The organism is Acidisoma sp. (assembly GCF_965199065.1).
Taxonomy (GTDB): domain Bacteria; phylum Pseudomonadota; class Alphaproteobacteria; order Acetobacterales; family Acetobacteraceae; genus Acidisoma.
The window spans coordinates 224,611-337,046 of record NZ_CBDAQN010000003.1 but is presented as its reverse complement, the minus strand read 5'-3'; the positions used below and the strand labels follow the sequence as shown (position 1 = coordinate 337,046).

At 66.6% G+C, this 112,436-nt stretch carries 105 protein-coding genes, 1 other RNA gene and 1 pseudogene (2 of these 107 only partly in view); 48 read left to right on the top strand and 59 right to left on the bottom strand.

Annotated elements, in window-relative coordinates; translation table 11 throughout:
• The 6 genes from argB to ACOEQ1_RS09755 form a co-directional block, all read left to right on the top strand.
• Positions 1-559 carry the 3' portion of an acetylglutamate kinase gene (gene argB / locus ACOEQ1_RS09780; RefSeq protein ID WP_419759060.1) on the top strand. 344 nt of this gene lie to the left of the window's left edge, so only the last 559 of its 903 coding nucleotides appear in the window; the start codon falls outside the window, past its left edge; the stop codon is at positions 557-559.
• Between the two features lie 33 nt (positions 560-592).
• Positions 593-1,285 carry a hypothetical protein gene (locus ACOEQ1_RS09775; protein ID WP_419759059.1) on the top strand — a complete coding sequence of 231 codons (693 nt, stop codon included), beginning with the start codon at positions 593-595 and terminating at the stop codon, positions 1,283-1,285.
• Positions 1,286-1,467: 182 nt separating this feature from the next.
• Complete coding sequence (locus ACOEQ1_RS09770; RefSeq protein WP_419759058.1) at positions 1,468-1,962, top strand: hypothetical protein; 495 nt, start codon at positions 1,468-1,470, stop codon at positions 1,960-1,962.
• Between the two features lie 176 nt (positions 1,963-2,138).
• Positions 2,139-3,122, top strand: a complete 984-nt coding sequence (locus ACOEQ1_RS09765) for a YihY/virulence factor BrkB family protein (protein WP_419759057.1) — start codon at positions 2,139-2,141, stop codon at positions 3,120-3,122.
• 70 nt (positions 3,123-3,192) lie between these two features.
• Complete coding sequence (locus ACOEQ1_RS09760) at positions 3,193-3,675, top strand: nucleoside deaminase (RefSeq protein ID WP_419759056.1); 483 nt, start codon at positions 3,193-3,195, stop codon at positions 3,673-3,675.
• A 186-nt stretch (positions 3,676-3,861) separates the two neighbouring features.
• Entirely contained in the window at positions 3,862-4,191 is a 330-nt protein-coding gene (locus ACOEQ1_RS09755; RefSeq protein ID WP_419759055.1) for a hypothetical protein, read from the top strand.
• Positions 4,192-4,264: 73 nt separating this feature from the next.
• Here the strand turns inward: ACOEQ1_RS09755 and ACOEQ1_RS09750 are convergent, their stop codons facing one another.
• Entirely contained in the window at positions 4,265-5,164 is a 900-nt protein-coding gene (locus ACOEQ1_RS09750; RefSeq protein ID WP_419759054.1) for a branched-chain amino acid aminotransferase, read from the bottom strand.
• 92 nt (positions 5,165-5,256) lie between these two features.
• Between ACOEQ1_RS09750 and ACOEQ1_RS09745 the strand changes: the two genes are divergently transcribed.
• From ACOEQ1_RS09745 to ACOEQ1_RS09735, 3 genes are read left to right on the top strand one after another with little or no spacing between them, the layout of a single operon-like run.
• Positions 5,257-5,799 carry a MarR family winged helix-turn-helix transcriptional regulator gene (locus ACOEQ1_RS09745; protein WP_419759053.1) on the top strand — a complete coding sequence of 181 codons (543 nt, stop codon included), beginning with the start codon at positions 5,257-5,259 and terminating at the stop codon, positions 5,797-5,799.
• Positions 5,800-5,804: 5 nt separating this feature from the next.
• Entirely contained in the window at positions 5,805-6,533 is a 729-nt protein-coding gene (locus ACOEQ1_RS09740; protein WP_419759052.1) for a response regulator, read from the top strand.
• The gene (locus ACOEQ1_RS09735) at positions 6,530-7,897 is read left to right on the top strand and encodes an ATP-binding protein (RefSeq protein ID WP_419759051.1); all 1,368 of its coding nucleotides are present in this window, start codon (positions 6,530-6,532) and stop codon (positions 7,895-7,897) included. The genes ACOEQ1_RS09740 and ACOEQ1_RS09735 overlap by 4 nt, the downstream gene beginning before the upstream one ends.
• 11 nt (positions 7,898-7,908) lie before the next feature.
• Here the strand turns inward: ACOEQ1_RS09735 and ACOEQ1_RS09730 are convergent, their stop codons facing one another.
• Together ACOEQ1_RS09730 and ACOEQ1_RS09725 are read right to left on the bottom strand one after the other, a co-directional pair.
• On the bottom strand, positions 7,909-9,405 hold the full coding sequence (locus tag ACOEQ1_RS09730) for a helicase HerA domain-containing protein (protein ID WP_419759050.1): 1,497 nt from the start codon (positions 9,403-9,405) through the stop codon (positions 7,909-7,911).
• Between the two features lie 16 nt (positions 9,406-9,421).
• Positions 9,422-10,621, bottom strand: coding sequence for an NAD(P)/FAD-dependent oxidoreductase (locus ACOEQ1_RS09725; RefSeq protein ID WP_419760675.1), 1,200 nt, complete (start codon positions 10,619-10,621; stop codon positions 9,422-9,424).
• 44 nt (positions 10,622-10,665) lie between these two features.
• Here ACOEQ1_RS09725 and ACOEQ1_RS09720 point away from each other — a divergent pair, with 44 nt between their 5' ends.
• Positions 10,666-11,457, top strand: a complete 792-nt coding sequence (locus tag ACOEQ1_RS09720) for a triose-phosphate isomerase family protein (RefSeq protein ID WP_419759049.1) — start codon at positions 10,666-10,668, stop codon at positions 11,455-11,457.
• Between the two features lie 19 nt (positions 11,458-11,476).
• Here ACOEQ1_RS09720 and ACOEQ1_RS09715 read toward each other — a convergent pair whose 3' ends face one another.
• From ACOEQ1_RS09715 to ACOEQ1_RS09705, 3 genes are read right to left on the bottom strand one after another with little or no spacing between them, the layout of a single operon-like run.
• Positions 11,477-12,379 carry a fatty acid desaturase gene (locus tag ACOEQ1_RS09715; RefSeq protein ID WP_419759048.1) on the bottom strand — a complete coding sequence of 301 codons (903 nt, stop codon included), beginning with the start codon at positions 12,377-12,379 and terminating at the stop codon, positions 11,477-11,479.
• Position 12,380: 1 nt separating this feature from the next.
• Positions 12,381-12,662, bottom strand: a complete 282-nt coding sequence (locus ACOEQ1_RS09710) for a DUF427 domain-containing protein (RefSeq protein ID WP_419759047.1) — start codon at positions 12,660-12,662, stop codon at positions 12,381-12,383.
• A complete protein-coding gene (locus ACOEQ1_RS09705; RefSeq protein WP_419759046.1) occupies positions 12,659-13,012 on the bottom strand; it encodes a 4a-hydroxytetrahydrobiopterin dehydratase in 354 nt (117 codons plus the stop codon). Before ACOEQ1_RS09705 ends, ACOEQ1_RS09710 begins: the two co-directional genes overlap by 4 nt.
• A 103-nt stretch (positions 13,013-13,115) precedes the next feature.
• Here ACOEQ1_RS09705 and ACOEQ1_RS09700 point away from each other — a divergent pair, with 103 nt between their 5' ends.
• The 3 genes from ACOEQ1_RS09700 to ACOEQ1_RS09690 all read left to right on the top strand — a co-directional run bounded on the left by ACOEQ1_RS09700 (position 13,116) and on the right by ACOEQ1_RS09690 (position 16,785).
• Entirely contained in the window at positions 13,116-13,778 is a 663-nt protein-coding gene (locus ACOEQ1_RS09700) for an HAD family hydrolase (protein ID WP_419759045.1), read from the top strand.
• A gap of 61 nt (positions 13,779-13,839) precedes the next feature.
• The gene (gene gndA, locus ACOEQ1_RS09695) at positions 13,840-15,309 is read left to right on the top strand and encodes an NADP-dependent phosphogluconate dehydrogenase (RefSeq protein ID WP_419759044.1); all 1,470 of its coding nucleotides are present in this window, start codon (positions 13,840-13,842) and stop codon (positions 15,307-15,309) included.
• A 3-nt stretch (positions 15,310-15,312) separates the two neighbouring features.
• Complete coding sequence (locus tag ACOEQ1_RS09690) at positions 15,313-16,785, top strand: DHA2 family efflux MFS transporter permease subunit (RefSeq protein WP_419759043.1); 1,473 nt, start codon at positions 15,313-15,315, stop codon at positions 16,783-16,785.
• Here the strand turns inward: ACOEQ1_RS09690 and ACOEQ1_RS09685 are convergent, their stop codons facing one another.
• A complete protein-coding gene (locus ACOEQ1_RS09685; protein WP_419759042.1) occupies positions 16,786-17,760 on the bottom strand; it encodes a hypothetical protein in 975 nt (324 codons plus the stop codon). It abuts the gene before it with no gap.
• A 147-nt stretch (positions 17,761-17,907) separates the two neighbouring features.
• On the opposite strand from ACOEQ1_RS09685, the gene ACOEQ1_RS09680 reads away from it, so the two are divergent.
• Positions 17,908-18,435, top strand: coding sequence for a DUF2147 domain-containing protein (locus tag ACOEQ1_RS09680; RefSeq protein WP_419759041.1), 528 nt, complete (start codon positions 17,908-17,910; stop codon positions 18,433-18,435).
• Positions 18,436-18,452: 17 nt separating this feature from the next.
• On the top strand, positions 18,453-19,838 hold the full coding sequence (locus tag ACOEQ1_RS09675; RefSeq protein ID WP_419759040.1) for an MATE family efflux transporter: 1,386 nt from the start codon (positions 18,453-18,455) through the stop codon (positions 19,836-19,838).
• Here the strand turns inward: ACOEQ1_RS09675 and ACOEQ1_RS09670 are convergent.
• From ACOEQ1_RS09670 to ACOEQ1_RS09635, 8 genes are all read right to left on the bottom strand, one after another.
• Positions 19,828-21,033 carry an autotransporter strand-loop-strand O-heptosyltransferase gene (locus tag ACOEQ1_RS09670; protein ID WP_419759039.1) on the bottom strand — a complete coding sequence of 402 codons (1,206 nt, stop codon included), beginning with the start codon at positions 21,031-21,033 and terminating at the stop codon, positions 19,828-19,830. The two genes, ACOEQ1_RS09675 and ACOEQ1_RS09670, sit on opposite strands and share 11 nt — an antisense overlap.
• Before the next feature lie 41 nt (positions 21,034-21,074).
• Complete coding sequence (locus ACOEQ1_RS09665; RefSeq protein WP_419759038.1) at positions 21,075-22,409, bottom strand: glycosyltransferase; 1,335 nt, start codon at positions 22,407-22,409, stop codon at positions 21,075-21,077.
• 150 nt (positions 22,410-22,559) lie between these two features.
• Positions 22,560-23,441: a hypothetical protein gene (locus ACOEQ1_RS09660; RefSeq protein WP_419759037.1), complete on the bottom strand. Its 882-nt coding sequence runs from the start codon at positions 23,439-23,441 to the stop codon at positions 22,560-22,562.
• A gap of 211 nt (positions 23,442-23,652) precedes the next feature.
• On the bottom strand, positions 23,653-26,679 hold the full coding sequence (locus tag ACOEQ1_RS09655) for a glycosyltransferase (protein WP_419759036.1): 3,027 nt from the start codon (positions 26,677-26,679) through the stop codon (positions 23,653-23,655).
• Positions 26,680-26,682: 3 nt separating this feature from the next.
• Positions 26,683-28,512, bottom strand: a complete 1,830-nt coding sequence (locus tag ACOEQ1_RS09650) for a tetratricopeptide repeat protein (RefSeq protein ID WP_419759035.1) — start codon at positions 28,510-28,512, stop codon at positions 26,683-26,685.
• Between the two features lie 254 nt (positions 28,513-28,766).
• On the bottom strand, positions 28,767-30,161 hold the full coding sequence (locus tag ACOEQ1_RS09645) for an HlyD family type I secretion periplasmic adaptor subunit (RefSeq protein ID WP_419759034.1): 1,395 nt from the start codon (positions 30,159-30,161) through the stop codon (positions 28,767-28,769).
• Complete coding sequence (locus ACOEQ1_RS09640; RefSeq protein WP_419759033.1) at positions 30,124-32,385, bottom strand: peptidase domain-containing ABC transporter; 2,262 nt, start codon at positions 32,383-32,385, stop codon at positions 30,124-30,126. Before ACOEQ1_RS09640 ends, ACOEQ1_RS09645 begins: the two co-directional genes overlap by 38 nt.
• A gap of 225 nt (positions 32,386-32,610) precedes the next feature.
• Positions 32,611-33,891 carry a M20 family metallo-hydrolase gene (locus ACOEQ1_RS09635; protein WP_419759032.1) on the bottom strand — a complete coding sequence of 427 codons (1,281 nt, stop codon included), beginning with the start codon at positions 33,889-33,891 and terminating at the stop codon, positions 32,611-32,613.
• A 233-nt stretch (positions 33,892-34,124) separates the two neighbouring features.
• On the opposite strand from ACOEQ1_RS09635, the gene fusA reads away from it, so the two are divergent.
• Positions 34,125-36,221: an elongation factor G gene (gene fusA, locus ACOEQ1_RS09630; protein ID WP_419759031.1), complete on the top strand. Its 2,097-nt coding sequence runs from the start codon at positions 34,125-34,127 to the stop codon at positions 36,219-36,221.
• Positions 36,222-36,298: 77 nt separating this feature from the next.
• Positions 36,299-37,018, top strand: coding sequence for an SDR family oxidoreductase (locus ACOEQ1_RS09625; protein WP_419759030.1), 720 nt, complete (start codon positions 36,299-36,301; stop codon positions 37,016-37,018).
• 45 nt (positions 37,019-37,063) lie between these two features.
• Here ACOEQ1_RS09625 and ACOEQ1_RS09620 read toward each other — a convergent pair whose 3' ends face one another.
• The gene (locus tag ACOEQ1_RS09620; RefSeq protein WP_419759029.1) at positions 37,064-37,798 is read right to left on the bottom strand and encodes an SDR family oxidoreductase; all 735 of its coding nucleotides are present in this window, start codon (positions 37,796-37,798) and stop codon (positions 37,064-37,066) included.
• Between the two features lie 111 nt (positions 37,799-37,909).
• Between ACOEQ1_RS09620 and ACOEQ1_RS09615 the strand changes: the two genes are divergently transcribed.
• Positions 37,910-38,806, top strand: coding sequence for a LysR family transcriptional regulator (locus ACOEQ1_RS09615; RefSeq protein ID WP_419759028.1), 897 nt, complete (start codon positions 37,910-37,912; stop codon positions 38,804-38,806).
• A 31-nt stretch (positions 38,807-38,837) separates the two neighbouring features.
• Here ACOEQ1_RS09615 and ACOEQ1_RS09610 read toward each other — a convergent pair whose 3' ends face one another.
• The 6 genes from ACOEQ1_RS09610 to ACOEQ1_RS09585 form a co-directional block, all read right to left on the bottom strand.
• Positions 38,838-39,440: a LutC/YkgG family protein gene (locus ACOEQ1_RS09610; RefSeq protein WP_419759027.1), complete on the bottom strand. Its 603-nt coding sequence runs from the start codon at positions 39,438-39,440 to the stop codon at positions 38,838-38,840.
• Entirely contained in the window at positions 39,437-40,834 is a 1,398-nt protein-coding gene (locus ACOEQ1_RS09605) for a lactate utilization protein B (protein WP_419759026.1), read from the bottom strand. The genes ACOEQ1_RS09610 and ACOEQ1_RS09605 overlap by 4 nt, the downstream gene beginning before the upstream one ends.
• Positions 40,831-41,574 carry a (Fe-S)-binding protein gene (locus tag ACOEQ1_RS09600; protein ID WP_419759025.1) on the bottom strand — a complete coding sequence of 248 codons (744 nt, stop codon included), beginning with the start codon at positions 41,572-41,574 and terminating at the stop codon, positions 40,831-40,833. The genes ACOEQ1_RS09605 and ACOEQ1_RS09600 overlap by 4 nt, the downstream gene beginning before the upstream one ends.
• The gene (locus tag ACOEQ1_RS09595; RefSeq protein WP_419759024.1) at positions 41,571-42,431 is read right to left on the bottom strand and encodes a fumarylacetoacetate hydrolase family protein; all 861 of its coding nucleotides are present in this window, start codon (positions 42,429-42,431) and stop codon (positions 41,571-41,573) included. Before ACOEQ1_RS09595 ends, ACOEQ1_RS09600 begins: the two co-directional genes overlap by 4 nt.
• A gap of 84 nt (positions 42,432-42,515) precedes the next feature.
• The gene (gene rhaI, locus ACOEQ1_RS09590; RefSeq protein WP_419759023.1) at positions 42,516-43,829 is read right to left on the bottom strand and encodes an L-rhamnose catabolism isomerase; all 1,314 of its coding nucleotides are present in this window, start codon (positions 43,827-43,829) and stop codon (positions 42,516-42,518) included.
• 5 nt (positions 43,830-43,834) lie between these two features.
• A complete protein-coding gene (locus ACOEQ1_RS09585) occupies positions 43,835-45,943 on the bottom strand; it encodes a bifunctional rhamnulose-1-phosphate aldolase/short-chain dehydrogenase (RefSeq protein WP_419759022.1) in 2,109 nt (702 codons plus the stop codon).
• A gap of 179 nt (positions 45,944-46,122) precedes the next feature.
• On the opposite strand from ACOEQ1_RS09585, the gene ACOEQ1_RS09580 reads away from it, so the two are divergent.
• The 11 genes from ACOEQ1_RS09580 (at position 46,123) to lpxB (ending at position 57,155) form a co-directional block, all read left to right on the top strand.
• The gene (locus ACOEQ1_RS09580) at positions 46,123-46,944 is read left to right on the top strand and encodes a DeoR/GlpR family DNA-binding transcription regulator (protein WP_419759021.1); all 822 of its coding nucleotides are present in this window, start codon (positions 46,123-46,125) and stop codon (positions 46,942-46,944) included.
• A gap of 66 nt (positions 46,945-47,010) precedes the next feature.
• Complete coding sequence (gene rhaS / locus ACOEQ1_RS09575) at positions 47,011-48,018, top strand: rhamnose ABC transporter substrate-binding protein (RefSeq protein WP_419759020.1); 1,008 nt, start codon at positions 47,011-47,013, stop codon at positions 48,016-48,018.
• Between the two features lie 20 nt (positions 48,019-48,038).
• Complete coding sequence (locus tag ACOEQ1_RS09570; protein WP_419759019.1) at positions 48,039-49,523, top strand: sugar ABC transporter ATP-binding protein; 1,485 nt, start codon at positions 48,039-48,041, stop codon at positions 49,521-49,523.
• Entirely contained in the window at positions 49,516-50,514 is a 999-nt protein-coding gene (locus ACOEQ1_RS09565; protein ID WP_419759018.1) for an ABC transporter permease, read from the top strand. The genes ACOEQ1_RS09570 and ACOEQ1_RS09565 overlap by 8 nt, the downstream gene beginning before the upstream one ends.
• Complete coding sequence (locus tag ACOEQ1_RS09560; protein ID WP_419759017.1) at positions 50,511-51,518, top strand: ABC transporter permease; 1,008 nt, start codon at positions 50,511-50,513, stop codon at positions 51,516-51,518. The genes ACOEQ1_RS09565 and ACOEQ1_RS09560 overlap by 4 nt, the downstream gene beginning before the upstream one ends.
• 6 nt (positions 51,519-51,524) lie before the next feature.
• A complete protein-coding gene (rhaM, locus tag ACOEQ1_RS09555; RefSeq protein ID WP_419759016.1) occupies positions 51,525-51,839 on the top strand; it encodes an L-rhamnose mutarotase in 315 nt (104 codons plus the stop codon).
• 9 nt (positions 51,840-51,848) lie between these two features.
• The gene (locus ACOEQ1_RS09550; RefSeq protein ID WP_419759015.1) at positions 51,849-53,243 is read left to right on the top strand and encodes an FGGY-family carbohydrate kinase; all 1,395 of its coding nucleotides are present in this window, start codon (positions 51,849-51,851) and stop codon (positions 53,241-53,243) included.
• A 2-nt stretch (positions 53,244-53,245) separates the two neighbouring features.
• Positions 53,246-54,253 carry an EF-P lysine aminoacylase EpmA gene (epmA, locus tag ACOEQ1_RS09545; protein ID WP_419759014.1) on the top strand — a complete coding sequence of 336 codons (1,008 nt, stop codon included), beginning with the start codon at positions 53,246-53,248 and terminating at the stop codon, positions 54,251-54,253.
• A gap of 270 nt (positions 54,254-54,523) precedes the next feature.
• Positions 54,524-55,135: a GNAT family N-acetyltransferase gene (locus ACOEQ1_RS09540; RefSeq protein WP_419759013.1), complete on the top strand. Its 612-nt coding sequence runs from the start codon at positions 54,524-54,526 to the stop codon at positions 55,133-55,135.
• Positions 55,132-56,007, top strand: coding sequence for a carbon-nitrogen hydrolase family protein (locus tag ACOEQ1_RS09535; RefSeq protein WP_419759012.1), 876 nt, complete (start codon positions 55,132-55,134; stop codon positions 56,005-56,007). The genes ACOEQ1_RS09540 and ACOEQ1_RS09535 overlap by 4 nt, the downstream gene beginning before the upstream one ends.
• Positions 56,004-57,155, top strand: a complete 1,152-nt coding sequence (gene lpxB, locus ACOEQ1_RS09530) for a lipid-A-disaccharide synthase (RefSeq protein WP_419759011.1) — start codon at positions 56,004-56,006, stop codon at positions 57,153-57,155. The genes ACOEQ1_RS09535 and lpxB overlap by 4 nt, the downstream gene beginning before the upstream one ends.
• Positions 57,156-57,196: 41 nt before the next feature.
• Here the strand turns inward: lpxB and ACOEQ1_RS09525 are convergent, their stop codons facing one another.
• A complete protein-coding gene (locus tag ACOEQ1_RS09525; RefSeq protein WP_419759010.1) occupies positions 57,197-58,180 on the bottom strand; it encodes a Gfo/Idh/MocA family protein in 984 nt (327 codons plus the stop codon).
• A 186-nt stretch (positions 58,181-58,366) separates the two neighbouring features.
• Here ACOEQ1_RS09525 and secD point away from each other — a divergent pair, with 186 nt between their 5' ends.
• The 3 genes from secD (at position 58,367) to ACOEQ1_RS09510 (ending at position 62,482) form a co-directional block, all read left to right on the top strand.
• The gene (gene secD / locus ACOEQ1_RS09520; protein ID WP_419759009.1) at positions 58,367-59,944 is read left to right on the top strand and encodes a protein translocase subunit SecD; all 1,578 of its coding nucleotides are present in this window, start codon (positions 58,367-58,369) and stop codon (positions 59,942-59,944) included.
• A 72-nt stretch (positions 59,945-60,016) separates the two neighbouring features.
• Complete coding sequence (secF, locus tag ACOEQ1_RS09515) at positions 60,017-60,931, top strand: protein translocase subunit SecF (RefSeq protein WP_419760674.1); 915 nt, start codon at positions 60,017-60,019, stop codon at positions 60,929-60,931.
• A gap of 54 nt (positions 60,932-60,985) precedes the next feature.
• Positions 60,986-62,482 (top strand): glycosyltransferase, encoded by a 1,497-nt coding sequence (locus ACOEQ1_RS09510; RefSeq protein ID WP_419759008.1) that lies wholly within the window; start codon positions 60,986-60,988, stop codon positions 62,480-62,482.
• Between the two features lie 5 nt (positions 62,483-62,487).
• Here ACOEQ1_RS09510 and ACOEQ1_RS09505 read toward each other — a convergent pair whose 3' ends face one another.
• The 6 genes from ACOEQ1_RS09505 to ACOEQ1_RS09480 form a co-directional block, all read right to left on the bottom strand.
• Positions 62,488-63,231, bottom strand: coding sequence for an SDR family oxidoreductase (locus ACOEQ1_RS09505; RefSeq protein WP_419759007.1), 744 nt, complete (start codon positions 63,229-63,231; stop codon positions 62,488-62,490).
• Entirely contained in the window at positions 63,228-64,037 is an 810-nt protein-coding gene (locus ACOEQ1_RS09500; protein WP_419759006.1) for an exodeoxyribonuclease III, read from the bottom strand. The genes ACOEQ1_RS09505 and ACOEQ1_RS09500 overlap by 4 nt, the downstream gene beginning before the upstream one ends.
• 48 nt (positions 64,038-64,085) lie before the next feature.
• On the bottom strand, positions 64,086-64,772 hold the full coding sequence (locus ACOEQ1_RS09495) for a fumarylacetoacetate hydrolase family protein (RefSeq protein WP_419759005.1): 687 nt from the start codon (positions 64,770-64,772) through the stop codon (positions 64,086-64,088).
• Positions 64,772-65,956: a phosphoglycerate kinase gene (locus tag ACOEQ1_RS09490; protein WP_419759004.1), complete on the bottom strand. Its 1,185-nt coding sequence runs from the start codon at positions 65,954-65,956 to the stop codon at positions 64,772-64,774. Before ACOEQ1_RS09490 ends, ACOEQ1_RS09495 begins: the two co-directional genes overlap by 1 nt.
• 17 nt (positions 65,957-65,973) lie before the next feature.
• Positions 65,974-66,987, bottom strand: coding sequence for a type I glyceraldehyde-3-phosphate dehydrogenase (gene gap, locus ACOEQ1_RS09485; protein ID WP_419759003.1), 1,014 nt, complete (start codon positions 66,985-66,987; stop codon positions 65,974-65,976).
• A 100-nt stretch (positions 66,988-67,087) separates the two neighbouring features.
• Positions 67,088-68,986, bottom strand: a complete 1,899-nt coding sequence (locus ACOEQ1_RS09480; RefSeq protein WP_419759002.1) for a transketolase-like TK C-terminal-containing protein — start codon at positions 68,984-68,986, stop codon at positions 67,088-67,090.
• A 205-nt stretch (positions 68,987-69,191) separates the two neighbouring features.
• On the opposite strand from ACOEQ1_RS09480, the gene ACOEQ1_RS09475 reads away from it, so the two are divergent.
• Positions 69,192-69,965, top strand: a complete 774-nt coding sequence (locus ACOEQ1_RS09475) for a DUF4142 domain-containing protein (protein WP_419759001.1) — start codon at positions 69,192-69,194, stop codon at positions 69,963-69,965.
• Here the strand turns inward: ACOEQ1_RS09475 and rsmA are convergent.
• From rsmA to lptF, 5 genes are read right to left on the bottom strand one after another with little or no spacing between them, the layout of a single operon-like run.
• Positions 69,962-70,825, bottom strand: coding sequence for a 16S rRNA (adenine(1518)-N(6)/adenine(1519)-N(6))-dimethyltransferase RsmA (rsmA, locus tag ACOEQ1_RS09470; protein ID WP_419759000.1), 864 nt, complete (start codon positions 70,823-70,825; stop codon positions 69,962-69,964). The two genes, ACOEQ1_RS09475 and rsmA, sit on opposite strands and share 4 nt — an antisense overlap.
• A gap of 4 nt (positions 70,826-70,829) precedes the next feature.
• Positions 70,830-72,134 carry a peptidylprolyl isomerase gene (locus tag ACOEQ1_RS09465; protein ID WP_419758999.1) on the bottom strand — a complete coding sequence of 435 codons (1,305 nt, stop codon included), beginning with the start codon at positions 72,132-72,134 and terminating at the stop codon, positions 70,830-70,832.
• Positions 72,135-72,157: 23 nt separating this feature from the next.
• On the bottom strand, positions 72,158-74,467 hold the full coding sequence (locus ACOEQ1_RS09460) for an LPS-assembly protein LptD (protein ID WP_419758998.1): 2,310 nt from the start codon (positions 74,465-74,467) through the stop codon (positions 72,158-72,160).
• Between the two features lie 11 nt (positions 74,468-74,478).
• A complete protein-coding gene (gene lptG / locus ACOEQ1_RS09455; protein WP_419758997.1) occupies positions 74,479-75,591 on the bottom strand; it encodes an LPS export ABC transporter permease LptG in 1,113 nt (370 codons plus the stop codon).
• Positions 75,592-75,595: 4 nt separating this feature from the next.
• On the bottom strand, positions 75,596-76,834 hold the full coding sequence (gene lptF, locus ACOEQ1_RS09450; RefSeq protein ID WP_419758996.1) for an LPS export ABC transporter permease LptF: 1,239 nt from the start codon (positions 76,832-76,834) through the stop codon (positions 75,596-75,598).
• A gap of 140 nt (positions 76,835-76,974) precedes the next feature.
• On the opposite strand from lptF, the gene ACOEQ1_RS09445 reads away from it, so the two are divergent.
• A complete protein-coding gene (locus tag ACOEQ1_RS09445; protein WP_419758995.1) occupies positions 76,975-77,643 on the top strand; it encodes a hypothetical protein in 669 nt (222 codons plus the stop codon).
• A 7-nt stretch (positions 77,644-77,650) separates the two neighbouring features.
• On the opposite strand, the gene nudC is transcribed toward ACOEQ1_RS09445, so the two are convergent.
• On the bottom strand, positions 77,651-78,574 hold the full coding sequence (gene nudC, locus ACOEQ1_RS09440) for an NAD(+) diphosphatase (protein WP_419758994.1): 924 nt from the start codon (positions 78,572-78,574) through the stop codon (positions 77,651-77,653).
• A gap of 84 nt (positions 78,575-78,658) precedes the next feature.
• Here nudC and ffs point away from each other — a divergent pair.
• From ffs to ACOEQ1_RS09410, 6 genes are all read left to right on the top strand, one after another.
• Positions 78,659-78,757, top strand: an RNA gene (gene ffs / locus ACOEQ1_RS09435) — signal recognition particle sRNA small type.
• Between the two features lie 60 nt (positions 78,758-78,817).
• The gene (locus ACOEQ1_RS09430; RefSeq protein WP_419758993.1) at positions 78,818-80,851 is read left to right on the top strand and encodes a DNA polymerase III subunit gamma/tau; all 2,034 of its coding nucleotides are present in this window, start codon (positions 78,818-78,820) and stop codon (positions 80,849-80,851) included.
• Positions 80,848-81,171, top strand: coding sequence for a YbaB/EbfC family nucleoid-associated protein (locus ACOEQ1_RS09425; protein ID WP_419758992.1), 324 nt, complete (start codon positions 80,848-80,850; stop codon positions 81,169-81,171). The genes ACOEQ1_RS09430 and ACOEQ1_RS09425 overlap by 4 nt, the downstream gene beginning before the upstream one ends.
• Positions 81,172-81,187: 16 nt before the next feature.
• Complete coding sequence (recR, locus tag ACOEQ1_RS09420; RefSeq protein ID WP_419758991.1) at positions 81,188-81,781, top strand: recombination mediator RecR; 594 nt, start codon at positions 81,188-81,190, stop codon at positions 81,779-81,781.
• Positions 81,782-81,904: 123 nt separating this feature from the next.
• Positions 81,905-82,384, top strand: coding sequence for a glycine zipper family protein (locus ACOEQ1_RS09415; protein ID WP_419758990.1), 480 nt, complete (start codon positions 81,905-81,907; stop codon positions 82,382-82,384).
• Between the two features lie 140 nt (positions 82,385-82,524).
• The gene (locus ACOEQ1_RS09410) at positions 82,525-82,983 is read left to right on the top strand and encodes a CsbD family protein (protein WP_419758989.1); all 459 of its coding nucleotides are present in this window, start codon (positions 82,525-82,527) and stop codon (positions 82,981-82,983) included.
• Between the two features lie 161 nt (positions 82,984-83,144).
• Here the strand turns inward: ACOEQ1_RS09410 and ACOEQ1_RS09405 are convergent, their stop codons facing one another.
• Genes ACOEQ1_RS09405 through ACOEQ1_RS09395 form a run of 3 tightly spaced genes read right to left on the bottom strand, consistent with a single transcriptional unit; the run spans position 83,145 to position 86,899 of the window.
• On the bottom strand, positions 83,145-83,954 hold the full coding sequence (locus ACOEQ1_RS09405; RefSeq protein WP_419758988.1) for an arginyltransferase: 810 nt from the start codon (positions 83,952-83,954) through the stop codon (positions 83,145-83,147).
• Between the two features lie 57 nt (positions 83,955-84,011).
• Entirely contained in the window at positions 84,012-84,470 is a 459-nt protein-coding gene (locus ACOEQ1_RS09400; protein WP_419760673.1) for an RDD family protein, read from the bottom strand.
• A gap of 5 nt (positions 84,471-84,475) precedes the next feature.
• Positions 84,476-86,899, bottom strand: coding sequence for a penicillin acylase family protein (locus ACOEQ1_RS09395; RefSeq protein ID WP_419758987.1), 2,424 nt, complete (start codon positions 86,897-86,899; stop codon positions 84,476-84,478).
• A gap of 84 nt (positions 86,900-86,983) precedes the next feature.
• On the opposite strand from ACOEQ1_RS09395, the gene ACOEQ1_RS09390 reads away from it, so the two are divergent.
• From ACOEQ1_RS09390 to crcB, 4 genes are all read left to right on the top strand, one after another.
• Positions 86,984-87,823 (top strand): alpha/beta fold hydrolase, encoded by an 840-nt coding sequence (locus tag ACOEQ1_RS09390; protein WP_419758986.1) that lies wholly within the window; start codon positions 86,984-86,986, stop codon positions 87,821-87,823.
• Between the two features lie 179 nt (positions 87,824-88,002).
• Positions 88,003-88,464 carry an adenosylmethionine decarboxylase gene (gene speD, locus ACOEQ1_RS09385; protein ID WP_419758985.1) on the top strand — a complete coding sequence of 154 codons (462 nt, stop codon included), beginning with the start codon at positions 88,003-88,005 and terminating at the stop codon, positions 88,462-88,464.
• A 79-nt stretch (positions 88,465-88,543) separates the two neighbouring features.
• Entirely contained in the window at positions 88,544-89,410 is an 867-nt protein-coding gene (gene speE / locus ACOEQ1_RS09380) for a polyamine aminopropyltransferase (RefSeq protein ID WP_419758984.1), read from the top strand.
• Between the two features lie 16 nt (positions 89,411-89,426).
• On the top strand, positions 89,427-89,822 hold the full coding sequence (crcB, locus tag ACOEQ1_RS09375) for a fluoride efflux transporter CrcB (protein ID WP_419758983.1): 396 nt from the start codon (positions 89,427-89,429) through the stop codon (positions 89,820-89,822).
• A gap of 1 nt (position 89,823) precedes the next feature.
• On the opposite strand, the gene ACOEQ1_RS09370 is transcribed toward crcB, so the two are convergent.
• The 12 genes from ACOEQ1_RS09370 to aroA form a co-directional block, all read right to left on the bottom strand.
• Positions 89,824-91,137: a bifunctional folylpolyglutamate synthase/dihydrofolate synthase gene (locus tag ACOEQ1_RS09370; protein WP_419758982.1), complete on the bottom strand. Its 1,314-nt coding sequence runs from the start codon at positions 91,135-91,137 to the stop codon at positions 89,824-89,826.
• Positions 91,138-91,140: 3 nt separating this feature from the next.
• On the bottom strand, positions 91,141-92,049 hold the full coding sequence (gene accD / locus ACOEQ1_RS09365; RefSeq protein ID WP_419758981.1) for an acetyl-CoA carboxylase, carboxyltransferase subunit beta: 909 nt from the start codon (positions 92,047-92,049) through the stop codon (positions 91,141-91,143).
• 64 nt (positions 92,050-92,113) lie between these two features.
• Positions 92,114-92,944 carry a tryptophan synthase subunit alpha gene (gene trpA / locus ACOEQ1_RS09360; protein ID WP_419758980.1) on the bottom strand — a complete coding sequence of 277 codons (831 nt, stop codon included), beginning with the start codon at positions 92,942-92,944 and terminating at the stop codon, positions 92,114-92,116.
• Complete coding sequence (trpB, locus tag ACOEQ1_RS09355) at positions 92,941-94,098, bottom strand: tryptophan synthase subunit beta (protein ID WP_419760672.1); 1,158 nt, start codon at positions 94,096-94,098, stop codon at positions 92,941-92,943. Before trpB ends, trpA begins: the two co-directional genes overlap by 4 nt.
• Before the next feature lie 110 nt (positions 94,099-94,208).
• Positions 94,209-94,901 (bottom strand): phosphoribosylanthranilate isomerase, encoded by a 693-nt coding sequence (locus ACOEQ1_RS09350; RefSeq protein ID WP_419760671.1) that lies wholly within the window; start codon positions 94,899-94,901, stop codon positions 94,209-94,211.
• Positions 94,898-95,605: an orotidine-5'-phosphate decarboxylase gene (gene pyrF / locus ACOEQ1_RS09345; protein ID WP_419758979.1), complete on the bottom strand. Its 708-nt coding sequence runs from the start codon at positions 95,603-95,605 to the stop codon at positions 94,898-94,900. Before pyrF ends, ACOEQ1_RS09350 begins: the two co-directional genes overlap by 4 nt.
• Positions 95,606-95,609: 4 nt before the next feature.
• Complete coding sequence (locus tag ACOEQ1_RS09340) at positions 95,610-95,957, bottom strand: LapA family protein (RefSeq protein WP_419758978.1); 348 nt, start codon at positions 95,955-95,957, stop codon at positions 95,610-95,612.
• A gap of 47 nt (positions 95,958-96,004) precedes the next feature.
• Positions 96,005-96,313: an integration host factor subunit beta gene (gene ihfB, locus ACOEQ1_RS09335; RefSeq protein WP_419758977.1), complete on the bottom strand. Its 309-nt coding sequence runs from the start codon at positions 96,311-96,313 to the stop codon at positions 96,005-96,007.
• A gap of 114 nt (positions 96,314-96,427) precedes the next feature.
• The gene (gene sppA / locus ACOEQ1_RS09330) at positions 96,428-97,336 is read right to left on the bottom strand and encodes a signal peptide peptidase SppA (RefSeq protein WP_419758976.1); all 909 of its coding nucleotides are present in this window, start codon (positions 97,334-97,336) and stop codon (positions 96,428-96,430) included.
• A gap of 93 nt (positions 97,337-97,429) precedes the next feature.
• Positions 97,430-99,151 (bottom strand): 30S ribosomal protein S1, encoded by a 1,722-nt coding sequence (rpsA, locus tag ACOEQ1_RS09325; protein WP_419758975.1) that lies wholly within the window; start codon positions 99,149-99,151, stop codon positions 97,430-97,432.
• Positions 99,152-99,387: 236 nt separating this feature from the next.
• A complete protein-coding gene (locus ACOEQ1_RS09320) occupies positions 99,388-100,038 on the bottom strand; it encodes a (d)CMP kinase (RefSeq protein ID WP_419758974.1) in 651 nt (216 codons plus the stop codon).
• Positions 100,035-101,402: a 3-phosphoshikimate 1-carboxyvinyltransferase gene (gene aroA, locus ACOEQ1_RS09315; RefSeq protein WP_419758973.1), complete on the bottom strand. Its 1,368-nt coding sequence runs from the start codon at positions 101,400-101,402 to the stop codon at positions 100,035-100,037. The genes ACOEQ1_RS09320 and aroA overlap by 4 nt, the downstream gene beginning before the upstream one ends.
• A gap of 108 nt (positions 101,403-101,510) precedes the next feature.
• Between aroA and ACOEQ1_RS09310 the strand changes: the two genes are divergently transcribed.
• Together ACOEQ1_RS09310 and ACOEQ1_RS09305 are read left to right on the top strand one after the other, a co-directional pair.
• On the top strand, positions 101,511-101,849 hold the full coding sequence (locus ACOEQ1_RS09310; RefSeq protein ID WP_419758972.1) for a TIGR02300 family protein: 339 nt from the start codon (positions 101,511-101,513) through the stop codon (positions 101,847-101,849).
• Between the two features lie 79 nt (positions 101,850-101,928).
• Positions 101,929-103,467, top strand: a complete 1,539-nt coding sequence (locus ACOEQ1_RS09305) for a sensor domain-containing diguanylate cyclase (protein WP_419758971.1) — start codon at positions 101,929-101,931, stop codon at positions 103,465-103,467.
• Here ACOEQ1_RS09305 and ACOEQ1_RS09300 read toward each other — a convergent pair.
• Positions 103,430-104,734, bottom strand: coding sequence for a D-amino acid dehydrogenase (locus tag ACOEQ1_RS09300; RefSeq protein WP_419758970.1), 1,305 nt, complete (start codon positions 104,732-104,734; stop codon positions 103,430-103,432). The genes ACOEQ1_RS09305 and ACOEQ1_RS09300 overlap by 38 nt on opposite strands.
• Before the next feature lie 47 nt (positions 104,735-104,781).
• Here ACOEQ1_RS09300 and ACOEQ1_RS09295 point away from each other — a divergent pair, with 47 nt between their 5' ends.
• The gene (locus ACOEQ1_RS09295) at positions 104,782-105,075 is read left to right on the top strand and encodes a hypothetical protein (RefSeq protein ID WP_419758969.1); all 294 of its coding nucleotides are present in this window, start codon (positions 104,782-104,784) and stop codon (positions 105,073-105,075) included.
• Positions 105,076-105,096: 21 nt separating this feature from the next.
• Positions 105,097-107,004 (top strand): methyl-accepting chemotaxis protein, encoded by a 1,908-nt coding sequence (locus ACOEQ1_RS09290; RefSeq protein ID WP_419758968.1) that lies wholly within the window; start codon positions 105,097-105,099, stop codon positions 107,002-107,004.
• A 36-nt stretch (positions 107,005-107,040) separates the two neighbouring features.
• Here the strand turns inward: ACOEQ1_RS09290 and ureG are convergent, their stop codons facing one another.
• From ureG to ACOEQ1_RS09250, 8 genes and pseudogenes are all read right to left on the bottom strand, one after another.
• Positions 107,041-107,667 (bottom strand): urease accessory protein UreG, encoded by a 627-nt coding sequence (ureG, locus tag ACOEQ1_RS09285; protein ID WP_419758967.1) that lies wholly within the window; start codon positions 107,665-107,667, stop codon positions 107,041-107,043.
• Positions 107,664-108,332 (bottom strand): urease accessory protein UreF, encoded by a 669-nt coding sequence (locus ACOEQ1_RS09280; protein WP_419758966.1) that lies wholly within the window; start codon positions 108,330-108,332, stop codon positions 107,664-107,666. The genes ureG and ACOEQ1_RS09280 overlap by 4 nt, the downstream gene beginning before the upstream one ends.
• Complete coding sequence (locus ACOEQ1_RS09275) at positions 108,322-108,789, bottom strand: urease accessory protein UreE (RefSeq protein ID WP_419758965.1); 468 nt, start codon at positions 108,787-108,789, stop codon at positions 108,322-108,324. Before ACOEQ1_RS09275 ends, ACOEQ1_RS09280 begins: the two co-directional genes overlap by 11 nt.
• Entirely contained in the window at positions 108,789-110,495 is a 1,707-nt protein-coding gene (gene ureC / locus ACOEQ1_RS09270; protein ID WP_419758964.1) for an urease subunit alpha, read from the bottom strand. Before ureC ends, ACOEQ1_RS09275 begins: the two co-directional genes overlap by 1 nt.
• A 4-nt stretch (positions 110,496-110,499) precedes the next feature.
• The gene (locus ACOEQ1_RS09265) at positions 110,500-110,811 is read right to left on the bottom strand and encodes an urease subunit beta (protein WP_419758963.1); all 312 of its coding nucleotides are present in this window, start codon (positions 110,809-110,811) and stop codon (positions 110,500-110,502) included.
• An 11-nt stretch (positions 110,812-110,822) separates the two neighbouring features.
• A pseudogene (locus tag ACOEQ1_RS09260) lies at positions 110,823-111,124 on the bottom strand (urease subunit gamma).
• A 3-nt stretch (positions 111,125-111,127) separates the two neighbouring features.
• Complete coding sequence (locus ACOEQ1_RS09255; RefSeq protein WP_419758962.1) at positions 111,128-112,075, bottom strand: urease accessory protein UreD; 948 nt, start codon at positions 112,073-112,075, stop codon at positions 111,128-111,130.
• A gap of 33 nt (positions 112,076-112,108) precedes the next feature.
• Positions 112,109-112,436, bottom strand: the end of a protein-coding gene (locus ACOEQ1_RS09250; protein ID WP_419758961.1) for a HAMP domain-containing methyl-accepting chemotaxis protein. It continues 1,529 nt past the right edge of the window; only the last 328 of its 1,857 coding nucleotides appear in the window; its start codon lies beyond the right edge, outside the window — the gene reads right to left on this strand; it ends in the stop codon at positions 112,109-112,111.

Below are 112,436 nucleotides of genomic sequence, written 5' to 3'. Positions count from 1 at the left end.
CGCCTCGCTCATCACCCAGGCGGGCGCGCTGGCCGTGGGCATCTGCGGCAAGGATGGCGGCCTCATCCGGGCGCGCAAGCTGACCCGGCTGTCGCGCGACCCCGACAGCCATATCGAGCGGGCGCTCGACCTCGGCTATGTCGGCGAGCCGGCGCAGATCGACATCCGGGTCATTCACGCGCTGACCGGCGCGGGGCTCATACCGGTGATTGCCCCGGTCGGCATCGGCGATGACGGCGAGACCTACAATATCAACGCCGACACGGCGGCGAGCGCCATCGCCGCGGCCTTGCAGGCGCATCGCCTGCTCATGCTCACGGATGTGCCGGGCGTGCTGGACGAGAACAAGGAACTCATCCCCGAACTCACGGTGGCCCAGGTCGAGGCCGGCATCGCCAGCGGCATGATCACGGGCGGAATGATCCCCAAGGTGGAGAACTGCGTCGAGGCCGTGCGCGGCGGCGTGAAAGGTGCGACCATCCTGGATGGCCGAGTCGAACATGCCTGCCTGCTGGAACTCTTCACGGAGGGCGGTGTCGGCACCATGATCCTGGGCTGACACGTCAACACGGCATTGAGGGACACTACGATAATGGTTCGGTTCCGGCGCGGTGCGATCATGGCCAGCCTGGTGGCGGCTCTTTGCTTGGGCACGGTTGCGGCGCAGGCGGAGCACGGGCAGGCCGAGTTTCCAGGCATCGGGATGGTGACCATCCGCACGATCAAGGCCGTGGGCTCTCTGCCTGCCGTGGTTCTGGCCAATGCCCGGGGCCGGGTATTGCTCAACGCCACCGTGGGCGGCACGCAGTCGGAGTATTTCCGCATCTCGCAGGGCGCCGATGGCACCCTGAACCCGACGGTGCATTACGCGCTTCTGCCAGGCCCCGACCCTACGTCACGCGCCGTTCTTGCCGTGGCGGCGGCCACCGGCGGTTCCGATTGCGCCTACGAGGCGATCGTCTTCGGGTCCGAGCGTGGCAAGCTCAGCCTATGGACGCCCAAGACGATCGATACTCTGGCGGAGGGCGGAATTTATGTCGGCCAACTCAGCCCAAGGCGGGGCTATGGCCTCGCCGTGTGGAACTTCATCTGGGGCAACGAGCCGCACGTGGCGCCGCATCGCTACAGGGTCTCGCTCTATCACCTCAATCGCCGGCGGATGATCTTCTATCCGACGGGCACCATGACGACGCGCCGTCGCTATTCGGACGACAGCTCGGCCTTGAGGGAGTTGGGGCTGACCTTCCCCAACCTGACGAAGGCGATCCCCGACCTGTCCTGCTGACGCAAAGTGAACAGATTTTTACGAAATCCGTATTTCATCCGAAAACCGGGACTCCTTATCTCGATACAGCGTCAATTTCAGCGGAGACCCTTATGAAAGCTATGAAGCCTCTTTTGTTGGCTGGCCTGGCTTCCGTCGCTGTCGCCGGATACGCGGGCTTTGCCGTTGCCGGAACTCCTGATGTGAAGACGATGGCCGTGCAACTGCCCGGCGGCGGCATCGAAGAGATCGAATATTCGGGCGACGGAGCGCCTCAGGTAAACCTTCTGCCGGCCGCGCCCGTCGATGCAACTGACCCGTTTGCGGCGCTTGCCCAGATTTCGGCGGAGATGGATCAGCAGGCGGCGGCAATGATGAACGCCATGGATGCGATGACCGCGGGCTCAATGGGTCGGCCAGGGGCGATGGTGCCGACAGCGTTCGGCCAGCTTCCGCCCGGTGGCGCCTGCTTCCAAAGCGTCGAGATCACCGCGACGGGCAACGGTCAGGCACCGCAGGTTGTGTCTCATACTTCGGGTGACTGCGGCAACGCGCCGCCAAGCCTCGGGGCACCGGCCAATGCGTTGCCTGCTGCTGTGCCGGTGCCGGCGGCACCGGTCACCGTCGCACCGCAGCCGCATGTTGTCCGCGTGCGCTACATCCTGCCGCGGCCATCGCGCCACGCCTCCGACAGCTGACGGGCGAGAGAGACGGCGGGGACATGATGGTTGGTCTGCGCCATCACGTCCCTGCTAGTCTTGATCCTTTAGTGATCCGCCTCATCTCGGTGCGACGCGTCACGAGCTGAAGCTTGCAATTCGTCCGACCAGCCTAGCCCACAGGACCGGAGGTTGCTTTGGGAGGGTTGAGGCCCATGGCATTTCCAGCCTTGGACAGGATCAGGAACTTCGCGGCCTGGCAGATGGCCAAGGACACCTTCAACGGCTTCATGGAGGACAACTGCCTCAGCCGCGGTGCGGCGATCGCCTACTTTACCATCTTCTCGCTGGCTCCGATCCTCGTGGTGGTCATCGCCATCGCGGGCTTCGTCTTCGGCGACGATGCTGCCCGAGGTGTGATCTTCAAGAAACTGCAGGGCATGGTCGGGTCGGATGCCGCCGGTCTTGTGCAGTCCATGATCCAGAGCGCTGCCAACAAACGATCCGGCATTATCGCCACCGTCTTCTCCGTCGTCATGCTGCTCCTGACCGCGAGCGGCGTATTCGGCGAGTTGCAGAGTTCTCTCAACATCATCTGGAAGGCGGAGGAATCCCCGCACGGGACTGTCACGCGCCTGATCAAGGCTCGCGCCCAAAGTCTCGGGCTCGTGGCGACGATGGGCTTCCTGCTGCTTGTGTCCCTGGCGATCAGCGCGGCTTTGACGGCCGCGTGGCACCGGGTCGATCAGGTCGTACCGGGCGCGAGCTCGATGCTGCGATACGTCAACCTCGCGCTGTCTTTTGCGCTGACGACGATCCTGTTCGGGACGGTGTACAAGGTCCTGCCCGACAAAAAGCTGGAATGGCGGGACGTGCTGATCGGCTCGATATTCACGGCGCTGCTCTACACCGTGGGCAAGACGGCGATCGCGATTTACGTCGGCAGCAGCCGCGTTGCCTCCTCGTATGGCGCGGCCAGCGCCTTGGTGGTGCTGCTTCTCTGGGTCTATTACTCGGCGCAGATTTTCCTGCTGGGTGCCGAATTCACCAAGGTCTACGCGTTCAGGCACGGCAGTCAGGTCGGGAAAGGGCGTCGCCGGTTCTGGGACCGGATGCGTGGGCCGGCGGCAGTTCAGCCGCAAGGAACGCCTACAGCCGGGGTGCCCGCGACCGCACGCGAGCGTCCGCCAGGCGAGTAGCGCCGGCCCTTGCATCCAGAGCCCGTTCCTGCGGTCATGATGCCGTCGAGCTAGCGAGAACGGGGACGGCATGATAGACGATGACCGGCGGTTCATGACGCGTGCCATAGCCTTGTCTGAGGCTACGTCGATCAGCGAGGGGGCGGGCGGCGCCTTTGGCTGCGTCATCGTCCAAAACGGCGTGATCATCGGCGAGGGTGCCAATCGCGTGGTGGCCGAGAACGACCCGACGTGGCACGCGGAGATTGCGGCGATCCGGAGCGCCTGCAGGGCTCAGGGCAGTTTCAAGCTTCACGCGGCCGTTCTCTATACCAGTGCGGAACCTTGCCCGATGTGTATGGCGGCCTGTTATTGGGCGGGCATCGCCACTGTGTTCTATGCCTCTCAGGTCGAGGACGCGCTGCATTACGGCAATTTCGACGACAGCATGATCTATGACGAGATCCGCAAACCGGCGGGTGAGCGCGCCATCGCGATCAAGCAGATCATGCGGGCAGAGGCGGTGGAGGTCTGGAAAAAATACCAGGCGAAAGAGGACAAGGTGCAATATTGACGATGCACGAGCGGCTAAGGTCCGTCGATCCGCTGTCGTTTTTGTGCTCGGTTCATCAATTCTCGAAGTTGCGAGCGTCCATCTCGCGCCCTTGCAAACCAACTGGCCGCGCACGAGCTATCGGTTGCCGGGCCGGGTGATGAGGCCTCAAGCGCAAGCGGATTTCGAAACGGAGAGGAACAGAGTATGCCGCAGTTCGACGCGACGATTAAGCATATCAAGGAGGGCGTGAAGAGCATGAGCATCAGCGCCGCCGTCAAGAATATCGAAGGCTGGGAAGCGACGCTCGAGAAGGTCGAAGACCCAGGTGCAAAGACGATCGTCAAAGACCTGGAGAACTTGAAAAAGCACCTTCACGCGAAGGAGCTTGATGGCGAGGCTATCCGCAAGCTCGTGGTGAAGCTCGGCAAAGAGACGGTCACCATCAGCAAGAAGACCGAAAGCAAGAACGCCAGCAAGATTCAGGCGCTTGGGGAAGCTCTTACCAGTGCTGCCGAGAGCGCAACCGCCGAGTGAAGGCTTGATCTGACAACGCTATGCTATATCGATAACGGGAGGGGCGCCGCTGTTGGGCGCCCTTTCCTTGTATTCACGCCGCCATCGCCGAAACTTTATCCGGCGGCATCTGAACGAGCGCTTCGTATTCGTGCAAAAGCCGTTCGGTGATCGGTCCGGGCGTGAAGTGCAGTTCGCCGATCTGCCGCACCGGCGTAACCTCGGCCGCGGTGCCCGCAAGGAACACTTCGCTGGCGCCAGCCATCTCATCCGGCATGATCGTGCGCTCCACCACCTTGATCTGGTGGCGGCGGGCGAGGGCCATCACGGTCCGGCGGGTAATGCCGTCCAGGAAACAATCGGGCGTCGGCGTATGCAGTTCCCCGTCGATGACGAAAAAGATGTTGGCGCCGGTCGCCTCGGAAACATGGCCGCGCCAGTCGAGCATCAGTGCGTCGTCGAACCCCTGATCCTCGGCCTGATGCTTCGACATCGTCCCGATCATGTAAAGCCCCGCGGCCTTCGAGGCGGTCGGCGCCGTCTCGGGATGCGGACGCTTCCATGTAGCGTGGCCTAGCCGGACGCCCTGCATGCGGTTCGCCCCGAACAGATTGGGCCAGGCCCAGACGGCCACCGCGAGGTTGATCGAGGTCAGCTTGGCCGACACGGCCAGCTGCTCCGAGCCGCGCCATGCGATCGGCCGCACGTAGGCGTCGGTCAGGTTGTTGGCGGCGAGGGTGGAACGGCAGGCCTCGTCGATCGCCTCGAGCGACCAAGGAACCGTGTACCCGAGCAGTTCGGCAGAGCGCTTCAGCCGCTCGCTATGCTCACGCAGCTTGAAGATGTTGCCACTGTAGGCGCGTTCGCCCTCGAAAACGGCGCTGCCGTAATGAAGCCCGTGGCTCAGGACGTGCAGCTTGGCGTCCCGCCAGGGCCGGAGCTGGCCGTTCCACCAGATCATGCCGTCACGGTCATCGAAAGGAACAAGCGCCATAGGGGTTGTTTCCGAAATAATGTTGCGTGGGATGGCCTCAGCCTATGCCCCGCTTGCTTGTTAAGTCAATGAAGCTGCCTTAATATGCAGGTATGTCAGCTATGCCCCCTAGCACGCCGTCTCCCTCCAGCGCGGGCTCTGGCCTGCTCTTTCTGCGCGAAGAGGAGATCCGGCTCGCTCAGGATATGCTATTCTTCGCCTACCGGGATTTCACTCACGCGGCCGATGAAGTGCTTGAGGGTCTGGAGCTTGGCCGCGCTCATCACCGGGCGCTGCACTTCATCGGACGGTTGCCGGGCATAACCGTCAGCGACCTTCTGGGGATCCTCGGCATTACCAAGCAGAGCCTGTCGCGCGTACTGACGACGCTGGTGGAGGAGGGCTACGTGATCACGGCGCCTGGGCGGGCAGACCGCCGCCAGCGTCTGCTCAGCCTTGCGCCGAAAGGCGTCGCGCTGGAACGCCGGCTGTTCGAGCGGCAGCGGGACGTGCTGCTGCGCGCCTATCGCGAGGCTGGCGGACCGGCGGTCGAAGGGTTTCGCCGGGTCCTGCGGGCGCTGACGGATGAGGCGGGGCAGTCGCATCTCACGGCGATGGAAGCGGCGGCGCGGGAGCCGCGTGCCCGGTCGGCGTGACCATCATGAGCGCAGCGGGCCCTGTCGACACGACCGTCAACGCGCATATCCTGGTCGTGGACGATGACGAGCGGCTGCGCCGGCTGCTGGTGCGCTATCTCAGCGACCACGGGTTCCGGGTAACGGCGGCGGCGGATGCGGCCGATGCGCGGGCCTGCCTGCGTTCGGTGAGGCCCGACCTCATGATCCTGGACGTGACCATGCCAGGCGAGACGGGGCTCGACTTCGTCGACGATCTGCGGCGCAACGGCGACGCCGACCTGCCGGTGCTGCTGCTGACCGCCCGGGGCGCGCCGGAGGATCGGATCGCCGGCTTCGAGGCGGGCGCGGACGATTATCTCGGCAAGCCCTTCGACCCATACGAGCTTGTGCTGCGGGCACGCGCATTGCTGCGCCGGATGGGCAACGTGCTGGTGACCGCGCCGGTCGATATCGGCCCAGTGCGGCTGGGCGAGGCGGAATTCGACCCCGCGCGCGGCGAACTGCGCAATGCCGGCGGCCCCATCCGGCTGACGGGCGGCGAGGTCGCATTGCTGACGGCGCTGGCCCGCAAGCCGAACGAGATCCTGTCGCGGGAGGAGATCGCCGAGGCTCTCGGGATGGAAGAGCCGGGCGAGCGCGCGATCGACGTGCAGGTGACGCGCCTGAGGCGCAAGATCGAGCGGGACAGCCGGGAGCCGCGCTTTCTCCACACGGTGCGCGGGCGGGGTTACGTGCTCAAGCCGGGGATATGAGCGCACGCGAACGGATGGCGCCGATCCGCCGGAGGATCACCGGCGGGCCCGAGCGCGCCCTGCGGAAGTTCCTGCCGCGTGGGCTGTTCGCCCGCAGCCTGCTCATCATCCTGCTGCCGGTGCTGTTGCTGGAGGCGGTGATGCTCCAGGTTTTCTACGGCAGCCATCTCGGCATCATCTCGCGCCGCTTCGCCTACAGCATCGGCGGCGAGATTGCCTTCAGCCTCGATCAGATCGACCGCAGCCCCGACGCATCCATGCAGTGGCAGATCATCGACGAGGTGCGGCAGCAGTTCGATCTGCGGATGACCTTCAACCCCGGCGCGAGGCTGGTGCCGATCAGGGAGGTCAACCTCCTCGGACCTATGGACGACGATCTCGCCAAGGCTCTGCGCGAGCATGTGAGCCTGCCCTTCACGATGAATTGGCTGGCCAGCCCCGACTACGTGCTGGTGAGCATCCAGCTGCACAACGGCGTCGTGAACGTCGACATCCCGCGCAAGCGTGTCTGGGCAGGGTCGCTCTATATCTTCGCGAGTTGGGTCGGCGGCACGTCGATCCTGCTGATCGTGGTTGCGAGCCTCTTTCTGCGGATCCAGGTGCGAGGCATCCACCGGCTGGCGCGCGCGGCCGAAGGCTTCGGCATGGGGCGCGACCGGGGGCCGATCAAGCCCGAGGGCGCGCGCGAGGTTCGGCGTGCCGCCATCGCCTTCAACCGCATGCAGGAGCGCATCCTGCGATTCCTGTCGCAACGCACGGACATGCTGGCGGGGGTCTCGCACGACCTTCGCACGCCGCTGACCCGCCTGCGGCTGACGCTGGCGATGCTGCCGCAGACGCCGGAACTCGCGCCCGACGTCGCCGACATGACGGCGGATGTCGAGGAGATGGAGCGGATGATCGGCGGCTACCTGGCCTTCGCGCGCGGCGAGGGCGAGGAGAAGACGGTGCTGACCAACCTCTCCGCGACGCTCGAGGAGGTGGTGGCTGCCGCCCGGCGCTCAGGCGCCATGATCACGCTGCACGGCGCGCCGGATCTCGTGCTGCCGCTGCGGGCGGATGCGATGCGGCGGGCGATCACCAACCTCGTCGACAATGCCCGCCGCCATGCGGCGCATGTGGCGGTCGGCATCGGTTTCCGCGGCGAGCAGACGGTCGAGGTGACGGTCGATGACGATGGGCCCGGCATTCCGCGGAACCGGATGGAGAGTGTGTTCCGCCCGTTCGAGAGCGGGGCGCACCCTGGCGGCTCGGGGCTTGGTTTGACGATCGCGCGGGACATCGTGCGCGCCCATGGCGGCGACATCGTACTGTCGGAAAGCCCGCTCGGCGGCTTGCGGGCCACGATCCGTCTTCCCCTTTAGGGCGGACGTCGTCAGCTCGCCAGAGCCTCGTCCGCGCCGGGGTGGCCGGGCGCCGTCGCCCAGGCGAGTTCCACGAGGGTCACGATGCGGCGGCCCGCGCCGTCAGTCTGGCACACGATGAGGCCCTGCTCCTCCATGTAGGCGAGCAGCCGGCGCGCCCGGCCGAGCGAGCGCGTGCCGTAGGCGCGGGCAAGTATGCCGTCGCTGGGGCAGGGCCGGCCGTCTCGCGCCGCGCGCGCGAGCATCAGGAAGATGCCCTGCATATCCTCCGGCAGCGCCGCACCCCGCGCCGCGACCTCCTGCCACGACGCATCCTCGGACGCCTCCGCGCCGACGCCGGCCCGCGCGTGGGTCAGCATGCGCCGAAACGCCTGAAGATCGGGCGCCGAGGCTCCAAGGCCGCCGATCCGGCAACGGACGAGAAAGTCCTGGTAGAGCACGCCGATGGCCCGGAAGCCGGCCTCCGGATCGGCCAGGATCTCCTGCAGAATGCCGTCCAGCCGGGCGCGGCGCTCGGCCAGCAACGCCGGGCTCTGCGGCTCCGCGGCGGTCTCGGGCCGGAGTTCGGCGACAGGTTTCGCTGCCATGAGCTGGCTGAGCAGATCGGGCGAAGGTGGTGCGGGCGGGCGGCGGACCGGGCGTTGGGCCTCGGGCGGCGCCGCGGCGAGAATGACGGCCCGCGCATCCTCCAGCGCCGCGCCCGGCATCGGCATCAGGCGGGGCGTCGGGTTTCGCGCCTCCGTCTCCGTGCCGCCGATGGTCAGGCCGAGCGGCCGCCGCGATAGCGCCGGCCCCAGGGCGATGAAATGGCCGCGTTCGAGGTCCCGGAACGCTTCCGCCTGCCGCCGCTCCATGCCGAGCAGGTCGGCGGCGCGCGCCATGTCGATGTCGAGGAAGGTCCGGCCCATCAAAAAGTTGGACGCCTCGGCGGCCACGTTCTTGGCGAGCTTGGCGAGCCGCTGCGTCGCGATGACGCCGGCCAGACCCCGCTTGCGGCCCCGGCACATCAGGTTGGTCATCGCCCCCAGCGAAAGCTTGCGCGCCTCGTCGGAAACCTCGCCCGCGACCGCAGGGGCAAAAAGCTGCGCCTCGTCCACCACCACCAGCATAGGGTACCAATGGTCGCGCCCAACCTCGAACAGCCCGCCGAGGAAGGCGGCGGCGTGGCGCATCTGCGCCTCGGCATCCAGCCCTTCCAGGTTGAGAACGGTCGAGACGCGGTGGATGCGGGCGCGCTCTCCGGCAAGTTGCAGCCCGTGCTCCGACTGCGCCTCGGCATCGATCACGAGATGGCCGAAGCGCTCGCCGAGCGTGACGAAGTCGCCTTCGGGGTCGATGACCGCCTGCTGCACCCAGGGTGCGCTCTGCTCCAGCAGGCGGCGGAGGAGGTGTGACTTGCCCGAGCCGGAATTGCCTTGCACGAGCAGTCGGGTCGCCAGCAGCTCCTCGAGGTCGAGAGTGGCTGGGGCACCCGCAGTCGTCCGCCCCATCTCGATCGCAACCGTCATGCCGACTCGTATCCCTTCAGCGTTTCTCAAGCCAGTCGACCATACCATGACCGGCGGCCACACCGGTCGCCATGCAGGCCTGCAGCAGGTAGCCGCCTGTCGGCGCATCCCAGTCGAGCATTTCGCCCGCCACGAAGACGCCCGGCAGACGGCGGAGCATGAAGCGGTCATCGACCTCATCCCAGGTGACGCCGCCAGCGGATGAGATGGCGCGGCCGAGGCCTTCAAATCCGGTCAGCCGCAGCGGGACCGACTTTATCAGGGCAGCGAGCGCTGCGGGGTCGTGCGGCGGCGGCGAGCCGGTCTCCCGGAGGACGTTGATCCCGACGGGCGCCAGAGACAGGGTCCGGCGCAGGCCGCTGGACAGGCTGTCCCGGGGCCGCAAGGCACGCAGCTTCTCGGCCAAGGCCGCCTCAGGGAGGTCCGGGCGCAGGTCGAGCGTCACCATCGCCTCGCCATGGGACATGATCTCGTCGCGGAGGACGCTGCTCAATGCGTAAACCGCGCCTCCCTCCATGCCATAGGCGGTGACCATTATGTCGCCGCGCGAGACGCGGCCGTGCCATCGCAGAGCCACGGACTTCAGCGGGGTGCCGGCAAAGCGCTCCCGGAACATGTCCGTCCAGGCGATGGTGAAGCCGCAGTTGGCCGGCACGAAGGGGGCGACGTCCACGCCGCGCTCCGCCAGCAGCGACGCCCAGCCGCCGTCGCTGCCGAGACGCGGCCACGACGCGCCGCCCAAGGCCAGCACGACGCCCTCGGCCTCTATCGGCGCCGCACCTTCGAACAGCAGCGTGTGCGTCTCCGCGCCAAAGCCCTGCCAGCGATGGCGGAACGCGAAGCGGACACCGAGGCCGTTCAGCCGGAGCAGCCAGCCGCGCAGCAACGGCGAAGCCTTCATCGTGCGCGGGAAGACCCGCCCGCTGGTGCCCACGAACAGGCTCTGGCCCAGCCCTTCCGCCCAGGCTCGCAACGCCTCGGGCGGAAAGGCGCCGATTGCCGGCTCCAATCGCGCCGCGCTCGCGCCGTATCGCGCGAGAAAAGCCTCCAGCGGCTCGGAATGGGTGAGGTTGAGGCCGCCGCGCCCCGCCATCAGCAGCTTGCGCCCGGACGAGGGCATGTGGTCGAAGACGGTCACGCTTCGGCCAGCCACTGCAAGAACTTCGGCGGCCATCAGCCCAGCAGGCCCGGCTCCGATGACGGCGATCACTGGCAGTCGCTCCGGTCGTGCATCCTTGAACAGACGGCGGAGAGGTCTCCATGCGTAAACCACTGGTCGGCACCGGATGGAAAATGAACCACGGCATCGCCGCGACGGAGGCGTACGCCCGCCGGTTGCTGGCGTTGCTCCGCGAGGACCCTGCCGACGGGCTCGACATCTTTGTGCTGCCGCCGTTCGTCTCCTTGTCCACGGCGGCGCGGGAGTTCGCAGGCTCGCCGGTGGCGATCGGCGGCCAGACGATGCACTGGGATGCCTCCGGCGCCTGGACCGGCGAAATCTCCGCCCCGATGCTGGCCGAAATCGGGTGCCGCTTCGTCGAACTCGCCCATTCCGAACGGCTGCAGCATTTTGGGGAAACCTACGATCTGGTGCGGTTGAAGGTCGATGCGGCCCTCCAGGGGGGCCTGGAACCTATCCTTTGCCTGGGCGAGAGCGCCGAGGACCGGCGCATGGGCCAGTCCGACAGCGTCCTCCGCGAGCAGGTGACGACGGCTCTGGCCAGTGTGACCGCCGGGATGCTCCCGCGTGTGGTTCTGGCCTACGAGCCGCGCTGGGCGATCGGTGTCGCGGAGGCGGCGCCGCCGTCCTACGTGGCGGAGCGGCACGCCGGCCTGCGGGAGACGCTTGCGGACTGCTGGGGCGAACCGGCCGCGACTGCGACCCGCATCATCTATGGCGGCTCGGTGTCGCCGGCCAATGGCGCGGAACTGATCGCGCTGGAGAATGTCGACGGCCTCTTCATCGGGCGCGCCGCGTGGACGCCGGAGGGGTTCGCCGCGATGATCCGGATCGTGGCCGAGGCGAAGCAAGAGGCCGACGGTTCTTTCTGAAAAAAGAACCAAAACCTTGTCACTCAGGCAGGGAGCCCAGGATCGCGCGATGCGCCGACGGGTAGCTGCTGTCGAGCGACTTCAGATGCGGCCCGAGAAGGGAATGTAGCCGAGGCAGCGCGTGGAACGGCACGCCCGGCGCATAATGATGCTCGATGTGCAGGTTGGCGTTCCAGAACAGCAGGCCGAAGACGCGGCCGGCAAGCGTGGTCCGCGTGTTCGCCATGCGGTCGTCGTTTTCGGGGCAGCCCGTATGCTCCGCCATCAGGACGCCCCGCAGAACGGGCTGGCCAAGCAGCACCGGCACCATCCAAAGCACCAACGGAAGGACCGACCGGAAGGCCAGCGCCAGTGCGATGACGGCAACGTAGATTGCCAGATAGATGCGCGCCTCCCGCACCACGGTCTGGCGGGAAGCGGCTGGAACCCATGGCGCGTCCGCATGGCCGGCGGCCGTCTTGACGAGGCCGCGGATCTGGCTCCCCCAGTAGGGCAGCCCCGTGAGCCGCCAGACATAGCGTCGCCGGGTGAGCGGCTTCGCGCCGATCAGCTCCGGGTCGTGCTCCGGGTCCTGAGTGTGGCGATGATGCGCCAGGTGGAACAGGCGGAACCCCTCGGGCGGCAAAATGAGCACGAAACCTGCCAGCCAGCCCACGGCGCGGTTCAGCCACAGCGACCGGAACGGCGTGCGATGCGTGCTCTCATGGAGCGGGGTGAAGAGCGCGACCTCGAGCACGCCCAGCACAGCCATCGCCGGCCAGACAGCCCCGCTGTCGCGAACTGCCAGGACCAGCGCCATCACGCAGCCGATGGCGGCGAGGTGCCCACCCAGGTGAAGTAGTCCTCGCCGATCGGAGCGCGCGGACAGCGCCTTCAGGTCGCGGACCTCCACCGGGGGCCGCCGTGTCGCGGCAGCGCTCATGCTAGGCGGTTACCGTGACGCCTTTCCAGAAGGCGACCCGGTCGCGGATTTCCGCCGCGGCCTCCTTCGGCTCCGGGTAGTACCAGGCAGCGTCCCGGTTCATCTTCCCGCCGACCTCCAGCGAGTAGTACTGCGCCGTTCCCTTCCAGGGGCAGACGCTGGTGTGGGAGCTGGGAACGACTACGTCCTTCCGAAGCGCCGAAACGGGAAAATAAGCGTTCCCCTCGACAGTGACGATGTCGTCGCTTTCGGCGATGATCTCGCCGTTCCAGGTGGCTTTCATGCGGCGTTCTCCAGCTGCGCGGCGGGAAGGGCGTCGATCTTCGCCGCCAGGACGAAATCGGCGCGTTGTAAGCCTTTGATGGCGTGGGTGTGGAGCGAAACCTCGACATACCCCCAGCCGAAGGAGATGTCCGGGTGATGGCCCGCATCCTCGGCCACCTCGCCTACGTCGAGAACGAAATCGAGCGCCGTCTGGAAGTCAGGCAAGGTCCAGCGCCGGACGATATGCGACGGGTCGGCGGCGAGGCTCCAGCCAGGCACCTCGGGCAGCAGACCTTCGATCTCGCTCGGCTTCAGCGGCGGGACGCCACCATGGCAAGGCACGCACTCTTCATTCTGAAGCGCGGACATGCCGTTCCCCCTTTTTGCGATTGCGGGTTCAAAGCTGAGCCGGTCGCGCCACATTAGCAAGTTCAAATCCCCCGAGCCCGATCCGCACAAGGCGACAGCACCGATGCCCCAGGCCATCATCTTCGACATCGACGGCACGCTCGTCGACTCGGTCGATTTCCACGCCGAAAGCTGGGCGCGCACGTTCAAGCATTTCGGCTTCGACATTTCCAAGGACGAGGCGCGCTTTCAGATCGGCAAGGGCGGGGACCAGCTGGTGCCGCATCTGGTCGGCGAAGCCGCGGCCAAGGAACATGGCGAGGAGATGGCCGCCTGGCGCGCCGATCTCTTCAAGCGCGAGTATCTGCCGAAGGTCCGCGCCTTCCCGGATGTGCCGGAGCTGTTCCGCCATATCCGCGCGCAGGGACAGCGGATCGCGCTCGCCTCCTCCGCCAAGGGCGACGAACTGCAGGTGTATAAGAAGATCGCCGGCATCGCCGATCTCGTGGATGAGGAGACGAGTTCCGACGACGCCGAGAGGTCGAAGCCGCATCCCGACATCTTCACCGCCGCCCTGGAGCGGCTCGGCCTGCCGCCCGATCAGGTGGTGGTGGTCGGCGACACGCATTACGACGCCGAGGCGGCCAGCAAGGCTGGCATGGGCACGATCGGGATGCTGTGCGGCGGCTTCCCCGAGGATGTGCTTAGGGATGCCGGCTGCGTTGCCATCTACCGCGACCCCGCTGCTTTGCTGGCGGGTTATGCGACCTCCCCACTGGCGAATTAACCGTGGGGCAGTAGGGTCGCGCCGATCCGTCTCTGGACCAGAACGCAGGAAGGAAACAGCAATGAACGACCAAGCGCAGTCTCAGGTGCAAGCCAAGGGACAGAGCGGAGCCGCCGATATCGGGGTTCTGGGACTGGCGGTGATGGGGGCGAACCTCGCCCGCAACGCGGCCCGCAAAGGCTTCGGGGTGGCGCTGTTCAACCGCAACCATGAGCGCACCGACAAGCTGATGGCCGAGCATGGCTCCGAAGGCCGCTTCCACCCCACCAAGACCATCGAGGAGTTTGTCGACGCTCTCGCCAAGCCGCGCGCCATCATCATCATGGTGAAGGCCGGCCAGCCGGTGGACGACATGATCGAGGATCTCGTTCCGCACCTGGAGGCCGACGACATCATCATCGACGGCGGCAACTCGCTCTTCACCGACACCGCCCGCCGCTTCAAGCGCTGCAAGGAAGCGAACATCCGCTTCATCGGCATGGGCATCTCGGGCGGCGAGGAGGGTGCGTTGGAAGGCCCGAGCATGATGCCGGGCGGCGAGCGCTCGGCCTACGACCGCATCGCGCCGATGGTGACGAAGATGGCGGTGTCGGTCGACGGCACGCCCTGCTGCACCTACATCGGGACCGAGGGCGCTGGGCACTACGTGAAGATGGTCCATAACGGCATCGAGTATGCCGACATGCAGCTCATCACCGAGGCCTACGACCTCATGAAGACGCTGTACGGCCTCGACGCTGCCGCGATGGCCGACATCTTCACCGAGTGGAAGGCGGGCGACCTCGACAGCTACCTCATCGAGATCACGGCGGCCGTGCTGCGCAAGACGGACGGCACCGGCAAGCCCCTGGTCGACGCCATCGTCGATGAGGCCGAGCAGAAGGGCACCGGACGCTGGACCGCACAAAATGCACTCGAAATGGGCGTGCCGGTGACCGCGATCACCGAGGCCGTGTTTGCCCGCGCGCTCTCCGGCCGCCGCGGCATGCGGGCGCAAGCCGAGAAGGCGCTGCCGCATCCGGCGGTCGCCACCCGCACGCCGACGCCGGAGGAGATCAACGCGATCCGGGATGCGCTCTACGCCTCGAAGATCATCGCCTACGCGCAGGGCTTCGAGCAGATGACGGTCGCCTCCGAGACCTTTGGCTGGGGCCTGCATCTGGGCGAAATCTCCACCATCTGGCGCGGCGGCTGCATCATCCGGGCGCGCTTCCTCAACCGCATCCGCGAGGCTTACGAGCGCGACCCCAAGCTCTCCAACCTGCTGCTCGACGACTATTTCCGCGACGCAGTGGTAAAGGCGGAAGCCGCCTGGCGCCGGGTGATCGTGCTGGCGGTCGAGAACGGCGTGGCCGTGCCTGCCTTCTCCTCGTCGCTCGCCTATTACGACGGCCTGCGCCGCGCACGTGGCCCCGCCAACCTGCTGCAGGGTCTGCGCGACTATTTCGGCGCCCACACCTATCGCCGGTTGGACAAGGAGGGGAGCTTCCACACCCGCTGGAGCCAGGACGGCAGCGAGATCGAGGCCTGAGGGTTGCCGGACGCCCTGCACCGGTTTCTTCCGGGGCAGGGCCCCGATCCACTGTCTGCCAAGCGCCCACGAAAGGCGCTGCCCAAGGAGATGCGGACGACGGCGCTGATCGTCGCCAGCGCGCTCTTTATGCAGAACCTGGACTCGACGGTCGTCACCACCGCGTTGCCGTCGATGGCGCGGGCCTTCAACGTCTCGCCGGTGACGATGAATATCGTCATCACCTCGTATTTGGTGAGCCTCGCCGCCTTCATCCCGGCCAGCGGCTGGGTCGCGGACCGTTACGGCGCCAAAAACGTGTTTCGCGCCGCAATCATCGTCTTCACGGCCGCCTCGATCCTCTGCGGCGTCTCGCAGAGCCTCCCGATGCTGGTGGGCGCGCGCATCCTGCAGGGCATGGGTGGCGCCATGATGGTGCCGGTGGGGCGGCTGCTGCTTCTGCGGCGCGTCGGCAAGGCCGATCTGGTGGCGGCGATGTCGTGGCTCACCATGCCGGCGCTGCTCGGCCCCGTCATCGGGCCGCCGGTCGGCGGCTTCCTGGTCACCTCGCTCTCCTGGCATTGGATCTTCGACATCAACATCCCGATCGGGGTTGTCGGCGTCATCCTGGTGACGCTGTTCATCCGGCCGGACGAGGGCGTCGAAGCCACCCATTTCGACATCCTGGGGCAGGTCCTGGCGGGGATCGGCATGGCCGGGCTCATCATGGGCCTATCGTCCTTCGGGCGCGGCGCTCTGCCGCCATCGGCTGCTATCGCCCTGACGGTGGTGGGCGCTCTCGCCGCCGGGGGCTACGTGATCCATGCCCGGCGCTCCAAGTTCCCCTTGCTCGACATCACGCTGCTGCAAATCCCAACGTTCGCCACTTCGGTCGTCGCGGGCTCCATGTTCCGCATCGGCATCGGCGCGATGCCCTTCCTCTTGCCGCTGATGCTGCAGCTCGGCTTCGGGCTGAGCCCGCTGCGAAGCGGCCTCATCACCTTCGTCAGCGCTGCCGGGGCAATTACCGTCAAACCGATCGCCAAGCCGCTGTTGCGGCGCTTTGGTTTCCGGGCCGTGCTGTCGGTGAACGCCGCCATCTCGACGGCGATCATCGCGCTGACGGCGGCGTTCCGGCCGGACTGGCCAATCGCGCTGATCTATCTCGTGCTGCTGGTCGGCGGCGTCTTCCGGAGCCTGCAGTTCACCGCCTACAACACCATCGCCTATGCCGACATCCCGCCGCCGCGGATGAGCCAGGCGACCAGCCTCTACAGCACCTTGCAGCAGCTTTCGTTGACGATGGGCGTCACGTTGGGTGCGGCGGCGCTCGCGGTCTTCGGAGTGCTCGCGGGCCGCACGCATCCGGGCCTGCCGGATTTCTCAGCGGCTTTCCTGATCGTGGCCGCGGTCATGCTGCCGGCGGCCTGGCTGGCGCTGCGCCTGCCGCGCTCGGCGGGCGAGGAGATGTCGGGGCATCACGCAACGCCGCGTTGACTAATCGGCCGGGTTGGCCGCCAGGAACCCGCGCAATGTATCGATTGCGAGGCTGGTGAGATCGAGGGTTTCGCTCAGGTCGTCCTTCGAGCCCATCTCGTTCGCCTTGGTTCCTGCTGGCAGTGGGAAGCTCTGCCGCGCGCCGGCCACCAATCGCGAGCCAGGCATCTGCGCGAAGCAGGCGATCTCCACCCGGTCCTTGCCCTTCGGATGAAAGCGCAGGCAGTCGATCGTGACCGGCTTCGCCGTCGGGGTGTTGCCCTCGTCAGCCGCCGATGCGGTCGAGAAGAACCCCGCGCCGCGGTGCTCGTAGATGAAGCTCGTCCGCGCATCCGCCGCGAGCGTCACGTGGGCGGCGGCCGCTGCCTCCGTCGGGAATATCCGGTAGAGCAAGGCAGCACCCGAGCCGACCGCTGCGGGATTGGGCGTTGCAATCACCTCGCTGTACGCCGGCCCGGTCGCCGCCGGTGTAAGCGCCGTGCGTCCCTCGACGCCGGTCACCCTGATGACAATCCCATTGAAGTGGAGCGGCTCGGCGGCGAGCGCCCGGATCTGATCAAAGAGCGAGACCGGCGCTGGAGCCGGTCCGAGATCGCTCGCGAACTGAGCCTGATCGGCACAGCGCTCCTTCAGCACGATCGATGCGCCGTTCGACCATGACACGGCCTGATCCGAAACAGCGAGGGCGAACTGGCCGGTTTTGCCGCCCTGGGTGAAGGTGATCGCTTCCCCGCCCGAGCTGGAGGTGGCCGTGCCATAGGTGGTGCGTGGCGTCCCGGCGACTGCCCCGGTATCGATGACGGTTCCATCGGCCCGGAAAACGACGACGTCAGCGGTGCAACTGCTATCCGAGCCCCAAGCTCCCAGAAGCGGCGAGAGGACCGGAGTTTGCGCGTATGCGACCCTCGGCACCGAACATGTAGCCGCCGAAACGAGTGCGGCCGCGACTGGAAAGGCAAGGCGGAAGGCGTGCATCGCAGGCTCCTGATGGGCATCGGGCGGGCGAGGCTTAAACCGTCCTGCCGCTCCACCCAAATCAATCCGGCATGGCGCATGCCGACGCGGAATCGAGCGTGCTATGAATGTTGATCGGGGGTGGCTCGTCATGAGGGAGCCGCCGTTTTGGGAAGGCTTGACGCGTTGGATGCGCAGCGGACGAAGCGGCCCGGAACAGGCTTGGCGACCGTGCTCATTCTGCTTGCGGCTTTGCACCATGCGTCCGTCCCTGCTCGAGCGGACCAGCCCTCGGCACCCAGCCTGATCGGATACTGGACCACCGAACGCAACCAGGGTGTCGTCCAGATCTACTCCTGCGGCTGGCGGACGCTTTGCGGCGCCCTGGTCGGGTTGGAACTCGACCATCCGGCCGATCCGACGCCAAAGACCTGGAACCGCCAAAGCGAATGCGACTACGTCTTCATCGTCAACCTGCGGCCGAGGTCCAACGCCTGGGTGGGCCGGATCACCAACCCCGACAATGGCCACACCTACGACGCCCGCCTGTCATTGACCGCTCCGGGCATTCTCAAGCTGAGGGGCTATTTTCTCATCCCGTCGCTTGGGGAGACCCAGACCTGGACGCGCTTTCCCGGCATCCCACCCGCCGGCTGCCGCATGTCCCCGCATGATTTCGGCGCCACGAGCGGTTAGGGTAAAGCACAGGCATCATGACGGCTCAGATCCTGCCTGCCTTGGCCTCACGCGCCTTTCTGCGCGAGATCAGGGTGCTCGTCCCGCTCGCTCTCCCGCTGATGCTCGGGCAGCTCTTCGGGATCGGCACCGATGTCATCATCTCGATCTTCGCAGGCCATCTAAGCGCCGACGTGCTGGCGGCTGTCGCTCTTGGCAGCAGCCTCTGGATCGTCGTCTTCATGGCCGTCCTCGGGCTCATGATGTCGCTGCAACCGGCGGTCTCAGCCCTCGACGGCGCGGATCGGGGCCATGAGGCAGGGCATCTCCTCGCCCAGGGCCTGATGCTCGGCTTTACGGCGGGCATCGTCGGTGGGCTGCTGCTGGCCCTTGGCGGGCTCGCCTTCGCGCGCGCCACGCATCTGCCGCCCGCCGTGCTTCCCGGCGTCGCGAGCTTCCTCCACGCAGCGGCCTGGTCGATGCCGGCGCTCGGGTTGCTCGCGGCCTGTCGTGGCCTGTCGGAAGGTCTGTCGATGACCCGGCCCACCATGATCTGCGGTGCACTCGGGCTCGTGGGGCTGGTCCCGACGGCCTACGTGCTCATCGACGGCGCTCACCTTCCGCTTTTCGGCGTGCTCCCCGGACGAGGCGCACAGGGCGCCGGCCTGGCCATTGCGTTCGTTTTCTGGTTGCAGGCGGCAGTCTATTTTGGCTGGGTCCGGTTGTCCGGCCGCTATCCGGCTACTGCCTGGCGCCGAAGCGCCTGGTCGCCCGACTGGCGGGTGCTCGGGCGCCTGCTGCGGGTCGGCGCTCCGATCGCGGTCACCATCGTGCTCGAAGTTTGCATGTTCTCGGTGGCGACGCTCATGGCGGGCCGTTTCGGAACCGTCGCGGTCGCCGCGCACCAGATCGCGCTGATGGCCACCGCCGTGTCGTTCATGGTGCCGCTCGGCCTATCCCAGGCAGTGACGGTGCGGGTCGGGCGCGCGGTGGGGCAGGGAGACCCGGTGGCAGTCCGCCACGCCGGGCTGGCTGGTTTCGCGGTCATGGCCGCCTGCGAATGCGTCAGCTGCGCGCTGATGCTCTTCTTGCCGAACACCATCGCCGGGCTCTTCACCCATGCGCCCGCGGTTATCGCACTGAGTGCCTCGCTGCTCACGCTGGCGGCCTTCTTTCAGTTCGCCGACGGCGCGCAGGTGGTCGCAATGGGCAGTCTCCGCGGATTGCCGGATACGCGGGTGCCGATGCTGCTGGCGATGCTCGCCTACTGGCTGCTCGGCGTGCCGCTGGGGGCCTGGCTCGCCTTCGGGCGCGGGCTTGGCGTTCCGGGTATCTGGATGGGGCTCATGGGCGGGCTGACCGTCGCGGCGGCGCTGCTCACCACACGCTTCCTGCGGGCGACGACCCCACAGCTCAGGCCATGACGGAGCGCGCCGCCACCAGGGCAGCGACCGCGGGCACTCGCCTGATGGTGCCGATGACCTGATGCGCGGTGATCAGCCGGCTGCATTCGAACATGCGCGGCGTGTCCTTGTGGCGAGGGCACCAGAGGAAGTCCTTGCGGTCGGCAGCGTCGAACGGTGCGGTGTCATCGTTCCAGCAGCTGTTGCAGGTGTGCCAGTTGATGACGCGATACGGCGTCGCGAACTCGTTCGTCGGGTGGGTGAAGCCGGAGATCATCACCACCGGAGCGCCCGCCGCCCAGGCGAGCCAGGACAAGCCGGAAGAGAGGCCGACAAACAACGTCGCGTGCCGCAGCCAGCGGGCGCGCTCGACGAGAGGCCGGTCGCCGGTCTCGTCCTCGGCTCCACGCGGCATGGTGTTGCGGATATTGCCTACGCTGGTCACCGGTTTCTGGTCGATGCAGATGACCCTGAGCCCGAGCCCCTTGAGGAAGGCGACCGTCTGGTCCCAGCCGTCCGGGTTGTTCCAATACTTGGCCTGACCCGTGGCTTGGGTCGCGATGCAGACATAGGGCTCCGGGATCGGCCTGCTCTCGTCGGGCAAGCTCAGCATGGGGCGCCGCTCACCGGGCGGGATGCCGAGCAGATAGGCGGCGTTCTCCTGCAGGCTGAGGGTGCGGCCTTCGCAGGTGTTCCACAGCCGGTCGCGGTCGCCGAAGAACATCATCATCTTGTAGGTCGCGTAATACGGCCGGTCGTCGGCCTCCGGGGGCGTCACGAAGCGAATCTGCGGATAGCTGTCCCGGAACAGCGGAATGATCAGCGCGGACATGCAACAGGTGAGGCGGCAACCGTGCTGCTCCGCGAAGGCCGCCGCATAGGGGAACCAGGCGATGAGGTCGCCGAGGGTGCCGATATGAAAGCGAACCAGCACATCGCGCCCGCGCGCATCGTAGGTGTGATCGACCAGGCGCGTCTCGCCGTCGAACACCTCGATCCGGCAGCGAAAGAACCACTTCTTCGCGCTTGCCACCATGCCGCGCGCGATCGTCTCGTCGTAGAGAGTATTCCCGGTGCCCGTATCCGAGAGGCGCACGCGCCAGACCCCCGTGGTGCGCGCCGGCACGAAGACGCGGGCGCCTTCGTTGAAATCGAAGCGGATGCCCGCGGGCGCTTCGATCACCGGCATTGCCGGAGGAGCATCGGCTTGGGTCATCCGGACCTACTCCCCGGGGTTTGAAGTGGCGAGACCGCAGGTCAGCCGCTGTTTGCCCTGGCTCCGACAGGAAGCGCAGCCTTCGCCGGGTTCAGGATTTGCACAGTCTTGAGACCGTGTTTTGGCTTCGGGCTCTGCCTTGGCTTGAGTGTTTGACCGGTCAACCGCTCGATGAGCGCCGCATAGCCGGCGAGATACGCCTCGCGGTCGAGATGCGCCTCGGCGAAGGTGCGTGCATTCGTGCGCAGAGCGCGGCCGAGCTTTGCGTCCTCCAGAAGGCGCAGAACGCTGTCCGCAAGCCGGTCCGGCTCCAGGAACGGCGTCAGCAGGCCGGTTTTCTCGTGGGTGATGAACTCACGCACCGGCAGGGTGTCGCTGCCGATGATGGGCGCGCCGACGGCCATCGCTTCGCGCAAGGACCAGGAGGCGACGAAGGGGTAGGTGAAATAGACATGCGCGTCCGATCGCCGCAGCAGATCGATGTGCGTTTCATAGGGAACCTGGCCGAGGAAATGGACCCGCTCCAGATCGAGCCCGCCCTTTACTTCGCGGAGGATGGTCTCACGCCAGCTCGATCCGTCGGCTGGAAGCGCGCCGTAGCCGGGCAGATCGCTGCCGACGATGCTGACATGCAGGTCGGGCCGCGCCCTTTGAAGCGCAGGGAGGGAGCGCATGAAGACATGGAAGCCGCGATAGGGCTCGAGGTTGCGGGCTATGTATGTGACGAGCTTGTGCTTCGGCTCCAGCCTGAAGCCGTCGGGCAGGGTAAGGTGGCGGCTGGCGCGTGGCGGGGCGGGGCTGCACACTGTAAGATCGACGCCCTCCCGCAACAGCGCGATGCGGTCCCGCGCCCAGGCCGGATAGGTGTTGAGCTGCCATTCCGTCGGAGTTTGTCCGTGGGCGCCGGGCAGGGAGAGCGCCGTCAGGTTGACGGCGTTCTTCGCCCTGACCATTGGCAGGCGGTGGTCCGCGAACGGGAATTCCGGGTCGAAACCCACGTCCTGCCCAACGAGATTGTAGAAAAACTCGAAGTAGCCGAGCAGCGGCGTGTCAGGAAAGACATCCTGCATGTTGAGCATTTCGCCCCAGCCGTGGTGCCCGATGATGATATCCGGCGTGAAGCCGAGCGCCTTGATCTGCCGGGCGGCCGTGGCCGCTGCCTCGGCCCGGCGTACGGCGATTTCAAACTCACGGGCATGTTCGTGAATGCGCTCATCCGACGCTCGCTGGGAGACATAGGCGATCTTCCGGACGTCGGCCACGTAGTTGCTGTTGGGCTCGCTGAGGAACACCACGTCGTGCAAGCCTCGGGTGAGATGCTGGACGATATGGACATACTGACCGGGGAAATTCTGGTGGACGAAAAGAAAGCGCAACTAAGCTTGTCCTATCCAAAACCCAACCGGTTTCGAGCGGGGATATCACGATCCAGACGCCACTACGACAAATTTGCCATGCTCGAACGCTCGCCCCCTACAGCGCCCTGAGACGCTGAGCGCGCTCCAGGGCTTATCCGCAATCCTGCGCTACCGGCGCACGGGTTTCGATGACGTGGCAACTTTCTGCAGGGGTTTGACGGCAGCCGCCGCTTTGGCCTTGGCCGGCGCAACGGCTTTGGCAGTCTCCTCCTTCACGGCAGCCGGCGATCGGTTGGCCGTTCTCGGCTTGAGTTCGATGCGCATGGCTTCAAGAGCTGCAAGCGTGGAGGTTTCACAGGCGTCCTCGCTGGTGAGGTTTTCGAGCTTCGTGCCATCGAGGAACGTCGCGCTGTAGCGAAGGTCGTAGAGCTTGTCCGCTGCGCCGCTGAGCTTCACCCTGAGGCCGAGGATCGGCAGGGCCATGCCCCGGCTGCCGCAGAACTGGCCGGATTCGGACCAGGGCGACATCCAGCCGCGCCCCAGAACCGCCTGGTAGGTGAGGTCGCCGGGTTCAAGATCTTTGGGCGCCGTCAAGCTGAATCCCTCGATCGCCATCTTGCTGCCTGGGGTGCCCACCCATTCTCCGAAGGCGCGTCCGGCGTCTCCCGTCCGCTGGATGTGGGCGATGATGTCATGGGGTTCCGTCAGCACCATCACCGGGCGGCGCGTTCCGGTCGCCGGCGGCGCGGGGGCCGTGGCGCCTTCCGCAAGCGCCGGCTCGGACAACCGCAGGACGCGCAGCTTCGGAGCGCTCTCGGCGCCGCCCCCGGCTGGCTGGTAGATCGTGACAAGAATCTGCGCCGGGCCCGACACAACACGGATGAGGGCAGAGTCGCCATCGCCGCTCAGCCAGCCATCCGGCCGGAAGCTCACGATCGTCACGTCGGGGTTGCCCGGGTCCGTCACCGAAACGCGCACGCCGGAGATCGTGTCTCCGGCTGCCTTCACCGAGCCGTTGACCAGGCAGAAGGTACCCGTCTCCAACGTCATCAGATGAGCCGATGCCCTCAGCTCCTGAACCCGGGTGTCGGAAGTTCTGGCTTGTGTTTGCCGTTCGGACTGGGACATGCAGCGCCTCACAATATTGGTCTCTTCAGACCGGCCAAGCGTATTTCGTTAGCCATCAGCAAAAAATCGAATCGCACCGGATGATCGACTTATAGGTGCATGGATTATCTACACCGCATTATGACAAATTTCTTTAAGATTGTGTCTCTGCCAAAGCAATAAGTGTGTTGTTAATCGCTAACGGAGGGAGCGCCAATGGCAAAACCCAGCCATTGTTAGTCGCGCGCACACGTTCTGCCTGTGCGCCGATGTCGAACACCGCCGCCTTCAGTCCGGCCGCCCAGGCATCGCTGAGTGCAAAACACCATGTTTCCGGCCAGATCGAGGGGATGAAGGCGATATCGGCACTCTGCGCCGTGATCTCCGCAACCGCTCTGTCGGGCAAGAAACGATAGGTGATCCGGGCGCGCCCGGTGTCGATCAACCGCATGTCGTCATGGGTATAGCCGATGACGACGAATTCGAGCGGGAGGTCACGCCGCGCCGCATCCCGCGCGCAGTCCAGGATCACGTCATAGCCCTTTTCCGTGCCGATCGCGCCGATGATCGCCACGCGCCGCCGCCTCGCCCCGTTGGCCGGTTGCCGCCCGAGCTTGGTTCCGGAACCTGTGGGGCCGGCGGAACCAAGGTCGGGGGCATCCGCCTCCCACGGGATCACCGCGCCGCGCAGACTGGGAACGTAGCGGCGCAACCGCTTCTCGGTGTCGCCAGTGGGGAAGACCACCAGCCGCGCGGCGGCCATATCGGACGCCGTTCGCCGGCGCAGGCCAGCGACCGAGATTTCCTCGCGCAGGCGGCTCCCGAGGTCGGCGACGCAGGCTTCGCACTGCACAGCCTCGGGTTCTCCGCAATAGCGGTCCGAGGTGGTCACCAAAGTCACACGCGGGCAAATTGTTGCATAATCGTGAACAAATATGTCCATCGGCACGTCCAGCAAATCAGCCAGAGAGAGCAGGGCGTGGTGATGACCAAGCTGATGATGCAGTTCGACATGCTCAGGCCGTTCGCGCCGCAGCAACGCAACCAGCTCCGGCAGTTGCTCGGGGATGGGGTAGCGCAGGTTGGGGAAGTCGCTCCGCCAGATATCGGTGTCCTCTCCGGCCGGTTCGACGAGACAGCCGCCGTCGGAGGCCGGCCTCAGGATGATGGGGCGCAGGCCTTGCGCCGAAAGCGCCCGGGCGCGGACCCGGATCTGGCGTTCCACGCCACCGCCTTCATCATGCGTGATCAGGATGACCGAGCCGCTTCCCGGTCTCGACCGTGCGACGCGCAACGAGCGCCAGCGGGCGAGGTCGAGGCGCCGGCGCGCCTCCGCGAGGGGGTCCGCCGCGACATGGCGCGCGATGAGGTCGTGGTAGCCCGGATGCAGCCGCTCCAGGAGCGTCAGGTTACGGCGGAGCAAGTGGGCGCGAGCCGCCCGGAAGGATTGTCCGCCGATGTGGCCGACGAAAACCCCGGTCGCCGCGACGTGGCGCCAGCCGAGATGGCGGGCGCGCAGACAGAAGTCGTTCTCCTCGCCGTAGCCCTGGGCGAAGATGTCCTCCCGGAACAGGCCGGTCTCCGCGAGGCAATCGGCACGGATATACATGCAGAAGCCGACGCTGGTCGGGATGTCGACGACGCTGGTGCCGTTCGCCTTCGCGGCCAACCGGTCCACCCGGTCGAGCATCGCCTCCGGGGGAGGCTTCTGCACGCTGTCGACGCGGGGATAGCTCAGGATGGTCGCGTCGTTGGAGAGCGGCGTGACGGTGCCGATGTCGGGCGCCGACCAGGCCGCATCGCGCAGCCGCTCCAGCCAGCCGTGAGGCACCACGGTGTCGCTGTTGAGCAGCACCACATCGCGCGATCCTGCCGCCACGAGCCCGGCGTTGGCGCTGGCCGGGAAGCCGAGATTGCGCGCGTTGCGGACCAGCCGGATCCGCCGCTTGCGGGCCAACTCGTCGAGAGCCGCCGAAAGCTCCGGTTCGGGCCCGGCGTCATCGACCACAATCACCGGCGTGCGGTTCGGCACCGTTTCCAGCACGCGGGCGAGACAGAGCATGGTCGTCTCGAGGCCACGATAGACGGGAACGACCACGGCCGGCCCCTGGCGAGGACGGCGCGCTGCGGCTCGGCGTGTGGGTGGCGGCGTGTCGGCCCATATCGGCACGATCGCAGGAACGGCCTTCCCCTGGCTCATCAGGCGCGCGGCGGCGACCGCGGATCCGGTCCAGAGCCCGGGATCGAGCGGGCTTCCAATCAGATCGCGTCCCGATTGATCACGGACATGCACGAGGCCAAGCCGGTCCTGCAAGGTCTCGGCCGGCACATGGAAAGCTTTGGGCGCCATGAGCCCGTCCAGGTTCGGAAACTGCGCCGGCTCCGCCGTCTCAATGGCGAGCGGTGGAAGCCGCCCAGCGGCTGAGCCCAATATGAGCCGGACCGAGGCCTCGGGATCGGCCGGGCACCAGGCCCAGCCGCGCAGGCCGCCACCGTCGGCCTCGACAAAGCCCTCGACCTGCCGCCTGCGGGCGAGGTCCATCGGGCTGCCGAGAAGATGATGGCCATCGACCGTCACCGATAGCCGCGCGGCGCCGGTCCATGATGCGGGCAGGCTCCAGCGTCCGTCGGCGCGACGGCGGGCAGGGATCGTCCGGCCATCAAGCGCGAAGCTCGTCCGGTCGGTCGCGGAGAGGGTGATACGGCCCGCCGCGTCTGCGCCGCACCAGCCGGGAAGGCCCGCCGCCGCGGCCGCACGCGCGGCGAGGCTCGGGAACTCGCCGTCCGTCGGTGGCGCGAATTTCGCCAGAAGATTTCCCATCGCCCGCGCGAGAACCGCATGGTCGCCCATGAGTGCCGCCGCGGCGACAAGGCCACGATGGGCCGGAAGGGTGTCGGAGTCGGCGACGAGGCGTTGGAAGGCCGCGAAGGCGGCGTGGTCCTGCTGACGCAGGAGCACGATGCCGAGCAGGAAACGGACCTGGGTGTCCTCCGGTCCGAGCCGCGCCGCGCGCTCGGCCCAGTGCCGGGCCGAAGCGAGATCGCCCGACGAGAGGGCAGCCTGTCCCCGCTCCCAGGCATCGACGGCGAGATCGAGCGTTTCGGGTCGCGGCCGCGACCGGTTGTCGCCGAGCAGCCAATCGAAGCGGACAGACGGCTTCGACCCCTCAGTGCCGGACATCGCTCAATAGTGGATGAGTTGCGGACCCGTTTCGCTTTTCGCGACCGTCTGCACGCGCAGGTTATCCGTGAGCTCGACAGGTTCGGGCCGCGTGTGAGCGGATTGCTGGGCATTGAGATTGGCGAGCTCCGTCGCTGCCTCACTGATGCCGCTGTCGAGGGCGCGCTTGAACCAGACCCGTGCCTCCTCGAGGTCCGGCGGGCCGGCGAGGCCGAGGCGAAGGTAGCGTCCCAGCATGAGCTGTGCCTGGGGATGGCTGAGCTCTGCCGCCTTGCGGAACCAGTGGAAGGCCGCGACCCGGTCCATCGGGACGTCGTGGCCGCCGCCGTAGAGCGCCCCAAGGCCGAACATGGCCCCGCCGTGTCCCAGTTCGGCCGCGCGAGCGAAGCAACGCGCAGCCTCGAAGTGGTCGCGCGGGCCGCCGCGGCCGTTCACCATCATCTCGGCCAGAGCCACCAGCGAGTCTGCCATCCCGGCATCCCCTGCCTTGGCGAACCAGATCCGGGCGGCGGCGGCGTCCGCCGGCACGCCGGTTCCATCGAGCAGCATGCGCCCGTAGTGGAACTGCGCGTTGACGATGCCGTCCGCTGCGCGGTGCATCCAGAAGGCGGCCCGCTCGGGGTCGCGCTCGACGCCAAATCCGCGCGACAGGCAGACGCTGAAATTGAACGCCGCGATCAGATCGCCGCTCTCGGCGGCCTGCTCGAACCAGGAGCGCATCCGGTCGGGATCGGCGTCCCGGACACTTCCCTGCAGCACGAGGTTCGCGAGATCGACCTGGGAGCGCGAATGACCGGCGCTCGCCGCACGCTCGAACCAGACCGCGGCCTCGTCGGCATTCCGCGCGACGCCCGCGCCGGTGAGGTAGAGCATGCCGAGGGCGCGCGCGGCCATCGTATGCCCGCCTTCGGCGGCGCGCTGAAACCAAACCGCCGCTTCGGCGAAATTGGGCGGCAATGACCCGCCCTTGGCGTAAATGTCGCCGACCATGGCGGCGGCTTCGATATCTCCGGCAAGAGCCGCGCGCCGGAGCCAGGATTCGCCCGTCACCGGATCGGGCTTCACGCCGCGGCCTTCCACCAGAGCAAGCCCAAGGCGGGCCATGGCCGAGCGCAGCCCGGTTGCCGCCGCCTTCGCATAGAGCTTGGCCGCGTGGATCATGTCCTTCTCGACGCCCACGCCATGCTCGAGCAGTACGCCGTGGAGATATTGCGCCATCGGCAGACCCTGTTCAGCCGCTTCCGCGATTTCCTTCAGGCCCTCGGCCTGGACCACTGTCTCTCGTCCTGCTCGCCGAAGTATGGCAAGGCCGAGGCCCAGCTTTCCCTGGGCGCTGCCACTCTTTGCAGCCTTACGATACCAGGCTTCGCCCTGCTCCAGGTTGCGGATGGCCTCGGGTCCGACGCTCAGGATGTACCCGAGAAGCGCCTGGCCGTCTGCCGATCCGCCATCGGCGGCGCGACGAGCCCAGCCCTCGGCGGCGATGAAATCCGGCTGGGCCGGCACGTGATCCGTGAACAGCGCCTGCCGCCCGCCTGGCAAGGCCTCTTCCACATGGCCGGTGACCAGCAGGGTTGCCAACGCAGCCTGAGCCTCGGCAAAGCCTTGGCTCGCGGACAACTCGAGCCACCGTCGACCTTCCGACCGGCTCGGCGGCACGCCTTTTCCCTGAAGGTAACAAAGCCCGACCCGGTATTCGGCGGCCGGCAGCCGGGCCTGAGCAGCACGAGCCACCAGCTTGAAGCCGGCATCCAGATCGCCGGCATCCAGAGCGGCCTCGCCCTTCTTCAGAAGCCCCGCCGCCCCGCCGAAATTCAGCCACCCGAAAACCAAAGTATTCGTCCTCGTTATCCGGCCAATCTGAGCGAGAGCGGCAGCGCCCGCAAGAGCTTCATCGCGCCTCAAACCCGCGATCGCGGGCGGTTCCCGATGTGCTGGATCTGACGTTCGTCGCCACTTCATCCGCAAGTGGCGACGAACTTTCCATCGAGAAGGCGCGCAGGAACAAAACGTAGCGGTATCGGTTCAGATGGTGAACCTCGGACCGGACGCTCCGCAGACGCGTGCGATCCTCAAAATCAGTTCCATCAGTTAGGCTCGCGCATTCCGGTCGCGAAGGCCGGCAGAACGCGTTTCATCAGATAAGCCGCTATCGTCCGTTTGCCGATTTTCACGTCAGCCTCGAGGGGCATGCCAGGAAGAAGGACAAAGCCACTTGGCAGATTGTGGAGCTTGTTCTGAAGGATCTTGATGTGAATGCGATAGAACAGGCCGGACGGCGGCCCGCTGCCGGAAATGTCGGAGACGGTTCCGCTCTGCATCTGCTCAGGACCGAACGAGTTCGAGCTGATCGTCTCGACCTTGCCCAGTAAGTCGCCGTACATCATGTAGGGGAGCGTCGTGAGTTTCACGTCCACCCGGTCCCCGACGTTGATGTAACCGGAATTCTGGCCGTTCAGATCGATCGCAGCATCCAGCGACGTTCCCGATGGCGTCAAGCTCAGGAATTGCTGACCCGGTGACAAAACCGAACCGACGGAGACGCTCGCGATGTTCAGCACGACCGCGTCCGCCGGTGCGCGCAGCATGACAAGCTGGTGGATTTCGCGATCCTTGGTAAGGGCCTGCCGCGCGGGCGCAAGACTGATCTCGGCCTGTTGCAGTTGCTGAGCCAACCCCGAAAACCATTGCTTGATGAAGGCCTGGCGCTGCGCCTGGATCGATGCGATATCGCTCACCGCCTTCCGCGCACTCGCTTCCGCATCTGCGAGCTGGCCGGCCATAGCGAGGCGGTTATCGGCGGCGGCCAGCGAGTCTAGCCGGCTGCCGACTTGCATCTGCTGCAGCTGGCTCCGCATCGATTCCACATTGTTCGCCAGCGCAAGTCTTTCCGCATACTGCCGAGAATCGCCTTCGGACTGCTGAAGCGTCGCCTGAAGGCTGAAAATCTGCTGGTCGAAGTTCGCGACGCCGGCCTGATACTGCGCCTGCAGTTCGTTAAAGGTCTGCAGCTGCAATGCCGAATTAGCGTCCGCATTTCCAGGTATGTAGGGCCGGCCACCCAATTCTGCTTGGAGCCGGTCGATCTCGGCCGTGTAATTGGCAACCTGATCCTGATCGGCCTGCATGTCAGCCGACGAGAAAGTCGGATCGAGTTCCGCGAGCAGTTGGCCCTTGCTCACCTGCTCGCCCGGATGGACCAGAATACTGTGAACGATCGACGTCTCCAGAGGCTGGATCTGCAGCGTCGGTTCGCTTGAGATAAGGCTGCCCGCACCGGTGACGACCTTGTCCGTCTTAATAACGAACGCAGCAGCGCCAATCGCTATAACCCCGAGGCCGATCCAAAAGGTAACACTCTTGGCCGAACGCGGAACCGGCGTTGCAATGAGGGCGGCCGTCGGCGACTGGAATTCAAGAACCGACAGCGCGTCGCCCTGAGGATCAGTCGCCTTGCGCGAGGACAGGAGTTGGCGAGCCATTGCGAGTGTTTCCCTGGTTGTCTGTCATATGGCGGTTCTGCTGCAGCCACAGCATCCGGTAGACCGGGCAGCGCTCGACCAATTCGGGGTGCGTTCCGACATCGAGCACCGTGCCGCGGTCCATGACGATGATCGCGTTGCACTCCACGAGAGAGGATAGCCGGTGGGAGACGATCACCATCGTCCGGCCCGTGCCGATGCGCTTGAGGTTGGCGTTGACCAGCGCCTCGCTCTCCGGATCGAGGGCAGAGGTGGCCTCGTCGAGGATCATCAGCCGTGGGTCGACGATGAGCGCCCGCGCGATCGCCAGCCGCTGGCGCTGACCGCCGGAGAGATTTGGCGATCCCTCCTGAATGAAGGTGTCATACCCCGCCGGCATGCGCTCGATAAATTCCTCTGCGCCGGCAAGACGGGCAGCGCGCACCACGTCTTCCATGGTCAGGCCCGGGCGGCCACCGATGATGTTGTCCCGGATCGAACCGCGGAACAAAAAGTTCTCCTGCAGCACGACGCCGAAGTTGCGCCGTAGATGACGCAGGTTGATTGAACGCAACTCGACGCCGTCGATCTTCACGAAGCCCGTATAGTCTCGGCTGATGCCCTGCAGCAGGCGCGTGACGGTCGATTTTCCCGAGCCGCTTCGGCCGACGAGGCCCAGCATCGTTCCCGGTGGCACCGAGAAGTTCACGTCGTTCAGGGCAGGGCGCTGGGTTCCATTGTAAGTGAAGGAAACGCCATCGAACTCGATCGCGCCCGCGAAGACGGGACGCAGGCCGCGGTCGACGCCCCGCACCTCTGGAGGATTGTTGAGGACTGCCTGCGCCTCACCCATTGTGGCACGGACATCTTCGAAATCCTGCATCAGCTTCGCGAAGCTGATCAGCGGCGACGCGACGCGCATCGAGATCATGGTGAAGGCCATCAACGACGCAACTTCCGCATCGTTCTTGTTGACGACGGCCAAGTAAGCTCCCAGCAGCAGCACCCCGTATTGGCAGTAGCGCTGCAGCGGGATCGTCAGCGTCGTCGGCCAAAGCGCCAAGCGTCCGGCCTGCAACCTGAGGTCCCCCGCTTGCGCCACGTACTCATCCCACTGGCTGTAGCGAGCCGATTCCAAGGCCAGGGACTTGACCGTCTTGATTCCGTGCAGGCTCTCGACCAGCACCGAGAACTTGCGAGACTCGGCTGCCGACACTTTTGCTGACAGCAGGCGGATCGGCCGCAGAAAGCAGGCGATGACCAGCATGATCAGCCCGGCCGCGGCCACGATGGTCCATGCGAGCGTCGCCGACATGAAGAACATGAGCGGCAGCAGCACGAGCAGCATCATCCCGTCGATGAATGTCGTGAGCAGCCGTCCCGTGATGAACTCGCGGATCTGATAGACCTTGCCGATCGCCTGGCCGATGACGCCGGCCTGAGTGCGTTCGAAATAATCCAGCGGCAATGCCAGCAGCCGCTTGAAAACGTACAACTGGATTTTGGCGTCGATCCGGGTCGACACGACCTGCAGAAGATTGCCGCGAGCATGTTCCAGAATGGCGTCGAGCACGGTCACGACGACCATGATGATCACGACCAGCAACAGGGTGCTCATGCTGCCGTACTGCAGCACGCGCTGGATCGCGGCAAAGACGATCAGGATGGGAATGATGGTCAGGAAAGTAATGATCAGGGAAGCGAATGCGACCGAACGGAGAATGCTCCGCTCCTGCAAGACGAGCTTCGTCAGGAATGCGAAACTCAGCGGAAGATCCTGCTCTGAATCGCCCCGCTGCGGACGGATGAGGATGGCCTCCCCGTCCCAGACCTGGTTAAGCCGTAACTCGTCGACAGGCACCGCCACGCCGCCACCCGTAAGCGTCGGCTCCTTCACGAAGATGACGTTCCGGTTCGAGTCCGCCTCGGTCATCAGAACGGCACCACCGTCCTTCATCAGAAGGAGAACCGGGCCCGACGCCTCAAGGCGAAGGAGTTGCTGCCATTTGAGCCGCACACCCTTGGCCCACATCCCTTGTTCCCTGATCCACTCCACCAACACGGCAGGCGACGGGACCGGAATGGACGGGTCGAGCCGGAACGTCGTCGGGTCGAGATCGATGCCATGGTAGCGGGCAATGGCCAAGGCGCCGACGAGCCAAGTATGGAGGCCAGGCTCGCGCCCGACAGATGCTTCATCGATCCGGCCTGAACCCTCGGGCGTCGGGTGGCTCGCAGTGTCCATGTCTCGTAAACCTTCCACCGGTCGCCCTTGGGGGGCATGTACGGTCCCAAGATGCCTGGCGGACGAGAGATCGACCGTTCGGCTTCAGCTTGAGCTTAGCCGCGCGTCTATATCGTTTTCTCGCGTTGCAAGATACAATTTAGTTCTCACGCTCTCACAAAAAGGGTTATCTCCTAAGTCTGCAGTAGTATAGTCGGCCTGCGGCTCGCTAGATTTTTACAAACGTTAACTTAGAATTGTCGTGTCCGCGTGAGCAGCCAACGCTGCGGCCAGAACTCGTGTTCCGGCGGCAAGTTGCGGGCCTGTCGTGAACTCGGCGGGGTTGTGGCTGACCCCGTCATGACTTGGAACAAAGATCATTCCGCTTGGCGCAACTCGCGCCACGAGTTGTGCGTCGTGAAAGGCGCCCGAGGGCATGGCGATCCAGCGCAGCGACAAAGCCTCCGCCGCAGCCACGACACCGGCGACGACCGCATGATCGAATTCAAGCGGCGGGGCGTTGAAGCTCTCCGTAATGGCAACGTCTTCCGCCTGTCCGACGGCGCTGCGTACCGTCCCTTCTACCGCATCGCCCCGCGCTGCGAGAAAGGCAGCATCCGGGTGCCGCAGATCGATCGTGAACCGTACTCGCCCGGCGATGCTGTTGGATGACCCGGGCTCCACCGTCAAACTGCCGATGGTGAAGCGCAGCCGGTCCAAGGGATCGGCCATGAGGTCGTTCAACGCCTGGATCGCCCGCACCGCCGCCTGCAAAGCATCCCGCCGTACCGCCATCGGCGTCGTGCCGGCGTGGGCGGAGGCGCCGGTGATCGTCACCGTGAACCAGCGGCTCCCCTGAATGCCGGTGACGACGCCGATATGCGCCCCCTCCAGTTCCAGCCGTGGACCCTGCTCGATATGCGCCTCTATATAGGCATGCGGCCGTCCGCCCAGCGGCCGTCGTGGCAGGTCGGCTTCCGCTGCCAGGTGCTCGCTCAGGGCGTCGCCGAAGCGCACGCCCTGTGGGTCGGCGATCTCGTCGAAATCCGCGAGCGGACGGTAGCCGGACCATGCCATGCTGCCCATGCAGCCGGGCGCGAACCGGCTGCCTTCCTCATTCGTCCAGGCGACGACCTCGAGCGGGCGTCTGAGCCTGACCCCGCTGTCCTGCAGCGCGCTCAACACCTCCAGTCCCGCGACGACGCCGTAGATGCCGTCGAAGCGTCCGCCCTCCGGCTGACTGTCCATATGGCTGCCCGTGAGCACGGCCGCCGCCGCCGGGTCCGTGCCTTCCTTTCGCAGCCAGAGATTGGCGGCCGCATCGACCGAAATCTGCGCGCCGGCATCCTCGGCCCAGCCAATGATGAGGCGCCGCGCCTCGCGGTCGAGGGCGGTAAGGGCTTGGCGGTTCACGCCGTTCCCGGGTATCGCGCCGATGCGCGCGAGCGTCATCAGCCGGTCCCACTGACGCCCTTCATCGACCGCGTCCGCCAGTGCTCGCGCCTGATCCATGCCGTCTGATCGCATTTCAGAAACCTTTGTCAGGAACGCGAACCGCGCGCCCGGGTAAAACCGCGCCACCGATATCCCCGCGCAGTCTTTGGGCCAAGCAGCCTTTCGCCAGCCGCAAGCCCCTTACGCTTGCTAATCGGCGGTCTGTGGCGCAAAAGACACCCACGAAAACACCGGCAATGGGCTGGGACGTGACCGAGCGCGCGGGGCGGCTTCCCCTGCCGCGCTTTTCTTGCATGGAGGCAATCGTGACCAGCACACAGCCGCTTGGCCTACTCCGCAATATCGGCATCACCGCGCATATCGATGCCGGCAAGACGACGACGACCGAGCGGATCCTCTACTACACCGGCGTCTCCCACCGGATCGGCGAGGTGCACGATGGCAACACCACGACCGACTACATGGAGCAGGAGCGCGAGCGCGGCATCACGATCACCTCCGCCGCCGTGACCTGCGAGTGGAAGGGCCACCGCATCAACATCATCGACACGCCGGGCCATATCGACTTCAACATCGAGGTCAACCGGTCGTTGCGCGTGCTCGACGGCGCCATTTTCATCATCGAGGGCGTCGCCGGCGTGCAGCCGCAGTCCGAGACCAACTGGCGTCTGGCCGACCGCTACAACGTCCCGCGCATCATCTTCATCAACAAGCTGGACCGGACGGGCGCCGACTTCTACCGCGCCTTCGACACGCTGAAGGAGAAGCTCGACATCGTGGCGCTGCCGCTCCAGCTGCCGATCGGCATCGAGGAGAACTTCATCGGCGTCGTCGATCTCGTCGAGATGAAGGCGATCATTTGGGAAGGCGGAGAGCTGGGCGCTGCCTTCCATGACGCCCCGATCCCCGAGGAGCTGGCCGAGAAGGCCGCAGAGTATCGCGAGCTGCTGCTGGATACCGCGCTCTCGGTCGATACTGTCGCCATGGAAGAATACTTCGAGAAGGGCGATGTCTCGGTCGAGACGCTGAAGCGCTGCATCAAGGCGGGTGCCATCAGCGGCGTCTTCCGGCCCGTCCTCTGCGGCACGGCCTTCAAGAACAAGGGCGTGCAGCCGCTGCTCGACGCCGTGCTCGACTATCTGCCGTCGCCGATCGACGTGCCGGGCATCAAGGTCGCGGCCGAGGAAGGCGAGGAGGACACCCCCGAGGCGCTGGCCAAGCGCCGCGTGATCCCGGCCAACCCGAACGCGCCATTCGCCGGCCTCGCCTTCAAGATCATCAACGACAAGTACGGCACGCTGACCTTCGTGCGCGTCTATTCGGGCGTACTGAAGTCGGGCGACACCGTGATGAACACCACCAAGGACAATCGCGAGCGTATCGGCCGCATGTTCCAGATGCATGCGGACAAGCGGGCGGAGATCAAGGAAGTCACGGCCGGCGACATCGCAGCCTTCGTCGGCCTAAAGGACACCGGCACGGGTGACACGCTCGCCTCCGCCGACGATCCGGTGGTGCTCGAGCGCATGGCCTTCCCGGTGCCCGTCATCGACATCTCGGTCGAGCCGAAGACCAAGGAAGGCGTCGAGAAGATGACGCTCGGCCTGCAGAAGCTGGCGAGCGAGGACCCCTCGCTGCGCCTCAAGACCGACCAGGAGACGGGCCAGACGATCCTCTCCGGGATGGGCGAGCTGCATCTCGAGATCATCATCGACCGTCTGAAGCGCGAATATGGCGTGGACGCGAACATCGGCGCTCCGCAGGTGGCCTACCGCGAGACGATCTCGCGGGCTCATACCGAGACCTACACCCACAAGAAGCAGTCGGGCGGTTCGGGCCAGTATGCCGAGGTGAAGATCGTGTTCGAGCCTCAGGAGCGGAATCAGGGCGTTCTGTTCGAGAACAAGGTCGTCGGCGGCACGGTTCCGAGGGAATACATCCCGGCGGTCGAAAAGGGCATCCGCGTCCAGGCCGATACCGGTGTGCTCGCGGGCTTCCAGACGGTCGACTTCAAGTACACGTTGGTGGACGGCAAGTACCACGATGTCGACTCGTCGGCGCTCGCCTTCGAAATCGCGGCGAAGGCGTGCTTCCGCGAGGGCATGAAGAAGGCCGGCCCGATCATCCTCGAGCCCATCATGGACGTTGAGGTGACGACGCCGAACGACCATGTCGGCGACGTGGTCGGTGACCTCAACCGTCGCCGCGGCATGATCCAGAACCAGGAGAGTTCGGGTTCAACCGTGATCGTGCGCGCGCACGTGCCGCTGAAGGAGATGTTCGGCTACATCTCGCATCTTCGCAGCATGACGAAGGGCCGCGCGTCCTTCACCATGCAGTTCCATCACTACGATCCGGTGCCGCGCAACGTGGCGGACGAGATCATGGCCAAGAGCGCCTGATCGGTTCACTTTAATGAGCCGGCGGAGGGCAACCTTCGCCGGCTTTTTTATGCCTTTGATACGGCGGGAGAAGAAAGATGGATTTGAGCGGCAAGCGTGTGGTTGTGCTGGGTGGGACCTCCGGCATCGGACTTGCGGTGGCGGAAGCCGTGGCTCGTGCGGGGGCAACGCCGGTGGTCGCGTCCCGGGATCAGGCTCGGGTCGACGCGACAGTTGCCAGTCTTCCCGCTGGTGCCGAGGGTTTTGCGGTCGATGTGACGGACGAGGCGGCGGTGAGCGGCATGTTCGAGCGCATTGGGCCGTTCGATCATCTGGTGTTTACGGCCGGCGAGACGTTGGCGCTCGGTGCCTTGGCGGAGACGTCGCTGGCGTCCGCTCGCCAGTTCTTCGAGACGCGCTACTGGGGCGCGTTGACGGCAGCGAAATACGGGGCGCCGTTGATCCGGCCGGGCGGTTCGATTGTGTTCTCCTCCGGAAGCGCGGGCCTGCGGCCGAGGGCGGGCTGGGCGCTCGGCGCAAGCATCTGCATGGCCATGGAGGGGCTCACGCGAGCATTGGCGGTCGAGCTGGCGCCAATCAGGGTCAATGTCGTGACGCCCGGGTTCGTGCGGACGCCGCTATGGCAGAACATCCCGGAGGACGATCGTGAGGCAATGTTTGCGGCCGCGGGCGAGAGGCTGCCGGTTGGGCGTGTGGGCGAGGCCGCGGAGGTGGCCGAGACCTACGTGTTTCTGATGCGTCAGGGTTTCGCGACCGGGCAGAGCTTCGTGGTGGATGGCGGCGGCGTGCTGGTCTGATCGAAGCCGGCGGAGGGCGACCTCCGCCGGCTTTTCGCTTGAGGCTTACACCTGGGTCGCCAGCGGCCGCACCACGATTTCGTTGACATCCACATCGTTCGGCTGCTCGATTGCAAACTGGATGGCGCGGCCGATCGCCTCGGGCTGGATCGCCATCTTACGATACGTCACCATCCGCTCACGGGCGACGGGGTCGCTGATCGTGCTCGCAAGCTCCGACTCCACAACGCCCGGGTAGATGCAGGTACAACGGACTGCGGCACTCTCCTTTCGTAGCCCCTCCGAGATCGCGCGCACCGCAAATTTGGTTGCGGCGTAGACCGCTGCAGTTGGCTGCACGACAAAGCCGCCGACGGATGAGACGTTGATGATCTGACCGCCGCCTTGTGCCTCCATGCGCGGCAGGACGGCCGCGATGCCATGCAGAACGCCACGGATATTGACGTCGATCATCCAGTCCCACTCATCGATCTTGAGCGCCGCAAGGGGCGAGAGGGGCATGACACCGGCGTTGTTGACGAGCACGTCGATCTGCCCGAACTCCTCCATTGCGAACGCAACGAAGGCCTCCATGTCGGCGCGGTCCGCGACGTCGAGGGTGCGGAAGCGCACAGTGCCGCCGGCCAAAGTTAGCTCTTCCGCAATGGACTTGAGCCGCTCGGAGCGGCGCGCACCCAGCACGACACGGGCGCCGTTCGCTGCAAGAACGCGTGCGGTGCCTTCGCCGATCCCGCTCGATGCACCGGTGATCAGCACGACCTTGTTGTTCAAGCCTGACATGATGAGCTCTCCAGAGTGTGCGCAGGGTATCCCGCGTCTCGAAAGCAACTACGCCTTGGGCGATCATCCGTGCATTCGCTATGATCGGGATGGGTCGTTTAGGAAAACAGGATGATGGGCCGCCCGAGTCTGGACAGTCTGTCGAGCTTCGCCGCCGTCGCCCGCACGCGCAGCTTCACCCGAGCGGCGGCGGAGCTGCGCGTATCGACGTCAGCTCTCAGCCACACGATCCGAGAGCTGGAGGCGCGTCTCGGCATCCGGCTGCTGCAGCGGAACAGCCGCAGCGTCTCTGTCACACAGGCGGGCGAGCGGCTGCTGCAAACGCTCGGGCCGGCACTTGCCGATATCACAGGCGCGCTCGAAGAACTAAATCGGGAGCGTGACCTTGTTTCCGGCTCGGTCCGGATCACGGCCACGCGCAATGCGTTCGAGACGGTCATCGGTCCGATGCTGCCGGGCTTTTTGGCGGCGCATCCTCGCGCGCACGTCGAGGTGTTGATCGACTACCAGCTGCGCGACATCATCGCCGAACGTTTCGATGCAGGCATTCGCATCGGCGAAAAGCTTGAGCAGGACATGATTGCGGTGCCTGTCGGGCCGGCGCTGCGAATGGCGATTGTGGCGTCACCTTCCTATGTTGACGCTCATGGCGCGCCGCGGACCCCGCAGGATCTCGTCGGGCATCTTTGCGTGAACTACCGCATGATGGCGTCAGGTCAGACGCTCGACTGGGAATTCGAGCGGGATGGCCGCGCGCTCGCCATCAAGGTCACCGGGCCACTGACCTACAACGAGCCCGAGATGATGATCGAAGCGGCCGTCGACGGCTTGGGAGTGGCATATGTCCTGGAGGATCAGGCGAAGCCGCACCTCGTAGCGGGGCGGCTTGTCCGGCTTCTGGAGGATTGGATGGCGCCGTTCCCTGGCTACTTTCTCTACTATCCGTCGCGGCGTCAGATGCCGCCGGTGCTTTCAGCCTTGGTCGCGGCTTTGCGGCGGAGCCGTTAGTGCATGATGGCGAGGTAGGTGTCCGATCAACCTAAGCGGCTGGCGCCGACGCTTTCGCAAACACCACCGTCAAACTGCGGACGCCTTGGGCGCCGCGGATCATGACGCCTTCGATATCCGCTGTCGCCGATGGTCCCGTCATCAACGAGACGTACCGGGCATCGGCGAAATCAGGCCGCAGATAGGCATCCGCGATGCCGGGCACGACCGCGCCCGGATCGAGCAGCACGATCAGATGCTGCGCCAGATAGGCGATCGTGTTGACCTGCAATTCGCGGTCACTGAGGAACACCGACCCGGTTTCGGCAACGCCAAACCGTGCCCGCACAACCGCGACATCGACGTTCTCCAGATCGCGCGGGCGGTTCACCGCATCGACGCGCGCGAACTCCGGCAACTCATCCGTAGCCGTGCGGATCAGCGCGCCCTCGCCCGCCCGCGCACGGATGAAGGCGCCCAAAGCCTCGCCTTCGGGCAGTGCCACCCACTGGCCGCCCATCACCGCGAGGCTTACCCGGAAAGCGGCCAGCAGATCACCCTCGACCCCTGGGAACCGCGGAAGTTCAGGCAGGGGATGATCGCCGGGTGGCCGCGCGGCGCGAAGAGCGGCGAGAATATCCTCCCGCGCGCTCACGTCTTTGGCGGCCGGTTGCGCGCAGCCCAGGCGGCGAAACTCTCGCGCGGCGCCGCCGGCACCTCACGGTCGCGGCCCCAGGCGTTGAGCCGGCAATAGAGCAGCGCGCGGGGCAGCATTCGCACCGCCAGGCGTGCCGATGCGGTGGCGAGGCGGTAGAGCCTCGGCGAGGCCAGGACCACGCCCATCAGCCGCACGCCGAACACCTTCTTTTTGGGCAGGAAGCCGCCCTCGGCGATCAGGCGGCGCCATTTGTAGAGCTGGTCGTGGATATTGATCCGCACCGGGCAGACGTTGGTGCAGCTGCCGTTCAGTGTGGAGGCGAAGGGCAGGGCCGCATAACGCGCCGGATCGTAGGCTGGGTTGATGATCGCCCCGATCGGCCCCGAATAGACGGCGCCGTAGCTGAGGCCGCCTGAGCGGCGGTAGACCGGGCAAGTGTTCATGCAGGCGCCGCAGCGGATGCATTTGAGCGAGGTCCAGAAATCCTCCTGGCCGAGCCGCTTCGAGCGACCATTGTCCACCAGCACGATGTGCATCTCGGCGCCGTCACGCGGACCCCGGAAATGCGAGGTGTATTGCGTGATCGGCGAGCCGAGCGCGCTGCGCGACAGCAATCGGATGAACACGCCGAGGTCGGCCTGACGCGGGATGAGCTTCTCCACCCCGGCCGACACGATATGCAGGCGCGGCAGGTTGGCGCTGAGATCCGCGTTTCCCTCGTTGGTGCAGACAACGACGGCGCCGGTTTCCGCCACCAGGAAGTTGGCGCCGGTCATGCCGGCATCGGCATCGAGCATCAGCGGTCGTGTCGTCATCCGCGCGTGCTCGGCGAGCGCATGCGGGTCCGAGTTGTCGGGGTCGCCGCCGATGGTGCGTGCGAAGACACGTGCCACATCCGCGCGAAGTTTGTGCACAGCCGGCACTACGATATGGCTCGGCATCTGCCCGTCCAGCTGCTGGATGCGTTCGCCGAGATCGGTCTCGGTGAGGGTGATGCCATGGCGCTCCAGGAACGGCGCCATCTCGCACTCTTCGGTCAGCATCGACTTCGATTTCGCGATCGTCTTCGCGTTGTGCTGGCGGAGGATGCGGAGCACGGTCGCGTTGTGCTCGTCGGCGTTGCGCGCCCAGTGCACCTGCACGCCATTGGCGAGAGCCTGTGCCTCGAACTGCTCGAGGTATTCCGGCAGGCGGCTGAGCGTGTGTTCCTTGATGGCGGAGGCGAGGTCGCGCAGCTCCTGCCATTCGGGGACGCCGTGCATCATGCCGTCGCGCTTCTGCCGCAGCTCCCACAATCTCTTGTCATGAAAGGCGAGATGAGGTGCGTCGGCAACGAAGGCGGCAGCAGCGGCGGCGTGGTCAACAGGCCTGTGTCCGGTCGTGCCACTCATGCGCGGGCTCCGTTGAGGATCTGCGCGATATGGATGAACCGCAGTGGCACGCCAGCGCGTTTGGCGCAGCCCTGTTGATGCATCAGGCAGGAGGTGTCGGCCGAGACGATGTACTCCGCTCCCGCCGCCGCATGATCGCGCACCTTGTCGAGGCCCATCCGGCCGGAGACAGCGTCCTCGGCGACCGAGAAGGTGCCGCCGAAGCCGCAGCACTCGTCGGGCCGGGCCGGCATCACGAACTCGATGCCCGAGACCTTTAAAAGCAGGTCGAGCGGCTTGGAAAACGGCGTCTCGCCGAGTTCGGACATGCTGGCATGCCGCAGCGAGCGGAGCGTGCCGCAGCTGTTGTGCAGCCCGACCTTGTGAGGAAACTCGGCCCAGGGAAAGTTGTCGACCTGCAGCACGTCATGGAGGTATTCGACGAGTTCGTAGGTGTTGGCGCGCAGGTGGCGGACGCGGTCGGTCTGCGGAATGGCGTCGAAGTGCGAGCGCAGGTGGTGCACGCAACTGCCCGACGGCATCACGACGGCGTCGAAGCCCGCGAAGAGATCGACAAAATGCGCCTCGGTGCCTCGGGCCGCGGCTTGGACGCCGTTATTTGCCATCGGCTGCCCGCAGCACGTCTGGCCTTGCGGGTAGGTCACATCGACGCCTAGGCGCTCCAGCAGTTCCAGGCTCGCGATGCCCACTTCTGGAAAGAAGGCATCGATGAAGCAGGGGATCGCGAGCCCGACTGTCATTTTGCCTGGGCGGTCCAGGCCACCACGTCTTGCCGCTGCTCGCCGAGCTTCTCGATCCCGAGCGTCATGACATCGCCGGGTTTCAGGAAGACCGGTTCGGGCTTCATGCCCATCCCGACGCCCGGCGGGGTGCCTGTCGTGATGATGTCGCCGGGCATCAGGGTCATGAACTGGCTGATGTAGCTCACCAGCGTTGCCGCGCCGAAGATCATTGTGCTGGTGGAGCCAGTCTGCATACGGCGGCCGTTGACGTCGAGCCACATGCCGAGTGACTGCACATCGCCGACCTCGTCCTTTGTCACCAGCCACGGACCGGTAGGGCCGAACGTATCTGCGCCCTTGCCCTTGTCCCATGTTGGGCCGCGCTCGATCTGCCATTCACGCTCGGAGATATCATTGACCACACAATAGCCGGCGACATGGGCGAGGGCGTCGGCTTCCTCGACATATTGAGCCTTGGTCCCGATGATGATGCCGAGTTCGACTTCCCAATCGGATTTCTTGGAGCCTTTGGGAATGATCACGGTGTCGTTGGGGCCATGGAGCGAGGTGATCGCCTTTGTGAAGACGATCGGTTCCTTCGGGATGGGCATGTTGGCTTCGGCGGCATGATCGGCGTAGTTAAGGCCGACGGCGATGAATTTGCCCGAGCCCGCCACCGGGACGCCATGACGCGGAGTGCCTTCGACGAGGGGCAGGCTTGTGGGGTCGATCGCGGCGAGCGTCGCGAGTGCTTCCGGCGAGAGCTGGGCCGGCGTGATATCGGCGATGTGACCGGAGAGGTCGCGGATTTTGCCTTCGGCGTCGAGGAGGCCCGGTTTTTCGGAGCCCAGCGGGCCATAGCGCAGCAGTTTCATTGGTTTGCGTCTCCCGGTTTCCCCGGGGCTTGCCCGGTCGGAGCGATTATCGGCTAGCGGCGGCCGGGCGGCAACCCGACCTGCTCACACAATGCCGCCGCTGCCGCCCGTCTTTGCCGGCCGGATGCGCGCGACCGCCGCGCGGTAGCCGCTCGCCCGATACGCCGCCACCGGGTCGATCGCCGCCGCCTTCCGTGACCGCGCCATCGCGAGAATGGGGTGGACATCGGTGACGAAGGCGCGCTTCAGCGTCTGGCTCGCCATCATCGGGTCGTTGGCGTCCTGGAAGCCGTCGAGCGCCTCCCGATCGACCAGCAGCGCCTGCGCGTAGGCGCGCTGCACCTCGACGGCGCTCGTCATCAGACTCTCGATCGGGTCGGTCACGTTGTGTGACTGGTCGAGCATATAGGCGGGCTCGAACCCCGGAGCTTTCCGATAGGCAGCCTCTACCAACTCGTTGAAAACCAGGAATAGCCGATACGGCTCGATTGCTCCCGCATCCAGATCGTCGTCGCCATATTTCGAATCATTGAAGTGGAAGCCGGCCAGCTTCCGCGCATGCACAAGGCGCGACACGATCATCTCGATGTTCACATTGGGCGCATGGTGGCCGAGGTCGACGAGGCAAAGGCAGCGGTCGCCCACCGCCTGGGCTGCGAGCAACGATGATCCCCAATCCTGGATGACCGTCGCATAGAATGCCGGCTCAAACATCTTGTGTTCGAGGAACAGCCGGAAGCTTTCCGGGATGCGGGCATAGATCGCCTGCGCACTCTCGATGTAGCGATCGAAGGCGCGACCGAAGTGCTGCTGGCCTGGAAAGTTTGCGCCGTCACCGATCCAGACCGTCAGCGCTTTCGATCCGAGAGCGGCACCGACCTCGGCGCAATGGATATTGTGCTCGATCGCCTGGGCTCGCACCGCTGGGTCCGTATGACTGAGGCTGCCATACTTATAGGACAATGGATGCCGCGCATCTCCCGGATGATCCTGGAAAGTATTGGAGTTCACCGCGTCGAAGCCGAGGCCTAACGATGCCGCGAGGTTCTTCAGCGCCGCCAGATCGGAGGTCTCGTCCCAGGGGAAGTGCGGCGAAACGGTGGGGGTCGCTCCCGCCAGCGCATTGACGACCGCGCAATCCTCAAGCTTGTCGAAGATGTTGCGCGGCTCGCCGCCCATGGGGAAGCGTGCGAAGCGCGTACCGCCCGAGCCCACCGCCCATGTTGGCTGCGCCACTGCAAAGGCTCCGACGGCCTCGATAATTTTTTCAATGTCGATGCCGCGCCGGTCAAGCGCGCGGCCGAGCGCCTCGTAGTCGTCAACGAGCGCGGGCGTCAGCGGCGCGTTCTGCGCGGCAATGAAATCCTGATCGAGAGCCGGTGTCCTGATCTGATCCATGATGCTCACCGCGTGAAGGCGTTGGCGTTGCCGGCATCGACGTTGATGATATTGCCGGTGGACTTGGAGGAGATGTCGGAGGCGAAGAAGGCGATGCCCTCGGCGATGTCTTCCGGGTAGACACTGCGCTTGAGCAAGGACCGCTCGCGGTAAACCTCTTCGAGTTCATCCAGCGAGTTCTTCTTGTAGCTCGCGGCGCGTTGATCGCCCCACTCGCCCTTCCAGATGCGCGATCCGCGCAGCACGGCATCGGGGTTGATCACGTTTGAGCGAATGCCCAGCGGCGCGCCCTCCAGCGCGATGCAGCGCGAGAGGTGCAACTCGGACGCCTTGGCGGTGCAATAGGCCGCGGCGCCCGGCGATGCGACAAGCGCGTTCTTGCTCGCGACCATGATGATCGAGCCGCCGATCCCCTGGTCCTTCATCAGCCGGAAGGCCTCGCGGGAGGTGAGGAAATACCCGGTCGCCAGTATGTCGATATTCTTCTGCCACAGCGCGAGCGACGTATCCTCGAGCGGCGCCGCCGAAGCAATCCCGGCATTGCAGACGCAGATGTCGAGGCCACCGAAGGCTGCCGCCGCCTCATGATAGGCGGCGATCACCGCCTCTTCCTTCGTCACATCCGCCCAGACGGTCGCGACCGCATCGGCGCCAAAGGCTTTCGCCAACTCGGTTTTTGAGGTTGCCAGAACCTCCCGGTCGATGTCGCAAAGCACGACGCAAGCCCCGTCCTGCATCAGGCGGCGGGCGGTCGCCATGCCGATGCCGCCGGCGCCGCCGGTGATGAAGGCGATCTTGCCCGCCAAAGCGCGAGGCTTAGGCATGCGTTGCAGTTTTGCCTCCTCCAACAGCCAGTATTCGATGTCGAAGGCTTCCTGTTCCGGCAGGCCGCGATAGGTCGAGACCGTGGTCGATCCGCGCATCACGTTGATGGCGTTGAGGTAGAACTCGCCCGCGATCCGCGCGGTTGCCTTGTCGACGGCGAAGGTCAGCATGCCGATGCCGGGGATGAGGTAGACGACCGCATTTGGGTCGCGCATCGGCGGGCTGTCGGGATGTTTGCAGCGTTCGTAATAGGCGGCATAGCCCTCACGGTACCGCGCCAGGGCAGCCGGCAACCCGGGCAGCAGATCCGCCGCCTTCTGGGTCGCCGGGTCGAAGTCCAGCACCAGCGGCGCGATCTTGGTGCGGAGGAAGTGGTCGGGGCAGGAGGTGCCGAGCGGCGCAAGCGTTGCGAGGTCATGGCTGCCGACGAACTCCAGGACCTCCGGGCTGTCATCGAAGTGACCGAGCTTGAACGGCCCGTTCTTGCTGATGAGGCCGCGGATGATCGGCATCACGGCGGAGGCGACCGCTCGCCGCTCATCCGGGGTAGCAGGCGCAATGCGCTGACCACCGAAAACCGTCTTGCCGCGGCTGCGCTCGGCGAGGAAGGCAATCGCCTTGTTGATGACGGAGAGCGTGGTCTCGTAACAGTCCTTCTGCGTATCGCCCCAGGTGAAGAGGCCATGGGCTTCCAGCACGAGGCCCTTTGCCTGTGGGTTCTCATCGGCGAACTTCTTGAGCCACAGTCCCAGTTCGAAGCCCGGGCGGCGCCAGGGCACCCAGCCGATGGTATCGCCGAAGATCTCGCGGGTTAGAGCGCGGCTATCCGCCGAGGCCGCGATGGCGATGATCGCATCGGGATGAACGTGATCCACATGAGGGTGGTCGATGAAGCCATGCAACGCCGTGTCGATGCTGGTGGCGCGCGGATTGAGGTTGAATGTGCAATGATTGTACAGCCCGACCATCTCGTCCTCCTGATCGGTGCTTTTGTAGATGCCCCGCAGGCTATGGAGCTTGTGCATGTAGATGGTTGCGAAGCCATCCAGCTTGATGCTGCCGATGTCGCCGCCCGAGCCCTTCACCCACAGCACACGCACCGTCTCGCCGGTCAGCGGGTCCCGCATGTCGAGCTTCGACGACGTGTTGCCGCCACCGTAATTGGTGATCCGCTTGTCAGAGCCCAGCAGGTTCGAGCGATAGACGAGCAGCGCCTCGGGGCTCAGCGTCTCTGCGACGGTGTCATCCCAACGGTTGTCCAGCAGCGATACATGGTCCAGCGCGTCCATCCGATCCTCCCGCTAGCCCTTTTTGGAAGCCAGGTCGGCCGGGGCTTGGTTCCTTCCTAGGCCACACGATCACCACGATCAACCATCTTCGATAAAATCCCGTCACATTTTGCAAGAACCTGCTTGACGAATGATCGATTGTGACGCCTTCTAGGTTCAAGCAATAGGAAACCTTCAACGTGCTCGAACGCGAGCGTCACCGCATCATTCGCAATCTGGTTGAGGACCGGTCGGTCGTGTCGGTCACGGAGCTCGTCGAGCTTCTGGCGGCGTCTGAGGCCACGATCCGCCGCGACATCAATGCGATGGCTGACCGGGGCGAGTTGCGGCGCGTGCGCGGCGGCGCGGAGGCATTGCGGCCCCGCCACCAGACGCATCTGGGAGCCTCGCATTTCGCAGCCGAGGAGCAGGTTTGTTTCGCCGAGAAACGCGCGATCGCGCGGGCAGCGGCGGCCATGATCGAAGATGGTGAAAGCGTTGTTATCAATGGCGGGACAACAACTTACCGCATGGTCGAGTTCCTGAGGGAGCTGAGGCTCGACATCCTGACCAACTCGTTTCCGATCGCAACCGAGCTCATGCAGGGTCACCGGCATCGCATCACCATCCCCGGCGGCACGATCTACCCTCAGCAGAGCATCGTTCTGAGCCCCTTCGCCCAGGACACGACCAAGCATTTCTGGGGCCGGACACTATTCACCGGCTGTTACGGGCTCAACAGTTTCGGCATGATGGAAACCGATCCGCTGGTGGTGCAGGCCGAGATAAAGCTGTTGGAATGTGCCGAGAGACTGGTCATCATGGCCGACAGCCGCAAGCTGCGTCAGCGTTCCTCCATGGTGGTCGCGCCATTATCACGCATCGCGACGGTCATTACTGACAGCGGGGCGGCAGCAGAGGAGCTGGAGATGCTCCGGACCGCTGGGATAGAAACGGTTGTAGTGACGGCAGAAGAACCTGCGACCGAACCAGCTGCCCGAGGTTTTCTACATGTTGCGTGAGCGAGCCTGACAGATAAAGACGACACGTGACGGCAAACCGTCCAAACAAACAGGGAGGAACAGAAAATGGACCGCAGAGGCTTTATCAAGACGACCGCCGCGTTCGTGGGTGCGGCTGCAATCCCGGCAGGGCTTGCGTTGCCGGCGCGTGCCGCGGGCGAAATCCGTGTCGGTCTTGTTGCCAAGTCGCTCGGTAACGGGTTCTTCGTGGCGGTTGACAAGGGCGCCGAGGAAGCCGCCAAGCAGATCGGCAACGTGAAGATCATCTTCACCGGCCCGACGACCACGACAGCAGAGGGGCAGATCGAGGTCATCCAGTCGCTGATCGATCAGCATGTCGATGCCATCGCCATATCGGCCAACGACCCGGACGCGCTGGTGCCGATCTGCAAACGTGCGATGCAGCGCGGCATCAAGGTGATGTCCTATGACAGTGCGATCAGCCCTGGCGGCCGCATCGTGCATCTTGCCCCTTCATCCGACGAGCTCATCGGCGAGGCGCTCGACAAGCTTGCCGCCGCTTCCGTGCCTGATGGCAAGGGGCAGATCGCACTTGTCTCCGCGACGCCGACCTCCACGAACCAGAACGCCTGGATCGCGGTGATGAAGCAGCATCTGTCGGAGTATCCAGGCCTCGACCTCGTCGCCACCACCTATGGCAATGACCTTGCCGATGACAGCTATCGGGAAGCAACCGGGCTGCTGCAGAAGTATCCCGACCTGAAGGTGATCGTCTCGCCGAGTTCCGTAGGCATTGTGGCAAGCGCCAAGGCTGTCGAGGACGCAAAGAAGGTCGGACAGGTCTACGTCACCGGCCTTGGCCTGCCATCCGAGTGCGCCGGTCACGTGGAAGCCGGTTCGATCAAGGTGTTCGCGATCTGGAACCCGATCGATCTTGGCTACTCGGTTGCATACGTCGCCGTTGATCTGGTCAACGGCAAGACAGGACCTGGCAACAGCCTGCCCTGCGGCCGCATGGGCAGCATCGCGTTCAACTCCGATGGCATCGGGGCAATGGCCGTGCCTTTCACCTATGACAAGTCCAACGTCGAGCAGTTCGCGAAAGTCTTCTGAGCGAAGTTGTAGGTGTCGCGATGATCCAGCCGCTTCTCAGCATGTCGGGCGTGACGAAGTCCTTCGCCGGCGTGCGAGCGCTGGTGAAGGGCGAACTCGACCTGTATGCGGGAGAGGTGACGGCGCTCATCGGCGAGAACGGCGCCGGCAAGTCGACTATGGTGAAAATCCTCACGGGTGTTCACCATGCCGATGAGGGGGTCATCCGGCTCAACGGCCAACCGGTGCAGATCGGCTCGGCCGATGGCGCCGGGCGGCTCGGCATCAGCGCCATCTTCCAGGAGGCAGTCGTTTTCGACGATCTTTCGGTGGCGGAGAACATCTTCGTCACCGACCGCCCGCGCAAACGCGGCATGGTTGACTGGGCGACCATGCGCAGCCGCGCCAAGACGATCTTGGCGGGTCTCGACCCCCGCATCGACCCCGGCCTGCCGATGCGCCAGCTCAGTGTGGCGCAGAAGCATCTGGTGCAGATTGCCCGCGCGCTTTCGGTCGAGGCGCGCATCGTCATCATGGACGAACCGACGGCCGCCCTCAGTCACCGCGAGGTCGAGGAGCTGTTCGTCATCGTGCGTCGGCTGAAGGCGGAAGGCCGCGCCGTCCTCTTCATCAGCCACAAGTTCGAAGAGATCTTTGATGTCGCCGATCGATACGCGGTGTTCCGGGACGGTGCGGCGGTCGGCCAAGGCTACATCCGCGACGTGAATCGCGATACGTTGATTTCGCTGATGGTAGGCCGCTCCGTTGACCACATCTTCCCAAAGGTCGATGTGCCCATTGGCGAGGAGCTGTTCCGCGTCGAGAGCCTTTCGCGCGGCGAAGAATTTGCGGATGTCAGCTTCGGGCTGCGGCGGGGCGAAATCCTCGGTGTCTACGGGCTTGTCGGCGCCGGGCGTAGCGAGGTCATGCAGACGGTCTTCGGCCTCAACCGGGCCGATGCCGGCCAGGTGACGCTGGAGGGGCGGCCTCTACGCATCCGCTCGCCCGAGGATGCGATCGATGCGGGCATCGCCTACGTGCCGGAGGACCGGCAGATCCAGGGCGGCATTCTGCGTTTCCCCATCAGCAGCAACATCGTGCTGCCGTCCCTGTCGCATCTGTCCCACCGCGGCTTCATGCGCCGCTCGGAAGAGCGGTCGCTCGCGGGCGACTACGTCACTCAGTTGCAGATCAAGACGTCGGGCGTCGGCCAGCGGCTGGAGGAGTTGTCGGGCGGCAACCAGCAGAAGGTCGTCATCGCCAAGTGGCTGGCGACCAATCCGCGGGTGCTGATCATGGATGAGCCGACAAAGGGCATCGATGTCGGTGCCAAGACCGCCGTCTACCGGCTGATGGGCGAGATGGTGGCCCGTGGTCTCGGCATCATCATGGTCTCGTCCGAATTGCCGGAGGTGCTGGGCATGGCAGACCGCATTCTCGTCATGCGGCGCGGCCGGCTGCGCGCGAACTTCACCCGGGCCGAGGCGACGCCGGAATCAATTGTGAAGGCAGCGACCGATGCCTGATCTTCTTGCGCGCCTGAAGGCACTGCCGCATGAGGCGGGGCTGGGTCTGCTCACGCTGCTGCTGCTGGCGCTGGTGACCATCGCCTTTCCGCGTTTCGTCGTCATCGACAATCTGAAATCTCTGGTCGACGATACCGCGCTGCTCATCATGCTGGCGGTCGGCGAGATGTTCGTGCTGCTGACCCGCGGCGTCGATCTGTCCGTGGCCGCCAACGCGGCACTGACGGGCATGGTCGTGGCACTGTTCAACGCAGGCCACCCCGGCGCGGGCATCGTGCCGGTTCTCGCCATTGCCATTGCAATGGGTGCGGCACTCGGCCTTATCAACGGGCTGCTGGTGTGGAAGGTCCGCATCCCGTCGATCGTGGTGACGCTCGGCACGCTCTCGGTCTTCCGTGGCTGCGTCTATGTCGTGTCCGGTGGCGCCTGGGTGAACAGCGGCCAGATGTCGCCGCTCTTCCTCGGCTTCGTGCGCATTCCCGTGCTCGGCATCAGCGTGCTGAGCTGGACCGGCGTCATTGTCGCAGTTCTGGCCTATCTCTTCCTCAAGTATGCGGTCGCCGGACGCAACCTCTACGCCGCGGGCAACAACCCGAACGCCGCAACGTACGCGGGCATCGATGTGGGGAGGATGCAGTGCCTGGCCTTCGTGCTGTCCGGCGCCATCGCGGGCCTTGCGGGCTACCTCTGGGTGGCGCGCTTCGCCGTCGCCTATACCGACGTTGCCTCGGGTTTTGAGCTGCAGGTGATCGCCGCTTGCGTCATCGGCGGCGTCTCCATCACCGGCGGCGTCGGCGGAGTGCTCGGCGTGGTGCTCGGCGGTCTGTTCCTCGGCATCATCAAGAACGCGCTGCCGGTTGTCGGCATCTCGCCCTTCTTCCAGATGGCGGTGAGTGGGCTCGTCATCACCATCGCCGTGATCCTCAACGCCGGCACCTACCGGAAGAGCCATGGCAGGAAGATCCTCGAGCGCGCGGAGGCTGCGCCATGAGCATCATTTCCTCGCCGCCAGTTGCTGCGCGCACAACGGTGCGGACACCTTTCTCCTGGCGCCGGCTGTTACGCTGGGAAGTGCTGCTGGGCCTCGTGGTGCTGGGGGACTTCCTGCTCAACTGCCGGCTGTCGCATTATTTTCTCGACCCCTGGACGCTCTCCGACGCCAGCTTCAATTTCACCGAGCGTGCCATCATTGCGTTGCCCATGGCGTTTCTCATCATTGCCGGTGAGATCGACATTTCCGTAGGCAGCACGATGGCCATGGCCTCGGTGCTGATGGGCATGGTGGCGCAGGCAGGGCTTGGCACGCCGTTCGTGATCGTGACCGGGCTCCTCGTCGGTCTCATCGCGGGTTGCTTCAACGGCCTGCTGGTGTGCTTTTTCCGTGTCCCCTCCATCGTCGCGACCATCGGCACGCTCAGCCTGTTCCGTGGCATCGCCTATGCGTTGATCGGCGACGGCGTCCTCAAGGCCTATCACCCTGACTTCGCCTATTTCGGTCAGGGCTATGTCTCGGGTCCGGTATCATTCGAGCTTGTGCTGTTCGCTGTCCTCGCGGTGATCTTCGCCATCGTGCTGCACACCACCGTCATCGGCCGCCGCATATTCGCCATCGGCGCCAACCCGATTGCCGCGCGGCTCTCGGGTATCCGCGTTGACAGCTACAAGTTCTGGATTTTCGCGCTGCTGGGCATGACAGCCGGACTGGCCTCGGTTCTGTTGACCTCGCGGCTGGGCTCCACGCGCCCCTCCATCGCGACCGGCTGGGAGCTGGAGGTCATCACCATGGTGATCCTTGGCGGCATCTCCATCGATGGCGGGCAGGGCTCCATCATCGGGGTCGTTTTGTCGGCGCTCCTGATCGGGCTGGTGACCTTCGGTTTGTCGCTGCTCAACGTTCCCGGTATCGTGCTTGCGATCGTGACCGGATGCCTGCTCATCGGCGTCGTCGCGATTTCCTCGCTGGTGGGCTACTCCGGCCGGCGCCGCCGCGGCTAGAGGCCGATGGAACAGATCGCCTTCCGTATGGTGCTCAACCCGGGTCAGGCGGAAGAGTATCGCCGCCGGCATGACGACATCTGGCCGGAGCTGGTCACCCTGCTCCATGAGGCCGGGGTCAGCGACTACAGCATTTTCCTCGACCGCGAGACGAACGCCCTTTTCGCGGTTCTGAAGCGGACGGACGATCACACAATGGACGCGCTGCCCTCTCACGGAGTGATGCAGCGCTGGTGGGCCTTCATGGGAGACATCATGGCGACGAACGCGGACGGTTCGCCGGCGGTCGTGCCCCTGCAGCCCGTCTTCCACCTGGATTGAAGTCCCCTGATGTCCGGGCTGATCGCCGTCATCGATATCGGGAAGACCAACGCCAAGCTCATCCTGATCGAGGATGCGGGCGGCGGGACGGTCTGGTCCGTCGAGCGTCCGTCGCCCGCCATCGCGGTTCCGGGCTTCGGCGAGCTGTCGCGCCAGCTCGACGTCCACGGCATCGAAACGTGGTTGATCGCACAATTAACTGCCGCGCCGGACAAGCATCGTGTTCGCGCCATCATGCCGGTGGCGCATGGCGCGGCGATGGTGCTGGTCGACGGCGAGGGCGACACTCTGCTCGCGCCCGACTACGAGGAGACCTGTTTCGACCGCCTCAGCGCGCAGTATCGGCGTGTCCGGCCGCCTTATGCCGAGACGTTGTCGCCCGCGCTGCCGTCGGGCCTCAACCTCGGCGCACAGATCTTCTTCGTGCAGGAGGCCCTGCCGGAAATCTTCCTGCGGACACGGACCATTCTCACCTATCCGCAATACTGGTCATGGCGGCTCTGCGGCGTGGCGGCGAGCGAGGTGACCTCGCTCGGTTGCCACAGCGACCTCTGGAACCCCAATACGCAGAGCTTCTCGGGGCTCGTGCTGGATCAGGGCTGGGGCGGGCTGATGCCGCCTCTGCGCCCCGCCCGCGCGGTGCTAGGGCCCCTGCGGCAGCAGGTGGCGGAGGCAACCGGCCTTCCCGCCGATTGTGCCGTCATCTGCGGCATCCACGACTCCAACGCCTCCTACCTCTCGCATCGGGTGGCGCGCGGCGACGCTGCGCCATTCTCGGTCATCTCCAGCGGAACCTGGTGCATCGTGCTCGTCCATGGCGCTGACCTCAGCCGGCTGCGCGAGGCCGAGGACATGCTGGCGAATGTGGATGCGCTCGGTGTGCCGACGGCGACCGCACGCTTCATGGGCGGGCGCGAGTACGCGGCGATCGCGGGTGAGGGCGCCGGGCCACCCACCGCCGCCGGTTTGGCCGCCGGTTTGGCCGCCGTGCTCCAAGCAAACGCGATTGCGTTGCCAAGTTTTGCGTTGGGCGGCCCGTGCCAGGGTCGGACTGGGCAGATGCTCCGCACCGAGGAACTGGCGCCCGAGGGGCGGGCGGCGCTCGCCACGCTCTATTGCGCGCTCATGGCCGATCTCATCCTCGACCGGCTTGGCGTTGCCGGTGCAATTCTGGTGGACGGGCCGTTTGCCGCCAATCCGCTCTTCTCGCCGGTGCTGCAAAGCCTGCGCCCGGCGGACCCGGTGACGGCAAGCGGCACGCGCGGCGGCATCACCGCGGCGGTGCTCTGGCTGGCCGGTTCGGCGCCACCTCCGGAGGCGCCGGCCAAGCCGCTTCCGGCGCTCCCCGAGGCTCCGGCGCTGCGGGCCTATCGCGATCGCTGGCGGAGCATGCTAACCGCCTGACGATGGCGTCACTTCCGGTCTGGCATCCCGACAGTCTGGCCGCGCGGCTGCCGTTTCTGCGGCGGCGGGCCGTGCTGCTGGCCGCCACCCGCGCCTTCTTCACCGCACGAGGCTATACCGAAGTCGAGACACCCTATGCCGTCACGGCGCCGGGCGAGGAGGTGCATCTCTCTGCCTTCGCCACGACGCGCGTCGGCACCGATGGCAGCCGCACGCCGCTCTGGCTCCATACGAGCCCGGAGTTCGCAATGAAGCGCCTTCTGGTGGCGGGGGCGGGGCCGATCTTTCAGCTCGCCCGCGTCTGGCGGAACGGCGAGGGCAGCGACCGCCATGCCGCCGAGTTCACCATGCTCGAATGGTATCGGCCCGGCGCCTCGATGGACGACCTCATTGCCGAGACGACCGATTTCCTCCGTGCGGTGCTGCCGCCTGTCGTGACGAGCCAGGGTGTGAGGACGGACCTCCGCACGGTCGAGCGGCTGACGCTCGCCGAGGCCTTCAACCGCCATGTCGGTGCTGATCTCTTAGGCACGGCTGGCGATGCGGCGGCTTTGGCCACGGCGGCGGGCGAGCGGTTGCGTGACGGCGAGGAGTGGGAGGACCTGTTCTTCCGCCTGTTGCTGGCGCGCGTCGAGCCGCATCTCGGCCAGGCCCGTCCGACCTTCCTCACCCACTGGCCGGCGGCTCAGGCGGCTCTGGCGCGGCGCGATCCTGCTGACCCGCGGGTGGCGGAACGCTTCGAGTTGTTTGTCTGCGGCATGGAACTCGCAAATGCTTTCGTCGAGCTGACGGATGCGGCTGAGCAACGCGCGCGCTTTCTGGAAGATCGTGCGCGGCGTCACGCGTTGTATGGGGTGAACGACTGGCCATTGGACGAGGACTTCCTCGCGGCGATGGCGCACGGCATGCCGCCCGCGGCAGGGATCGCCCTTGGGTTCGACCGCCTGGCAATGATCGCTTCGGGCGCCGACCGGGTGGATCAGGTACAGTGGCTGCCGGAATTGGGCTAGGCCGGGGCCTCTTCGGTCAGGTCGATATCGGCGTAGAGTTTCGAATGACCTAGCTGAATGGAACGCAACTCCTGCGGTCCCCCCAGGCGAGGAACTGCGCCAGCGTCATGGGTCGGCGCATGGCGATGTTCATGACGGGTAACCTAGCAGCGGTGCCACTGAATCCAGTAGAACAAGCGCCATGCTCTCCCAATCAGTTCCGTGCGCGGCGCTCGCCATGAACCCCGCCGATGCCGTAGCCGTCTTCACCTTGCGCTGGGACGATCGGAGATGAGCGGGCTTGCTTTCCGTACAGTCGCCGGGGCCGAAGTGCCCCCGTTCATCCCGGCGCTCGCCCGCCTGCGCATCGCCGTGTTCCGCGACTGGCCTTACCTCTACGAGGGCAACCAAGCCTCTGAGGAACGCTACCTCCGCATCTACGCGGAGAGCGCCCGTGCAGCGGTCGTGCTCGCATTCGACGGATCAGAGGTTGTCGGCGCCTCCACCTGCCTGCCGCTGAGCGATGAGACCGGAAACGTCCAGGCGCCGTTTCGCGCCGCGGGCATCGCTATCGAGCGCGTCTTCTACTTCGGCGAGTCCATTCTGCTACGCCCCTGTCGCGGCACGGGCGCCGGCGTGCGTTTCTTTGCCGAGCGAGAGGCCCACGCCCGCCGCGTCTCGGAGTGCGACATCGCGGCCTTCTGCGCCGTCCAGCGCCCGCCGGACCACCCGGCGCGCCCCGGAGACGCCGTGCCGCTGGATGCATTCTGGCGCAAACGCGGCTTCACCCCGTATCCCGCCCTGGAGTGCGAGATGCACTGGAAGGAGGTCGATGCGACGGAGGAAACAGCGCATCGTCTCGCCTTCTGGCTGAAGAGCCTCACCGGAGCACCGCTGCCATGACCCGGCTTCGCCTGGCGCTAGCGCAATATCCGGTCGAGCGGCTCCGCGGGCTCGAGGATCTCGAGGTCAAGCTCGACGACATCATGACGGCTGCCAAGGAAGATGGCGCCGACCTGCTGGTGCTGCCCGAATACGCGGTGATGGAGTTGGCCGCCGGCTTCACCGCAGAAGCGGATGCCGTCGCCGAGCGCGATGCCATCGTCGAACGCGCCGATGTCATCGTCGAGGTGATGCGGGAGGCAGCGCGCCGGCACCGGCTATGGCTGCTCGGCGGTTCTCTCCCGATGCTGCGGGACGGCGCGGTGCGCAACCGGGCGCCGCTGATCTCGGCCCAGGGGCGGCTGGCGTTCCAGGAGAAGCGGGTGATGACCCGCTTCGAAACCGAACAGTGGCAGGTCTCGGCGGGCGAGGAGCCAGCCGTCTTCGACACGCCCTGGGGGCGGATCGGCGTTGCCATCTGCTACGACGTGGAGTTCCCGATGCTGGTGCGCGCCCAGGTCGAGGCCGGTGCCTGGCTGATCCTGGCGCCGTCCTGCACGGACACCGTCTGGGGGTTCAACCGCGTGCATCTTTCGGCACGTGCACGGGCCATCGAGAACCAGTGCTTCGTCGGCATCGCGCCCACGGTGGGGGACGCGCCGTGGTCGGCCACGCTCGACCGCAGCCGCGGCTATGCCGGCGTCTTCGGTCCCTGCGATCGCGGCTTCCCCGAGGATGGCGTCCTCGCCCGCGGCCAGATGGACGCGCCGGGCCTGGTTTTCGCTGAACTCGACCCGGCCTTGCTCGAAGCCGTGCGCCAGGATGGCGGCGTGCGGAACCATCGGGACTGGCCGGCTCAGCCGGCAGAGTGCCGCGCTGCCTCGTTCGAATGAGGGCGCCGCCCGCGCTCGTCTACATCGTGGCCGGCGAGGCGAGCGGCGACGTTCTGGGCGCCCGTCTCATGCACGCGATGCGCAACCAGCGCGACGATCTGACCTTTGCCGGTATCGGTGGCGCCCGCATGGCGGAGGAGGGGCTCGAAACCCTCTTTCCCATGCACGAATTGGCATTGATGGGTCTGGCCGAGGTTCTGCCCAAGCTGCGCGCGCTCAAGCGCCGGATGGATGAGACGGTGGCGGATGTCACTACCCGCCGTCCTGCCGTCATCGTCACCATCGACAGCCCTGGCTTCGCCCTCCGGCTGCTGCGGCGCATCGCCCCGCTCGGTCTGCCGCGCGTGCACTACGTGGCACCCCAGGTTTGGGCCTGGCGGGAGAACCGGGTGCGGAAATACCCTGGGCTCTGGGAGCGGCTGCTCTGTCTGCTGCCGTTCGAGCCCGCATTCTTCGCCGGCCATGGGCTCGCGGCGGAGTTCGTCGGCCATCCCGTGCTGGAATCCGGCGCCGGGACCGGAGACGCCGGGCGCTTCCGGAAGACCCACGGGATCGCGCCGCACGCGATGCCGATCATCCTCATGCCCGGCAGCCGTGTGACCGAGATCACCCGGCTCATGCCGATCTTCGCGGGAGCGCTGGGCCTGCTGGAGGACCGTTTTCCAAATCTCGTGCCCGTCATGCCGGTGGCGGCCTCCGTGGCGCCGCGCGTGACCGAGGCCGTCGCCACCTGGCCCACCAAGCCCATCCTCGTGACGGATGTCGCGGACAAGCACGACGCCTTCGCCGCCGCGCGAGTCGCGCTCACGAAGTCGGGCACCTCGACGCTGGAACTCGCTCTGGCCGGTGTGCCGATGGTGGTGACCTACCGGGTCAACCCGATCACCGCCGCGATCGTCCGCCGCGTCGTCAAGGTCTCCTACGCCGCGATGGTCAATCTGCTGGCGGGGCGGGAAGTGGTGCCGGAACTCATCCAGGAGCATTGCACGCCCGCGCGTCTCGCGGCCGAGGTCGGCCGCTTGATCGAAGACGAGGTTGCGGCCGATGCCCAGCGCGCGGCCTTCGCGGAGGTGATGGAAAGCCTGCGGCCTCGCCAGGGCCTGCCGTCGGATGCCGCCGCCGCGGCGGTGCTCGCTCTGCTGCCTTAACTGCCAAAATGCCGCTTCCAAGAAGAAGCGCTCGGTTTTGGCTACTCGATGGTCTTGAACAGCCCCGACGCCATGACGATGGCGTTCGACCGGTCCATGGCGGCTTTGACGGCCAGCGCCGCGTCCAGGGCTCGCCGTCCCGCCGCTCCATCCACGACCACGGGCGCACCGTCGAGGATCGAGGCGACAAAGGCCTCGTGCTCGGCCGCCAGCGCGTCATGGTCTTCCCAGGACATCTCCTGCACGGCGAATTCGGGCATGCCCGGCACCGGGATACCGCGGCCCTTCCCGCGAGAGATCGCCGTCAGCTTCCGGTTGGCGAAATCGACCGCCAGGTAGCCGCTCTGCGAGAATATCCGCATGCGCCGTTCGGTCTTCAGCGATATCCGGCTGGCGGTGATCGTCGCCACGCAGCCATTGGTAAAGCGCACGCGCGCATTCGCAATGTCCTCGTGCGCGCTCGCCACCGCCGCGCCGACCGCGTCGACGCTCTCGATCGGCGCATCGACGAGCGCCAGCACCAGGTCGAGGTCGTGGATCATGAGGTCGAGGATGACCGAGACATCGGTGCCCCTCGGCTTGAACGGGGCGACGCGCACGGCCTCGATATAGAGCGGCTGGCCCATCCGGGTCGCGACCGCGCCGTGGGCGGCGGAGAATCGCTCCAGATGCCCGACCTGCAGCACCACGTCCTGCTCCAGCGCCAGCGCCGTCAAAGCATCCGCTTCCGCGAGGGTGGAGGCGATCGGCTTTTCGATCAGCACGTGGCGTCCGGCACGCATCGCGGTCATCGCCAGGTCGAAATGCGCTTCGGCGGGCGCCGCGACGATTATGGCGTCGGAAGCGGCGATCAGGTCCTCCAGCGGCATCGGCGGGGCGCCCGCCTCCCAGCCAACGGTCCGGGCGCGCTCGGGGTTGAGGTCGTAAACGCCGACGAGCTGCGCACGCGGCGAGGATGCCGCCTTCAGCGCGTGGTAGCGCCCGAAGTGGCCTACCCCGACCACGCCGAGCCTTAAGGTGTCCATATTGGATACTGCCGCAGCTTCATGTTCATATTCAGCGCGGCAGGGTTAGCAGGTGGGCGGCATCCGTCAACAAGCCGCTGGTTCTGCGCCGACTGCCTCCGGGCCGGCGCACTTGCCATGATCCCGGCTCGTGGCCATACCTCCACGCCAAACTACAAGACAGTCGATCGGGGACCTTCCGCCGCTATGCTCTATTTCAGCCGGCTCAAGGCCGCCAGCGTTGTCGGGGCCTGCCTGCTCGGCCTGCTGCTATGCCTGCCGAACTTCTGGGCTGCTCCCAACAGCTGGATACCATGGCGCCAGATGCGCCTCGGGCTCGACCTCCGTGGCGGCAGCTATCTGCTCATGCAGGTGGATATGGGTGCGGTCGCGAAGGAAAAGCTCGGCAGCACCGTGGATGCGGTGCGGCAGGATTTCCGCAAATCCGGCGTCGGCTACACCCGGCTCGCCGCCGATACCACGGCGAACGAAGTTCAGATCGAGCTGCTCGATGCGAGCCAGCGCCAGGCGGCGGTAGGCTCGCTCAGCGACCTGCTGACGCCGCCGAACGGGCCCGCCAGCCTGCCTGACTTCAATGTCGGCGGGCAGGGCGCCAACCTCATCCTGACCCTGTCCCAGCCCGCCATGGCCGCCCGCGCCACGGCTGCGGTGACACAGTCGATCGACATCATCCGCCGCCGCATCGACAGCACCGGCATCGTCGATCCGCAGATCGCCCAGCAGGGCGAGAACCGGATCATGGTGCAGCTTCCCGGCATCTCCGACCCGCAGCACATCAAGCAGCTGCTGGGCGAGACCGCGCATATGACGTTCCACCTCGTCGATGAGAGCGTGAATCCGAACGCGGGCGGCCCGGTGCCGATCGGCGACGCGTTCCTGCCCATGCAGGGCGACCCGTCTCAGAAGGTTGCCGTCGAGCAGCAGGTCATGGTGGACGGCGCCGATCTGACCAACGCCCAGGCCGGCCAGGATCCGCAGACCGGCGGCTGGGTGGTGAACATCACCTTCGACAGCCTCGGCAGCCGAGAGTTTTCCGATGTCACCAGCGCCAACGTGGGGCATCCGTTCGCGATCGTTCTCGACAATCAGGTCATCAGCGATCCGGTCATCCGCGAAGCGATCACCGGGGGACGCGCGCAGATCAGCGGCAGCGCCAACGCTCAGGCCGCGACCGATCTCGCACTGCTGCTGCGCGCGGGCGCGTTGCCGGCGCCGCTGACGGTGATCGAGGAGCAGAGCGTCGGGCCGGAACTCGGCGCCGATTCCATCCGCGCGGGCGCAATTTCGCTCGCCGTCGGCTTCGTGCTCGTCATCTTCTTCATGGCCGCGTTCTACGGCCTGTTCGGCTGGTTCGCGAACCTCGCCCTCATCGCCAACCTCATCATGATGATGGGCATCCTCTCGCTGCTCGGGGCGACGCTGACGCTGCCCGGCATGGCGGGCATCCTGCTCACCCTCGGCATGGCGGTCGACGCCAACATCCTCATCAACGAGCGCGTGCGGGAGGAGGTGCGGAACGGTCGCACCCCGCTGGCGGCGCTCGAGGCCGGCTACAAGCGCGCCTACGGCACCATCATCGACAGCAACGTCACCGCCCTGCTGGCGCACGTCATGCTGTTCATCTTCGGCGCCGGCCCGGTGCGCGGCTTCGCCGTCACCATCACCGTCGGCATCCTGACGACGCTGTTCACGGCGACTGTCTTTGCTCGATTGCTTACCTCGCGATGGTATGTTGCGCGCCGCCCAACCGCGCTTCCCGTTTAAGGATCAGCCGCCGTGCGCTTCTTCTACAAGCCGCTGTTTCGCATCGTCCCCGACGGCACCCGCATCCACTTCATGCGCGGCCGGTTTGCGGGACTGATCGTCTCCGCCGTGCTCTCGCTCGCCTCCATCGCGCTGTTCATCTATCCGGGCCTCCGCCTAGGCATCGACTTCAAGGGCGGCGTGGTGATGGAAGTCCGCACCCCGCAGCCCGCGAGCTTCCCGGCGCTGCGGGCGGCGCTCGCCGGGCATGACTTGCCCGATGCCGGGCTGCAGAGCCTCGGCGGCCACAACGAGATCATGATCAGCATGGAGAGCCGGGCCACGGCCCAAGCGACCGATCAGGCCGTCGCGCGGGTCCATGCGGCGCTCGATCAGGTGGCGCCCGGCAACACGGTGCTGAGCACCAGCGCCGTCGGCGCGTCCGTATCGGCCGAGCTGTTCCGCCAGGGGCTGCTGGCGCTCGGCCTCTCGCTCCTCATGATCCTCGTCTACATCTGGTTCCGGTTCGAGTGGCAGTTCGCCGTCGGCGCCGTGGTGACGCTCATCCTCGACATCACCAAGACCATCGGCTTCCTGGTGCTCACGCGCATCCAGTTCGACCTCGTGATGGTCGCGGCGATCCTCACCATCCTCGGCTACTCCACCAACGACAAGGTCGTGGTCTACGACCGGATGCGGGAGAACCTCCGCAAGTACAAGACCATGCCGTTGCGCGAACTGATCGACATGTCGATCAACGAAACCCTCAACCGGACCCTCGGCACGTCGATGACGGTGTTCCTCGCGGCGCTGCCTCTGGCGATCTTCGGCGGTTCCTCGATCTCGGGCTTCGCCATCGTCATGCTGTTCGGCATCGTGGTCGGAACGTCCTCCTCCATCTTCATCGCGGCCCCGATCCTGCTGTTCCTGGGGGAGAAGCGGCTCCGACGGGATACGCGTCCCGCCAAGCCGGAGAGTCCGGCCAAGGTCCAGGCCCGCGCGCGTTAATAACGTGTTCAATATGACTGGCGGAAACACCATCCTGCGGTAAGGTCTCTTGTCATGCAGGTTCTCTCGGACATTCCGGCCAATGAGCGAGAGTTGCCGCTGACGGAGGCGCCGCCGCTGGATGTGGCGCAACCGGGTGAGCTGCCGCGGGCGGTTCCTCCGCCGGTCGCCGCGAGGTCTCTGGTGTCGATGCCGCTCGAGCTCATGCTCGGGATCGCAACCCGGGCGGAGGAGGCCGGCCGCGTCGACGAAGCTGAGCCCCTCGCGGCGCATCTGCTGAGGGCTGTGCCGGAAGATGCGCGGGTGCTGCATCTGGCTGGCATCATCGCTTTCCGCACCAACCGGCGACCGCTGGCGGTGACGCTGATGGAGCGGGCCATCGGCAAGGAGCCGCATAACGGTCTCTACCTCCGCAACATCAGCGAGATGTATCGCGTCGTCGGACGGCTGGACGATGCACTGGCGGCGGCCCGCCGCGCCGTGGACCTGCAGCCCGGGGACGCCGCCGCGCTGCAGAATCGCGCGGTGATCCATCACGAGCGGGGCGAGATCGAGCTGGGGCTCGCGTGTTCGCGGCGGGCGGCCAATCTGCGGCCGGACATGGCCGGCGCGCATTTCGCCATCGCCGAGGCGCAACTGCTCCGCGGTGAATATGCCGAAGGCTGGGAGGAGTATGAGTGGCGGTTCCGGATGACGGGCGTGCCCGCTCTCTTGCCGGCCAACTTGCAGCGTGGCCGCTCCCAGTGGGGCGGCAGCAGCCTGGGCGCCGGCCGGCTTCTGCTCATCGGCGACCAGGGCTTCGGCGACGTCATTCAGTTCAGCCGCTACATCCCCTGGGCGCGGGCGAAGGGCCAGCCGACGATCCTCGCCACCAGCAACGAGATGGCGCCGCTGATGCGCCGGATGTTTCCGGGTCTGGCGGTCGCCACCAACTGGGCGGACTGCACCATGTTCGCGGCGTATTGTCCCCTGTCCGGGCTCCCGCGCCTGCATGGCACGCGGCTCGACACCATTCCGCCGCCGCTGCCGATCCCGATCGATCCCGAGCGCGCGGCGCTGTGGAGGACGAAGCTCGACCTCGTCATCCCGCCCGGCCTGAAGCGGGTCGGGCTCGTATGGGCCGGACGCTCGACGCACCGGAACGACCGCAACCGCTCCATGACCTTGGCCGCCTTGGCGCCTCCGCTGGCCACGGTGCCCGGCATCGCCTTGGTCAGCCTGCAGAAGGGCGACGCCGCGGCGGAGGTCAAAACCTATTCCGGCCGCGCCATGCTGGCCGATGCGGCGCGGGACATCACCGATTACGAGGACACGGTGGCGGCCATTGCGGCGCTCGACCTCGTCGTCACGGTGGACACATCGGTCGCACATATCGCGGGCGCGATGGGCCGTCCCTGCTGGGTCCTGCTGCCCTTTACGAGCGACTGGCGCTGGCTGCGGGAGAGGGCGGACTCGCCCTGGTACCCGTCTCTGCGGCTGTTCCGGCAGCAGGCTCCAGGACGCTGGGACGAGCCGCTGGCGGCGTTGGCCGGCGAACTGTCGCGGTTATAGCCGCGTCAGCCCCGGCCGATGAACGGCATGTGGGTCGCCATCACGGTCATGAACTGCACATTGGCGTCCGGCGGCATTCCGGCCATGAACAGCACGCTGCGGCCGATGTCGGTCACATCCATGCGAGGCTCCACCGCCATGCGGCCATCGGCCTGCGGCACGCCCGCCGTCATCCGCATCGTCATCGCGGTGGCCGCGTTGCCGATGTCGATCTGACCGCAGGCGATGTTGAACTGACGGCCGTCGAGCGCGATCGACTTGGTCAGCCCCGTCACCGCATGCTTGCTCGCCGTGTAGGGCGCCGAGCCCGGACGCGGCGCGTGAGCAGAAATGGAGCCGTTGTTGATGATCCGGCCGCCCTGCGGCGTCTGGTCCCGCATCATGCGGAAGGCGGCGCTCGCGCAAAGGAACATTCCGTCGAGGTTGACCGACATCATCTCCCGCCACTGGTCCCAGGTCACTTCGCCGAAGTTGACCGAGGGCGTGGCGAGCCCGGCATTGTTGAACAGCACGTCGAGCCTGCCGCTGCGCGTCGCGATCTGCGCGAAGAGCGCCTCGACGCTGGCGGGATCGGTCACATCCGCCGCGACCGGGATGGCCTCGCCGCCGGGCGCCTCGGCCGCCGTTTCTTCCAGCGCCGCGAGCCGCCGTCCGGCGAGGTAGACGGTGTCGCCATCGCCGAGCAACGCCTGGGCGGCGGCACGGCCGACGCCGCTGCCGGCGCCGGTGACAAGAACGATACGGTTCATAGGCTCAACTCCACGCAGACAGGCACATGATCCGAGGGCTGGGTCCAGCCTCGCGCGTCCTTCAGGATGACGTGACGCCTCAGCGCCCCCCTCAGATCGTGCGTGACCCAGACATGATCCAGCCTACGCCCGCGATCCGCCGCAAGCCAATCCCGCGCGCGATACGACCACCACGTGTAGAGCTTCTCCTCCGGGGGCACGAAATGGCGCAGCCCGTCGGTGAAGCAGGTCTGCTGCCATTCGGTATGGAGCGCGGTCTCCACGGGCGTGTGGGAGACGATCTTGAGCAGCTGCTTGTGGCTCCAGACATCGTGCTCCAACGGCGCGATGTTGAGGTCTCCGACGAGGATGCTGCGCCTCAGGTCGGGCGTCGCCGCGAAGTGGTCCCGGGCGGCGGCGACAAAATCGAGCTTATGGGCAAATTTGGGATTGACTGCCGGGTCGGGAATGTCGCCACCGGCGGGCACGTAGAAGTTGTGGATGACGAGCGGGCCGCCGCGTGCGTCGACTTCGGCGGCGAGATGCCGGCAATCGTTCCGCCCGACCCAATCCTGCGTCGTCTCATGCCGGCGGATCGGCGTCCTGGAGAAGGTTGCGACGCCGTTATAGCCTTTCATGCCCCGGAACAGCACGTGCGGGAAGCCGATGGCCGCAGCAAGTTCCGGCGGAAAAAGATCGTCCGGACATTTCGTTTCCTGCAGGCAGATGACATCCGGGTCGAGCGCGCCGATGAGGTCGGGCAACAGCCCTTGTCTCAGCCGCAACGAGTTGATGTTCCAGGTGACGACGCGGAAAGGCTGCGGCATTTATCCAAGCATCTGACGTGAGGCGGTTCTTTGGAAAAGAACCGTCCTCTATCCTGCAATCTTCGTCCTCAGGGGCGGGAGCCCGGAAATCAAGCCTTCCAGCACATCGCCCGGCTTCACCGCCGCCACGCCCTCGGGAGTTCCGGTGAAGATGAGATCGCCCGGTTCCAGCCGCACGAGCCCCGAGAGAATGCTGATGACCTCGGGGACGCTCCAGATCATGTCGGCAATGTCGCCTGACTGCCGCTCGGAGCCGTTGACGTTGAGCAGCACGTGGCCGGTCTCGTATTTGCCCAGCTCCGCGGCACGGACGAGTTCTCCGATCGGTGCGGAGTGGTCGAAGCCCTTGCCCATGTCCCAAGGACGGCCCAGCTTCTTGGCCTCGCCCTGAACGTCGCGGCGGGTCATGTCGAGGCCGACGCCGTAGCCCCAGATGTGCGACGCCGCATCGGCCGCCGGGATGTTCGCGCCGCCGAGGCCGATGGCGACCACCAGTTCCACCTCGTGATGCAGATCCTTGGTGGCGGGCGGGTAGGGCATATCGGCGCCTCCGGTCAGGATCGCATCCGCCGGCTTGGTGAAGAAGAACGGTGGGTCACGGTCGGGGTCGTGCCCCATCTCGCGCGCGTGAGCCGCATAGTTGCGGCCGACGCAGAAGATCCGCCGCACCGGGAACAGCCCGCCGCCGCGTACGGGCACCGCGGCTACGGGCGGCGCAGGAATGACATAGTCCATCAGCCGAGAGCCTTCACACCGGGGAGAGACTTGCCTTCGAGCCACTCGAGGAAGGCGCCGCCTGCCGACGAAACATAGGTAAGCTCGTCGACAACGCCCGCCTGCCGCAGCGCGGAAACGGTGTCACCGCCGCCGGCGATGCTCCGCAGCCGGCCCTCGGCGGTCAGATCCGCGACCGCCTTGGCGACCAGCATCGTCGAGGCGTCGAACGGCGGCGTCTCGAACGCCCCCAATGGGCCATTCCATACCAGCGTCTTGACCTGTGCCAGCCGCTCGACGATCAGCCGCGCGGTCTCGGGTCCGACATCCAGCGACATGCCGTCATGCTCGGCCTCGACCGGCAGCGTCTGCGTCGCCGCATGCGGCTTGAACTCCTGGGCGATGGTGCCATCCACGGGCAGCACGATCTCGCACTGGGTGCTCTTCGCCCGCTCCATGATCTCGCGTGCGGTAGAGTGAAGGTCCCGCTCCTGCAGCGAGCGCCCGACCGGCAGCCCCTTCGCGGCCAGAAAGGTGTTGGCCATCGCGCCCACGATCACCAGCACATCGACCCGCTCCAGCATGTTGCCGAGCAGATCGAGCTTGGTGGAGACCTTGGACCCGCCGACGATCGCCATCACCGGGCGTTCCGGCTTGGCAAGGGCGGCTTCCAGCGCCTCAAGCTCCGCCTGCATCAGCCGCCCGGCATAGGCGGGCATGTGGCGGGCCAGACCTTCCGTGCTGGCATGGGCGCGGTGAGCCGCCGAGAACGCGTCGTTGACGTAGATATCGCCGAGCTTCGCCAGTGCCGCCACGAACTCCGGGTCGTTCGCTTCCTCGCCCTTGTGGAACCGCGTGTTCTCCAGCAGCAGCACGTCGCCATCCTGCAACGCGGCGACCGCTGCCTCAGCCGTAGGTCCGATGCAGTCGTCGGCGAACGCTACCGGCTTGCGGAGCACTTCGGAGATTGCCTCCGCCAGCGGCGCGAGAGAGAGTTCGGGCACGCGCCGGCCCTTCGGACGCTCGAAATGGGAGAGAATGACGACCCGGGCGCCTTTGTCGGCGAGTTCCTGGATCGTCGGCACCACCCTCTCGACGCGGGTCAGGTCGGTGATGTGTCCGTCCCGCATCGGCACGTTGAGGTCGGCGCGCACGAGCACGCGCTTGCCCCGGACATCGGCCTCATCGAGCGTCTTGAAGCTCATGGCGCGCTCCCCTGCTTCTACAGGGCGCCGAAGGCGGCGGCGGTGTCGGCCATCCGGTTGGAGAAGCCCCACTCGTTGTCGTACCAGCCCATCACGCGGACCAGCTCGCCGTCGACCACGGCCGTCTGCGTCGCGTCGAAGGTGCAGGAGGCGGCGACGTGGTTGAAGTCGGAGCTGACCAGCGGCTCAGTATTGTAGAGCAGGATGCCCTTCAGCGCGCCCTCCGAGGCCGCCTTCATCGCCGCGTTCACCTCGTCCTTGGTCGCCTTGTTCTTCAGGTTCACGTCGAGCGACACCAGCGACACGTTGGGGGTCGGCACCCGGATGGCGGTGCCGTCGAGCTTGCCCTTGAGTTCCGGCAGCACGAGGCCGACGGCGCGCGCGGCGCCGGTCGAGGTCGGGATCATGGACACGGCGGCGGCGCGGGCGCGGTGCAGGTCCTTGTGCAGCGTGTCCACCGTGCGTTGGTCGCCGGTGTAGGAATGGATGGTCACCATGTAGCCGCGCAGGATGCCGAACGCATCGTTCAGCACCTTGGCCATCGGCGCCAGGCAGTTCGTGGTGCACGACGCGTTTGAGATGACCGTCATCTCGCTGGTGAGCGTCTTGTCGTTGACGCCGAAGACGATCGTCGCATCCACGCCGTCTGCGGGCGCGGACACCAGCACACGGCGTGCGCCCGCTTCGATCAGCTTCGAGGCGGCTTCCTTGCTGGTGAACAGCCCGGTGCATTCCAGAGCAAGGTCGACGCCCTTCATCGGCACCTTCGATGGGTCGCGTTCCGCGGACACCTTGATCGGGCCGTAGCTGCGGCCCTGGTAGGTGATCGTGATGCTGTCGCCATCGACCGTCACCTCGCCCGGAAACCGGCCGTGCACGGTGTCGTAACGGAACATGTGGGCGTTGGCCTCGACGCTGCCGAGGTCGTTGATGAGCACGGGCGTTAAGTCCGTACGCCCGCTCTCGATCAGCGCGCGCAGGAACAGACGCCCGATACGGCCGAAGCCGTTGATCGCCACCGTGACAGCCATAGTCCGCTTCTCCTGTTGTTCGCCTGTCCTTGCGGACACCCGACTAATGCATTTGCCCTTCCGGACAATTGTCCAAGGCCCTTGTCCTTCCGGACAGTTCCTACAGCTTCTTCTTGACCGCGAGCACCAGGGCTTCCGGCGTCACCCTGAAATACTCGCCGGGCCGGGCCGCCATCAGGCCGAGGCTCGCGGCCCCGATGAACTGGCCCTGCGACCCGAGCCAGCGGCCCCAGCCGAAATCCGATCCCGCCTCCACACCGATCCGCGGCGCGTCACCCAGCACATCCGCCCGGTAGGCTTCGTTCTGACTAGCGAACAGAGACCAGCATGGCAACGATACGACCGCCACCGTGATCCCGGCCTCCGCCAGCAGCGTCCGCGCCTCCATGGCCAGCGTGAGTTCCGCGCCGCTCGCAATCAAAGTCGCAGCGCGCGCTTCATACAAGCCCGCGGCGACATAGCCGCCCCGCGCACAGGCGTTCTCGTTGCTCTCCTCGCGCCAGCGCGGCACCGGCTGCGTCGAATGGATCATGACGCTCGGGCCGTCGTCCCGCTGCAGGGCCAACTCCCAGCACTCGGCGGTCTCCACCGCGCAGGACGGGCGGAACACCTGCAGGTTCGGGATGGCGCGCAGCGACGCCAGAGGCAAGGCCGCCGCCGCCGCCGGGTCCATGTTCTGCTCGACCAGCACATGCACCATCCGGCGTCCGTCACGGGCCAGCGGCCGTATCGTCTGCGGCAGGCAATCCGCCCCGGTCGCGCTCGTTTCTGCGACCACCGTCAACCCGCCGTGGCTGGTAACACCTGCCAGCACTCCTGCGAGCGCCGTCTCGGCGGTGCCGAAGGCGATGTGGCGCCCGCCATAGTCGCCCGCGTCCAGCGGCACCGCCCCCGGCAACGGTGCCGTCGCCTGTTTCGCGACGGAGGCGGCGGCCGCGCCCACAAGGTCCGGCACCACGGCCGCCATTGCCTGGGTGAAGCGGTGGCCCGCGGTCAGAGGCGACAGCGGCTCGGTGATCTCCGAAAGCCGCGCCCGTTCGGCCCGCGCCGCATCGCGCCAGCCATCGGGCAGCCGGCCATTCATCACCCGCTCGAAATCCGCGGCCTGGGCGTGGCGGGCGAGCCGTTTCAGCCAGCCCCTGCGCGCGGCCGTGTTGCGGGCGCCCGCCGCCTTCCAGGCTTCCCGCACCTCGTCCAGGATCGAGCGGTCGGCGGTGATGCCGCGGCCGCTCGCCCTCGGCGCGGTCGGCGGCTTGCGGCAAGCGATGATGAGCGGCTTGCGCGCGCGCAGCGCGATGGTGAAGGCGGCGGCGATCGCTGCCGGGTCCTGCGCGCCGACCCGTTTCGTGGCCCAGCCCCACCCGGCGAAACGTTCCAGACAATCATCCGCGGGAGACGCGGCCCCGGCCGGGGGCGTGTCGTCGACGATGATGGCGAGCTTGGCGAGCTTGAACTCGTTTGCGAGGTTCGCCGCCTCGTAGCTCAGCCCACCGGTCAGTTCGGCGGGCGTCGCGATCAGCCAGGTGCGGTGATCGACCAGGCTTTTGCCGAAGCGCGCAGCCATCATCCGCTCGGCCAGCGCCTGACCGACCGCGAAGGCCAGGGCTTGGCCCGGCGGCGCGAAGATCGGGTCGAGCCCCGGCAGGCCGGCGGCCAGATCAGCGCCTTCGATCCCCGCGAGGTCGAGGATGGCGTGAACGAGTGCCGCATGCTCCCGCCGCGCGAGGATGACGCGGTCCCGGTCGGCCCAGGCGGGGTCGGCGGCGTCGAAGCGCAGCACGCGCGTCCACAACGTGGTGCCGATCTCCACCAGCGGGCTCGCCGCGACCTCCATCACCGAGGCCCCGGCGCCGTTGAGAGCGGCGGCACGTCCCATGAGCACCGTCCGCACGGCTTCCGCCAGTCGCTGCTGCCGTTCGGGCTGACGCGCCTGAGCAAGCGGGGTCGCATCGACCGCAGGCGGGGGCTTGCGGGTGAAGATGTCCGCCAGACGGGTCACCAAACCTCCTTGTGGGGTGTGTCGGTCGCCGCGAGAGCGCGTTTTGAACTGCCGGCCTGGCTTGGGCAACCCCTCCAACCGGAGCAACAGCCGGTTTCTCCGCCATTATCGTCACGGCGAGTTGTCTTTCATCCTCAGCCTGCCCGCCAATTTGATGGGCATTCACGTGTGTCCTGCACACGCAACTTGGCTACAGGAGACGAGAATGAAGAAAAACTGGTTGATGGCGACATTGCTGAGCGCGGGCATGTTCGCCGGTTCCGCCACGGTCGTCATGGCCCAGGCCGTCCCCGGGCAGAACGCGACGGCACCCACCGGTACGGGCGCCGCGACACAAGCCATCACGCTGAAGCCGGGTCAGGAGATGGGCACGAACACGGTGCAGCCCGTGGACACTGCAGGCAATCCGGACGCGTCCGCGCAGGATGCACATTTCGCTCTACGAGCTTCCGCCGGCGGCATGGCGGAGATCATGATGGGTCATCTCGCCATGCAGCGTGGCCAGACGCCAGCCGAGCGCCGCTTCGGCCAGATGTTGGTCAGCGACCATACGCTCGCGGACAATCAGCTTTCTCCGATGGCGCAGACGCTCATGCTGCGGACGGCCACTCATCCGGCTCACATGCAGCAGGCGATGTATCAGCAACTGATAGCCGCCCCGGCCGATCAGTTCGACGCGATGTTCAACCAGGACATGATCGCGGCTCATCAGGAGACGATCGCGCTCTTCAAGACGGAATCTCAATCGGGTGAGAATCCGCAACTTCGGCAGTTCGCGGCGATGACTTTGCCGGTTCTCTATAGGCATCTGCATGTTGCCGAGCGCCTGTCACCGACGCAGGGCTCCGGGACCTCGAGCATGAGCAGCATGCCGGCGATGGGGCAGCCTGCGGCGAGCGACACGATGATCCACGGCAACCCCGACCACTCCGCGGATCAGCTCAACGCTCAGGAACTGACGAAGAGCAACCCGTCCTAGACCGGCTCATCATCGGCGGCCGATCGCAATAGCTTCGCGAGGCGGTCGAACTCTTGGATGGATAGCGTTTCCGCGCGCCGCGTCGGGTCGATACCGGCGCGGCGCAACAGTGCTTCCCCCCCTATCGGCTTCAGCGAGGCGCGCAGCATCTTCCGGCGTTGTCCGAAGGCGTGCTGCGTGAGCCTCTCCATCGTGGCGAACAGCTCGGGCGGGGGTTGTTCGGCCTTCGGCAGGAACCGCACCACGGCGGAATGAACCTTCGGCGGCGGCGTGAAGGCTTCGGGTGGCAGCCTCAACGCAAGCGCCACGTCGCAGGTCCATTGCGCCAGCACCGCCAAGCGCCCGTAGGCGGCGGTATCGGGAGCGGCGACGATCCGCGCCCCCACCTCTTCCTGGAACATCAGCGTCAGCCGCTCGAACGACCCGATCTGGCGCAGCCACCCGACGAGCAGCGGCGTCCCGATATTATACGGCAGGTTTGCAACGATCTGCCGGGGCGCCGGGACCAGCTGGGTCAGATCGAGCGCGAGCGCGTCGCCGCTGATGACCGTCAGCCGGCCAGGGTGGAACGCGGCCAGTTCTTCCGCGGCGGCGACGCCACGGGGGTCGATCTCGATCGCCGTGACATGCGCCGCATTGCTCGCCAGAAGAGCCCGCGTCAGTCCGCCCGGTCCTGGCCCTACCTCGATCACCTGCCGTCCCGCGAGATCTCCGGCGACGGAGGCGATCTTGGCGGTCAGGTTGAGATCGAGCAAAAAATGCTGACCGAGCGCGTGCTTTGCCCGGAAGGCGTGGCGCGTGATGATGTCCCTCAGTGGCGGCGGCGCGCCGGGCACTCCGCCGCCGGGCTCTTCGCTCACGCCATCAGTCTTCCATGATCTTGATGCTGCTCTGGCGATGGAGCTGATCCAGCGTCTGCTGCGCCGCAAGCCCGACCCGGTTGTTGAACAACTGCTCGGCGACCTGCTCCCGGCTCGGCAGGCCGGCAGCCTGCGTCCCACGGCTGCAGATCATCACGAGGGTGACACCGTTCTGGGCGAGCAGCGGCGGGCTCGGCTGGTTGACGGGCAGGCGCTCCAGCAGCGTCTGGAACTGCGGCGGCGTCACCTGGGCGAGGTTCACCGGCCCGGGGTCGGACGGCTTGATCCCGCCTGCCGCCCGGTTGGCGGCCTCCATATCGCTGCAGCTATGGGCCGAGGTCTGAATGCTATGCAGCCGCACCATGGTTTGGCGTTGCTGTTCGGTCGGGTTCTGCTGGTCGAGCGGCGAGGTGAAGGGCAGGAACACCTGACGCACGGTAAGCACGACGTCGGCCGGGTCCGACGCCTGGACCGCGCCTGCCTGCTGGCGGCCGCGCAGCTGCACGATGACCAGCCCGCCCGCAACAGGCACCGGATTGCTGATGGCGCCCACCGGCATCTGGTTGACGAGTTGCGCCACCGCCGGGTCGAGCTGGTCGCCGCCGACCCATCCAAGCGCGCCGCCTTGCAGCGCGGTCGCGCCCTGGCTGAACTGCGCGGCGATGATCGGGAAGGACCCGCCCGCCCGCAGCTCGGTGATGACGGTTTCGGCGAACTTCTCGGCGCCGGCTTCGGCGGCGGGGCTGTTCACCGGAATGAAGATCTCGCCCACGTTGTATTGCGGCTGCGCGCCGGCCTGCTTCATCAGGCTGAGCTGCCGGTTGATATCGGCGTCGCTCGGCCGGCCCAGTTCGCCGACCACCTGGCGCAGCACCTGCGTCCAGCCAAGTTGCGTCCGCACCTGCGCGATCAGGGTGTCGGGATCGACGCCGAGCGCCTCGAGTTTCCCGCGCAACTGGCCGGGCGCCATGTTGTTGTTGCGCTCGATGCTGCCGATGGCGGCGGCGACCTGCTTGTCGGGGATCACGATGCCGCGCCGCTCGACTTCCTGTATCTCGAGCCGCTCATTGATGAGTTGCTGAAGGATCTGGGGCCGCAGCCTCTGCAGAACGTCGGGCGAGAGCTGCTGGCCGGTCGCCAGCGCAAAGAAGCGGGCGCGGGCATCGACGTCGTCGTTGGTGATGACGTCGCCGTTCACTACGGCGGCGATGGTGGCGCTCTGCGCCTCGGCCCGCGGTGCGGCGAGCGCCACGAAGGCAAGCCATGCCGGCAAGGCCAGCAGGCAGATGAGTTTCAGGCGGAAGGACATGGCCTGGTATTAAGCTCCCGAAGCTAAAGCGCGTTGAAGCCGATGGCGCCGATCGTTTTCAAGGTCACGGTCAGCAGGACGGTCGTCGACCCGGAGTCGGTGCCGATCGTGGTGTTGACGCGCGAGAACAGCAGCCCGATGCCCAGGCAGTCGTTCTGCCAGCCGCCGGAGAAGTTCGTGCTGTCGAACTGTCCGGTCTCGATGTTCCGCTGGAACGAGGTGCTGAAGGTCCACTGCTTGTAGGCGGTCGAGAGACCGAAGGTCACCTCGCTGCGGGGCAGGTAGTAGCTCGCCGGCGGCGGGCTGCCGTCATAATAGTAGTAGGGGTTGACCGCCGAGTAGAGGTAGCCGGCGGTGATCCGCAGCAACGGGCTGCCCGCCGACACGAAGGTGTCCGTGTACCGATCCTGCAGGCTCGTATGGCTCAGCCGCGTCCGGTAGACGAAGTCGAGCCAGGCTGTCGGCGTGTAGGTCAGCCGCGCCACGATATCCGAGACGTTGTCGTTGAGGCCCGAGCCGGGCGCGAAGGTGTCGTCCTTGTGGGCGCGATAGGACTGGCCGATGAGCCCGTCGATGGTGCCCCCGTTGCCCAGGAACCACTCGCTTTCGAGGCCGAGATTGGCGCGCATGCCGTTTTCCAGCCGGTCGATGCCCGGATACTTGTTGAAGCCGAACAGGTTCGCATCGGTGAACTGGAAGTCGTAGCTGTCCTCGTTCGGAATGTTGGTCTTGTCGATGTTGTTGCCGATGATTGGCGCGCCGATGAGCTGGACGATCGGCTGGAAGAGCTGCGAGCCCAGGAACCCGCTGTCGTTCATGATCGGCCAGCGGTAGTTGAGAGCGACCTGCGGCAGAGCGCGGCCTTCCGAGGCGGACGACCGGTTGGCGTCGTAGTTCGGATAATTGTTGAGGCCCGTGGCATTGTACGCGGCGGCATCGATGTGGAAGACGGTGCTCCAGAGTTCGCCCAGGTTATCCTGGAACGGGAGTGAGTAGTCGCTCGAGATCGCGGCCCGTTCCGTGTTGGTGCCGCTCGTCCGCCGGATGTTGAGGGCATTGGCATTGACGGAGAAGGTGCCGCCGAGGCTGTCCGGCTGGCCGGTATAGGAATAGACGCCGTAGGGCAGGACCAGCGGCAGGTCGCTGTCGGTGACGCTGCCGACGAGGCCCTGGAAGAAGCTGGTTTCCAGGCGGGCATAGGAGCCGTCGCCGAAGCCCTCGAGGTAGAATTCGCTCTGCAGCTCGTTGGCGTTGGGCAGGATCGAATAGTCGTTGAGGTAGTTGACCGAGGAGGCGCGCTGCACGTTGAAGCCGGCGCGCCAGGACGGGTTGAGATCGAACAGTCCGTTGGCGAACAGCGCGCCCTGAAGGCGGCCGTTGTCGAGCCCGGATGAGGCGTCGACCTTCAGCGTGCCGAAATTGAAGTCCTGGGCATATTTCACATCGCCTGCCAGCCCGTCCTTGGTGGAGATGATCGGGGTGATCGTGGCGTCGGCCGAGTTGTTGATGACCCAATAGTATGGAAGCGCCGCGAAGGCGCCGAGATGGGTGTTGAAGCCGGCGTCGGGGATGAGCAGGCCGCTCATGCGCTTGGCGCTCGGGTCGGGGTGCGAGAAGTACGGGAACCAGAGGATCGGAACGCCATAGATTTCCATCGTCGCATCGCGATATTCGATGAGGTGGTGCTGCACGTCCTGGGTCGCGCTGCGGGCGGTGATCTGCCACAGCGGGTAGCGGTCGGGATGCTTCGCGCAGACTTCGCAGGCGGTGTAGACGGCGCGGGTGAGCTCGTTGATCTCGCCCCCGGTCCGGCGGCCGCCGTTGGCCGCGAGCTTGGCATTCAGCGGCAGGGTGATGTTCACGGCGCTCATGATGCCGTTGGTCATGTTCTGGCTGAGCTCGGCATAGTTCGAGTAGACGATCTGGCCGTCCGGCGAGACCAGCACGACATGGCCGATGGCGTCCGCGATGTTGCTGTTGCGGTCGTACAGCACGCGGTCGGCGAACAGCACGTGGCCGGCCTGCCACGCCTCGACATGGCCCGACAGCGTGACGATGTTCGTCTTCTGGTTGTAGTCGATGCGGTCGGCCTGGAAGGTGACGGGCTGGCGCCTGTCGAAGGTGACGCCAGTGCCCGGGACCGCCGCCGCGTCGGACGCGGGTTTCGCCCAGGCGCCGCTCATCAGGCTCGGCGCGCAGCTTACCCCCACCAGCACAGCCGCCAGGATGCCGCGCCGCAGACGGGCCCAGCCTCCTCGGATCGGGGGACAGGGCTTCAGCGCCTGCTTGCGGCGGCGCCGGGGTCCTGATTTGGTCTGGCGTTTCTTGGACATCGGGCGGACCCTCAACCGTCTTCGAGATGCAGAAGCAGCGACAAAGCGAGCATCAGCCCGGCGGCGGCGGGTGCCCAGGCAGCGAGTAGCACGGGCAGAGCGCCGGACTGCCCGAACTGTTGCGCGATCTGCGACAGCATGAACAGGGCAAAGCCGGAGGCGACGCCGCCGCCTATCATGCGCGCGATTCCGCCTCGCCGGCTGCTTTGCATGGAAAACCCGGCCGCGACCAGGGACATGGTGGCGCAGAGCAGCGGCAGGGCGAGCAGCGCCTGGAAGCGCAGGCGGTGCGCGACCGTCGAGAAGCCCGCATGCGCGAGCACACGGATGAAGCCCGGCAGCTGCCAGAAGGAGAGCGCGTCGGGCGCGGCGAAGCTTTGCTGGATGCGGCTGACGTTGAGGTCGGTCGGCAGGGACATGGCGCGTGGCGGCGTCGGCATCTGGCCCGGAACCAGCAGCCGCGCGTTGGCGAGCAGCCAGGCGCCGGGCAGCAGCTTGGCGTTCCCCGCCTCGATCCGGTCGATCATCTTGTCGTTCGGGCCGATGCGGAAGACGGTCAGAGGTCCGGTCGTTAGCACGCGGTTTCGCATCATCACGCCGGTCGCGTGGAGGATCGCGACGCCGCCTTTGAGACCTGAGTTGTCCGCCTGACGCAGCCAGAGCTGGCCGCCGTTGAGGGCGAGCGGGCCGCCGCCGGCGTCGAGGAAGTTCTGTTCCAGCGTGTCCGCCCGGGCGTAGAGCGCGGCGGAAACCGGGCTGACGGCGCCGATCCCGAGAAGGCCGATGGTGAAGGCGCAGAGAATCGGGCCGAGCAGGAACTGCCAGGCCGAGAGCCCCGCGGCGCGCGCGACGATCAGTTCGGAGGAGCGGCTGAGGCGCCAAAAGGCCCAGATGCCGCCGAGCAGCACGGCGAAGGGCAGGATCTCGAGCACGGCCCAGGGCACGCGCAGCGCCGCCATCTCGACGATGAGGCCGAAGGTCGCCTCGGGGCGGGAGGCGGAACGCCGCAGCAGTTCCAGAAAATCGAACAGGGAGACGAGGCCGGTGAGGCTCGCCAGTACGGCGACGACCGAGATCATGAACAGCCGGCTGATGTAGATCGCGAGGATCCGGGACAGGAACACGCTGTCAGACCTCGGTCTTGCCGACGCCCACGCTGGCGCCGGTGCCCGTCGTGGTGCCTCTGGCGGTGCCGGTCATGGGCGGTGCGGGTGCGATCGGCGCGACGGCGGCGGGCAGGTGGCGGGGCACGCGGATGCGTTCGGGGCGCAGCAGCAGCCATGCGGCGACGACACCCGGCAGGATCGCCTGAACCCAGATCAACGGGATGAAGGCGCTCTGTCGCGCGGCGAGGTTGTTGACGCTCAACCCCAGCGCGACGAGCCCCACGGTGATGCCGACCCCGATGAGCGGCCGGGCGAACCCGCCATGGCGGCGGAAGCCGCCGGTCAGGACCGAGGCGAGGGCGACAAGGGCGTAGGAGATGGCGGTGAGCGGCGCGGACAGCCTCCGGTGGGCCTCGGCGCGCCATTTCGGAATGTCCTGAGGCCTGATCTCGCCGGGTGCGGGGTGCAGCAGCTCGTGGATCGAGACCTCCGAGTCGTCGCGGAAGTGGTCGTCGCCGCCGCTGGCCGTCTCGGCCAGGTTGATGACGTTCTCGCTGAATGTGAGCAGGTTGAGGCGGCCGGTCTTCTTGTCCACCTCCTGCCGCGCGCCGTTGAACAGGATGACGCGGGGGCCGAGCGGCCCGGGGACGATACGGCCGGCCTGGGCGATGATGGTCGCGGCATCGGCCGGGTTGCGCTCGTCATCCACCAGGATGCCGTGCAGGGTGCCGTCCGGGTCGCGGTGGCGGACGTAGACGGTGAGGTTGTTGGCGATCGTCGTGAACACGCCCTCCTGCAGCAGGAAGGCCGCGATGCGGTTGCGGATTTCGAACTGGTATTCGCGGAAGGCCGTGAAGCTGGACGGGACGATCCAGACGTTGAGCCAGAAGCAGAGGATCGCCACCCCGACCGCCAGCACGATCGTCGGCTTGGCGAGGCTGAGCGGGGATTGTCCGGCCGCCCGCATGACTGTCAGTTCGCGGTCGCCTGCCAGCCGCTGATAGACGAACTGCACGACGACGAAGGTGGTGATGGGCAGGATGACGGCGACGAAGCTCGGCACCAGCAGGGCCGTCAGCCGCAGGAAGACGAACGGCGAGAGCCCGCGGTTGACGATCAGCTCGACGAAACGGAGCGACTGGGTGAGCCAGATGAGGGCGACGAGGGCCACGGTCACGGCCACCAGCGCCAGCAGGATCTGGCGAAAGATGTAGCGGTCGAGCCGGGTGAGCGGGCTGCGGAAGGGGGAGGCGAAGGCCATTCTCGGTATTCTTGTCCTTGTCTTCCGGCCGGTTCCTCGACGAGGCGCGCTTGTACCCGAGCCGGCGGCGTTTCACAAAAGCGCCACCAATCCACCGGCTTGGCCTGCCATCAAGTCGCGGCGACGGCTATAGCGCTGTGATGAAAAATCCGAAGGCTTTGCCGCCTCGGCCGGCCGCGCCCCATCCGGCCGCGCCCCATCCGGCCGCGCCCCATCCGGCCGCGCCTCGGCCGGCCGCGCCTCAGCGGCCCCCGGTCAGAACCTTCGGCCGTCGCCTGCGCGATGCCCTGCTGCTGCCGCTGGCCCTGATTCTGGTGCCGATCGACTGGGTCTTGCGCGAGAGTGCCCGCCTGCTGCGGCGGTGGCGTCCGTTGCGCCAGCTGGAGGCGCGGCTCTCCCGCTGGCCGGCCTGGGCGATCCTGCCGTTGTTCCTCATTCCCGAGGGGATGAGCCACGTCGGCGGGTTCTATGCCGCCTATCTTCTGGCGCATCGGAAGGTGCTGGCGGCGACCATCGTCGCCGTCTTCATCAAGGGTATCGGTCTGCTGATCGCCCTCTGGATCTACCAAGCGTGCCGCCCCGCCCTCATGACGATCGGCTGGTTCGCATGGACGCATGGCAAGCTTGAGGCAGCCCGCCAGTGGGCGCTCGGCAAGTTCAGGCCCGCATGGCGCCGCGGCTGGCGCCTTCTGCGCCGCCTGGTTCTGGGACATGCGGCGGTGGAGGGTGAACCGGGAACGGCTCATGCCGGCCGGCGACTGGCAGCGATCCGGGCGCAGCTGCTGAAGCGCCTGGGACGTTTAGGCTAGCCTCGGCTCAGCCGGCCAGCCAGTCCTCGATCAGCCGCCGGGCGATGCTGTCCGCACCCGGCAGGCGGAAGCCGTGCGCCTCCGGGTCGCGGCACATGGCGCGGGTGAACCAGCGCGCATCCGTCAGTTCCTCGTCGCGGAACTCGATCGCCTCCGTGAGCCCTTCGCCGTAAAACCCCAGCATGAGCGAGGACGGGAACGGCCAGGGCTGGCTCGAATGGTAGGCGACCTCGCCGACGCGCACGCCGGTTTCCTCGTAGACCTCCCGCCGCACCGCCTCTTCGAGGCTTTCGCCCGGCTCCACGAAGCCCGCGAGCGTCGAATACATGCCCTCCGGAAAGCGGCTCGCATGGCCCATCAGGATGCTGTCATTGCGGATCACGAGCATGATGACGGCGGGATCGCTGCGCGGGAAGTGGTCGATGCCGCAGCCGGTGCAGTGCATGACATGGCCCGCGCTGGCCGGCACGCAGGGGTTGCCGCAGACGCCGCAGAAGCGTGTGCGGCCCTGCCAATGGATGAGGCCCCGCGCATAGGCCAGCACCGACGCCTCGCCCGCCGGCAACAGGCCGCCGATGCTGCGGATATCGGCGAAATCTCCGTCATCCTCGGCAAGCAGGCTTTTCGGCGTCTCGTGCTGGCCGAGGTCGACGGCGAAGACCGGCCGGCCGTCCCACAGGCCGAGGAACAGCCAGCGATGCGGGTCGCTCTCCCAGCTCAGGGCCTCGGCGGTGGAGTAGAATCGGGCGCGCTGGTCCCGGAACAGGTTTTGCGCCCGCCACACCGGCGCCACGATGGCCTGTGGAGAGGCGAGGGAAGCGGCGATGAACTCGGCGTCCGATCGTCGCTCGGCCATGCGGTCCAGCGGGCTGCCGGTATAGACGTTGTCGCGGGACGGGCGCACGGGGCTGAAAGTTTGATCGTTTGGCACAAGCGTCCTTCGCATGGCACGCGCAACGCGACAACCCGCCGTGGTGCTTGCGGCGGTCACATCGCGCGCGTAGATAACCGGGCAGGGGGGTCGGCGGCGGACGTGCGCCTCGCCAACCCGGTCAGGTCCGGAAGGAAGCAGCCGCAACGAGTTTCCGCTCGGGTCGGCGTCCGGCCCCCCGCTTCAGATCAGCTCACGGCGATCTCTTGCCTCGGCGACCCCCTCATCGTGTAGAAGGGAAGCGTGGCCGATATCGATCCCCCCCAGGCGCAATCACCGGAGCCGTTGCCCGAACCGCCGCCGCCCTCGGGGCCCGGTCTGTTCGGGGAAACGCTGAGCGCCGCGCCGGCATCCACTCCAACACCGAGTGCGAGCACGACCGCCGCGCCGTACCGGGTATTGGCCCGCGCCTACCGCCCGAGCCGCTTCGAGGACCTCATCGGCCAGGACGCCATGGTGCGTATCCTGAGGCGGGCGTTCGCGACGGGGCGTGTCGCCCACGCCTTCATGCTCACGGGCGTGCGCGGCACCGGCAAGACGACGACGGCTCGTATCATCGCTCGGTGCCTCAACTGCACCGGGCCGGACGGCACCGGCGGGCCGACCGCCGACCCTTGCGGGGTCTGCGCCAACTGCCGCGCCATCATGGCCGACCGTCACCCCGATGTGATCGAGATGGACGCCGCCAGCCGCACCGGCGTCGACGATGTGCGCGAAATCATCGAGGCGACCCGCTTCCGTCCGATGGAGGCCCGCATGAAGGTCTTCATCGTGGACGAGGTCCACATGCTCTCCCGCAACGCGTTCAATGCGCTTCTGAAAACGCTGGAGGAGCCGCCGCCGCACGTGAAGTTCGTCTTCGCGACGACGGAACTGCGGAAGGTGCCGGTGACCGTGCTCTCCCGCTGCCAGCGTTTCGACCTGCGGCGTGTGCCGGTCTTGGACCTCGCGGAGCATTTCGGGCGGATCGCGGCGGCCGAAGGCGTCAGCGTCGCACCCGAGGCGCTCGAACTGATCGCCCGCGCCGCCGACGGCTCCGTGCGGGACGGGCTCTCCCTGCTCGACCAGGCGATCGCCATGGGTGCTCAGGAGGGCGGCGCCATCTCGGTGGAGGCGGTCGCCGACATGCTCGGTCTCGCCGATCGCGGGCTCGTCTTCGACCTGCTCGAGGCGTTGATGGCCGGCCGGCCGCCGGAGGTGCTGGCGATTCTCGATCAGGCGCATGAGCGCGGTGCCGATGCCGGGCTCCTGTTGCAGGACCTGCTGGGGCTGACCCATGTCCTGAGCCGGCTGCGCGCGTCGCCCGCACTGCGGGAGAGCCCGGATCTGCCCCAGGCCGAGCGGGTGCGGGGTGCGGCGCTGGCCGATCGCCTGACGATCCCCGTGCTCGGCCGTGCCTGGCAGATGCTGCTGCGCGGCGTGAGCGAGGTCGAGGCCGCGCCCGACCGCCGCGCCGCCGCCGAGATGGTGCTGATCCGGCTGTGCTATGTCGCCGACCAGCCGACGCCCGGCGAACTCGTGCGGCGTCTCTCTCCCGGTGGCGAGGCACCCAAGCCGGTGCTGGCCGCCCCGCCGCCTGCCGCGCCTTCCGCCCCGCCGCCTGCCGCGCCTACGCCTACGGTGCCGGTGCCGCCATCGGTGTCGCCCGGGCCGCGCAACTGGGGAGGCGGTGGCAACACGGCACTCTCGCAACCTGTTCCGGAACCGGCGCCCGACCTCACGCCCACGGCGGAGGCCGCTCCGGAAGCGCCGCCTCCGCCGCCGACGATCCCGGAGCATTTCCGTGATGTGATTTCGCTGGTGCGCGAACGGCGGGAGATGACGCTCTATGGTCATCTTCTGCATTCCGTGCATCTGGTGCGTTACGCGCCGCCGGTGATCGAGATCCGCCCGCAGCCGGAGGCGCCGCGGGATCTCGCGGCCAAGCTCGCGGCGGTGCTCGGCGAGGCCACGGGGCAGCGGTGGACCATTGCGATCTCGACCGCCGAGGGCGAGCCGACGATCGACGCTCAGCGCCAGACGGCGGATCAGGGGCGCGCTGTCGAGGCGGCCGAGCACCCGCTGGTTCAGGCCATCATGGCCGCCTTTCCGGGCGCCAGGCTAGAGAACGTGCGTGATCCGACGGTCGACGAATATCGCCTGCCGCCTCCGGTCGCAGTGGTGGGGCCGGATGCCGATGTTGGGACGCAAGGGCTGGAACTGCCCGATGAGATGCCGGACTTCGCGCCACCCGACGCGGAGCCGCTGGACGAGATGGAGCTGGAGGACGAGCTATGAAGAACATCGCTGGGCTGATGAAGCAGGCGTCGCAGATGCAGCAGAAGATGCAGGAGATGCAGGCGGCGTTGGAGCAGGCCGAGGTCGAGGGGCAGTCGGGCGCGGGCATGGTAACCGTCGTGCTCAGCGGCAAGGGCGACATGCGGCGGGTGAAGGTCGATCCGAAGCTCGCCGATCCGGGCGAGATGGAGATGCTCGAGGATCTCCTGATGGCCGCCCATGCCGATGCCCGCCGCAAGGTGGAGGCCATGGCCGCCGAGGAGATGCAGAAGGCCACCGGCGGCCTGCAGCTGCCGCCGGGCATGAAGCTGCCGTTCTGACCGGGAGCGCCGCCCGGTGGGCGGTCCCGAGGTCGAGCGGCTGATCGCACTCCTGGCCAAGCTGCCGGGGCTCGGGCCTCGCAGCGCGCGCCGCGCCGCGCTCAAGCTCCTGCAGCAGCCGGAGGCGCGGATGCTGCCGCTGGCGACCGCGCTCGTAGAAGCGGCGCGAGCGGTGCGGCCGTGCCGCCTGTGCGGCAATCTCGATAGCCATGACCCTTGCGGCATCTGCACGGACCATCATCGGGACCGCAGCATCATCTGTGTCGTCGAGGGGGTTGGCGACCTCTGGGCCATCGAGCGCGCGGGAGCGCATCGCGGGCTCTATCACGTCCTCGGAGGGACCTTGTCGCCGCTCGGCGGCACCGGACCCGAGGACCTCAGCGTCACCCCCTTGCTCACGCGGCTGGCCGAAGGTGAGGCGCGTGAAGTGATTCTCGCGCTGGGTGCTACGGTGGACGGCGCCGCCACGGCCCATTGGCTCGCGGACCGGCTGCTTCCCACGGGCGTTGTGGTCAGTCGTGTCGCGCAGGGCGTGCCGATCGGCGGAGCGCTCGAGGTTCTGGATGACGGCACCCTGTCGACGGCGCTCCGCGCCAGACGGCCCGCTTAGCCGTTTCGTCATCGGTCTAAAACTTGTTTCAGTTGTAATGACCGGAAAAGGTCCGTTACGGACCGGCTATTGATCTGGTTTCTGCCGAACGGGCAGAGTGAGATAATGCTAGGGAGGCTACGGATGAAGCGGCAGACAACGATAGCGGCAACGGCAACGGCGATGACGGTGTTGCTGCTGGCGGGATGCGCGGCGCCCACACCGACAGGGCCGACCATCACCTCGGTTCCTCCTGCGGGCAAAAGCCTCACTCTTTTCCAGAACGACGACTATTCCTGCCGCAACTACGCGCAGCAGACGGTAGCCTATCCGGCTTCCACCCAGCGCACGGCCGGCAACGGCGTGGCGACGGCGGCGGTCGGCACCGGGCTCGGCGCGGCAATCGGTGCTCTGTTCGGTGCGGCGGGCGGCAACGCCGGTGCAGGTGCCGCCATCGGCGCGGGCGCGGGCCTGCTCGGCGGCTCGGCCGTGGCGGCCGGGCAGACGGGTCACGCCGCCGGCAGCCTGCAGCAGATTTACAACAACGCCTACGCGCAGTGCATGACGTCGCGCGGCAATGGCATTGTCCCGCAGGGCTATGGCGCACCCGCCTACGGCTACTGAGGTCGACCGGCCCTTGCTGTCTTGAGGGGTAATCCTTCGTAAGGGGAGTTTCCAGGCGGCGAATGCACCCCATGTGGTGGCGACAGGATATTAGCGCCGCCTGCTGTGGCGGTGCTTTTCACACCACAGGGGTATTCCGCATGAACGACGACCAGATCGACGGCAACTTCTCCGAAGCCAAAGGCAAGGTGAAGGACGCGGTTGGCGGGCTGACCGGGGACGCGAAGACGCAGGGCGAGGGCAAGGTCGACCAGCTCACCGGGCAGGCCCAACAGGCTTACGGAAGTGCCAAGGACGCTGTCAGTGACGTGGCCGGCAACGCGGCTGACACCATGTCCGACGCAACCGGGCGGGCAACGGATACGCTGCGCGACACCGCCGAAACCGTGAAGTCCAAGGCCGGCGAAGTTGGCAGCAAAGTCTACGAGGCTGGACAGACGGCAGGCCAGTACGTCGGTTCGACCATTCAGGAGCAGCCGATGCTGTCTCTGATCGGGATCGCGGCGATCGGATATCTGGTGGGGTATCTGGTGCATTCACCGTCGAGCCCGTTAAACCCGGAGCCCCGCTACCGGAAAGTCATCCGCCGCTGGAGCTGAGGTAGCTGCCAGCGACCGGCTTCCGCAACCGGTGCGGCGGCCGGTCGCAATGACCGTGGAGTTTCCATGTAGGCGACTACGACTGCCGCGTTGGCGAGGGTCGTATCGCCTGCTGGAGCTTGGCCGCATGCCGGCTTCAGCCGGCCTGAACTGATGCCAATCTACCGCACCGTGCTTGCGGCCGGCAGGATATGGGACACCGCCTCGCTGAACGGGGCTCCGTCGACATTCGCGTGCGTGGTCGTGAGCGGCTCCGCCAGAACGCGCCAGGCACCGCCGGACAGAATTTCGCATGGCCGGAAGCGGGTCTTGTAGGCCATCTTCTGGCTCTCGGCGACCCAGTACCCGAGGTACACGTAAGGTAGGCCCATCGCGCGCGCCTGGTCGATCAGCCGCAGGATGGCGAACGTCCCCAGCGACTTGAACCCAGTGTCTGGGGCGAAGAAGCTGTAGACCGCCGAAAGACCATCGGCCAGCCGGTCCACCAGGCAGCACGCCATCAGCCGCTGCGCCGGATCACGGAACTCGGTCATGAACGTTTCGATCGGCGTGTCCTCGACCATCGCGCGATAGTCGTAGAAACTCATTGACGCCATGTCGCCGTCGCCATGACGCGCCTGCTGGTAGCGCTGAAACAGCTGGAACTGCTCGACCGTGGCGGTCGCCGTGATTTCGCGAGTCGTCAACACGATGTTGGCACGCGCGATGCGGCGAAGGCCGCGATCGGGTTCGAACATGGCTACCGGAATGCGAATCGGCACACAGGCCTTGCAGCTCGGACAAACCGGGGCATAGGCGATGTTGTGGCTTCGCCTGAAACCCGCGCGAGACAGACGGTCATGCAGGGATTCCGCCTCGGGGCCTGTCAGCTCCGTCACCACCTTCCGCTCGGTGCGGCCGGGCAGGTAGGGGCAAGGCAGAGGCGCCGTCGTGTAGAAGAAGTTCGGCCGACGGATGGTCCTATAATTCATAGCCGATACCAGTCTCCACCCCCTGAGGCAGCCATAAGGGCAAACCGACCGCCGCCCTCACCATCTCCGCCATTCCAGCGCGCCGGCCCGCACGACCACGAGCCCGGCAATCATGTCATGGATCGCCCGGCGACGGTGCGTAAAAAATGCAATCGCAAGCCAGATCACACCCGCTGCCAGTGTCAGATATAGTAGTCCAGTAAAGGCAATCGCCTGAACGAGCGTCGGCCTGCCGAGATCGTCCGAGCGCCGCACGGACAGCCCCATTGCCGCATCACCAGGTGTCGCCATCGCCGGACTCGCAATCCAGCCTGCCTCGTATATCAGCCCGATGATTAAGATGAGATGCGCCGGGCCGTGCAGCAGGCCCAGCGTCATCACATGGATGACTCCGAAGACGAGGCTGACCGCCATCGTCACCACGACGATCAGCGCCCAATCGATCAGGAAGGCGGCGATCCGCCGGCTCGGAACCCCCCAGGTGAGGCTGTCATCGTCCAACGGGATGGCATTCATCGTGTTCACGAGCGGGACTTTGGCATGATCCTTATCTGCCGGGAAACTACATTCGGCTCGGGTCCGAGCTGCACGCTCCCCCCCGCGCGCCAGCGTTGCAGAAAATCTGTCGCATGGGGGTCGAGCAGATCACCCGACTGGCCCGGCGCTATGACGAAAAGGCTCCGGTCCAGATCCGAAAGGTCATAGACGCCGCGCAGCTCCGGTCCATGGAGCGCGGTGAACTCGCCGCGGCCCGGCAGGAAGCCCGGCGCGGACACGTCGATGGTGGTGGCATCGCCGGGCACCGGGATCGTGATCCGTCCCAGCCAGCCCAGAAGGGGCAGGCGGCTGAGCAGCGGATGGGCGAACAGCGCCGGGTGCGCCGCGCTCCAGCGCCAATGGGCGGCGTCGGAGCCGTAGTAGTGACGTAGCATCGCCATTGACTGGTCAAGCGCCGAGAGCAGCAGGGGCCGGCAGTCGCCGTGGCACCAGAGCTTCGCCTGAGCCTTCGCGCCATCGGCCGGCAACAGGAGCGACAGGATGAAGCGCTCGTCCTGCATCGGCGCCTGATCCGGGCTCACTTCGTTCGCCGCCAGCACCGCATCCATGAAGGCGTGCGTCCAGGCGTTGAAGATGAGCGGCTGCGGGCTCGCCATCGCCATGCGGCCGTCCCAGCCCTGCAGCAGGGCCGCCGCGGGTGCCGCCGGGTCGTCCTTCGGCACTGCCAGCTCGTTCAGCACCGGCAGCAATCTCTGAGCGTAGTCGCTGATGATGTCGGTCTGCATGAGCGCGAAGGTCCGCGGCGTCTCGCGCTCGCTGTCGTCGAGCAGCGTTCGGATGCGCTGGGCTCGCCAGTCGCCGAAGGTGTCGCGCCCGAGCTTCACCGGGAAGTCGGGAGACGCCGTCGGCTCGTTGGCGTTCACCAGCTGCCCCGACGCCGGGTTCACGCTATGGGGCAGCTTGTTGCCGGCGGCCCAGCCGGTCCAGTCATGCTGGCCGTCGGCGCCGTCCGTAGGCCACGACCCGTCGCCCGAGCGCCGAAGGGGCACGCGTCCAGTCGTGTAGAAGGCGATGTTCCCCGCCGTATCCGCTGTGATGAGGTTCTGCACCGGACTGGTGATCTTGACCGCCGCTAGTCCCGCATCCGAGACCCAGCGCGCCTGGTTGAGCATCAGCAGCCCGTCGGCGTCGGTGTCGTGCGGCGCGAGGTTCGCCATCTCGGCCGTCAGCAGGGTATGCGGGGTCGGCCCCTGGTCGATCACCGGCCCATGCCGCGTGATGCGGACCGTCAGGACCACGTCGGGATGCCCCCGCACCTGGATCACCTCGCGGCGGGTGACAAAATCCTGTGGCCCGCTCGGCGTCTCGTACTGCTTTCCGTCCGGCGTGACGTGCTCGATGAAGATGTCCTGCGTATCGGCGCCCGTGGAGGTGAAGGTCCAGGCGACATGATCGTTGTGGCCGATCAGCAGAAAGGGCAGTCCGGGCACGGTCGCGCCGGCGAGCGTCCCCTGTGGCGTGTCGATGCGGGCGAGGTACCAGAGGCCGGGGAAGTTGAAGGCGAGATGCGGGTCGCCGGCGAGCAGCGGCTCCCCGGAGGCGGTATGCCCGCCCGACACGGCCCACGCGTTCGAGGCTTGCGCGGGTTGGGTGAAGGCTTTGGGGTAATGGCGGACCCAGGTCAGCGCCCGGCGCGCCTCGGCCACGGCTCCTGCCGGGTAGTCGAGGGCGGCGTCCACCGGAGGCGGCGGCTTGCCGGCAACCGGCCACAGGCTGTCGATCTTCTCGCGCGACATATGGGCGGACAGCGCCAGCCGCTGGAGCTCGACCTCCCAGTTGCCCGAGAGCCAAAGGCCCATGGTCTTGCCCCAGAGCAGGCTGTCCACGATCGTCCAGGGCTGCGGCCTGCCGAGCACGATGAACTCGGGCGCCGACAGCCATCCGCGCCGCTCGATCCACGCGTTCACGCCGTTGGCGTATGCCTGCAGCAGCGCGCGCGCCTCGGGCGAGAGATCGGCGACATCGGCCTTGGCGCTTTCGCGCACGCCGAGGATCCGCATCTCCTCATCGTTCGGCAGGGCTGCCTGACCGAAGACGGCGGCGAGGGTGCCCGACGCCGCCCGTCGCATGAGTTCCATCTGGAACATGCGGTCGCGGGCATGGATGTAGCCGAGGGCGGTGGCGGCGTCGGTGGGCGAACTCGCGCGGATGAAGGGGATGTCGTTGCTGTCGAAGCTGACGCCTACGGGGTCGTCGACGCCGGGGATCGTCAGCACGTCGTCCTGCGGCGGGAGCACGCGCCAGATCAACGCGGCGATGGTGATGATGAGCGCCGCGAGCACGAGGCCGACGGCCGTCAGCGTCCGCCGCAGCCAGCGTGGCAGTGCCCGCAGCCGCCCCGTCCTGCTGGCGGGCCTTTCCTTGGTGTCAGCTTGAGCGATGGTCATCGTCCTTGCGATTGCTCGGCATCATCGCAAGGGTCATGACTGCTCGCCAAGATGCAAGCCCACCTTCCAGGCAAGGATAAGGCAATGGAACAGCGTATCGGTCGCGTCCGCTATCTGCTCGGCGATGGTTTCCACGAGATGGCCTATGTGGAGCGTGGCGATCCCGGCGCGCCGGCGGTCGTCTGCGTCCACGGCCTGACCCGGCAGGGGCGGGATTTCGACCGCCTCGCCGAGCATCTGGCGACCGACTTCCGCGTCATCTGCCCCGATCTGCCGGGACGCGGCCACTCGGACTGGCTGAGTGACCCGAACCTCTATCAACCTCAAACTTACATCACGGCACTGTCCCACCTTCTGGCGGTGATCGGCGGGCCGGTGCTCTGGGTCGGCACCTCCCTCGGCGGGATCTGCGGGATGGTGCTGGCCGCGCAGCCGGGCACGCCGATCTCGCGCATGGTGCTCAACGACATCGGCCCGTTCATTCCGGCCGCCGCCCTGGCCCGCATCCGGGACTACATGCTGCCGCCGCCGGAGTTCCCCGATCTCGGCGCCCTCGAGGCACATCTCCGGATCATTCACGGAAGCTTCGGCGTGCCCGACGACGCCGGCTGGGCCGAGATGGCGCGCCATTCATCGCGGGCGCTGCCGAACGGCGCGGTGACGCTGCACTACGATCCCGCGATCGCCGATCCCATCCGTTCGCAAGAGCCGGCTGATGTGAACCTGATGGATTTTTGGCGGAAAATTGACGTTCCGATGCTGACCATCCGCGGCGAGCGGAGCGATCTCCTGCTCCCGGAGACGCTCGAGGAGATGGTGGCGTCGGGTTCGGCGAGCCTTGTCGTTCCGGGTGCCGGTCACGCCCCGGCGCTCATGGACGAGAAAACGATCTCCAGAATCGCTGATTTCTTGAGAGAAAGATGAGGCGAATCGGGGGGAGACCGTTACAATCCTCCCCTGATGCATAGCCGAACACAGGCCATGCGGCATAATTTCACTTGCGCCGGGGGGCTGCGGCCCGCATAACCCGCCGCCTTGGCCCCAGGGGGCATGTCAATGAGGGCATGTCCAACAGGCCGTCTACTGGTTGAGGGAGCATGCGGATGAACGCACTTGCCCGACTGGGGATGGTCTCGGAATTCCCGAGCGAGAACCAGACGACTGCCACCACCGCCGATGCGGAGGTGCAGAAGGACTATTGGATCGAACGCGACGGGCAGAGATTCGCCGGCATGCATTTGCTGGTCGATCTTTGGGGTGCGAGCAATCTTTCTGAACCGGATCATATCGATCGCGCTCTGCGCGAGGCCGCCGTGGTCGCCGGTGCCACGATCCTGCATTCGCACTTTCACCACTTCACGCCGAATGGCGGCGTGTCGGGCGTGCTTGTGCTTGCGGAGAGCCACATCTCGATCCACACTTGGCCCGAGAAGGACTTTGCGGCGATCGACATCTTCATGTGCGGGGATTGCAATCCGCATCTGGGAATTCCGGTTCTCCAGGCGGCATTCAGCCCGACCCGGATCGATCTGGACGAGCAGCGCCGCGGCAGCCGCGGCGCCTAGGCGGCTTTATCCTCTGACATCAGGCTCATCCGCGCCGGCGTGCGCGGGTGCTCTGATCCGTAGTGTATCGGAGCATGGCATGCCGACCGACGTTTGGCTCAACGAGACGCTGTACCCCGCCTGGGGACAGAGATTTCGCGTCGTCCGGGAACTCGCCCGTGTCCAGAGCGACTTTCAGGACATCATGATCTTCGAGAGCGAGACGCACGGGCGCGTCATGGTCCTCGACGGCATCATCCAGATCACCGAGGGCGACGAGTTCGTCTATCAGGAGATGCTGGCGCATGTGCCGCTGATCGCCCATGGCGCGGCGAAGCGCGTGCTCATCATCGGCGCCGGCGACGGCGGCGTGCTGCGGCGGGTGCTGGAGCATCAGGGCGTCAGGCACGCGGTGATGGCCGAGATCGATGGCGAGGTCATCCGGCTGGCGAAAGAGTTCCTGCCCGATGTCGCCGGCGATGCCTGGACCAACCCGCGCGGCGAGGTGATCGTCGGCGACGGCATCGACTATGTCCGTCGCGCGCGGGATGCGAGCTTCGACGTCATCATCGTCGACAGCACCGATCCCATCGGCGTGGGAGAGGTTCTGTTCACCGACGAGTTCTACGAAAACAGCGCCCGCATCCTCACCGACGGCGGCCTGATCGTGAACCAGTGCGGCGTGCCTTTCATGCAGGACGAAGAGCTTCGCGACACCAGCCTGCGCCGCCGTCAGTTCTTCCCGCATGTCGGCGCATACGTCGCGGCAGTACCGACCTACGTCGGCGGCTACATGACGCTCGGCTGGGCCTCGAAGCAGCCTGGGATCGCGAACGTCGACTTGGCGACGATCAGGGCGCGGGCAGAGGCCGCAGGCATTCTCGGCGCGACGCGCTATTGGTCCCCCGAGGTCCACGCCGCCGCCTTCCATCTGCCGCCCTACATCGCCGAGCATCTCCCCGCCTGAGATCGACTGAAGGCCGATGAATGCACTCACCTATGTGCTCGTGGCGCTTGGCGGCGCCACCGGCAGCGTCGCACGCGCATGGGTGGGCGTAACCGCCGTTCGTCTCGTGGGTTCGGGCTTCCCATGGAGCACGATGGTGATCAACGTGGCGGGCTCGCTGGTGATCGGCATCGTAGCAGCGTCAGCGCTCTCGCCGACACGCACTCTCATCACTCAGGAGGTCCGCATCTTCCTGATGGTCGGCTTCTGCGGCGGCTTCACCACCTTCTCGTCGTTCAGCCTGCAGACCTTCGAGTTGTTGCGAGAAGGGCGCGCAGCTGCGGCGCTGGCGAACGTGGCGCTGTCGGTGGTCCTGTGCATCGTCGCAACCGGCGCAGGTTATCTCGGGACCACTGCAGCGTTCGGTCGATGACTCAGCGCTGGCCGCGCCTCAGCAGCGCGCCCGCGAGGTAGAGGCTTCCGCATACCAAAACCCGTGCCGACGCCCGACCCCCGGTGGCGGCGAGCTTGGCCAGAGCCTCCGCGACCGTGCCGCCCTCCCGTGCCACCCCGCCGGAGGCCGCGATGACATCCGCGACCGGCAGCGCCAGATACTGGTCCGGCTCGGCCACCGCCCAGACGCTTTGCGCGTAGGGCAGCAACGGCTTGAGGAACTCGGCCGCGTCCTTGCCCTGCTTCATGCCGATGACGAGGTGAAGGGGCCGGTCCGTCCAGCCCGCCAGATGACGCGCGAGTGCGACGCCCGCCCCTGGATTATGCGCGCCGTCCAGCCAAAGCTCCCACCCTCGGGGCAACTCCGCGGCGAGCGACCCGCCGAGCCTTTGCATCCGGCCGGGCCACTCCGCCCGCGCCAGCCCCCGCCCGAACGCCGCCTGCGAGATGGAAAGCCCGGATGCCCGCATCGCGGCGATCGCGATACCCGCATTGTCGTGCTGGTGCTCGCCCGCCAGCGACGGCCAAGGCAGCGACAACTCTCCGGCAGCATCAGCATAGTGCAAGCCGTCGCCCGCGACCTCGATGGTCCAGTCCCGGCCCCGCATGTAAAGCCTTGTGCCCTGGCGGTCCGCGTGTTCGGCGATGACATCCAAAACCTCGGGCGCCTGCGCGCCGGTCACGACCGGAACGCCAGTCTTGATGATCCCGGCCTTTTCGGCGGCTATTCCTGTGAGGCTGTCGCCCAGAAACTCCCGGTGATCGATCGAAATGGAGGTGATGGCGCAGGCCGCCGGTCGCTCGATCACGTTGGTCGTGTCGCCGCGGCCGCCGAGCCCGACCTCCAGAATGCAGAGATCGGCGGGATCATCCGCGAACAGGAGGAAGGCGGCGGCGGTGATGACCTCGAACACCGTGATCGGCGCGGCGGCATTGACCCGCTCCACCGCCTCCAGCGCATCGGCGAGGGCTGCTGTCTCCACCAGGCCATGGGTCAGCCGAATGCGCTCGTTGAAATCGACCAGATGCGGCGAGGTATAGACCTGGGTTCGCAGACCGGCGGCCTCGGCGATGGCGCGCGCGAAGGCGCAGGTGCTGCCCTTGCCGTTGGTGCCCGCCACATGCAGCACCGGCGCCAGCCGCCGCTCGGGATGGCCGAGCTTCTCCAACAGCACCCGCAGGCGGCCCATGTCGAGATCGATCGCGCGCGGATAGAGGCGCAACAGCCTCTCCAGCACGCCGTCGACCCGAGGGTCCTGGCTGCGCTCCCGTACGCGTTCAGCGATAGCCGGCATCGCTCAGACGGTCACGAGGTCCGTCGACGTAGCAGCCGGCGCCGGGGGTGGCTCGACTGCAATAACCGGCGGCTGGAGCATGTCGACCAGCCGGGCCAGCGTCGCGCGCATCTCGGCACGGATCACGATCATGTCGAGGATGCCGTGGTCATAGAGGTATTCCGAACGCTGGAAGCCTTCGGGCAGCACCTCCCGCACCGTCTGCTCGATGACGCGGGGGCCGGTGAAGCCGATGATGGCGCCGGGCTCGCCGATCTGGATGTCGCCCAGCATGGCGAAGCTTGCCGTCACGCCGCCGAAGGTGTTGTCGGTGAGCACGACGAGGAACGGCAGCCCGGCCTCCTTGACCATCTGCGTCGCGATGACGGTTCGCGGCATCTGCATGAGGCTGATCGCCCCCTCCTGCATGCGTGCGCCGCCGGAGGTCACGTAGATGATCAGGGGCGCCTTCTGCAGCACCGCGAGCTTGGCGGCGGCGACGATGCCTTCACCGACCGCCGCCCCCATGGAACCGCCCATGAACGCGTAGTCCATGGCGGCGACGACGACCTTACGGCCGCCGAGCTGACCGTGGGCGACAAGGATCGCCTCATCCAGCTTGGTTTTCTCGCGGGCTTCCTTCAGCCGGTCCGAGTAGCGTTTGCTGTCGCGGAAGCGCAGCGGGTCCTGCGGCACGCGCGGGGTATCGATCAGCGTGTAGGCGCCGTCGTCGAAGGTCCAGGCGAGGCGCTCTCTCGCGGTGGCGCGCATGTGGTGGCCGCAATGCATGCAGACCTTGAGGTTGGTCTCCAGGTCGCGCTGGAAGATCATCTGCTGGCAGGACGGGCATTGGTGCCAGAGGTTCTCCGGCACATCCTTGCGGCCAAGCAGCGTGCGGATTTTCGGGCGGACGAATTCGGTGAGCCAGCTCATCGGCGCTCTCCCCTTCTATGGAAGGAAGTTCTTTGGTTCTTTTTTACGAAAGAACCGCTGTGGTTCAGGCTGCCACGCGGACGGCGCGCACGGCGTTGGCGAGGGACCGCACCTGATCCAGCACGAGGACTGCCGTTTCCGGTGTGGCGCGGCCATGCTCGTCGAGGCTTTTCGCGAGCGTCTCGATGAGGGCGGAGGCGACGACGGCGCCGTCGGCAATGGATGTGGCCTCGGCTGCCTGAGCAGGGGTGCGGACGCCGAAACCAATGGCGATGGGCAGTTTGCTGAACCGTCGCAGGCGGGGAATGGCCGCGGCGAGGTCCGCCCCCGAGGCGCTGCGGGTTCCGGTGACGCCGGTGATGCTCACGTAGTAGATGAAGCCCGAACTGCCTTCGAGCACGTAGGGCAGGCGGGCCTCGTCCGTGGTCGGTGCGATCAGCCGGATGATATCCAGATCATTCGCTTGGGCATGGGGCGCCAGCATGTCGGCTTCCTCGGGCGGCAGGTCGACCGCGATCAGCCCGTCCACCCCGGCGGCGGCGGCATCGACGCAGAAGCGTTCGGGCCCATACGCCACGATCGGGTTGAGGTAGCCCATGAGGATGACCGGCGTCTCGTTGTCCGTCTCGCGGAAGCGGCGGACCATGGCGATGGTGCCGAGGAGGGTCGCGCCCGCTTTCAACCCGCGCTGCCCGGCGAGCTGGATGGTGGGGCCATCCGCCATCGGATCCGTGAAGGGCATCCCGATCTCGATGAGGTCGGCGCCGGCTTCCGGCATGCCGTGCAGAATGGCCGTGCTCGTTTCCAGATCCGGGTCATAGGCTTCGAGGAAGGGGATCAGCGCGCCTCGCCCCTCCCGTTTCAGCGCCGCGAAGCGGGCCGCGATGCGACTCACAGGGTTTGCCCGGTATGGGCGGCGACGGTGAAGATGTCCTTGTCGCCGCGGCCGCTGAGGTTGAGCAGGATGATCTCGTCCGGGGTCATCGTCGGCGCGATCTTGGCGATGTGAGCCAGCGCATGAGCGCATTCGAGGGCGGGGATGATGCCCTCGACACGGCAGCAGAGCTGGAACGCCTCCAGCGCCTCGTCGTCATTGATGGGGACGTATTGAACGCGGCCGCTCTCGAAGAGCCAGGAATGTTCGGGGCCGACGCCAGGATAGTCGAGCCCGGCGCTGATGGAATGCGCCTCCTGGATCTGGCCGTCGCCGTCCTGCAGCAGGTAGGTCATGTTGCCGTGGAGGACGCCGGGCTTGCCCCGCGCCATGCTGGCGGCGTGCTTCTCGGTGTCGATCCCGTGGCCCGCCGCCTCGACGCCGATCAGCCGCACGGAGGCGTCGTCCAGGAACGGATGGAACAGGCCGATGGCGTTCGAGCCGCCGCCGACGGAGGCGATGGCGACGTCCGGCAGGCGGCCTTCGGCCTCTATGAGCTGGGCCTTCGCCTCGTTGCCGATCACGCACTGGAAATTGCGGACCATCTCGGGGTAGGGGTGCGGGCCTGCCGCCGTGCCGATCAGGTAATAGGTGTCGCTGACGTTGGCGACCCAGTCGCGCATCGCCTCGTTCATCGCATCCTTGAGCGTGGCCGAGCCTGCCGTGACCGCACGGACCTCGGCGCCGAGCAGCTTCATGCGGAAGACGTTGGGCTTCTGCCGCTCCACGTCGGTCGCGCCCATGTAGATGGTGCACGGCAGGCCGAACAGCGCGCAGACGGTGGCGGTGGCCACGCCGTGCTGGCCGGCGCCGGTCTCGGCGATGATCCGGGTCTTGCCCATGCGGCGGGCGAGCAGAATTTGCCCCATGCACGAGTTGATCTTGTGCGCGCCGGTGTGGTTGAGGTCCTCGCGCTTGAAGTAGATCTTGGCGCCGCCGAAATGCTTCGTCAGGCGCTCGGCGAACCACAGCGCGCTGGGGCGGCCGACGTAATTCTTGAGGTAGCCGTCGAGCTCCGCCTGGAACTCAGGGTCCGTCTTGGTCGCCTCGTAGGCGCGCTCGACTTCGAGCACGAGCGGCATGAGCGTTTCGGCGACGAACCGGCCGCCGAACACGCCGAAGCGGCCACGCTCGTCCGGGCCCTGGCGAAGGCTGTTCTGGCCCCCACCCTGGCCTCCGGTCTGGCCCGTAAACGGACCGCTTTCCTGTACTGCGAAGTGCTTGTTCACGGGACCCCCTGATCGGCGCTGTCATACTCCCGGCGCGTCCGGGCCGAAAGGGCGGCAGCGGCGTTTCGTGACGACGTGATGAACGTGCGGATGAGCGCCGGATCCTTGACCCCAGGCTCCTGCTCGACACCCGACGAGACATCGACGCCGGTGGCGCCCGAAAGTGCGATCGCCTCCGCGACATTGCCGGGCGTGAGGCCGCCCGCGAGCAGCCAGGGCAATGGCGGGTTCCACCCCGCGAGCAGGGACCAGTCGAGTGCCGTCGCGTTCCCGCCGGGCCGCGTCGCCCCGGGTGGGGGCTTGGCCTCGACCACCATCCCGTCGAGCCCCAGCGCCGCTCGCTCGGCCGCTGCGAGATCGCCGGGTGTCGCGACCCCCACCGCCAGCCACACGGGCAGGCCGAAGCGGATGCGGACCGCCTGGGCCAAAGCGGCGTCGCCGTATATCTGCAAAGCGTCGAGCCGCATCTCGGCGAGCACCGCGGCGATCTCGTCTAGGCCCGGCTTCACGAACAACCCGACGCTCTGCGGGCCGTCGGGCCGCGTCGCTCGCAGGGTGGCGGCCTGCTTGGGCGTCAGGTAGCGCGGCGAGGGCGGGAAGAAGACGAAACCGACGTGATCGGCGCCGGCATCGGCTGCCGCGGCAAGGCCATCGGCGCTGTTGATGCCGCAGATCTTGATGCGCATCAGGCTGCCTGCGCGGTGAGTTCCGCCGCTATGGCCCGCGCGGCACCGGCTGGATCGGGCGCCTCCGTGATCGGCCGCCCGATCACCAGCCAGTCGGCGCCCGCCGCCATCGCCGCGCGGGGGGTCAGCGTGCGGGCCTGATCCCCGGCGGGCGCGTCTGCGGGGCGGATGCCCGGCACCACCAGCAGCGGCTCCGGTCCGATCTCGCGTCGGAGCATTGCAACCTCCAGCGGGCTGCACACCAAACCGTCCGCGCCGGCCGCGAGCGCGAGCCTCGCCAGCCGCAGCACCTGAGCCTGCGGGGTGGTGCCGACCCCGGTTTCGGCGAGGGCCTCTGCGGAGAGGCTGGTCAGCACCGTGACCGCCAGCAGCTTCGGCCGGGCTGGGCCGCCGGCCTCGGCGGCGTCGCGGGCGGCGGCGATCATGGCCGAGCCACCGGACGCGTGGAGCGTCAGCATCGAGACGCCGAGAGGCAGGACGGCCGAGACGGCGCCGGCGACGGTGTTCGGGATGTCGTGCAGCTTGAGGTCGAGGAAAATCGGCAACCCTGTCATCGCGCGAACCCCTGCGGGCCCCTGCGCCAGGAAGAAGGCGAGGCCGAGCTTGAGCATGCCCACGTCGCCGTGGAGCGCCCGCGCCCAGCCTTGGGCGACGCCGAGGTCAGCCGTATCGATCGCGGCGATGATCCTGTTGGCGACGGCGGCCATCGGCTCAGCCCTCGGGCGGCGGTAGAACCGGCTCCGGCCGCCGCATGCTCGGCAGGCCCTGGGTGTAGGAGGGAGGTGTCTTCCGCGCCTCGGCATCTGCAAGCTGGGCCTTCAGACGCCGGACCTCGGACTCCGCACGCCGGGCACGGCGGCCGAGACCGAGATGATCGACCCAGACCACGGCCGCTCCGAGGACGAAGGCAATGGCCATCCCGACGAGGATCGCCACGGCCAGTGGCACCTGGGTGGTGTAGTCGGTCGGCCAGTAGCCGATGGTCACGGGCTGCCGGTTCGACAGCGCGAAGAGTGCCAGGATGAGAATGAGGATGAGGGCCGGGATCAATCGGAGCATGCAAGGGAGTTTACGCGAAACTCGCGAGGAGCCAAACCCCGTCTGCGTCAGGCCTCGCGTTTTGCGTCCGCCCGCGCACCCTTGTTGACGCGGCTCCGCAATTCCTTGCCCGCCTTGAAGAAGGGTACCACCTTTTCATCGACCGGGACCGCTTCGCCCGTGCGCGGATTCCGGCCTGTGCGCGCCAGGCGCTGCTTCACCGTGAACGCGCCGAACCCCCGCAGCTCCACGCGCTCGCCGCGCGCCAGGGCATGACTGATCTGGTCGAAGATTGTGGCGACGATCGTCTCCACGTCCTTGCCGGTGAGATGGGGATTTGCTTCCGCCAGCGCCGCGATCAGCTCAGACTTTGTCATAAGGCTGGCTTCGTCATAAGGCTGACTTCATCCCATCTTCGCGAACGATGCGCGTCATTCTCTAGCCGGTATGAGGCCTAGTTATCCGAACGCATCGTCCAGGGCGTGTCAGACTTATGAAGGCTGCCAGAGTGCCAGGGCGCCGTCAAGCATAAGTGTCTGCGAAAACAACAGATTAGCAACACCGCCAAGCTTTATTCCCAGAACCGAAACACCTCCTCCCGCAACGGGGACATCCTCTGTCGGCAAATCGGCCGGAACGCCCTTGGCGTGCGCGAGCCAGGCTCGTGCGTCGTCCATCCCGCCGATCTGGTCCACCAGATGCAGCGGCAATGCCTGCTGCCCCGTGTAGGCGCGGCCATCGGCCAACTTCGTCACATCCGCCACGCTCATGTGCCGCCCGTCGGCTACAATGGCAACGAACTGCCCGTAGAGATTCATCAACAGACCCTGCAGCGCCTGACGCCCGGCATCGGTCATCGGCGCCGTGAAGCTCGGCTGGCCCTTCAGCGGACCCGAGACCAGGGTCTGCACGTCGATCCCGAGCTTGCTGAGCAGGCCACCCGCCTCAGGCGCTTCCATGATGACGCCGATGGAGCCCGTGATCGTCGAGTTGCGGGCGAAAATCCGCGTCGCCGGAACCGCGATCATGTAACCCGCGGAGGCCGCCATGCCGCCCATGACAGTGACCACTGGTTTGACCTTGGCGACCTTGGCGATCGCGTCGTGCAGCGCCTCTCCACCGGCGACGGAGCCGCCAGGGCTGTCGATCACCACCATCAGCGCGGCCGCGCGACGGTTCCCCGCCAGGTCCGACACGGCTTCGACCCGCTTCTCGTCATCGGTGATGATGCCGTCGACATGCAGCACGGCGACGAAGCGGCTGCCCGGCCATGTTGCGGCTCCGCGCCCGAGCAGCGCCAGCGCGGCCAGCACGACCGCCAGAATCGCGATGACCCGCCATGTCACCATGCCACGCTTGAGGCGGCGGCGGTCGAGGATCAGATCGGTTTCCAGGCTCATAGTCTCGCCTCCAGCTAACCCAACAAAAAGGCCGCCGGAGGTGCTTGCACACCGCCGGCGGCCGATCCTAGCCAGCCCGAAATGGGACGGGCGTTAAACGTCCGACTGCTGGTTGCGGCGGCGGATGGCCGCGCCCAGGATGTCGCCCAGAGATGCACCCGAGTCCACGCTGCCGTATTCCTGAACGGCCTGCTTGTCCTCGTCCATCTCCTTGCCGCGGATGGTGAGCGCGAGCTTGCGCGCGGCACGGTCGACCGAGAGGATCTTCGCGTCCACCTTCTCGCCGACGGCGAAACGGTCGGGGCGCTGGTCGCCCTTGTCGCGGGCCAGTTCGGCACGGCGGATGAAGCCGGTCAGAACGTCGTCGACCGAAACCTCGACGCCATTGGCCTGCACCGCCGTCACCACGCAGGTGACGATGTCGTTCTTGTGGACGCGATCGAAGACGCCGGCCGCCGGGTCATCGCGCAGCTGCTTGATGCCGAGGCTGATGCGCTCCTTCTCGACATCAACGTCGAGAACCTTCGCCTTGATGATGTCGCCCTTGTTGAACTTGGTGATGGCCTGCTCGCCCGCCTCGTCCCAGGAGAGGTCGGACATGTGCGCCATGCCGTCGATGTCGGCGGTGATCCCGATGAACAGGCCGAACTCCGTGATGTTGCGGATTTCGCCCTCGATCTCGGTGCCGACCGGATGCTCCTCGACGAACTGCTCCCAGGGGTTGCGCTGAACCTGCTTGAGGCCGAGCGAAATGCGGCGCTTGCCGGCATCCACGTCCAGCACCAGCACGTCGACTTCCTGGCTGGTGGCGACGATCTTGCCCGGATGGACGTTTTTCTTGGTCCAGGACATTTCGGACACGTGGACGAGACCCTCGACGCCGGGCTCCAGCTCCACGAAGGCGCCGTAGTCGGTGATGTTGGTGACGCGGCCGGAATACTTCGCGCCCGGCGGATACTTCGCCGCCACACCCTCCCACGGGTCGACCTCGAGCTGCTTCATGCCGAGGCTGATGCGCTGGGTCTCCTGGTTGAAGCGGATGACCTGCACCTTGACGGGCTGGCCGATCTGCAACGCCTCGGAGGGGTGGTTGATGCGGCGCCACGCGATGTCCGTCACGTGCAGCAGGCCGTCCACGCCGCCGAGATCGACGAAGGCACCGTAGTCGGTGATGTTCTTGACCACACCGTCGAGGATCATGCCTTCCTTGAGGCCCTGGATGAGTTCGCTGCGCTGCTCGGCGCGCGTCTCCTCCAGCACCGCGCGGCGAGACACCACGATGTTGCCGCGGGCGCGGTCCATCTTGAGGATCTGGAACGGCTGCGGCGTGCCCATCAGCGGCCCGACATCGCGCACAGGGCGGATATCGACCTGGCTGCCCGGAAGGAACGCCACGGCGCCGCCGAGGTCGACGGTGAAGCCGCCCTTGACGCGGCTGTAGATGGTGCCGTTGACGCGCTGGTTGGCGGCATGGGCCTTTTCGAGGTTGGTCCAGCTCTCCTCGCGGCGGGCCTTCTCGCGCGACAGCACGATGGAGCCGTCGCGGTCCTCATAACGCTCGACGTAAAGCTCGACGACATCGCCGATGGCGATCTCGGGCTTCTGGCCGGGGGCTGCGAACTCCTTGAGCGGAACCCGGCCTTCGCTCTTCAGGCCAACGTCGACGATAACGGCATCGTCGGTAACCCGTAGAACGCGGCCCGAGACGACGGACCCGTCGAACCCGGTATCCCGGCCGAGAGTCTCGTCGAGAAGGGACGCGAAATCCTCCTCCGCTGATTGGTCGCGAGGGCGGAGGGCGGAACTGGCTGACATGTGTCGGTTTCTGTCCTTGATCAGTGGGAGCGGCGGATAGGCCGCGCCGGTTTGCGCGCCACAGCCTGCGGGACCATCCCGGGCGGACACGGCTTGCCCCCAATGCCCTCAGAAGGACTATGGCGGGCCGGATAATTGGGCTTTAGGGCCGTCAAATCGGCGGCGACGGCTCAGGCGGGAGAAATACGCCGAGTTTGCTGCGAGTCAAGCGAAAGCACGAGTGTCGTTTCACGAGGCTATTCGCCCAGCCTCCATCGGATGATGGCCTCCGCCCGGGCCAAAGCCTGATCGGCCGTCATCCCGCTGGTGTCGAGCACCACCGCATCGTCGGCAGGCCGCAGAGGCGCCGTCGCGCGGGTGCTGTCGGCCTCGTCGCGCGCCGCCATCTCGGCCCGGATGGTGGCGAGGTCCGCGAGCGGGCCGCCGCGCCCCAGCAACTCCTGGTGGCGCCGGTTTGCCCGGACCTCCAGCCCCGCGGTCACGAACAGCTTCACCCGCGCATCCGGCAGCACGACGGTGCCGATGTCGCGCCCGTCGAGCACCGCCCCACCGGCCGCGAAGCGGCGCTGGAAGGCGAGCAGGGCCGCCCGCACACCAGGAACCGAGGCCACCTGGGAGGAGGCGGCGTCGGCGACCGGGCCGCGAAGGTCGCCCCGGTGAAGGTCGTCGGGCACGAGGGCCTCGGCCGCTACGGTCGCGGCCCGGGCATCCGCGGGGTCCGCACCGGCGTCCAGCACCCGCCTGCCGACCGCGCGGTAGAGCAGCCCCGTATCGAGATGCGGCAGGCCGAGCACCGCGGCCAGCCGCCGCGCCAGCGTGCCCTTGCCGGAGGCGGCCGGCCCGTCGATCGCGACCGTGAGCGGCGCGTCCGCGTCGGCTTCCGTCATGCCGGTGTCAGGTTGGCGCCGAGGCCGCGCATGAGATCGGCGAACCCCGGAAAACTGGTATCGACGAAACCGCTGTCGTCGACAGTCACGGGCGCCCGCGTGCCGAGCCCCAGCACCAGCGCCGACATGGCGATCCGGTGATCCATATGCGTGAGGACGGTGCCGCCGCCCGGCGGCGCTGCCCCACCGGTGCCGTGCACGATGAGGTCATCGCCCTCGATCTCGACGCCGATCCCGTTGACGGCGAGGAGGGCCGCGGTCGCGGCGAGGCGGTCACTTTCCTTCACCCGCAACTCGGAGAGGCCGCGGAACCGGCTTGTGCCGCGAGCGAAGGCCGCGGCCACCGCCAGCACCGGAAATTCGTCGATCATGCTCGGCGCGCGAGCGCGCGATACCTCGACCGCCTGCAAGGCCTCATGCCGGACGGTCAGGTCGCCCACCGGCTCGCCGCCTTCGGTGCGCTCGCCGCTGACCCTGAGGTCGGCGCCCATCTCCAGCAGCGTGGCAAAGAGGCCGGTCCGCAGCGGGTTGAGGCCGACCCCCGCGATGGTGACCTCGGAGCCCGGAACGAGCAGCGCCGCCACCAGCGGGAAGGCGGCCGAGGAGGGGTCGCCCGGCACGACGACATCGGCGCCCGTCAGCGCCGGCCGGCCCCGCAGACGGATAAGCCGGCCGTTGCCCCCGTTCTCCTCGAGGCTCTCGACTGAAACATCGGCGCCGAAATGCCGCAGCATGTTCTCGGTATGGTCGCGCGTGGCCTCGGGCTCCTCGACCCGGGTTTCGCCATCGGCGTTCAGCCCGGCCAGCAGCACCGCGGACTTCACCTGCGCAGAGGCGACCGGAAGCCGGTAGTTCAGCGGCTTCGGTGACGCCGCACCTTCGATCGCGAGGGGCAATCTGCCGCCGGCACGCCCGGTGAAGCGGGCACCGCAGGCGGAAAGTGGGTCCGTGACCCGCTTCATCGGCCGCCCCCGCAGGCTTGCATCGCCGGTCAGCACCGCAAAGATAGGGTGGCTCGCGAGAATGCCGCAGATCAGCCGGGCGGCGGTGCCGGAATTCCCCATGTCGATGACATCGGCGGGTTCACGCAAATGACCGCGCCCCTGGCCGTGGACCTGCCACTCTCCGGGGTCGCCGCGGACCACCTCGGCGCCGAGCGCCCGCATGGCGGCGGCCGTCCGCAGCACATCCTCGCCTTCCAGCAGGCCGCTGATCCGCGTGCGGCCCTCGGCAAGAGCCCCGAACATGAGCGCCCGATGGCTGATGGACTTGTCCCCCGGCACGCGGATCCGGCCTGAGAGCGGCCGTCCGCCGGGTATCGCGCGCAACGGTCGGGGCAGCTCAGCCGCGTGATCCATCATCATCTCTTAACGCAAAATCGGGCTCGGTCGGGGAGCGGGGTTTGACAGCCGGCTCAGGGGATGGCAAGGCCGCGCCCTTTCCGAAATACGGCTACCGCGACGAGGCTCCCGATGGTCAAGCCTGAACTTGGTACCAAGCGCACCTGCGTGTCCTGCGCAACGCGCTTCTACGATCTGGGCAAAACGACACCCGTCTGCCCAAAATGCGGCACCGAGCAGCCGCCCGAACAGCCGCGCCTGAAACGCGGCGGCAATCATATCGAGGACCGCCGCCTCAAGAAGCCGGTGCCCGTCGCCCGTACCGCCGACGAGCCCGACGTGGAGGCGGAGGTCGAGGATGTCGCCGAGGATGACGACGTGCTCGACGAGACCCCTGACCTGGACGACGACGACGATGCGATCGAAGGGGAGATCGAGGTCGAGAAGGACGTGGACGAGAGGGACCAGTAGAGCCAGCGCCTCATAGGCCGCCTTGCGCCGAGGGATCAGGATAGAAACCAAGCCGGAAAAACCGGAAGAGGCGCATCGCATGGCGAGGGCGGAGTTGAGGGAGCGCTTCACCCGGCGATGGCTGACGCTGCGCGGCGTCGCCTTCGTCAGCGTCGCCGCCATCTCCGTCCTCAGCGCGGGCTGCCTGTCGGTGCTGTTGCAAAGCCGGCTCGAACTCGTCCGGCGCGCCGACATCATGGCCGCCAACATCCTTCTGCTCGCCGACCAGACGGTTCAAATCGAAGTTCGCCGCTACGACCTCCGCCTGCTCGACGTGATCGCCGACCTCCGCGACCCGGCCACACGTCCCGCCGGCGTTCCGTCCGCCCCGTCGCTGTTCGGCGGATTGTCGCTCCGCCGCAGCATCGGCGACATCATCATCGTCGATGCGCGGGGCAGGGTTCTCGCCAGCTCGCGTCCCGACGTGACCGCGCGTTACGCGGTAGCCCTGCCGTCGATCCTGGCGTCGCCAGGCGCGGAGACCTTCGGCCTCGGCATCAGCACGGTGTTGCCCGCCGACCGGGAGCAACCGCTGATCGCGCTGACGCGAAGCTGCGCCCCCGACGCCTGCGGGCAAGCGTCAGCCGTCGTCGCGATGCTGCCCATGGCCTGGATCCAGGGCGTGTTCGGCGGCCTTGTCCTTGGCCGCGACGGGGCGATGACGTTGACGGACGGCAGCGGCACGCTGCTTGCGCGCCAGCCGACGGAGCCGGGCACATTGGGCCGCGTGCTCGAGCGGCAGGCGCTCATCGCGCGCATCCACCGCACCGGCATGACGGTCTACAACAGGACGATCCCGCCGAACGGCCAACGTTTCCGCGTGACTTCAGGGTGGGTCGACGGCCTGCCGCTGCTCGTCTCGGTCAGCATCTCCTATGCCGAAATCCTGCGCGGCTGGCGGCATCTCGCCTTCGTCATCATTTTCGCCGTCGTGCTGCTGGCGGGCGGCCTGGTCGCCCTCACGCTGCTTCTCGCGCGGGAGGTGCACCGGAAGATGAAGGTCGACGAGCAGCTGCTGTCGGCAAATGCTTTGCTGGCTGAAATGGCGCGAACCGACTGGCTCACCGGCCTGCTCAACCGCCGTGGGTTCGACGACAGCCTGGTGCGGGAGTGGCGCCGCTGTTACCGGAACGGCAAGCCCATCAGCCTGATGATGCTCGATGCGGACCACTTCAAGGCTTACAACGACCGGTTCGGGCATCAGGCCGGGGATGGCGTGCTGCGTGCGCTGGGCGCCTGCATCGTCGCCAATATCCGCCGCCCGGGCGATGTGGCGGCCCGTTATGGGGGCGAGGAGTTCACCGTCGTCCTGCCGGACACGGATACCTCCGGCGCCGGGAAGATCGCGGAGGCCATTCGCGCCGGGGTCGAGGCGCTCGCGATACCGCATGTGGAGGACGGCCGGTCGGTGACCGTCAGCGTCGGCGTCAGCACCGCGACGCCGGAGCAGCTGTTGACCGCCGAGGATCTGCTCGCGGCGGCCGACGCGGCGCTCTATGACAGCAAGGCGGCGGGGCGCAACCGGGTGACGCCGCGGGCGGCTACTCCGCAGCCTGCCGCGGAACCGGCGCGGACATAGCCGCGGCCCGGTTGCCCTCGTTCACGCCGCCGTCGCCGAGCCCGGCGACGACGCTCTCGGCGACCGCTTCGGCCGTGGCGGCGCAGAGCGTCCAGCCGAGGTGGCCGTGGCCGGTATTGTAGAACACGCCCGGCTGCCGGCCAGGGCCCACGCGCGGCAGCATGCTCGGCAGCATCGGGCGAAGGCCAGCCCAGGGCACCGCGGCGCTGGTGTCGATCGCCGGGAACATCGTCCGCGTCCATTCGAGCAGCGGGCGGATGCGGCTGGCGCTGATGTCGAGGTTGTAGCCGTTGAATTCGGCGGTGCCGGCGACGCGCAGCCGGTCCCTGAAGCGGCTCGACACGATCTTGGCCCCATCGTCCAGCAGGCTGACCCAGGGTGCGCCCTGGCGGCTCGCCTCATCCGCCAGCGGCACGGTGATCGAGTAGCCCTTGACCGGATAGATGTTGACGCGGTCGCCAAGCTGGCGGGCGAAGCGGCGGCTTGCCACGCCGGCGCAGATGACGACGCCGTCGGCGCGCAGGACCTGCTCCGGCGCGCGGCCGGGCTGGCTGACCGCGGGTTCCCACATCACCTCGACCCCGGCCCCCGCATGATGCAGGCGATGGACCGCGGTATCGTAATGGAAGGTGGCGCCGAGACGGGCGCAGGCGTCGGCCAGGCCGCGGGTGAAGGCATGGATGTCGCCGGTGTAGTCCGAGGCGGTGAAGAAGCCGCCGTAGAAATCCCCGGTGAGGGATGGTTCCAGCGCCCGCATCTCCTCGGGCGTGACCGCCACCCGGTCGAGCCCGCCCTCGGCGAGGAGAGCGTTGACCTGCGCCGCGCCATCGAAGCTGTGCTTGTCGCGGTAGACATGGAGGATGCCGCGCGGCTCGCGGTGAAAGTCGATGCCCTCGGCCTCGGCCATCTCGTCGAGGATGCGGCGGGAGGCGATGGCCATCCGCACGGTCTGGACGGTGTTGCGATGGTAGTTCGGGATCTGCGCCATGAACTCGACCATCCAGGAATACTTATGCCAGGAGGGCTTTGGGTTCACGAGGAGCGGCGCGTCCTTCTTGGTCATCCACTTGATGCCCTTCAGGATCGTCGCCCAGCTGGTCCAGACCTCGGCGTTGCTGGCGGAAAGCTGGCCGCCATTGGCGAAGGAGGTCTCCATGCCCGCGTAGCGCTGCCGGTCGAAGACGGTGACGGTATAGCCGCGCTTGAGGAGAGAGTAGGCGGTGGTGATGCCGGTCACACCGGCGCCGATCACGGCGATATGCTTCAAGATCCACGCTCCGTTGACGCGACAGGCTGAAGGCTCCGGCGGCTGGCTTGTGCGTTCTCACCCTTATCGACTGTGTTTTCTATCGATTGCGTTTTCGTCAGTATTTCATCGTTCCGTGGGGTCCGCAACGGTCGGCTCTCCGCGAAAGCCAACCGAGGCTGCGTGCCGGCTGGAAGGCGCGGATGAAGCGCGGCTGGCACGACCGGGCGTTTTCCAGTGCGGCGTCCGCAACGGCGAGGCGATCGCAGAATCGCTTAACCCGTGATTTACAATTTTCGAACTATCTTGGGGTGATTGAGAGCTTTGGCATCAACGCGCCGCTCGCGCCCGGCGCGGGCTGACGGATCGAGGCTTACCGCCGCATGCATTTTCTCGACAACCGGTCGATCCGCACCAAGCTGATCCTTGCGTTCGGGATCATCCTTCTCTGCGCCATCGGGCTTGGCGCCTTCTGTATATTGCGGATCGCCCTGCTCGATACGGATGGCGGGCTTCTTGAAGACAACAGCCAGGGAAACATGGGGCTGAGCCATATAGCCCGGGACGGCGAAATCGTGGCCCGGCTTGCAGCGGAGACGACGAGCGCGAAGAGCGCGGCGCAGTTCGCGCAGATCGAGGCGACTGCGGCTGAAGTACAGAAGGAATACGCAAACGCCTGGAGCGGCTACGCGCCCGGCATGGACCCGGGCGACGAGACGCGGTTCGGAACCGGCTTCAATGATGCGTGGATGCGGATCAACAAGACCTTTCGCCTCATCATGCAGGCGCGGCAGGCAGGCGACGCAAATGGCGAAGCCGCGTTGGTGGACGGCGATCTCAGTTCCGGCATTGCGGATTTCGACCGGTTCATGACGTCCGATCTGGCCTATCAGTCGGCTCAGACCGTGACCTATGGCAACGCGCAGAACTTGGCGAGCGCCTCTAGCATTCGCATCGTCTACGGCGTGCTCGGCCTCATGGTGCTAGCCACTCTGCTGGTGTGCTGGTTGATGGTTGAGGGCATTGCCAAACCTATCGCCAAGATGACCGGCGTCATGCGCCGGCTGGCGGCGCAGGATTTCGCCGTGCAGATTCCGGGCATCGGCCGCAAGGACGAGCTTGGCCGCATGGCTGCCACCGTGCGGGTCTTTCGGGAAAACGGACTGGAAAGGGAAAAGCTTGAGGTCGCGGCGACCAGTTTCCAGGCCGATCTCACGGCAAAGCTGGCGGAGGCGGAGGTGGCTTACGAGGCGGCAGGGATCGATCAGCTGCAGGTTGTCAAAAACATGAAGCTCGGCCTGATGAAACTTGCGGAGGGCGATCTAGTCTTTCGCCTCACGGATTGGTTTCCGGTCGAGTACAAAGGCCTGCGTATGGATTTCAACCAGTCGATCGAAACGCTGCAAGCGACCATGCTTTCGATTTCCGGCAATGCAAGCGGGATTCATACAGGCGCAATCGAAATCACCCACGCGTCGGATGATCTGGCACGCCGGACGGAGCAGCAAGCGGCCAAGCTGGAACAGACGGCAGCCTCACTCGAACGCATCACTGCGACCGTACGCGCGACGGCAACCGGAGCCGTCAAGGCGGCCGGCATCGTCGCGACGGCAGCAAGCGACGCTCATCGTTCGGGCGAGATCGTCCGCGACACGGTTCAGGCTATGACGGAGATCGATCGCTCCGCCAACCAGATTGCAACAATCGTCGATGTCATCGATGGAATTGCATTCCAGACAAATCTGCTGGCGTTGAACGCGGGCGTCGAGGCCGCCCGCGCCGGTGACGCGGGCCGTGGTTTCGCTGTCGTGGCGACCGAGGTTCGCGCGCTTGCGCAGCGTTCGGCGACCGCCGCGAAGGAGATCAAGACTCTCATCTCGAACTCCGCGCAACAAGTGGCGACCGGCGTCCGCCTGGTGGGAGAAACCGGCTCGGCGCTCCATCGCACGGTCGAGCACGTGACGCAGCTGAACGAGCTTGTCGACGAAATCTCGGCCTCGGCGCGTGAACAAGCCACAGCGCTCGGCGAAGTCAACTCGGCTGTCAGTCAGATGGATCAGGTCACTCAGCAGAATGCAGCCATGGTGGAACAGGCGACCGCGGCCAGCCACAACCTTGCGGCTGAGGCACAGAGTCTCGCCAAACTGGTTTCGCAATTCCGGACTGCCGAGGATGGAGCCGCGGTTGTGACGGCGACGAGATCCGGGGAACAGGCATTTCGGGCAGGTTCTGCGAAACCGTCGCGGCCGGGGTTGGGCAAGCGCGTTCCAGCTGACGCTGACCTGGCCTGAACCGGCGTGTTGCGTCTCATGCGATAGGCGCTGGCCTTACGCCGCGCGGCGTAGTCCACCCTGGCGCTCGATGAACGCGGCGATCTCAGCCACGCCCTTGCCGGCGCGGATATTGGTGAAGACGAAGGGCCGGTCGCCGCGCATGCGCTTCGCATCGCGGTCCATCACTTCCAGGCTCGCGCCCACATAAGGCGCCAGATCTATCTTGTTGATGACCAGCAGATCGCTGCGGGTGATACCGGGGCCGCCCTTGCGCGGGATTTTGTCGCCGGCCGACACGTCGATCACGTAGATGGTGATGTCGGCCAGCTCCGGGCTGAAGGTCGCCGCCAGATTGTCGCCGCCGCTCTCGATGAGAATGACGTCGAGCTTTGGAAAGCGTCGCTGCAGGTCGGCGACACCCGCCATGTTGATGCTGGCATCTTCACGGATCGCGGTATGCGGACAGCCGCCGGTTTCTATTCCAAGAATGCGGTCGGGCGTCAGCGAGCCCGCGCGCGTCAGGAACTCGGCGTCTTCCTTCGTGTAGATGTCGTTGGTGATAGCGGCAATCTCGTAATCTTCCCGGAACGACTTGCATAGGGCGTCCATGAGAGCCGTCTTGCCGGTCCCGACGGGACCACCGATACCGACGCGCAACGGACCATGGGGTGAAGAACTCATGTTCGGAACAACCTCGTATACTGGGTTTCGTGATGCATGGCCGCGAGATCGGCACGGATCGCGGCACTGCCGATGTCGTCGAGGCTCAAGCCTCGCGTATCGTTGCAAACGGCGATGAGCACCGGCTCCAGCGCCGCCATGACGCGCAGGCCTGCCTGCTGGCCGAGCGGGATGAGCCGCACCGCCGCCGAGACGAGGTTGGCACAGAACGCATGGAGGAAGCCGAGCGTCGCGCGGTCCTCGGCCACGCCGTGCGCCGCCGAAACCGCGCCGACGGCCACGGGGTAGGCGACCGGCCGGCCCGCCAACAGGCCGAGCACCGGCGTCGGCCAGGCAGCGGCGGCGGCCAGAAATGCACGGCCCTGGGCGGTCGTCTCCAGCCAGCGTTCGCGCGAACCGGGGAGTGCTGCGGCCAGTTCCGCAACCTGTTCCAAGGCCTCGGAGTTGAGGGCTGCCTGATGGGCGTGGCGCAGCAGGATCGCATCATTCCTGCCGCTGCCATGTTCGAGGATGTCGACCAGCCAGCCGATCAGCCCGGCGGTGCTGCGGGCGTCGCCAATCTCGACGGCCCATTCGAGGCCGTGGCTGTACGCGAAGCCCCCCGTCGGGAAGGCCGGCGACAGCCATGTCAGCAGCCTTAAAAACCCGTCTTCGTCAGTGATCATGGTCGTGGTGGTGATGGCCGCCCGTACCGGGCGCGTAGGCGCCGGACTCCGGGTCGAACGGCGCCTGATCCTCCTCGGCGTGGCCGCCCAGACCCTCGACCATCTCGGCAATCACGTGGTCGTAGCGGATGCGGATGAGGCCGGGGAGGAACTGCACCGGCAGGTGCCGGTTGCCGAGGTGCCAGGCGATGCGCATCAGCGCGTCCTCGTCATGGGCGTGGATGTCGAGCACGCGCTCGGGCATCGCCTGCACGGCGAGGATGCGGCCATCCTCCAGCCGCAGCCCGTCGCCGTGACGGAGCGCGGTCGCCTGCGGCAGATCGAGCAGGCACTCGGCGCCGCTCATCGTACGGAGCAGGAAGCGCCGGCGATGGCGGTGGTCATGATCGAGCAACACGGCGTCGGCCGCCTCGGCGGCGGTCCAGGTGCCGGAGGGCAGATGTTCGGTGGCCCGCATCAGAACAGGAAATACCGCTGCGCCATCGGCAGAACCGTCGCCGGCTCGCAGGTCAGCAACACGCCATCGGCCCGAACCTCGTAGGTTTCGGGATCGACCTCGATCACCGGCGTCGCATCGTTGTGCACCATGCTCGCCTTGCCGATGCTGCCGCGTGTGTTGGCGACTGGCACCAACGGGCGAGTGAGCCCGAGCTTGCGGCCGACATCGGCCTCCATCGCCGCTGCCGACACGAACAACACCGAGGAGAGGGTCAAGCTGCGCCCGAAACTGCCGAACATGGGCCGGGCGTGAATGGGCTGCGGCGTCGGGATGGACGCGTTCGGATCGCCCATCATTGCCATCGCAATGGTGCCGCACTTCAACACGAGATCCGGCTTCACCCCGAAGAACGCCGGCGTCCACAGCACGAGATCGGCGAGCTTGCCGACCTCGACGGAGCCGATGTGCTGGGACACGCCCTGCGCGATGGCGGGGTTGATCGTGTATTTCGCGATGTAGCGCTTCACCCGCGCATTGTCGGCAGCGCCGTCGCCCGCCAAAGGTCCGCGTTGCACCTTCATCTTGTGCGCCGTCTGCCAGGTGCGGGTGATGACCTCGCCGACGCGGCCCATCGCCTGGCTGTCCGAGCTGATGATCGAGAACGCGCCGAGATCGTGCAGGATGTCCTCCGCCGCGATGGTTTCCTTCCGGATGCGGCTTTCCGCGAAGGCGATGTCCTCGGGGATGGACGGATCGAGGTGATGACACACCATGAGCATGTCGAGATGCTCGTCGAGCGTGTTGCGCGTGTAAGGCCGCGTCGGGTTGGTGGAGGAGGGGATGACGTTCGGCAGCCCCGCGACGCGGATGATGTCGGGCGCATGACCGCCGCCCGCACCCTCGGTATGGTAGGCGTGGATCGTCCGTCCGCCGATGGCCGCAATTGTGTCCTCGACGAAGCCGCTTTCGTTCAGCGTGTCGGTGTGGATCATGACCTGCACGTCGAAGCGGTCCGCGACGGTGAGGCAGTTGTCGATGGCGGCGGGCGTCGTCCCCCAGTCCTCGTGCAGCTTGAGGGCGGCGGCGCCGGCGCGGATCATCTCCTCCAGCGCCTCGGGCCGGGAGGCGTTGCCCTTGCCGGCGAACATGACGTTGACGGACAAGCCCTCTGCTGCCTGCAGCATCCGCCCGAGATGCCACGGTCCCGGCGTGCAGGTGGTGGCCGAGGTACCCGTCGCCGGGCCCGTGCCGCCGCCGAGCAACGTCGTGATGCCCGAGGCCAATGCCTCCTCCACCTGCTGCGGGCAGATGAAATGGACATGCGCGTCGAAGCCGCCGGCGGTGAGGATGCGGCCTTCGCCGGCGATGATCTCGGTGCCCGGCCCGATGATGATGTCGACGCCCGGCTGGGTGTCGGGGTTGCCGGCCTTGCCGATGCCCGCGATGCGCCCGTCCTTGAGCGAAACGTCGGCCTTCACGATGCCCCAATGGTCGATGATGAGCGCGTTGGTGATCACGGTATCGGCGGCACCCGCCGCGTTCGTGACCTGGGACTGGCCCATGCCGTCGCGGATGACCTTGCCGCCGCCGAACTTCACCTCCTCGCCGTAGGTGGTGAAATCCCGCTCGACCTCGACAAACAACTCCGTATCGGCGAGCCGTACCCGGTCACCAACTGTCGGGCCGAACATATGCGCATAGGCGTGGCGGGACATGCGGGCCATGGCGCTAGTTCTCCAGAGGACCGGAGACTTCGCCCCGGAAGCCATAGACGATGCGTGCGCCGCGAAGCGGGATGAGCGTCACCTCCCGCGTCTGCCCGGGCTCGAACCGCACGGCGGTGCCGGCGGCGATGTCCAGCCTTTGGCCGCGCGCGGCGGCGCGGTCGAAGGCGAGCGCGGGATTGGTTTCGGCGAAGTGGTAGTGGCTGCCGACCTGCACCGGCCGGTCGCCGGTATTCGCGACGGTCAGCACGGTCGTCACCGCTCCTGCGTTGAGTTCGATGTCGCCATCGGCGGGAATGATTTCACCGGGGATCATGGCGCGCCCCTCTAGCGGATCGGTTCGTGGACGGTGACGAGCTTTGTGCCGTCGGGGAAGGTCGCCTCCACCTGCACGTCATGGATCATTTCGGCAATGCCCTCCATCACCTGATCGCGGGTGATGACGTGCGCGCCCTGCTCCATGAGGTCGGCGACGGTGCGGCCATCGCGTGCGCCCTCGACGACGAAGTCGCTGATGAGCGCGACTGCTTCGGGTGGTTGAGCTTCACGCCGCGCTCCAGCCGGCGGCGGGCGACGCTCGCGGCCATGGCGATCAGCAGCTTGTCCTTCTCACGCGGCGTCAGGTTCACAACCTAGCCTCCCTCTATAGTCGCCAGACGCGCGGCAGCGGCAGCGTCGCTTCGCAGGATGCTCAGCGCGGTCATCACGGCCTGCCGCAGCCGGGCACCATCCGCCGCCAGAAGTCTCGCAAGAACAAGGCCATTCCAGGCCGAGACGCCAAACTGAACGGGGGCCTCCAATGGGCCGGCCGGCAGGGTGCCGTCCCCGAGCGCCGCGCGCAAGGCCGGGACCGTTGCCTCGGCTTCGGGACCGACGGACACGATCGTCGCCATCGCCCGCGCATCGGCGAAGGTGCCGGCGCGCGCCATCAGCGCCGAGGCGTCGCCCGCAATGCGCGTCGCATCATGCAGCAGCAGCGTCCCGCCTTGGCGGATGCGGATGCGGTCCATGAGCCACGCCGTCCGGATGGTCTCGCCGCTCGCCTGTCGCCCGAAGAGCAGGCTCTCGACGCCCAGAAAACGCGCGGAGGGTGCGAGGTCGACGCTCAGCGTGCGGTCGGCGCGGCAGGCGTCGAAGAGGATCGTCTCCTGCGGCAGCCACTCGAGCGTCGCCTCTGCCTTCGCGGTCAGGTTTGTGCGGATGGTGGCTGGCAGCGAACCGGGGGTCGCGCGGTAGAGGCGTTCGGCGGCCTGGGTGGTGACGACGAGGCGGGTGCCGGCGCCGGCGTGGATGTCGACGCTGAGATCGTCGCCGCCGGTAATGCCGCCTGAGGTGTTGAGGAGAACTGTTTCCGCGATGGCGCCGGGTTCGAGGCGCGGATGGCGTGCCTTGAGGCAGCCTTCCTGGCGGAGGACAGCGAGGGCTGTCAGCGCTTCCCGGCGTTGAAGGACACGCGGAGACGCCCGAAAGCGCGCTGGTGGCCAAGCGGCGGGTGGGTGTGGAGGATCAGGCCGGAGTCCATGCCTCTGTCTGCACGAACGGTCGAAAGATGAACAGGTGCGGCCGGCCAGGTGCGGCACGCACCCCGGAATGAAGGTCTTTGGTTCTTTGTCCTAGAAAAGAACCGCTTCCTTCTGGCCCATGCTGCCCGTCGCGCCACGTCGCGGCTGCGGCTTGTCCTCGCCCTCGATCTGGAACCGCCGCACCAGACCCGCCAGAGTTTCCGCTTCACGCGTCAGGCTGTGGCTGGCCGCCGTCGACTGCTCAACCATGGCGGCGTTCTGCTGCGTTGCCTGGTCCATCTGATTCACCGCCGTGCTGACCTGCTGCAGGCCCGTGGCCTGTTCCTGCGCCGAGGCCGCGATCCCCGACATGACGCCGTCCAGCCGCTGCACCTGCTCCACGATCCGGCCGAGCGCGCGCCCGGTTTCGCCCACAAGC

Excerpts from the sequence above, each read along its gene's own strand:
- ACOEQ1_RS09775 (WP_419759059.1), top strand. The coding sequence starts at position 593 with ATGGTTCGGTTCCGGCGCGGTGCGATCATGGCCAGCCTGGTGGCGGCT.
- ACOEQ1_RS09765 (WP_419759057.1), top strand. The coding sequence starts at position 2,139 with ATGGCATTTCCAGCCTTGGACAGGATCAGGAACTTCGCGGCCTGGCAG.
- ACOEQ1_RS09760 (WP_419759056.1), top strand. The coding sequence starts at position 3,193 with ATGATAGACGATGACCGGCGGTTCATGACGCGTGCCATAGCCTTGTCT.
- ACOEQ1_RS09755 (WP_419759055.1), top strand. The coding sequence starts at position 3,862 with ATGCCGCAGTTCGACGCGACGATTAAGCATATCAAGGAGGGCGTGAAG.
- ACOEQ1_RS09750 (WP_419759054.1), bottom strand. The coding sequence starts at position 5,164 with ATGGCGCTTGTTCCTTTCGATGACCGTGACGGCATGATCTGGTGGAAC.
- ACOEQ1_RS09745 (WP_419759053.1), top strand. The coding sequence starts at position 5,257 with ATGTCAGCTATGCCCCCTAGCACGCCGTCTCCCTCCAGCGCGGGCTCT.
- ACOEQ1_RS09740 (WP_419759052.1), top strand. The coding sequence starts at position 5,805 with ATGAGCGCAGCGGGCCCTGTCGACACGACCGTCAACGCGCATATCCTG.
- ACOEQ1_RS09735 (WP_419759051.1), top strand. The coding sequence starts at position 6,530 with ATGAGCGCACGCGAACGGATGGCGCCGATCCGCCGGAGGATCACCGGC.
- ACOEQ1_RS09730 (WP_419759050.1), bottom strand. The coding sequence starts at position 9,405 with ATGACGGTTGCGATCGAGATGGGGCGGACGACTGCGGGTGCCCCAGCC.
- ACOEQ1_RS09720 (WP_419759049.1), top strand. The coding sequence starts at position 10,666 with ATGCGTAAACCACTGGTCGGCACCGGATGGAAAATGAACCACGGCATC.
- ACOEQ1_RS09715 (WP_419759048.1), bottom strand. The coding sequence starts at position 12,379 with ATGAGCGCTGCCGCGACACGGCGGCCCCCGGTGGAGGTCCGCGACCTG.
- ACOEQ1_RS09710 (WP_419759047.1), bottom strand. The coding sequence starts at position 12,662 with ATGAAAGCCACCTGGAACGGCGAGATCATCGCCGAAAGCGACGACATC.
- ACOEQ1_RS09705 (WP_419759046.1), bottom strand. The coding sequence starts at position 13,012 with ATGTCCGCGCTTCAGAATGAAGAGTGCGTGCCTTGCCATGGTGGCGTC.
- ACOEQ1_RS09700 (WP_419759045.1), top strand. The coding sequence starts at position 13,116 with ATGCCCCAGGCCATCATCTTCGACATCGACGGCACGCTCGTCGACTCG.
- gndA (WP_419759044.1), top strand. The coding sequence starts at position 13,840 with ATGAACGACCAAGCGCAGTCTCAGGTGCAAGCCAAGGGACAGAGCGGA.
- ACOEQ1_RS09685 (WP_419759042.1), bottom strand. The coding sequence starts at position 17,760 with ATGCACGCCTTCCGCCTTGCCTTTCCAGTCGCGGCCGCACTCGTTTCG.
- ACOEQ1_RS09675 (WP_419759040.1), top strand. The coding sequence starts at position 18,453 with ATGACGGCTCAGATCCTGCCTGCCTTGGCCTCACGCGCCTTTCTGCGC.
- ACOEQ1_RS09670 (WP_419759039.1), bottom strand. The coding sequence starts at position 21,033 with ATGACCCAAGCCGATGCTCCTCCGGCAATGCCGGTGATCGAAGCGCCC.
- ACOEQ1_RS09660 (WP_419759037.1), bottom strand. The coding sequence starts at position 23,441 with ATGACGTTGGAGACGGGTACCTTCTGCCTGGTCAACGGCTCGGTGAAG.
- ACOEQ1_RS09655 (WP_419759036.1), bottom strand. The coding sequence starts at position 26,679 with ATGTCCGGCACTGAGGGGTCGAAGCCGTCTGTCCGCTTCGATTGGCTG.
- ACOEQ1_RS09645 (WP_419759034.1), bottom strand. The coding sequence starts at position 30,161 with ATGGCTCGCCAACTCCTGTCCTCGCGCAAGGCGACTGATCCTCAGGGC.
- ACOEQ1_RS09640 (WP_419759033.1), bottom strand. The coding sequence starts at position 32,385 with ATGGACACTGCGAGCCACCCGACGCCCGAGGGTTCAGGCCGGATCGAT.
- ACOEQ1_RS09635 (WP_419759032.1), bottom strand. The coding sequence starts at position 33,891 with ATGCGATCAGACGGCATGGATCAGGCGCGAGCACTGGCGGACGCGGTC.
- ACOEQ1_RS09625 (WP_419759030.1), top strand. The coding sequence starts at position 36,299 with ATGGATTTGAGCGGCAAGCGTGTGGTTGTGCTGGGTGGGACCTCCGGC.
- ACOEQ1_RS09620 (WP_419759029.1), bottom strand. The coding sequence starts at position 37,798 with ATGTCAGGCTTGAACAACAAGGTCGTGCTGATCACCGGTGCATCGAGC.
- ACOEQ1_RS09615 (WP_419759028.1), top strand. The coding sequence starts at position 37,910 with ATGATGGGCCGCCCGAGTCTGGACAGTCTGTCGAGCTTCGCCGCCGTC.
- ACOEQ1_RS09605 (WP_419759026.1), bottom strand. The coding sequence starts at position 40,834 with ATGAGTGGCACGACCGGACACAGGCCTGTTGACCACGCCGCCGCTGCT.
- ACOEQ1_RS09600 (WP_419759025.1), bottom strand. The coding sequence starts at position 41,574 with ATGACAGTCGGGCTCGCGATCCCCTGCTTCATCGATGCCTTCTTTCCA.
- ACOEQ1_RS09595 (WP_419759024.1), bottom strand. The coding sequence starts at position 42,431 with ATGAAACTGCTGCGCTATGGCCCGCTGGGCTCCGAAAAACCGGGCCTC.
- rhaI (WP_419759023.1), bottom strand. The coding sequence starts at position 43,829 with ATGGATCAGATCAGGACACCGGCTCTCGATCAGGATTTCATTGCCGCG.
- ACOEQ1_RS09585 (WP_419759022.1), bottom strand. The coding sequence starts at position 45,943 with ATGGACGCGCTGGACCATGTATCGCTGCTGGACAACCGTTGGGATGAC.
- rhaS (WP_419759020.1), top strand. The coding sequence starts at position 47,011 with ATGGACCGCAGAGGCTTTATCAAGACGACCGCCGCGTTCGTGGGTGCG.
- ACOEQ1_RS09570 (WP_419759019.1), top strand. The coding sequence starts at position 48,039 with ATGATCCAGCCGCTTCTCAGCATGTCGGGCGTGACGAAGTCCTTCGCC.
- ACOEQ1_RS09565 (WP_419759018.1), top strand. The coding sequence starts at position 49,516 with ATGCCTGATCTTCTTGCGCGCCTGAAGGCACTGCCGCATGAGGCGGGG.
- ACOEQ1_RS09560 (WP_419759017.1), top strand. The coding sequence starts at position 50,511 with ATGAGCATCATTTCCTCGCCGCCAGTTGCTGCGCGCACAACGGTGCGG.
- rhaM (WP_419759016.1), top strand. The coding sequence starts at position 51,525 with ATGGAACAGATCGCCTTCCGTATGGTGCTCAACCCGGGTCAGGCGGAA.
- ACOEQ1_RS09550 (WP_419759015.1), top strand. The coding sequence starts at position 51,849 with ATGTCCGGGCTGATCGCCGTCATCGATATCGGGAAGACCAACGCCAAG.
- epmA (WP_419759014.1), top strand. The coding sequence starts at position 53,246 with ATGGCGTCACTTCCGGTCTGGCATCCCGACAGTCTGGCCGCGCGGCTG.
- ACOEQ1_RS09540 (WP_419759013.1), top strand. The coding sequence starts at position 54,524 with ATGAGCGGGCTTGCTTTCCGTACAGTCGCCGGGGCCGAAGTGCCCCCG.
- ACOEQ1_RS09535 (WP_419759012.1), top strand. The coding sequence starts at position 55,132 with ATGACCCGGCTTCGCCTGGCGCTAGCGCAATATCCGGTCGAGCGGCTC.
- lpxB (WP_419759011.1), top strand. The coding sequence starts at position 56,004 with ATGAGGGCGCCGCCCGCGCTCGTCTACATCGTGGCCGGCGAGGCGAGC.
- ACOEQ1_RS09525 (WP_419759010.1), bottom strand. The coding sequence starts at position 58,180 with ATGGACACCTTAAGGCTCGGCGTGGTCGGGGTAGGCCACTTCGGGCGC.
- secD (WP_419759009.1), top strand. The coding sequence starts at position 58,367 with ATGCTCTATTTCAGCCGGCTCAAGGCCGCCAGCGTTGTCGGGGCCTGC.
- secF (WP_419760674.1), top strand. The coding sequence starts at position 60,017 with ATGCGCGGCCGGTTTGCGGGACTGATCGTCTCCGCCGTGCTCTCGCTC.
- ACOEQ1_RS09510 (WP_419759008.1), top strand. The coding sequence starts at position 60,986 with ATGCAGGTTCTCTCGGACATTCCGGCCAATGAGCGAGAGTTGCCGCTG.
- ACOEQ1_RS09505 (WP_419759007.1), bottom strand. The coding sequence starts at position 63,231 with ATGAACCGTATCGTTCTTGTCACCGGCGCCGGCAGCGGCGTCGGCCGT.
- ACOEQ1_RS09500 (WP_419759006.1), bottom strand. The coding sequence starts at position 64,037 with ATGCCGCAGCCTTTCCGCGTCGTCACCTGGAACATCAACTCGTTGCGG.
- ACOEQ1_RS09495 (WP_419759005.1), bottom strand. The coding sequence starts at position 64,772 with ATGGACTATGTCATTCCTGCGCCGCCCGTAGCCGCGGTGCCCGTACGC.
- ACOEQ1_RS09490 (WP_419759004.1), bottom strand. The coding sequence starts at position 65,956 with ATGAGCTTCAAGACGCTCGATGAGGCCGATGTCCGGGGCAAGCGCGTG.
- gap (WP_419759003.1), bottom strand. The coding sequence starts at position 66,987 with ATGGCTGTCACGGTGGCGATCAACGGCTTCGGCCGTATCGGGCGTCTG.
- ACOEQ1_RS09475 (WP_419759001.1), top strand. The coding sequence starts at position 69,192 with ATGAAGAAAAACTGGTTGATGGCGACATTGCTGAGCGCGGGCATGTTC.
- ACOEQ1_RS09465 (WP_419758999.1), bottom strand. The coding sequence starts at position 72,134 with ATGTCCTTCCGCCTGAAACTCATCTGCCTGCTGGCCTTGCCGGCATGG.
- ACOEQ1_RS09460 (WP_419758998.1), bottom strand. The coding sequence starts at position 74,467 with ATGTCCAAGAAACGCCAGACCAAATCAGGACCCCGGCGCCGCCGCAAG.
- lptF (WP_419758996.1), bottom strand. The coding sequence starts at position 76,834 with ATGGCCTTCGCCTCCCCCTTCCGCAGCCCGCTCACCCGGCTCGACCGC.
- ACOEQ1_RS09445 (WP_419758995.1), top strand. The coding sequence starts at position 76,975 with ATGAAAAATCCGAAGGCTTTGCCGCCTCGGCCGGCCGCGCCCCATCCG.
- ACOEQ1_RS09425 (WP_419758992.1), top strand. The coding sequence starts at position 80,848 with ATGAAGAACATCGCTGGGCTGATGAAGCAGGCGTCGCAGATGCAGCAG.
- ACOEQ1_RS09415 (WP_419758990.1), top strand. The coding sequence starts at position 81,905 with ATGAAGCGGCAGACAACGATAGCGGCAACGGCAACGGCGATGACGGTG.
- ACOEQ1_RS09410 (WP_419758989.1), top strand. The coding sequence starts at position 82,525 with ATGAACGACGACCAGATCGACGGCAACTTCTCCGAAGCCAAAGGCAAG.
- ACOEQ1_RS09405 (WP_419758988.1), bottom strand. The coding sequence starts at position 83,954 with ATGAATTATAGGACCATCCGTCGGCCGAACTTCTTCTACACGACGGCG.
- ACOEQ1_RS09400 (WP_419760673.1), bottom strand. The coding sequence starts at position 84,470 with ATGAATGCCATCCCGTTGGACGATGACAGCCTCACCTGGGGGGTTCCG.
- ACOEQ1_RS09395 (WP_419758987.1), bottom strand. The coding sequence starts at position 86,899 with ATGACCATCGCTCAAGCTGACACCAAGGAAAGGCCCGCCAGCAGGACG.
- ACOEQ1_RS09390 (WP_419758986.1), top strand. The coding sequence starts at position 86,984 with ATGGAACAGCGTATCGGTCGCGTCCGCTATCTGCTCGGCGATGGTTTC.
- speD (WP_419758985.1), top strand. The coding sequence starts at position 88,003 with ATGAACGCACTTGCCCGACTGGGGATGGTCTCGGAATTCCCGAGCGAG.
- speE (WP_419758984.1), top strand. The coding sequence starts at position 88,544 with ATGCCGACCGACGTTTGGCTCAACGAGACGCTGTACCCCGCCTGGGGA.
- crcB (WP_419758983.1), top strand. The coding sequence starts at position 89,427 with ATGAATGCACTCACCTATGTGCTCGTGGCGCTTGGCGGCGCCACCGGC.
- ACOEQ1_RS09370 (WP_419758982.1), bottom strand. The coding sequence starts at position 91,137 with ATGCCGGCTATCGCTGAACGCGTACGGGAGCGCAGCCAGGACCCTCGG.
- accD (WP_419758981.1), bottom strand. The coding sequence starts at position 92,049 with ATGAGCTGGCTCACCGAATTCGTCCGCCCGAAAATCCGCACGCTGCTT.
- pyrF (WP_419758979.1), bottom strand. The coding sequence starts at position 95,605 with ATGGCCGCCGTCGCCAACAGGATCATCGCCGCGATCGATACGGCTGAC.
- ACOEQ1_RS09340 (WP_419758978.1), bottom strand. The coding sequence starts at position 95,957 with ATGCTCCGATTGATCCCGGCCCTCATCCTCATTCTCATCCTGGCACTC.
- ihfB (WP_419758977.1), bottom strand. The coding sequence starts at position 96,313 with ATGACAAAGTCTGAGCTGATCGCGGCGCTGGCGGAAGCAAATCCCCAT.
- sppA (WP_419758976.1), bottom strand. The coding sequence starts at position 97,336 with ATGAGCCTGGAAACCGATCTGATCCTCGACCGCCGCCGCCTCAAGCGT.
- rpsA (WP_419758975.1), bottom strand. The coding sequence starts at position 99,151 with ATGTCAGCCAGTTCCGCCCTCCGCCCTCGCGACCAATCAGCGGAGGAG.
- ACOEQ1_RS09320 (WP_419758974.1), bottom strand. The coding sequence starts at position 100,038 with ATGACGGAAGCCGACGCGGACGCGCCGCTCACGGTCGCGATCGACGGG.
- aroA (WP_419758973.1), bottom strand. The coding sequence starts at position 101,402 with ATGATGATGGATCACGCGGCTGAGCTGCCCCGACCGTTGCGCGCGATA.
- ACOEQ1_RS09310 (WP_419758972.1), top strand. The coding sequence starts at position 101,511 with ATGGTCAAGCCTGAACTTGGTACCAAGCGCACCTGCGTGTCCTGCGCA.
- ACOEQ1_RS09305 (WP_419758971.1), top strand. The coding sequence starts at position 101,929 with ATGGCGAGGGCGGAGTTGAGGGAGCGCTTCACCCGGCGATGGCTGACG.
- ACOEQ1_RS09290 (WP_419758968.1), top strand. The coding sequence starts at position 105,097 with ATGCATTTTCTCGACAACCGGTCGATCCGCACCAAGCTGATCCTTGCG.
- ureG (WP_419758967.1), bottom strand. The coding sequence starts at position 107,667 with ATGAGTTCTTCACCCCATGGTCCGTTGCGCGTCGGTATCGGTGGTCCC.
- ACOEQ1_RS09280 (WP_419758966.1), bottom strand. The coding sequence starts at position 108,332 with ATGATCACTGACGAAGACGGGTTTTTAAGGCTGCTGACATGGCTGTCG.
- ACOEQ1_RS09275 (WP_419758965.1), bottom strand. The coding sequence starts at position 108,789 with ATGCGGGCCACCGAACATCTGCCCTCCGGCACCTGGACCGCCGCCGAG.
- ureC (WP_419758964.1), bottom strand. The coding sequence starts at position 110,495 with ATGGCCCGCATGTCCCGCCACGCCTATGCGCATATGTTCGGCCCGACA.
- ACOEQ1_RS09265 (WP_419758963.1), bottom strand. The coding sequence starts at position 110,811 with ATGATCCCCGGTGAAATCATTCCCGCCGATGGCGACATCGAACTCAAC.